A 112,939-nucleotide genomic window follows, 5' to 3' on the forward strand; every position below is an offset into this window, starting at 1 on the left:
CAGGCTGCACGGCGAACTCGGCCACGTCCCACCCGCCGAGTACGAGGCGCTACACGCGATGACCCACCCGGTCACCGCACCCCTGAAAACCAGCTAACCAACTCTCCATCAAACCCGGGGCTTGACACTCCGGGGTCTCGCCGCCTTCCGCGGTGCGAACGCGCACATGGCGCAGGCCGGGCAGCTTGCTGATCGGCTGAGGCTCACCGGCGCCGAAGCCGAGGCTGTCGAGCTGGATACGGCTGTTGGTGAGGGTGTTCCAGACGCCGCGCAGGTTCTGTGCATGGGTGAGTAGCAGGGTGTCGGGGAAAGCGCTGGTGGCCTCGTCGATGACGTCCTTGGCGAACCGGGTCACGTCGTCGGCGCCGGACTTGAGGTTTACGTTGACGTACTGCTTACCGATCTCTACGAGCCCAGCGTGCAGAGGCTGCCAGGGCACTGTGGGCGCACGGACCTCCACATGTTGACCGGTGGGGTCGATGAGCACTGCCACCGGGACCTGTCGCGCGAGCCCCCAGACGCGTCCCTTGTTTTGGCGAATCATCCAGATGGCCAGGAGGGCAGGCTGCCGCAGAAGCGTGTCTCGTGCCGGTTCAGGCAGCGGTTCGGGGCGTACGCCGAGCTGCCGGAACAAATCATCGATGGCTGCGGCGAACCGCTCTCGGTTCGGGTCGGAGGGCTCCCTGCCCTCGCGGGCACGCGAGGGACGCTTCGGCTCGGCTACCGGGGTGACGAACTGGCTGAGCCGTCCTGTGCGCAGCAGGCCGTGCCGGATGGCGAACTTGGGATCGTCGCCGCGTCGCCGGCCCTGATAGGCGTCGGGGTGGGCGATCTCGACCAGGGCGATTGTCGGGTTTGCCGCCTGGCCAAGTACGTCGGCGATGTGCTCGATGCGGGCTTCCACCGCGGCTTGGGGCCGGCGTCCGACCCGGTCAAGGTCGGCGCGAATTGTCGGTACCGCCAGCCGCCGAATCCCGACGGTCACCGCGCCAAGGTCGATCTTTACCCCGGCCTCGTCAAGCTGCTCGGCACGGGGCATCGGGACACCGAGACGGGTGGCGAGTCGGTCGAGGGCGTATTGCGTGGCGTGGTCGGTGTCGGTGAGCAGCTCGATGTCCAGGCGCGGCCCGACGACCTCACCGAGATAGGTGGCCGAAACCCGGCTCTCGCTGATCCCACCGAGGCCTTTGTACACGGTGCATTTTTCGCGGGGGAGCGGCGCGGCCGGGCGGAGGTGTGGGCTGAGCGCGTTGGTGACCCAGTTCATCAGCGGCTGGCGGTCGGCGACCGACAGACCGGCGCTGACCTTCTCAGCCGGGAGCATGCCGGTGCTGTAGACCAGCGCAGCTGCGTCGCCGTGGCGTTGTAGGTAGTCCAAGGGCTTGTCGACCAGCTGTTGCGGGTCGGGCAGGCGGTCGAGACAGCCGGCTTCTTTCAGTACCCTCGCGAGGGCGTCGTCCCAGCGCGGCCCATAGCTGTTCGAGCCATCCCTTTCCGTCACCTTGACCTGCTTGATCCGCGCCGTGCCGAAGTGGCGGGAGTTCTCTAGGCCGGCCAGGTATGGCACGGTCGGTGCCAGGTACACCGAGTGGCCGTGGTCGAACGCGAGCTTGCCTCGCACAGGCATCCAGCGTCGCACGCCGTACGACAGATAGACCAACAGCTCATCACTGGTGGGCAGCGTCTGCGCGCTGATTCCGATCTTGACTGAGAATGGCGTCTGGTCCTCGATCCGCTCCGGCGGCCAGGACATGACCTCTGCGCCGTCGGGGCTCGGGCTGCGCAGGAACCGCAACTCGTTATGCGGGCAAGTCGCGTCTGGGCGGGACAACGTCGCCGCGATCTCCATCGGCAGCAGCCGCATGGCTCGTTGCCGTTCTTCCGGCGCGGTCAGGTTGAGGTGAACTGGCGACCACGTGAGGTGGCTGGCGTGCAGCTGGGACAGGGCCAGGGAGATCTGCTCCGGAGTGCCCTTCTGTGCGCGTACCCACGCCGCGACCAGGTTGAAGATGGCTGCCGGGTTTACCTCTCGGTATGCGAGCAGCCAGTCCTGGTCGTCGTCGCCGCGCCCGGCGTACGGAAGCGTGACGACGCAGTCGGGGACGAGGGCGGTGATCGCGTCGTTGAGTGAGGCGATCGGGATGCTGGCGACATCACCGCCGCGCTGCGCCTGGGCGAGCCGGCGTAGCGGCTCCTTCCAACGGCCAGGGAACCGCATCAGGTGGTAGGCGCGCTCGATCGGGGCTGCGGGATCGAGACGCAGGACGGTGACAGCGAGGTTGTCGTAGCGGGGTGCCATTCAGCGGTCTCCCATGTTGGTGAGGGCTCGGTACAGGGGCTGGTAGAGCGCCTGGACGAGGTGCCGATCGGTGCTGGCGCCGGTGGGTTCGAAGTATGGGGTGAGCACCTCGCGCATGCCGTGCAGCAGGCTGGTGCTGGCATCGTCGAGGTCGGTGTCGGTGTCGCTCCTGCGGGCGGTGACCGGTGCGAAGGCGGCGTCGCAGAAGTAGACCTTCGCGGCTTGGCCGCCGCGTAGGAGCCGGCCCACGACCTGCCAGATGGTTACGAGTTGGGTCCAGGCCACGCGTTGGCGTTCGTCCGTGCCGAGCTGGCTGTAGGCGACCAGGGCGTGTAGCAGCCGCCGCCATTGGCGCTGCGCGGCTCGGCGTCGCTGGCTGCCGGCACTTGCGAGGCGTTCGTGTGTCGGGGAGTCGTCGTCGAGCGGATGCGGGTGTAGTTGTTCGAGGGCGTATTGGTTGATCCGCTGGGTGACGTAGCTGAGATCCTTCGGCCGTGGATGCGGGCGTACGAGGAAGAACGCGGCGCCGATGGCGGCCACACCGTCGTTGTTGAGGATGTTGTGCCCCCGCTCGACGGCCAGGATGGGAGCGACCAGCAGCCACGCGTCGTCGGTGCCGAAGTCCGCGACATCGCCGCGGCGCAGCAAGTGGCCGTCGTCCCAGCCGGTTTCCAACTCGTCGTCGCCGATGAGGCAGCGAACTTGCCCCTTCCAGGAGGACTTGCGCCGAAGCAGCTCGTTGGTGACGGCGCGGGCCTCGGCGTAGCTGCCGACCAGCAGCATGACCTTCTGGCGGCCGGGCGGCAGTGCGGCTCGTTCCCGCTCCAGCCGGTTCGGTCGCCCAGGACCCGCGCCCGGCTGGGTCAGGGCCGCGACCATCTGCCGCAGGGCGCTCGTGCGCTCCTCCCCGTAGCGGCCGGACACCCAGATCGGTGTACTCCGTTCGCCTTGATGCTGGATGTCCAGAGCGAACGTGGTCTCGGAGATGGCGGCGAGCTTTTGCGGTGACGGGCGCAGGATCGCCTCGACCGGCACGTCGATGTGGTAGCGAGGCGAGGTGCCGGCCCAACTGGTCCCGGACAACAGCAGCGCATTCGGGCCCGGCCCGTCGGCGGGAAACAAGTCCGACAGGCCGACCAGCAGGGCCCGCCCGACCCCGGTGTAGCGGAAGAATCGGAACTCGCCCAGCTGGCCATCGCGGCGGTCAGTCTCGTCCTCGACGTACTGGAATCCCAGCACGTTGCCCATCGGCGACTCCGGCACCGCGACGGCGAGGTCGCTGGGCGGGCGGCGTACCTCTGCCGGAAGCGTGTCGAACATGTCCAGTTCGGCCGCGACTTCCGGCCAGATTGCGAGCATCAGGTTGAGCCGGTGTGCCATCACCGCTACGGCGACCGCCAGCTCCAGCCGCCACACGTTCCGCTCGAGCTCCGCGGGCGCGATCTTCCTACCTTCGGCCAGCTCTCGATCGCTCAGCTCGGTCAGCCACTGCCGGACGGCGTCCTCCCGCGTCTCCTCTTCCGTGTCGGACAGCTGCGCCTCGGCCAAGGTGGCTAGGCCTCCGGCTACCTCGCCAGATGCCCCGGTCGGGTCGTCGATGAACGCATTGAACTGCTCGCGCAGCAACTTATAGAGTTCATCATTGTCCCAACCGGGGTTGGGCCTGCGACCCTTCGAGGTGTAGCCGGCCCAGTCCTGAGCAAGGCTGTTGAACAGCGTCCAAGCCGTGAAGTAGTCAGGGTCGAGCCAGTTCAATACCGGCTTGCCGGCCCGAACCCGGTCCCGTTGCAGCAGCTGGTAGATGATGTCGGCTGCGGAACGGGCCTGGTTCAGTGCCGTGATGAACCGGCGGATCTGCCGGGAACTGACCGGAGCGCGGCCGGTTGCACGCAGCTTCTCCGCCACCCGCGCCCCGATCTCGTCGATCCACGCTTCCTGGCTTGGGCCAAGCAGCACCTGGGCGCTGGCGAACATCTCATCGAGGTTTGCCTGCACCTGGTCGGCCTCGTCGACCAGGATCAGGTCGCTGCGCCGCCACGCCGCCTCCAGGTACCGCATCTGCTCGTGGCTTAACGGTCCGGGCACAGGGGTGTGCACAAGACTCCACGGCGTCGCGATCCACACGTTCGCCTTGACCAGTCGACGCGCGGCCTCGTGCCGCTGGCAGCGATACCACAGGGGACAGGTGCGCCGGGCGCCGTCTCGCCAGCCATCCACCGGGGTGTCCGGATCCGTCTCGATCAGGTGCTGGCAGGGCGCCTCGCGCACATCGAGGGGGATGGGGGCGCCCCGGACAGCATCGAGCGGGCAGGCCGTGCTGACTAGGTCGAACCCGTACGGCTCGAGGGGTAGAAGCCGGCCAGGCGCCGGCGGTTGGAGCCGATGGAGCCGCTCAGCATGCCGGGTTCGGTTTTGCCCCATGACCGGTGCCGCCACCACGTCGTCGTACCAGGACAGCTCGTGCGCCATGCGTAGTGCTGCCGAGTTGTCGCCGACCACGATCGTTACCCGGAGGTCATGCTGCGCGGCCCAGGTCGCCAGGATCGTCACGAGGGTGCTCTTGCCGACGCTGACCATGCCGACCATGTGCAGGATCCGGTCGATGCGAAGGATCGTGGCGTCGCCGAAGGTGTCGTCGGCCAGCCGGACCTGCAGCGTGACGTCCTGCAGGCGCTCCTCCCATCGGTGAGAGGAACGTCCGGCCTGCAGGTCGGCGGCGTCCATACCTCGGGCGGTCGCCACCAACTCCTGCCACGCAACCTCGATCGGTGCCCGCGTCCGGACGGCCAGGTCATGCAGAGCCGGAGCCGGCGCGGGTGGAAGGTTGTCCGGCACGGTCACGCCGTGACCGCGCGCCGTGGAGCTCATGCGGTATCGGCCGGGCGCGGCGAACCGGACGCCGGTGGTGGCGAAGGGCAGGGGCTCGGTGAGTAGCTGCTCGTACCAATCCCACCTGTCGGCCGCCACACTGCATTGCCGGCGTATCGGTCGGCCGAGCGTGTCCAGGTGGTAACCCCGTACTGCCTCAGGGGCGGACAGGTAAGCCTGCAGCAACTCCTCCCACCCGTAGGGGCGTTGGCTGCGCCATAGCAGGGCTCGCGCGTTGGCGAGTCGGACCGCCGCGTCGGCTCGCGGGTTGGGCACCGCGTCCCACAATGCCCGGTAGCCGTCGAGCAACGCTGGCACGCCGCTGACGGCCTGATCGGGGGCGACTGTTTCCAGCAGAAACAGGCACAGTTCGGTGTCCATCAGCCGGGACGGCGAAGGCTGCGCCCCGGTCGGGGCGTAGTGGCCGCGGAGTGCGCGGGTGAAGCAGTTGCGGATGGTGTTGATCTGCCTCATGATCCCGCCTCCACCCGCCGCTTCACGGCAGCGATGAACTCCGCCTCGGAGACCGCCACGATTCGCTGGCCCGGCCGCACCTGTGGGCACGCCTTCCGCAGCCGTGCCACGTACCGCGGATGTGCCTTGACCTGCTCCTGGCCGATAACGACGTAGGCCCTCTCCGCCTCCGGCGACACGGTGAACAGCCGCTCCCGCAGCCGCCGGGCCAGACGTACCGGGTTGCGCCAGGCCTTGATGTCGGCCACCCAAGGTCGTTCCTCGAAGACCGCGATGTCGCAGGCGTCGAAGTCCGGCCACAACGCAACCGACACGCCGAGCTTCCCGATTGTGTCGGCGATGCGTAGCTCCGCACGACCCGGTGCGGTGATAAAGGCGCGCAGCTCACGCCGCAACCACCACACGCCCTCGCTGGCCGGATGATCCGTCCCGGCCGTGCCGGGAGCCGGGCAGGTCTGGTCCTCGCAGAACCAGGTCCGGTCGTCATCCAGTGGCAGCCGAAGACCGCCGCATCCGCCACAGGTCCGAATCACTCCGTCCGCCATCGCCTCCGGTGGCGCCTCCACGTATGCCTGGCGCACCTCATCCGACAGCAGCGCCAGGTTGGGGTCGGCCAGCCGCGCGTCGAGCTCCATCGCCGCGATCGCCGGCTGTCGGATCAGGAGCTCGCGGAATGCGACGTATGATTGTGGTGCGTTGTGGGCCCGGGACTTATCCATCACCGCCCGCAACAGCGCGCTCTCGCGCATCTCACCTTCGACATCCCCACGGAGGCTGCCGAGCTCCTCGCAAGTCGCCGTCGGGCGGCCATAGAGCAGCAGCGACTCGTCTGGGTCGACGTCGGCGCCGGTGAGGTCGATCTTCCAGTCGCCGAACGGCTCCTGCGCAAGCTGGAGTAGTTCCACCACGCTGGCCGGCGCGGCCGCGTCCTGATGCCAGGCGAGCAGGGTCAGCCGGTCCAGCGCGAGCTGCAGGTTCGCTGGGTACGGCAGCCGGAACGCGTCACCCGATGCGGCCTGCTGGGCGTACTCGAGGATCCCGCTGGCGAGCTGCGCAACAGCAACCTGCGGGGTGGGCAGCCATGACGGGGCTGAACGTGCATCGATCATAAGTGCACTCCGCGTCAGAGAGAGGCGTAGGCAAGGTGGGGTGAGTCCCATTGCACCGCATCGGTATGACAAGCTGGCAGACCGACGCAAGACGCAAAAGATACTCACATTAGGTGTCGCCTTCCCGGCGTGTTCGCTCGTGCGATTGGAGGTCCTCGCCCATCCAGAAGGTTAACTCTGATCTTGATCTGTGGTACTGGCGTGCGTGCTGCCTACCCAGACGGGGCTAAATCGCGAGGCGTCGATCGGGCATTGATTTGAGGGGCCGACCGCAAAGGGAACGGACGTCTCGTAATAGTAGTTGGTTACTGCCAGATGGTTCTTCAGTGCCCCCCGAAGGGGCGCGTGCAAGTAAGGGCCGGTCGACTGCGTGGGGCCGGCCCTCCGGGATCCGACCGGCTGCACACCCGGTGCTAGCGACCGCACTACCTCCTTTCTCGTATCTGCACGACGTGCTCCCGGTGCCCATGCCGAGGGCGGAGGTTGACGGGGTGGAGAATCTGAATGCGGTAGGCATGCCCGCACGGTCAGCCGAGTGCGTATCAAATGCAACGCCAATTTCTGTCGGTAACCAGACTGCAGTCCCCCGCTTGGTCATCCGTGGCCGTCTGGTTGGCCTACCTGCCGACCTGAGGTCTCGATGTCCGGTCGGGAGCCACGGCGCTAGTTTCGTCGGACCGTGGTGACGTTTGGGGGAAACAATGGGATACCGCTTCAACGCACCGCCGAACTGGCCAACGCCGCCTGCTGGATGGGTGCCGCCTGCCGGCTGGACACCGGATGCCGCCTGGGGTCCTCCTCCGCCGGGGTGGCAGTTATGGATCCTGGATTCGCCGGCTCCGGCCCCGCCGGGGCCCGCCCCGCAGGCTGCTGCTGCTCCCGTAGTCGTCTCACGGCAGCGCAACGGAAGTTCAGAAATTCCTCTGTTCGGTGCCCGGGGCAAGGCGCGTGAACTGGCGGTGGAAAATGCGCACCTCCGCAACGAGCTGGATCAAGTACGGGTAGAGCTGACGGGTCTGCGGGCGGAGATGTCACGGCTTGGCGTGCTGTCAGCGGTAGAGCTGGAGCAGCACCGGGCTCGACTCAGTCGTGAGGTCGCCGACCTGGCAGCGAAGGGCGAAGCACAGAAGGCCGAGCTCGATCGACACCTGCGCGGACTTCGGCAGCAGATCGTGGTCACCGAGGAGACCGTGCTGCTGCAGGAAGCCGGTGTTTATCAGTATCGGCATCCCCTGTCGGACGCGGTCGCCTACCAGAGCCAGCTCAGCCTGCTGCAAGACCAGATCAAGGCTATGACCAGGAAGGATGGGGGAGCGGTCAAGGCTGCCACCGGATGGACGGTCAACGGCTCGGCCGCCGAGGGCCGGGCAATGGTCCGGGACTTCTCCAAGCTCATGCTGCGCGCCTACAACGCCGAGGCGGACAACCTGGTACGGGGATTGAAGCCGTACAAGCTTGACTCGGCCGTCGACCGACTGGGGAAGGTGGCGGCGACCATCGCCAAGCTCGGCAAGACGATGCACATTCGAATCGCCGAGGAGTACCACCGGTTGCGGGTCAAGGAGTTGGAACTCACCGCCGACTACCAGGAGAAGCTGGCTGAGGAGAAGGAGCGGGAACGGGAGGAGAAGGCCCGGCTTCGCGAAGAGCGACGTGCCCAGCAGGAGATCGAACGCGAACGCGCCCGGCTCGATAAGGAACGCCAGCACTACGCCAACGCCCTGGCCGCCTTGGAGGCCAAGGGCGATGTCGATGGTGCCGCTCGGATGCAGGACCGTTTAGCCCAGATCGACACCGCGATCCAGGACGTCGACCGGCGGGCCGCCAACGTCCGGGCCGGCTACGTGTACGTGATTTCCAATCTTGGTGCGTTCGGCGAGAAGATGGTCAAGGTCGGCATGACCCGTCGCTTGGACCCGCTGGACCGGGTACGCGAACTCAGTGACGCATCGGTGCCCTTCAACTTCGACGTCCACGCCCTGTTCTTCTCCGAAGACGCTGTGGGCATCGAGGCGCAGATGCACGCACGGCTGGCCGACCGGCGTGTCAACCTGGTCAACCATCGTCGCGAGTTCTTCTACGCCACGCCGGAGGAGGCCAAGGAACATCTACTGGCGTTGACCGGCAGCCTGCTGCAGTACGAGGAGGTCCCGGAGGCCCTGGAGTACCGGCAGAGCCTCAGCCAGGCGCAGGAGCAACGAGTCGCGAACACATGACATGCCGAGGCTGTGGACGGCGCGGGTACCCGCCAAGCCGGTCGGTCCAACGGACCACTCGTGCACGCGGCAGTTCTGGTGACTGTCATGAGCAACCGTCGCCCGGCCAGCCGCTCTGGCCAGGATAAAGCCGAATTACATAGATAGAGAGATACGAATGTCTTCGGTCGGACTTTTCGCCTATGGGTCAGCGGGTGGAAGCGAAGGTATCGACCTGGGTGAGGTCCCGTTCGTGGCGGTGGACGTGGAGACGACCGGAGTTTCACTGTGGCGTACGGCTCCCAGACGTACATGCCTCCGTCGCGGTTGAGGATGATGAGCTGGCGGGAGTCGATCTCGGCGTTCGCGGTCAGGTTTGGGGCGCATGTCAGGGCTTCGACAAGTGGAGCGGCCGGGCCTTCGGTGTTGGTGTAGGCGGGGCTGAGGTGGGGGTTGTACGGCCCCGCTGGTTCGGGCACGCGGTCGCTTCCCCAGCCGTCTGCGATGGCGGCGCGGATCGCGGTACCGGAGTTGACGTACTGGTTCGACCGGGTCGACGGCGATTTGAATGGATTCGGGGTCGACGTGGGGGGCGCCGATGGTGAGCTTGAAGGGAGCGAGGTGGGCGCATCGGGCCCGTGTGGCGGCCACGATGGCGTCGACGTCTTCGGGGGTTACGTTGTGGACGAAGCCGATGCCTTGCATGGTGAGGTGAAGCCACTGGTTCGGGATGACGTCGAGGCTTGGCTGCTGGGACAGTAGGTGCCGGTATTGGTCGGCGAGGTGTTCGACCTCGGGTTGACCGTCAAAGGTGATGTGCCAGGTGTAGAAGCGGGAACCGATGCCCCAGCCGGGCCGCCAGTACCAGTGGTTGCGGATGTGGGTGGCATGCGGGACTGCCATGGTCGCTCCAGGTTGTCAGGGGAGTTGACGGGCGGCGCCGGTGGCGCAGAAGTCAGTGATTGCTGCGTTGGCGTTGGGAGGCCCCGCCCATGCGTAGCAGCACCGCCCCGGCGTAGTTGTGCTGGCGCACGGTACTGCAGGCGAGCAGCCCGCCCACCGAGTCGTTGCCGGCGTCCTGGCGGGCTTCCTCGGCCCGGCGCAGCGCCTTCCTGGCAGGTTCGGCGGCGCCGATCTCCGCCCATGCGTCTACTTCCTGGCATGCGAGCGTGAGTGCTGCGGTTCCTTCGTCGGCGCAGACGTTGAGCTGACGTTGTGGAGTCTTTAGGCAGCAGGCGGTAGCTTGGTCGGTCTATTGATGTGTCTATTCCAGGCGTCAGTCGCGCTGGGTTTCCGCTCCCTATCGGCTGCTGGAGGTGATCATGGCCGCCGGGATCGATCCGTCATGGTGGACGTCGGGCAGGTGGGAAGGACGGCCGATCCGGGAGTTTCTGGAGCGGCGCGACGTTGCGGCGATCTTCCGGTTTCTGCACGCCCGCGGCGTTTCCTATGGGGCGATCGCTGCCCTCGTAGGCGTCTCTGCCAACCGTGCCGCCGAGATCGCCAAGGGGGCGCGGCAGGTTACGGCCTACGAGGTGTTGGAGAGGATTGCGCTCGGTCTCGGTATCCCGAGGGCTGCGATGGGACTCGGCCGCGAAGAGGATTTCGCAGGTGGTACGGGCGGTTCGATTGCCACCAGGCATGAGTTGGCGCGTGATCAGCCGGCGTCGCGGCCAGCCCAAGAAGCAGCCGTCCAGGCAGCCGGTAGTCTCGCCCGCCTGCGTGCAGAGCTCGATGAGGCGCTGTCGTCTTCGAGTGTGTCACCACGGCACCTGGAGTTGGTCGAGGAGTCGGCCAGCGAGCACATGCGGATCTATCCCTCGGCGCCGCCGAGCGTGATGCTGTCGAGGCTTGCTGGTGAGTGCTCCGAGATTCAGGTTTTGTCGCGTCGTCGTCAGCCGGCGGCGGTCCAAGCTCGTCTGTCAGGCGCTGCGGCCTTGCTGGCGACGATGTGTGCTGACGCCTTGATGCGGCTGGGCCACGCTGGCGAGGCGCGACTGTGGTACCGGACTGCGATCCATGCTGCGGACGACAGCGCGGATACGAGGCTCCGGGTGTTGGTGCGGGCTCAGGCGGCAATGCTGCCTTACTACTTCGGCGACCCGCAGCAGACGGTGGCGATGGCGGACGCGGCGCTGGCCATCACCGCGGCCGCGTCACCATCTGGTGCGTTGGCGGCAGCTGGGCGTGCGCGTGCGTTGGCCCGTCTCGGTGCTGTTGACCAGGCTCGAGCGGCGATGGAGCAGGCGCACCGAATGTTCGACGAAGCAGGTGACGACGACAGCGACGCAGCGTTTCGCTTCCCCGCGAAGCGGCTGCTGTTCTATCTGTCCGGGGCAATGACCTGGCTCGGTGACACGAAGGAGGCATACCGGGTCCAGGAAGAGGCCCTTCGGCTGTACGCTCCCGCCCCGGCAGTGCCCATCGATCCGGCTCTGATCATGTTGGATCGTGCCCTGTGCTTGGCCCGTGACCTTCGATTCGCCGACGCCGCCGTAGCGGCCCGCGAGGCCATCGCGAACCTGCCCGATCTGCAGCGCACGGAGATCATCTTGACGAAGGCCGGTCAGGTCATCTCGGCCATTCCGCGGCATGCCCAGTGCAGGGAGGTGATCGATCTGGCGGAGTACGTGCGGTCGTGCCGGGAGCGGAGCCGTACCCTTGCTGCCGGAACTGCTGCGCTCGAAACCTAGGGGCCACATGTTCGTCGAGGCGCGAACGCGTCCGCTGCTCGCCGAGGTGTGTCGGATGCTGGGCCATTCCGACGCTGACGCGCTGCTGCTCCGGCATCACACTAACGCTGTGTATGCCGTTGGTGACGTGGTGGTCAAGATCGCGCCGACTGAGTACGACCTTGACCGCGCGCTGGCCGTCGTCGCGGTCGTCGAGTGGCTGTCGGCTAAGGGGTTCCCGACCGTGGGTCTGTGCGACCGGGTAGCGCAACCGCTCTTCGTCGACGGACACGCCGTGACGGTCTGGCAGCGGTTGGATCCGGCGTACAGTAACCCGATCAGCGCCGCCGAACTTGGGCTGCTGCTGCGGGAGCTGCATGGCCTTCCGACACCGCCGGTGGAGTTGCCAGCGCTTCGACCGATCGAGAGCATACGGCGCTCAGTAGAGAGCGCCGAGATAATCGACGCCCGGGACCGCGACCTGTTGTTGGACCGGCTTGACGATCTGAGCACGGCATGGTCGTCAATGGCATTCCCGCTGGGCGCCAGCCTGATCCAGTCCGACCCGCAAACCCGCAACGCCCTCCGGCGGTTCGACGGCACCCCGGTACTGGCTGACTGGGACGGCATCGCACTCGGACCGAGGGAATGGGACGTCGCCACCGTCGCCGTGCATTGCCGCCGATTCGGCGGAGATCGAACGGCTTTCGCTGACTTCACGCGCAGCTACGGCTGGGACGCCACCTCATGGCAGGGGTTCGACCAGCTCTGCCAGCTTCGCGAACTCCAGATGATCGCCACCAATGCTCGCAAGTCCCGGCCCGGCACCGCTGCCGCAATCGAGGTGCATCGCCGACTCGAAGGTCTTCGCAACGAAGGCACCGAGCTGCGCCCCTGGCGCATCCTCTAGCCGCTGCGGCAGTCGCTCGCGTTCGCCCGGCCGTCGCCTCGGGGCCGGCGAAACTCTACCGCGATATGCGAACAAGCGACTGGAATATGCCGGTACGCTTCGTCCGAGGGCATCGGCGAATTCAATAGTTCGCCTTCGATTCGCTCGTCGTCGATCGGGATGTTCCGTCGGCAACGCGCTCGCTGCTTTACAACTGACTGCTGGTTAAACAGTCCGGTGGCGTGATGGTGCTGCGGATCGAGGACACGGACGCTGAACAGCCGGCCGGGGTGGGTGCAGGGCATAAGTGGACCCGGAGCGGACTCGAATGCTGATGTCACCTCGGTGTTGGGGTCAGTTGTCGGAAGCCGTCTCGGGTGGGGATTACGTCGACGGAGAATCCCCCACGGTAGCCCAGGCGGTCGTGTGTCGGCGGCCAGTGAAAGAGGCTTTGATCCACTCGTTGTGGAGTGGTGCCAGTGTGTGGTGCTCAGGCATGCAGGATGCGGTGCCGGAGCCGGTCGAAGCTGGCGCGGCTGTACATCTGTCGTTTGAGCCTTTTGACCCGGTTGACATGCCCTTCGACGGGGCCGGAGTTCCAGGACATGGAAAGTCCGGCGGTGACGGCGGCGAGGTCTTGGCGTAGGCCGCGGGCGAAGCTGCGGATGGCTGGCGCCGTGCTGGCCTCTGCTTTACCGAGCCAGTCGGGCAGGTCCTGGCCTCGAAGCTTGGTCATGATCACGGCGAAGGAGCTGACGATGTCAGCGGCTTCGCGTAGCGCTGGGCAACGGTCGAGGATCGTGTGTCGCTTGGTCCAGTGCTCTCGGTGAGGGTATCCGGGTCACGGGTGATCCAGTTCGTCGCTTGCCGCACGGTCACGTCGGTGGGTGGGGGCGGAGCAGGCCTGCCGGACTCGCGCAGGGGTTGCAGGTGGCGGCGGACAGTGCGTTCGCTGCCGCGGTAGCCCTGCTCGCGGATTTCGGCGTAGATGAGGGCGGCGTCGGTGCAGCCGGCGTTCCACCGCTGGTAAATGTGGGTCAGATAAGGGCGCAGGGCCTCGCCCAGTGCGGTCGAGGCGGCCGTGGCTGAGCAGGTCGTCAGCGGTTTCGGCTTGGGTGTAGCGGCGTTAGCAACCTGCACCGCGTCAGGGGCGGCGGCTCGGGCGGCTTCGGCATAGCTGCTGGCCCGGTCCCGGAAGATGATCTCGGCGCCGGGGTGCTCCCGAAGCCAGGCCGCCAGGGTGTCAGCGGTCCGGTCGGGGAGGACATCGATCGGGAGTCCGGCTTCGATGTCGATCAGGACGGTGCCGTAGACGTGGCCCGGTTGAGCGCGAAGTCGTCCACACCCAGCACCCGGGGCGCCCGGACGGACGGACGGTCACACTGTGAACGGATCAGCCGCAGCATCGTGTTCGGACTCACGCCTATCCCGAGCAGTCGGCTCAGCCGGGCTCCAGCCCGCCCGGCCAGGGCGTGTCCGATCGCCATCAACGTTCGTCGAAGCGGCTGACTGCGGCGGGTGAACCGGGAGGTCACGCCTTCGACTTGTTCAACGAACGTTCGCCGACGGCAGTCTGGCTTCACGCACACGAACCGCCGAACACACAGGTTCAGCACCACCGGCCGGCCTGCCAGCGCTACGTCGGCCAGCCGCCGTCGGTAACGGCCATGCACCCGGCTCGACACCGTAGCGGAGTCTGGGCAGGCCGCCATCGTCGCGCAGGCCGCCGCGGAGATGACCACCTTGCCGTTCACCACGGCGAAATCCTCGGTTGTCAGGCGGTCGAGGTGGGATAACACCGTCGCCATCACATCAGACCACAGTCGACAATGACCATCAACCCGCTATGATGACTGGGCGGCTTCACAACGATTAGATCAGAGACAATCTGAATGGCCGTTGACAGTCGTGAAGCGCCTCGCCAATTGACCGCGTCAGCTCGAGCAGCGAGGACTGTTCTAGCTCGGGCGTCGGCGCTGTGCCGGCGCAGAGGAAGGCACCGTCGACAGGCCCGAAGTGGCACGAGGATTCCATCACGGTGAAGGCCATGGTCGACTCCACGAGGGCTATTCCGTTTAGGCGGTAGGGGTGCCTGCGAGCATGGTCGCCCACTCGCCGTTGCCGTACCGGGTCGTCTTCCACGCCTGGGTGTCGGCTCTCGACTTACCGGATGTTTTCGCCGCCCGCGCAGGGTTCCTCCTCACCGTGCTGCTGTTCGGGCGTAGACGAGATCGGACCCGCGCGGCGAGCGCTCTCGCCAGAGAGTTGTCGGTCCGTTGTACACCGTCGCCTCGGCGCGTGCCAGAGCGTCAGGTGCCAGTCGGACCCCCATTCCCACGGCACCGGATCACGCGTCATTGCTGAGACACGCAAGGTCAACCTTCCGATGGCAACCGCCGGAGCCATGTCGACGGTGACCGATGTCCACCTTTGAGCTGACCATCCGGTTGGGACAGGTCACTGTGGGGTGCCATGGTGAGCCCTCACCGTGGGCTGTGCTGTCCGTCGTGACCACGCAATCGTCAATGCCCAGCCTGACTGCCCGAGGCAGGCCGGGCGGCCAGGTCAGTCGAAGTTAGTCCCTACTAACGCCTCTTAAAGATCCGAGACGTGCTTCCGGTATCGCCAATCCGCGCCTGGCTTGCCCTGAATTGGAGGTTTCTAGATGTACGAGCAGAACGAATTAGCCCGCTATGGCTATCGACAGGAGCTGGCCCGGAAGCTGCGATTCCGGGACCTGCTGGCCTACGGGCTGGTGTACATGGTGCCGATTGCGCCGATGGCGATCTTCGGCAGCGTCTACGCCGGCTCCGGCGGCATGGTGGCCCTGGCGTACGCGATCGGCGTGGTGGCGCTGGTGTTCACGGCGTTCTCGTACGCGCAGATGGTGAAGGCGTTCCCTATGTCGGGCAGCGTCTACAACTACGCCGGCCGCGGGATCAGCGCACCGGTCGGGTTCCTCGCCGGTTGGGTGATCCTGCTCGATTACGTGCTCGTGCCGGGGTTGTTGTATCTGGTGGCGTCGGTGGCGATGCACGCGACCGTGCCCGCGGTGCCGGTGTGGGCGTGGCTGCTGGGCTTCGTCGCGGTCAACACCATCGTGAACTCGGTGGGGATCCGGATGACCGCGGTGGTGACTCGGGTGATGCTGGTCGGCGAGTTGCTCGTTCTGGCGGTCTTCGTCGCCGTCGCTGGCTGGGCGGTCGCCTCCGGGAAGGGCCGGTTGAGCTGGGAGGCGTTCTACAACCCGGACACGTTCACGTGGTCGGTGGTGGCGGGCGCGGTGTCGATCGCCGTGCTCAGCTTCCTGGGGTTCGACGGGATCAGCATGCTGGCCGAGGAGGCCAAGGGCGGTGCCCGGCAGATCGGCCGGGCAATGGCCGCTGTCCTCGTGCTGGCGGGGGTGTTGTTCATCGGGCAGACGTGGCTGTCCGCGATGCTCGTCCCCAACCCGGCGTTGCTGCTCGCCGATGGCGACGCGAACGGCACCGCCTTCTACGACGCCGCCCAGGTGGCCGGGGGAAGTTGGTTGGCGACTCTGTGTGCGGTGGCGACGGCGGTCGCGTGGGGGTTGCCGAACTCGATGGTCGCGCAGGTCGCCACCTCCCGCCTGTTGTATGCGATGGCCCGCGACCGGCAGCTACCCGCGTTCCTGGCGAGAGTGTCGATTCGCCGGAGCGTGCCGATCAACGCGACCCTGCTCACCGGTGTCGTGTCCCTTGTCCTCGGCCTGTACATGGCCACCCGGTCCGATGGGATCACGCTGTTGTCGTCGCTGATCAACTTCGGGGCGATGGTCGCCTTCCTCGTCCTGCACGTGTCCGTGGTCGTGCACCACCTCATCCGCGGTCGCAGCCGCAACTGGTGGGCGCACCTGGTGATGCCGACCTTCGGCTTCGTGATCTTGGCCTATGTGGTGGTCAACGCGAACATCGCCGCCCAGCGCTTGGGCCTGGCCTGGCTCGCCCTCGGCCTGGTGGTCCTCGCCGGCCTGTACCTGTCGGGACGCCGGCCAGTGCTGTCCGGGCTCGCGCCGGTACAGCCGCAGCAGCGGCGTGACGTGGAGAGGGTGTGACCGCCATGGGGAAGGTCACCTACCGTCCGGCGCGGGACGAGTTCGCCTACACCTTCGGCGGACGAATGCCCGTCGCGCACATTCGCTCCGGCGACGTGCTCGAGGTCTTCACCGAGGACTGTTTCGGCGGGCTCGTGCGGGGGCCGGCGGATCTGCCGTCGCAGGTGTGCCGCATGCCCTACCTCAACCCCGTGTCGGGGCCGTTCTTCGTCGAGGACGCAGAGCCCGGCGACACCCTCGCCATCCACCTCGCCTCGATCACGCCCGCCCGCGACTGGGGTGTGTCGTCGACGTTCCCGCACTTCGGCGCCCTCACCTCCACCTCCCACACCGCCACGTTGCAGCCGCCGCTGGAGGAGCGGGTGTGGGTGTACGACATCGACCGGCAGGCCGGGGTTGTGCGGTTCCAGGCCACCGAAACCGCCCACAGCGTCGACCTGCCGCTGGAGCCCATGATCGGCACGATCGGGGTCGCCCCCGGCGGGATGGAGGCCCGCTCCACGATCGTCCCGGACACCCACGGCGGGAACCTCGACACCCCGCAACTCCGGGCCGGCACCACCCTGTACCTCGGGGTGAACGTGCACGGGGCGATGCTCGCCCTCGGCGACGGCCACGCCCGCCAAGGCGACGGCGAAGCCTGCGGCGTCGGCGTCGAAATCGCGACCACCACAACCCTCACCATCGAAGTCATCAAGGGCGTGCCGACGGCGTGGCCGCGCCTGGAAACCGACACGGCAATCATGTCGATCGGCTGCGCCCGCCCTCTCGAGGACGCCTACCGCATCGCCCACCACGACCTCGTCGGCTGGGTCGAGTCCCTGACCGGCCTAGAGACCCTGGACGCCTACCAGCTGGTGTCGCAGGCGGGGCGGGCGCCGATCGGCAACGTGTGCGACCCCAACTACACGATCCTGGCCGCGGTCGACAAGACGCTGCTCCCCGGGCCCGCAGCCGCTTACAGGGGCGTGCACGCCCGGCTGCGGCACCTCGCCAGCAAGATGGGTGGGGGAGTGGCGCGATGAGCGTTCCTCGACTGCCGCTGCGGGACGAGTTGTTCCTGCTCGGCCACGACGACGACACCGGCCACCCCCACATCCACCGGCAGGCACTGGCGCTCGGGCTGGCCGGCGCGGTCCTGATTGACCTGTTCCTCGCCGGCCGGATCACCCTCGACCCGACCGGCAACCGCCCCGCCGGCGAACGCTGGCTACGCCTGCACACCGACCAACCGGTCGGCGACCTGATCGCCGACACCGCCATCACCGCCATCCGCCACGGCCGCACCCCACCACCGGTGAAGGCATTCCTGCGTACGTTCTCGGCGGACCTGTACGAGCGCACCCGCGCCGGACTCGTCGCCGCCGGCATCCTCCGCCAACACACCCGCCGCCGCCTCGCCGGGCTCGCCCGCACCGACACCTACCTGCCCACCGACACCAAATGGCCGGTCATTGCCCGAGCCCGCCTGCGCTACCTCGCGCACGGCCGCGAGCAACCCGACCACCACACCGCCGCCCTCGCCGGACTCGTCGCCACCCTCGGCCTCACCGAACACCTCTACCTCGACGACGACACCACCGCCCTCACCACACGCTTGACCACGATCGCCGGCCAGCACCACCAGACGGTGCGCGACATCATCGCCGCTGTCGACGCCGCCGTCGGTGACCTCGCCACCGCCGCCTACCGCTAACCCACCCAACACGGACGCCAACCGCCATGGACACCACCGCTCGTATTCGTGCCGCCCGCTGGGCAGACAAGAACCCCGTCGCCGCGCTGATCGCCGACGCCCTCCACCCCAGCCCGCTCGCCGCCTGGCTAGTACCCGATCCACCACGGCGCCGCCAGGTCCTCACCGACGTCGTAGCGATCTGGGTGGAACACGCCATGTTCTTCGGCGACATCCACCTCACCGACGACCACACCGCCACCATCGTCGGCTTTCACCGCTACCGGCCCATCCCACCACCGGCGCAATACCGCATCCGACTCACCGATGCCGCCGCAGGCCACGCCAGCCGATTCGACCTGCTGGACAGCCTGCTGACCCTGAAACAACCCACCGAACCGCACTACCACCTCGCCTTCCTCGCCGTCCACCCGCGCGCGCAGAAGACCGGCCTCGGCACCGCGCTGCTCACCCACCACCGCAGCCGCCTCGACCGCATCGACCTACCGTCCTGGACCACCACACTCCCCGGCGGCGAGCCCCTGCTCGCCCTCCACGGCTACACACCCCGACCGGCGATCACCCTGCCCGACGGCCCAACCCTGCACCCGATGCGCCGCAACGCCCACCACGACAGCAACGTCCAAGCCGGACGCCATGCCGCTCTACAGCGGCCCGACGTAGGGAACAGACGCCACCAGACGTCGAAGGCGAACTTCACGACTCCCAGGAGGGGTTGACTATCTCGCCGTCGACGGGTGGCCGGCGAGCCGGGAAACGGGCCGGAGGGGGCTGCAGTGGCCGACCGCGGGTCGCAGTTTCACAGCCGGAAGCTCGTCCGCGCCCTGCAACAGCACCACATGATCGGCTCGATGGGCAGAGTCGGCGCCGCGGGCGACAACGCCGCCATGGAATCGTTCTTCGGCCTGCTGCAGAACAACGTCCTCGACCGCGTAACTGGACCACCCCGACAGCGAATGAGGACCGCGATTGTGACGTGGATCGAACGAACCTACCACCGCTGGCGACGACAGCACTCTCTGTCCCGGTTGGCCCCTATCGAGTAGGAGACCATCATGACCCCGCCGGCCAGTCAGGCCGCGTGACTGAACTGTCACCTATCGGTGCTACTCCCGCTGTGCCGCCACAAGGGCAGTAGCGGCGGGCGACCATCGGCGTTTGACCGGGCGTCTACAAGAAGCGCAACGTCGCCGAACGTTGCTTAACCGACTCAATCAGTGGCGTGACCTCGCCACCCGCTATGCAAAACGCGCATCGCCCTACCGGGCGAGCCTCCACTCATCGCCACTGTCATCTGACTTCCATGATCGGCAGGACACACCCTAGCCAGGCTGCCGTCAGAGGTCCACCTGCGAGAAGTACCCTAGCTCGGGGTCGTTGAAGGTCCCGATCACAAGACCGCGGTCGAGGAATCGATTGAACTCCTCACAGCTCGTCTCGGGCAGCAGTGCGCACCCGTGGCATGCGGCCAGGTTGCAGGAGTCGGGGCCTTGGCCTTTCTCGCCGATGTCCATACAGACCGGGTCGGTGGAGCACCAACGCGCGCCGCTGATGGCTGCAGCGAAGACCGAGCGCAGGTTGTCCGGCCTCGCCATGCGCACCAGGCCGCCCATGGTGCCTTCGGAGTCACCGGCCGCCGTGTAGATGAGCAGGCCCGCCATCTCGCGACCGAGGGTCGCCGACACGTAGAGGCGCTCGCGCAGGGATGCCGAGCTGTAACCACACGTGAAAACCAACTCGTTGATCAGCAGGTGACCGAGCGTGTGTAGGAGCACGAAACGCGGGGTGAGCGGGCGGGCTTGCAAGCTTCGCTGGTGAGCGGCCAAGCTATAGTTGGCAGCGATCTTGTCGGCCCGCCGTTGCACCTCCGCACGGGCCTCCCACGCTGCTAGGCGCCCGGGTTCAAGCTCAAAGTAGATCCCCTCGCCTTTGACGACGTATGCGGGCAGCCAGTCCTGGTCTGGGTGAAGCGGTGTGCGCCGCAGCAACGCCTTGCCCACGCTGAGTCGTAGTACTTCGTCATAGACCCGTGTAAAGCCGCGCAACGCTCTCGTTTCACGCAGGACGTCAACCGAACGCACCCGCTCCAGGGACGGCTCCAAATCCGCGTGCATTCCTGGATCGGTCGCTGTCAGATAGTCGTCCTTGGGAGTCTCGCGAATCTGTTCGAACTCGGGGTAGCGCCATTCCTCGTCACCCGTCAGCAGCTCCTCGTCGCTGTCCCCGGCGGGCTGTGGCTGCTCGGCGCCGATACCGAAGAAGTCGCGGTAGCCAGCCATGAGCTCGTCGTCCGCGATCGGCCTGAACAGTTCCGGCGGGACATTCTGCAGGAGCTGCTTGCGCAGGAGGCCAACATCGAGATCTGCCCCGAAGATGCTATGCAGGGTCCGCATGGTGGTGCTCACCGCCGGGTGGCGCATCAGCTCATGCATCTGAGCACTGACGGCGCCCTCTTGGCGCGGCAGGTAGATCGAGGACTCCACCTTCGGGAAGTAGACGTTGCCCGCAGCACGCAGGGCAGCCCGCACAGGTAGGTCGCACGTACCCTCAAGCCGATGCAGCCACGGGCGCGCTCCGGTGCAGTAGTAGGGATCCGCGGGACCGGCTAGCCGGTCCGTGAGCCAGGTGTGCTCCTCACCAACGGAACCGGGCAGCGTGGCCGTGATGTTCTGAAGAGAACGCTCCGCCCCACAACCCAGGCGCTCGTCACGGTTGCCCCTCGCGTCGTAGCCGCACGTGACCACCTGGCCTTCCAGTCCACTACCGCCACGCGATACCAGCCTGAGCAGCCCTGCGCATTGGGGGTTGTTGGACCGATGAACCCACTTCTCGAACGGGAAATCATCGATGTGGCCGTTGCGGCAGATCGCTACGAACGGCACCTGAGACATACGCGGCTTGTACTGCCGCTCGCCGTGTTCGCGATCGGGACACTGCTCTTGCTGTTGCATGCTGAGCGTGCTGAGTTTGAGGCGCTTGCAGTACATGCAGAAGGACCAGCGGGGGAAGCGCAGCACTGGGACGGCCAGCCTGACGTTGCGTGTGTCGTTGCCAGTGGCCCGGGGGCGCCAGTCGGGCGGCAGCCGGAACTCGGAGACCCTTAGCCGGGCTTCCAGGCGCCAGTCGTGCTCCTGGTACTCCTCGAGCGCTAGGTTGCTCACGTCATCGACGTCATACCAGTGGTCGAGCCCGGCGGTGATAACCGATGTGCCGTTGACAAGGACGCTCATTGCGCCGACGCCGAACGGAGTCACGAGCTGCGCCCGTCTCATGCTCCCGCTGCTCACGGTGCCTCCTCGTTTCCGGCGTCTGCCTGGGCGTAGGCCGTCGAGATCCTCAGCCGGCATTCCGCGTCGACGTTGCGCATGCTCGTCGGCACGTCCCAGATCGTTGCCTTGCTGCCCAAGTCGGGCAGCGTGCCGGCGTAGCGCATCAGCCCTTGCTTGGGATCGCTCTGCGCGCCAATGGCGTTTGCCTCCCACTCGGTGCGCTCCCACATGGACCACTCGCGTGCCCGCTGCCGGGCCATCCGCTCCAGTACCTTCACCTCATCTGGATCCACGACCTGTGCCCGCTCGCGCAACAGCTCGATGGCCTGCTCATAGGCCGCCCGCGGGAACGGGTGCGGTCCGATGCCAGCGGTTACTTGCCTGATGTGCGCGATCGTGGCGGCGTGCAGGGCGCGGCGCAGGACGGGTGCGGCGAAGGGGGTCACTGAGGTGGGCTCAACCTGCGCGTAGAGCTGCTGGTGGTAGGTGCGGAATCGCTCGTAGTGACTGCGGTCCCGTGGCTTGGCCGCCCCGTAAATCGTGATGACAAGGCCGGGGCTCACGTCGGCGCGACGACCCACTCGACCGCTGACCTGGATGTACTGCGCTGTCGTCTTCGGCTGGCCGACAATCGTCATGAGACCGAGCCGGTCGATGTCGACCCCGACCTCGATGATATTCGAGGCCAGGCAGATGTCGACGCAGCCCTGCTGGTCGATCTTCGTCTCCAGCTGCTGGATGGCCTTCGGGATCTCATCGCTGCGGCGGCGTGATGTGAGCTCCATCGTGACGCTCGGCCAGCGCGGACTAATGCCGTCGCGCCTACGAAGTGCGGTCAGGTAGTCAGGAACGTCGGACTGGAGGAGTGAGACCGTGTTGCCGAGTTCTCGAAGGCTGTTCAGGAAGTTTAGGTTGGTCCAGTAGCCGTCGCGGTCGGCCTCTGGGATGAGGGTCGCCGCCTGCAATGTGGCTGCCGTTACGCGCACCTGGACGGTCTGGGTCGATCCTAGTGACGCGCTCATGACGCCGAGATACCGCCGCCCGGGCTCTGGACTGCCATCCGGCAAGGTGGCCGGCTCGGCGAAGAAAGAGTGCCCTTCTTCCAGGCCGTGGGGCGGGAAAAGCGCCACCTGGTGACGTCCGAAGAGTCCTCTGATTTGGTCCTCGTAGCGGCGGGTCGTCGCCGTCGACGCGATGATCTTCGGCGGTACTGGCGTCTCGCTTCGCCTGTCTGTGCAGAGGTCGTCGATGACGGGTTCATACAGGCCCACCATCGAACCCAGCGGCCCCGCGATAAGGTGAAGCTCGTCCTGGATGATCAGCCCTGGCGGCGAGACCTCGCGGTTGCCGTCGTCACCCAGGCCAAACAGCCGGCGGGCCATCGGGCGCCAAGCCATCATGGCGAACTTGTCAACCGTGCCGATTACGATCGACGGCCTCACCTCGTAGATGTCCTCATCGACGACGTGGACGGGCAGTCCGGTGCGTCCCGAGAACCTGCAAGACCGGTCGACGCAGCGCAGGACGACCTTCGAGCCAACCTGGTCGTAGCCGATGACGTCCTGGCCAGCGCGGCCTCGGGGTTTCATGCCCATCTGCGTCCCACACCATGGGCACCGCAGGAGGAGGAACATGTTCTGCTCGTTAACTCCACGCCGCATGCGGCGCAGGCTCTCGACAGCCTGGTTCCAAGTGTTGGGCGTCGACGTACCGCCGAGCCAAATACCGATGCCGAACGGTGACTGGCCGAGTTCTGCCTGGTTCTTGGAGCGGATGTCCTCGAGAACGCAGATCAGCGAGGCCGCACGCAGGAACTGCTGGGCAGTAAGCAGGCGCAACGTGTACCGCATGAGGGTGTCGGTGCCAGCGTCATGCGGATTACGCAGGCGACGCGCGAGCAGGCTTATCGCGGATGCTCCCAGGTATGCCTCGGTCTTGCCGCCACCGGTCGGGAAGAAGATCAGATCGACGAGCGACCGGCTGCCGCGAGTGGGTTCCACCAGCTCCGGCAGGCTCGCGAGGATGAACGCGATCTGGAAGGGACGCCAGTTGCCCTGTCCTGCCTGTGGCGTTGCTTCCGGGTGCGGCCCCGATGGCCGGAGGATGTCGTCGCGTCCGCGCTCAACCTCGCGCAGCGGTAGCCGGGAACGCACCTGCTGAAAGAGCATCGCCTCGTTAGCCAGCCGGAATGCCCGTTCGGCGATCGGGTTGGAACCGACAAGCTCCCAGCCAGTACGCATGCGCCCGAGCGCTTCCCTGCACAAGCGCACATGCCGCCGCGCGGCATCATGAAAACGCGGCAACATGCCTGGAATCTCCGCCTCCTGGCGGCTGATCCAATCGCCGTACAGAGTGAGCAAAGTCTCGACCTGGCTTCGCCCATCCGCGCTGCCCATGGCGAGTTCGGCCATGCTCACGCTGACCCGGACACGCTTGCCCGACTCGTCGGTCAAATAGATGTCGGGCGTTAGGCTGACGACCTCATACGCAGGGAGCGGGTCGGCTCGCACCCATTGGGCAACATCGCTCCCCTCGCCACCTCCCCAGCCGGCGGCACAGCCATGGCCGATGGCGAATGTACGTTTGTTCCTGTAGAGCAAGTCGATCGACTGCTCCTCCTCGTCCAGACCGGGGAGTCCGACCTCGGGATAAGCCTCGATTGTTAGGCCCGCTGCCGCTTGTACGCTGAGGCCCATCTGGAAGAGCGCACTTGTCGGCCCAGTGCCGGCTGCCCGGTTCTGCATGGCGACGGTGACCAGGCGAAGCTCGGGGTCCGACTCGCCCGGAACTGGGCGGCTGAAAACCTGTACTGTCGGCGTGACGCGCAGCGGCTCAGCGCCGTCTGGAACCATCGGAACTTCCCAGAGCCTGTTGGTGCTTGAATGCAGGACAGCATCTGGGGCCGATCCTGTTAGCTCGAATGGCCGCCGCAGCCACCACGTCCACGGGTTGGTCCTCCCGGGTACGTAGACACTGATCCGGTCGTAGTAGGCGCCGGTGACGTTCAGCTCGAGTGAGCCGCCCGTCCTAATGCGAACCTTGAAGGAAATCGCCATAGCGGAGGGCTTGAAGCGGTTGGCGTCGGTCAGGTCGAAGTCATCCGAGTCGGCAACGTCTTGGTGGAGCGTGCCCGGGACCTCGATCGGAGGAGCGTCAGGATTGTCCTCACTTTCCCCCAGACCCGAAACCCAGGTGACGTCCATATCACCACCGATGCCCTCGCTGGTGGCGCTGGGCGCGGTGGTTGCCTGCTGCGAGGCACCGGGGTAGAGGACGCCTATGCCATAGCGGTGCAGTGGATCGGCTTGAGTCAGAATCTCCTGGAGCGTCGTGGCCTCGTGGAACTGGCCGCGGCTGGCTTCAAGCGACTCGAAGTGGACCGTTCCGCTCGAGCAGTCAATGGGAACGCCAACCGGCGGCTCGCCGGGGTGCGGCCCGAACAACTCCCGGCGCACGGCATCCTCGATGACTTTCCGCGCTTGCAAGCCGGTCATGCATTTCCTCCCACAACGGTCCGAGCGGTCCCGGTCTCGATCAGAGCGAAGAGGCGATCTGTTGCCCTGGTCATGCCGACGTACATCAGCGACTCGAAGCCCGGCACGAGCCGGTGGTCCAGGTCAGTGACCACGACAGCCGGCGCCTCAAGCCCTTTGAAGGCTTGGATGGTGGTATGCAGAAGCTGGCCTGGACGTCCGTGCCGGCCATCGGCCGGATGCAGCACCTGGCGGAGCCAGGAATTGGGCGTTGTCTGGGCTGTGGACCCATTTCGGAGCGGGCTGAGTACCACGATCTCGTTAAGCTCGTAGCCCTCGTCTCTCAATGCCCGTACCGCCTGCACCAGCAGCGGCGACTGGTCGGCTCCCGCAGTGTACGGCACCAAGGTCGGGTCGACGCCGTCGTCCTGCCGACGGAAGTGCCTGTACCCCGGTCGCAGTTTGCTGAACAGGTTCACCTGGTAGCCGATGCGTGGCAGGTTCCGACAATTGGCGGTCAGCCGATGGGAGCTGAGGCGCGGGATGCGAGCACCAAGCGACGCCCGGCCGTCACCGGACTCAAATATTGCCTGGCGCTCGAAGTCGCCGAAGAGGAGGATACGACCATCGGCTAGCCCGCCGGCGACCATCAGATCCAACACATCGAGATAGGAATCCCTGACCATGTCCTGGATCTCGTCAACGATCAGGAAGTCACCCGCGAGATCTGGCCGGTCAAGCAGGACCTCCAGCGCGGATTCGGGAAGGTCTCGTTCCCAGAACGCTGCCCCAGCGCCGGGCGGGACCTTGGATCCCGAAATCCGCAGCAGCTCTTGATGCAACGTGCCGACTGTCAGCCCCGCAGCACCACCGAGGTCGTAGGAAAGTTTCCGGCCGAGGAGCTTGTTGAAGCACAGCAGCCTGCCCGAGCGACCTTGCGCGACCTCACGCTGGGCAGCCTCGACGGCAAGCAGGGTCTTGCCCGAGCCCGCCGGACCCGCGAAAAGGACTGCCGGGTTGTCGGCCATGGCGTCTAGCGCGAGGTACTGCTCCTCGATGAAGGTGACGAGCTCGGTTTGGCGGGCACGGCGTATGTCGCCCGCAACGTTGGCAATCTCGAAGCGAGGCCTCAGCAGCGAGGCGATCCGCGCAGACATCGCGGCATCCGGGCCGGTGCCGCCATACGAGAAGTACCGAATCTTGTCGTCGAGGTGCTTCATCCCCTGAGCGAGGGTACGCAGCACAGCTGAGGCGGCACCGTTACGTAGATCCTCAGAGTCGAGCACCTGCCAGTCGTGCCACTCCGGCGTCGGCGGTAGCATCGTGCGTGCCCGCACATGCGTGAACCAGACGGCGCTGAGCATGGGGATCGAACGCAGATCGACGCCCCTCTTTGTGAGGAAGCGTCTGATGCTGTACATCGCCTCGCTTGCTTGTTGGAACGGCCCGCGAGCGGTCGGAGCGTCGCTGCCCAGCTTCCAGAGCCCATCCGGGAGACGGTTGATGACGTGGTGCGACTTCACTTCAACGACCAGCACACCCCTGCCGGGCACAATGACGACGAAGTCGGCCTCACCTTCAACGTGCCGGACGTGGTCGGCGATGCCCAGCGAGTGCAGCACAAACCAGTCGTTGGTGCCGTCAGCTGACTGCAGCGCGGCGTAGAGGGCACGCTCCCCGGGTGGTGAGCCCTCGGGGCAGTAGGCGGGCATCATTCGAGCCATTGCCCGCTCCGGTCTTCGAACGGCACTCTCGCATCGTGGCGTAGCACGATCTCCGTGTGTGGGGAGATCGCCAGCACTCGAGTCGCAATCAGCCCCCGCACACCCTCCCTGCCGATGTCTAGTCTCCAGTGACCGTCACGTTCCATCGCGGAAAGGTCCGCTTCGGACACAGCTCTTTCCAGCTGATCGCGCAGGTTGGCACTGGCCTGATGGTGGGCACGTCGCAGCATAGTGGCCAGACCGAAGGTCGGCTGGATCGGGATGCCGAGCCAACTCAGCAGTGCATCAAAGTCCTCGTCGCGGTTTGGGCGTATCAAAGCAGGATCAGTCCAGGCACGCACCCGGTCTGCGGTCCTGACGCCACGGGCCCGGAGTTCCCTGACCGCCTCCGGATAGGAAATCAACTCCAAACGGCGGGCGAGAGCTTCCTTCCATGCCTTCTGGGCTGCGTCAACGGCAGGACCCTTGGCAGACAACAGCGCCAGCGCCGTCCGATAGAGAGCGCCCCGCTCGGTCTCTCCCTGGCGCAACAGTAGGTAGGTGCCCGGGCGGACAGCGTTGACCTCCGTGTAGACAACGCGCTCGCCGGGCGGCTGCGTCGGGTCGAGCGCCCGAATGCGGTCACCGTCGTCAAGGTAGATTGCGAGGTTGCCACTCAGTAACACCTTGCGTGCCGCGACCTCGTCGGCTCCGGGCAGCCGGTCGGCCGATCTCCTGCCGCCCCAACTCGGCTGCGGGAGGAAGTCCTCTTCCACCTCGTCCGCGCCGTCCTCGCCAACGGGCCCGCTGGTGTCACCCAAGATGGATACTGTGGCTCCGATACAGATCGCGCCGTCGGCATAGGCGGCGATCGGTGACCGCGGGATCGATCTGTCGCCAAACCAGGCGGGCACGAAGAATTTGATCACGCTCATGATAGGCGCTGTCACCAGTGATGACCGGTAGAACCGCGGTGGCCCCACGACAAGCGCCTGGCTTCGGTCCGGCTGCTCCCGTTCCAACTCGCCCGCGGTCAGCACCGACGTGTCCAGATCGCGGAGCCATGTGGCCAGTGCCATTTGGGCTGGCTTGCTCGCCGCAACGACGACGCACTCTGACCCGCCGGCCTCCTCGATAGAGCGAATGAGAACGGCGCCGAGCGGAGGGACTGTTTCGCCGACGGCCTGAGCAGCGGTGGCCAGTTCGTCGAGCAAGGCCTCATCAGCCACCGCACCGCGAAGGCGGCTGACCTGACGACGGACCTGCTCACACATCTCGACGACCGCCGGGTTGTACCTGGCCGGCTGCGGCTGCGTAATCAGGCGCCACCGGAGCGCCTTGGCCGCACTCAGGAGGTCCTCCCACAGACCGGGGCCATCGTCGCGAACCGCAAGCAATAGCCGGCGGACTGCGGCGTTAAGTCGCGCTCCCGCCGGATCACCGACTGCGATGACCTCGACGCCATTGAGCGCAACCGATGCCGCGGCGGCGTAGCGGCGGTTCAGCTCCGCGATCCGGCTCATAGCGCCACCGTAAACGCCAGAACCTCAACCCCGACCGGTTGGCTCCAGCCGAGATCCTCTGGAATCGCGACCGGCTCACCACGGGTGTTGCGAAGCTGCACGATTAGCTCGGCGGCGGTTTCGTCGGCCACTGACCGGTCGAGAATACATATGACAACCGACGCCTCAAGCTCGCCGAGATGCTTGATGGCGCTGTTGCCGTCGAGTATCACTGCTGTCAGGTCCTTGGGCAGCGGGAGTTGATCTTCCACCCGGGAGGCGGGGTAGAGCCTGGTGAACCAGGTCGACACTTTCGCGCCTTTCGGCAAGATCACATCTGCCAGCGATCCGTGACCTACGTCGACCTTGTAGGGCTTGCGCCTCGCGGAGGCCTTGGCGAGGTCGTCGGTGAGCTTCTGAGGCCGATCGGGATATTCGCCTTCGGCACAGAGGAAGGCGCCGAGTTCCTCGCGAAGCCAGGTCAGGGTGCCCACGATCGCCAGGTCCGCCGCTGGCGCTGCGAGCCGTGACCCCCACGTCTCCTGAAGGTGCGCGATCCGACCGAGGACACCGGCATGTGGACGCGCCGTCGCGACCGGCTCTTGCGACCCGTTGAGCACGCGCAGTTCACGAACGTGCGTAAGCTGCCACTGCGAGAGGTTGGCGAGGCGGAGACGAGGCGGGGTCGTAGACTCGTTCAGCGCGACGAAGCGGTCGACGATGACCTTATGCTCGGTCACTACGCGGACCAACGCCCCGGGGACGGTTTCCCGGAGGATCTCCATCGGAGGCCGTAGCGGTTGCGCCGGACGAGCCATCACCCAGCCGCAACCTATGAGCACAGCAGCAAAATCGCGGCGGGGAACAGAGATCGCGACGATGAGTTGTCGTCCAGCATGAGCATCGGCATAGCGTGCAGCGCGGGAGCCAAGTGTCAGCATCGGAGCGACCCACGCGGCCGGTTCCGCTGGACGAAAGGGGGAATCTGTCAGTCCAAGCTGGGTCGGCGCATGACTGAGCGCTGCTGCCACCTACCATCCCTCCCTTCCTCATCGGACGACGGAGTGCCCGCGATGCTAGCCCGGCCCTCGGACTATCGGCGTCTGCGACTTGCCGGACGTCAAAGCTGCGGGTGGAGCCGCAGATCACCGTCTGTTTGCTGACCGATGGAGGGCTTCCGTTGATGGTGCACGCGTTCCGGGGGCAACCACCACCACCGTTGGGCCGATCCTCCCGGCACTCTTCGGCGTGCACAGCCTCTACGGCGCCGCCACGAGCGTTTGATGATGATGCCTGATCATCTCTTCCAGAAGGGTCGCTCCCGCGTGATGGCGGTGATTCGGTCGAGCCTGGTAGTTGCGCGCAAGATCGTAAGCGTCAGGTTTCGTCGACCGTGAGCCTGATCAGCCGCTGTCGGTGGTGTCGTCGGCGGCGCAATGGCCAGCACGGCTGCCCTGTCGCGCCACCACAATTAGATGAGCATCAGGACTCGTCGGCGGACGCGGTCAGGTGGCCCAGCTCGGACGCCTCCTGCTCGGCGGCCTGCTGGATGTTCGCCTGCACGGCGCGCGCCGTCGTCACGAACGACACAAGTTCCTCCCCAGCCGGGCCAGGCCGACGGCGTCCAGGTTTGGGGCGTCGCGGCGAGCGCCGAACGCTGCCCGCGGCCTGCGTCTCCAGGTGGCTCAGGGGGTCGAGGTCGAGTCCGTCGACGCTCGCACGGATCTCAGCTCCACCGTTGGTTTCCTCAGCGCGGTAGGGATTTCGTCCCGTAGCCCCATCGAGGGCCTGGGTGAGCATGCCAACCGGTTCCGGCTTCTCATCCGTCGGGCGCCACCCACCGTAGGCGTTTGCGCCGCAGGCAGGTCGGGCAGAGGAGGCCAGGGAACAGCGGTGCGTAGTAGCGTGGGTTGCAGCCCCAGCCTGCAGCAGCGGTCGGTCGTATGGTCTGTGTTGTGACGGCACAAGACGAGGGTCCGATTGTTGTTGGGCCGCCCCCAGCTGCGTCGTCGGCCGGGAGGCGCCGGGCTATGCAGCTGCAACGTTCCCGTGACACTTCTCCCGAGATGGCTCTGAGGAAGGCCCTTCACCGACGCGGGCTCAGGTACCGGGTACATCAGCGACCGCTCGCCGAGGTCCGGCGGACTGTGGATGTGGTGTTTCGTCCGGTAAAAGTGGCGGTAGAGGTGCGCGGGTGCTTTTGGCACGCCTGCCCGGAGCACGGGGCACGGCCCAGGTCGAACGCTGAGTGGTGGGAAGCGAAGCTGTCTCGCACGCAGCAGCGTGACCGCGAGACTGCCAGCAGGCTGGACATGGCGGGATGGAAGCTTGTGGTGGTATGGGAGCACGAGAGTGCCGAAGCCGCGGCGGACCTGATTGCCAGTCTGGTCCGCCAGCGGCGTGTCGGCATGCTGGGGCAGCGTTCAGCGGAAAAGTGAAGGCTGCGAAGGCAGCGGTGAACGTCGCGACGACGGCGTGGCCACGTCGGGGACCAGGGCCATCCGGTCGTTCAGGAACTGGAGGAAACGCTGCACAATCTGGGTAGCGTTTGCGGGCTTGTACAGCTCACGCACCGCCCGGTGGGCCTTGTCTGTGCCCGCCGAGTGGATCGACGCTGCCTGGTAGATCTTCTCTGCTCCGGTGCCTTCAGCCGTGAGCGCGTGCACCTCGAATTCCACGCGCGGTGCGTTGAGGTGGCCTTCAAGGAGGAACTGCATCACGTTCGCCTCATAGAGAGGCTGGTAGAGGCGGTCGGAGCGGAGGCTGCTTTTCAAAGCCATAGCCAAGATAATCTCGCCAGGCTCGATGCGGCCCTGAACACGGCGATGCGCCTGCGCAAGTACCCGTTGACCAGGGTGCGCCAGGTTTCTCAGGGGAGTTCGCCAGGTGTCGTCATCGCGGGCCTCGTCAGGCAAGACGACGATGGCAATATCCGGTGTCGATGTCGGCATCGTTAGGTTGCGCCCGGCGAGCTTGGCTCGAATATCGCCAATCTCCTGCTGCGCTTCCTTGACCAAGAGGCGCACCCAGTCGTACTTCCTCGGCAGGTTGAGCACGGCTACCTGCCGTCGAGGGCTCGGCGCGACGGACGGCCTACCGTACCGGGGCGACGTCGGCCAGCTTCCGCCGCACATGTAGGTGTTCCAGTGTGCTGCGGTCTCCCACAAGATCGCCGTTGTGAGCACCTCGTAGATGTCGCCAGTGACCTTGGCGATGGCGTTGCCCTTGACTGCGAAGTCAGGGCCGTACAGCAGACGCCCCTCCTCTTTGGCGTTGACTACAGGTTGTCTCGCCACATCAAGGAACGGCATCCCGTTCAGCCCCGGTGGCCCCCACCCGGGCACACTCGTGTCGAACGTGTAGGCCAGCATGTTTTGCTGAGCCAGCCGGAACTCCGTATCCCTGCCCCGTACCGGTGCGCTGCGAAGGTCTTCGATCAAACGCATTGCAGGGTCGAGTGCCTGGACCGCTACCTGGCTGAAACGAAAAGGCACTAGGGCACCTCCTCCGCAGCTGCGATCAGTTCGGCCACGCTTAACCCCAGCGCGGCAGCCAGGCGCTGCTGGGTGGTGAGCGTAGGGTTCCGCCTGCCGCGTTCGAGACCGCTGACGTAGGTCCGGTCGAGCCCGGAACTGGCCGCAAGCTGCTCCTGCGACATCTTCCGCTCGGTCCGCGCTCGGCGGACCGCCAGCCCAAATGCGACCTGAAGGGGTGAGGTCGCCGGCTTGGGTCTTGGCACTCCCAGAACCTAACGGTATGTAGACCATCGAACCACGGAACATAAGTCACATCGGGGCCGGCGGCCGACACGCCGTGTGAACTATGAGTCACATTCGCCGGTGGTCCGTGACGTCGTGGGCGGCAGGGGGTAGCTTCTACCGGGAGATCGACTAGGGGAGCGTCGTGTGGCTAGATACTCAGCAGTATCACTGTTCTCGGGGTGTGGAGGCTTCTGCGAGGGGGTCCGCCTCGCTGGCTTCGAGGTGAGAGCTGCGGTCGAGCTTGATCGTTACGCGGCGCAGACCTATCGCGCGAACTTCCCCGAGGTGCCGCTCTACGAGGGTGATGTTCACCATTTCATGAACCCCGAATCCGAATCATGGGTAGCTGAGTCTGAGCGTTTCCCTGCCTTCGAGCCAGAAGAGGTGGACCTTCTTTTTGGGGGGCCTCCTTGTCAAGGGTACAGCCAGATTGGCACTCGGATCCTCGACGACCCGCGTAATGAGCTGTACCTGCAGTACATCCGGGTCCTGACTGCGCTGCGCCCGAAAGTGTTCGTCATGGAAAACGTGCCGAACATGCTCTTGCTTGCTAAGGGGCGATTCAAGCGAGAGGTGCTAAAGGCATTTGCGGATGCCGGCTATAGCAACAGTGACGTCGAGGTGGTCGCAGCCTCTGACTACGGCGTCCCCCAGTTGCGCAAGAGAGCCATGTTCGTGGGTGTCAGAGATGGCCAACGCCTCGGTATGCCTGTCAAGGACTTCGTTGTGCATGCCCTGAAGGAGGAGCAGCAGCCCGTCCAGACGGTGTGGGATGCCCTGGGTGATCTGCCGGAAAAGACCGCGGTTCACTACGAGTCGTTACCATACCCGGCAACTCGCCTCCGAAACGACATTCTGGATGAGATGCGCATCGACCGAGACGGCCGCTGGTACACCGCAGAGGGCAAGGCCAAGGCCGGCCGGGGCGAGAAAGCCCGCCTCCACAACCATCACACCAAGGAGATACAGGAACGGCGCCAGAAGTTGATCGCCTACCTCAAGCCCGGGGACAAGGGCGACACCCTCCCTAAGGAGATCTGGAACGGCCTGCGCCCAGAGAAATGGCGTAGGCTTCCTCTCGACCGCCCCGCCTATACCATCCTTGCGCAGATGCATCGCGACCTCTCCGAATGGGTCCACCCCCGCTATGAGCGATGGATCACCGTACGTGAGGCGGCGCGCCTTCAGTCTTTCCATGACGGCTTTGTTTTCCATAGCAGTGAGTGGCAGATGCTCAAGCAAATCGGCAACGCTGTCCCGCCGCTCCTGGCCCGGGCTGTCGCGTCAGCCGCCGGCAAGATCCTGAAGGAGCTCGACAAGCCTCAGGAGCTGGGGTCGATCCGTATCCCGCATCAGGCGGACCTGCTGCACGACCTGTCATCCGGGCCGGCCGCAGCCTCGACCGAGAAGAATGCTCAAGTCGAGGGGGCCGACAGGGTGTTCGCGTGAGGAAAGCTAACCCAGCCACGCCGTTGCAGACAGCCGACGCAGGTTGGACGAGGCAGTTAACCTCGATCGTCCACGGCGGGTGCCGGCCACTTCGGCCTCGTCTGTGATCGCTGGTGATCACGTGCCGAGCGTGGGCATGGTGGCGGGCCGTCTGTCGCGACGGTGGGCGTGGGTCTCCTTCGGTCCTCCGGTCGTCGGGACAGAGCTGAATTGGGTCAGCCGGGGTGGGGATCGCCGCGATTCGGTCTAAGAGATCGTTTCAGTTTGAGTTGTGAGTTTCCGGAGGTAGATGGCTGCGCAGGCCAGGTTGAGGAGGGCTTGGTGGATGTCGGCGCGTCGTCCGTAGCGGGTGCGGGGTCGTTTGAAGGCGTGTAGCCAGGCGAAGCTGCGTTCGACGACCCAGCGGCGCTGGCCGAGGCCGGAGCCGTATAAGTGAGCGCGGCGGGCGATGACTGGGGTGATCCCTCGGGCGTGGACGCGGTGGCGGTACTTGTCGTGGTCGTAGCCGCGGTCGGCGTAGATCCTGCGGGGCCTGCGGGCAGGCCGGCCGCGTCGGCCAGGGATCGGTGGGATGGCGTCGATCAGGGGATGAGCTGGGTGACGTCGTTACGGTTCCCGCCGGTCAGGGTCACCGCCAGGGGTGTGCCGTCGGTGTCGGTGATTCAGGTGGTGTTTGCTGCCGGGCCGGCCGCGGTCGACCGGGCTCGGCCCGACGTGGTCCCCCTTTGAGCGAGCGCAGGTGGGAGGCGTCGACCACCGCGTAGGCCAGGTCCAGGGCGACGGCGGCACGTAGTTCGGCCAGGAGCACCTCGTGCAGACGCTGCCACACGCCCTGTTCCTGCCAGCGGGCAAGCCGCCGCAGCACGTCGACCCGGACACCCCGAACGCCGAGGTGGGCAGCTGCTGCCACGGGATCCTGGTCTGCAGCACGAACAAGATCCCCGCCAGGGCCGCCCGGTCGTCACGAGCCAACCGCCCGGGGTAGCGGAACCGGCGGGTACGAGCCGGGGTTAACGGTGCGAGCCGCTCCCACAGCCCGTCAACGATTTCCCTCTCACGCACACCTAGGGCAAGGTCGATGGAATGCATAGCTGGCGGCGGCGTTGGCCTCGGGCCGGGCGGGCGGCGGTGTGCAGCAGGCGGTAGCGCAGCCGTTTCGGCTCGGCTTTGGCCAGATCGCCGTCAAGGGTGAGCAGTTGGAGCCAAGCGATCAGGTCGCAGGCCATGGCGGCGACGGCGCACACAGGCGGCGCGGTGCTGTTGGTGACTATCATCCGCATGTCGGGCCGCCAGCCGGTCAAGGCCAGTAGCCCGGTCAGTTCGGTGACCTGCGCGGCGGCGCATTCCGCCTCGCCGATCGACCAGCCGATCGAGTACTGGACGCGTCGGTTGCGCTTGGCGTCCTGCGGTCAGCCAGCCCAGCACGACGTGGGTGGCGGCCGTCGAATCACCGCGGATGAGCAGGTGCCGCCGATGCGGGGCCGGGACTTGCGCGAATGCCTCGGCCAGCACGGAGGTGATCGGCGGCAGTGTTGGCTCCGGCGTTGGGCTACGCTCGGCGACCCCGGCGATCGCTGATTTTCGATGATGTGTGGGGTGTGTGCTCTCCAGCAGGTGCCGGCCCGGGTCAACCAGTCTCACCACCCGCCAACCCGGGCCACGGGTCCCGTTCGTCGACGTGATCCGTGTGGTCGACGTGTGGTCATCGCCTTGCCCGCGGGAGCCGATCAATCCAGGTCAACGCGGTCCAGTCCCTGCCACCCCGGGTCGACGCGCAGGTCGCTAGACTGGGCGCTCGCGCCCTCGTAGCTCAGGGGATAGAGCAACGGTTTCCTAAACCGTGTGTCGCAGGTTCGAATCCTGCCGGGGGCACCAGGTTACGGCCTTGATCAACGATCACTGTCCGGCCGGTGTCGGCCTCCCACCATCGCGCGGCACTGCCCAACCTCGCGAGTACCGAACGTGCGCGACGCGGCACGATCCAGACCGTCGCCCCCCGGGGCCAGGGAGCCTGCCGGAGCCCGCCACGCCACGGAACCACCACCCGGACGCGCGAAGGATCTCGGGGATCTACGAGTCCCGGCGGAGCGGTGGTGCGACGGTGCGCATCTGATCTGCTCGGGCGTTAACCTCACCGTCCCTCCAGCGCGTTCACAGGGTGGGAGGTGCACATGCAACGACCCCGGGAAGTGGCACCGCCGGACGGGTTCGCCGAGTTCGTGGCGGCGCGCTCCGATGCGCTGCTGCGGTCGGCCTGGCTGCTTACCGGTGACGCCGGGCGGGCTGAGGATCTGTTACAGACGGTCCTGGCGGACGTCTGGCGGCGGTGGGCCGCGATCACGAGCGTCGGGCATCCCGAGGCGTACGTGCGCAGGGCGCTGTTCACCACGTACGTGTCCTGGTGGCGGCGTCGCTGGCGCAGCGAGATTCCAAGCCAGCCACCGGACAAGTCGGCGTACGGCGACATCGCCGGGGAGTCCGCCAACCGGGACGCGGTACGCCGCGCTCTGGCCCGGCTGAGCCGGCAGCAGCGGGCGATCGTGGTGCTCCGCTACGTCGAGGACCTGACGGTCCAGCGGACGGCGGACGTGCTCGGCTGCTCGCAGAACACGGTCAAGGTGCAGGCCTCCCGTGCCCTACGGATCCTGCGGACGGATCCGAACCTTGAGATCTCTGCCACCTGGAGGTCACGAAGTGACGCGTGAAGATGAGGACATCAAGCGCCTGTTGACCGAGGCGGTCCCCCCACTGACGCCGCCGGCCGATCGGGTTGGCGCGGTGGCGGCGCGGGTCCGCCGGCATCGGCAGCGCCTGATCGGCGGCAGTGCGCTCGCGGTGGCCATGGCCGTTGCACTGGGTGCCGGGGGGATGCAGGTGGTCACCGGCGGCAAGGACGCCCCGCCAAACCGGACGGCGGACGACTCCGGCGGAGAAGGGCGTTGGACCTCGTGTGCCGAGGCGGCACCGGAGATGGCCAGGCTCGGCCCGATGGCCACGGCGGGCGACGTGGCCGCCCTGCCCCGCCTGGACGGTGATTTCACCCCGACCGCGGTCGTCATCTGCGGACGAGAGCCGCAGCGACGCGCTGACGGGGGTCAGGACCTGGTGGCGACGGAACGGCGTAGCGATGACGTCGCCGCCCTCGTCACCGCGCTCCGCCTGCAGGACGACCCGAGCGATGCCGTGATGTGCACCACGGAGGCGTCAGTGCTGCCGTGGCTGGCGCTCATCGACGCCGACGGCCGGTGGATGCGGCCCAGGATTCCCGTCGGTGTGTGCGGAAAGCCGCGGCCCGAGGTAAGTGAGGCCCTCGCCGCCTTGCAGTTGACCACTGTGGCGACCCGCCCGGTTGTCGAGCTTGAGTCGGCTGAGGCCGTCGCTGCCGGGTGCAGCCAGAAGTGGAAGGATGTGCTGTCGGTGGAGACGGCGGGGAACCGGACCCCCCGCCGGGGAGCCGTGCCAGAGCCGTTCCCCGCTGGCCAGCAGGTTCGCCTCTGCGTCTATGAGGTGACCAACAGTGAGCCGGGGACCGGCAACTTCGTGCACGGGACGGTGCTGCCGGCGGACCGCCGGACGGCGATCGAGCACGCCCTCAAGGCTGCCGGACCGGCCGAGCCGTGCAGCGCACACGCCAGCCGCTTTGCGCTGCTGCGGTCCGTGGCGGGCGGCGACCCGCAGACGTACGTCGAACTCGACGGCTGCCGCCGGATCATGGTGGTCCCCCGTCCCGGCGCGGGCGGCCCGGTCATCGCGCAGGGCGACGCCACGCTGACCGAGCTGATCGACAAGCCGTGACGTGTCGGCGAGGCCGCCTCCGGTGGCCTCGCCCCGATCGCGGTGGCCCGGTCCGTCTTGCCATCTCGGCTTGGGCGGGAGTCAGGCAGGTGGTGCCGTGGCGCGGAACCAGGATGATTGGCGTCGTGCGCTACTTGATCTCTCACCCCGAGGTGGTGGCCGAGCGCGGCGATCTGGACATCGCGCTGTACGACGGCACCCAACCCGTGCCCGAGAACCTGGACGACGTCGAGTTCTACGCGCTGCCGTACGGGATCATCGATCCCCGCTTCTGCGAGCCGATCGCCCGGATGCCCCGGCTCCAGGTGGTGCAGACCGTGACCGCCGGCTACGACCACGTCCTGCCGTACCTGCGGCCCGGCCTGACTCTGGCCAACGGCCGGGGAGTGCACGACGCGGCCACCGCCGAACTGGCGGTGGCGCTCACGCTTGCCGCCCGACGCCGGCTGCCGGACTTCGTCCGGGCGGGGGACGAGGGCCGGTGGGCCTCCGGCTGGTCGACCGGGCTGGCCGACGCGCGAGTGCTGATCGTCGGGTACGGCTCGATCGGCGCCGCCATCGAGCGCCGGCTCGCCGGGTTCGAGGTGGAGGTCAGCCGGGTGGCACGGAACGCCCGCCCCGGCGTACGGCCGATCTCCGACGTTGCGGAGCTGCTGCCACAGGCGGATGTCGTCATCGTGGCCACGCCGCTGACCCCGGAGACCGAGGGCCTGGTGGGCAAGGACTTCCTCGCGAGGATGGCCGACGGTGCCCTGCTGGTGAACGTGTCCCGGGGGCGGGTGGTGGACACCGGGGCGCTGCTCGCCGAACTCAGCGACGGGCGGCTGCACGCCGCCCTGGACGTCACCGACCCCGAGCCGCTGCCTGCCGACCATCCGCTGTGGTCCGCACCGAACGTCCTGATCAGCCCCCACGTCGGCGGCCTGACCGCCGCGATGGCGCCCCGGGTCCGCCGCCTGCTGCTCGATCAGATCCGACGGTACGAGGCCGGCGAGCCGCTCGCGAACGTCGTCGTCGGGTCGTGACGGTCGGCGGATCACGACAGCCGAGCGGCGCTGATCGGCGGTGACAAACGTGGGTTGGTCCTACGCTCGGCACGTGCCCACCGATCGGATAGCTGATCCTCAACTGGCCGCGCTGCTGCGTTCCGCGCGCGCCGAGCCCCGCACCGGCGTACCGGAGATCGCGGCGATGCGGGAGGCGTCGCGCGCCCGGGCCGCGGCCCGCACACCCGGGCCGGCGATGCCCACCGTCGACGGGGTGATCGCCGGGGTGCCCGTGCGGACGTACCAGCCCGGCCTCCACCCGGTCGTCGTCTACCTGCACGGAGGCGGCTTCGTGCTGGGGGATCTCGACACCCACGACGCCCAGGTGCGGCGGCTCGCGGCGGCCACGGCGACGACCGTCGTCGCCGTCGACTACCGGAGGGCCCCCGAGCATCCGTGGCCGGCGGCGGTGGACGACGCGGTCGACGTCGTCGCGCGTGTCGCGGCCGACGGGACGCCGGTCGCGGTGGCGGGCGACTCCGCGGGGGGCCTCGTCGCCGCGTTGGCGGCGCTGCGGCTGCGCGGCGAGGTGTCGCTGCTGGCACAACTGCTGGTCTGTCCCAACGCCGACCCCACCCTCCGGATGCCCAGCGTCGCCGAGAAGGGGCACGGGTTCCTGCTCGACGTGGACGACCTGCAGCGGTGGATGGGCATGTGGCTACCGGACCCGGCCGTGCGGGGTTCGGCCGCCGTGAGCCTGCTCGTCGCCGACCTCACAGGGATGCCGCCGGCCGTCGTGGTGACAGCCGAGCATGATCCGCTACGCGACGAGGGTGACGCCTACGCCGGCCGGCTCGTCGACGCCGGAGTGCCCGTCGTGCACCGGTGCGAGGCCGGTCTGGTGCACGACTTCCCGACCCTGCGGGACGTGTCACCGGCCGCCGCCGCGGCGGAGGACCGCTTCCTCGCCGATGCCGCAGCGCTGCTCCGGGCCCGGTGAGCCGGTGGACCACATCTCGATGTTCCGCACTCCGCAGGTCATCCTCTTCAGCCAGGACGTGACGCGTGCCGCCGAGTTCTACGCGGGCCTCGGGTTCACGGAGACGTTCCGGGTGCCGACCGAGGGCGAGCCCATCCACGTCGATCTCGTGCTCGACGGCTACACCATCGGAATCGCCTCGGTCGCGTCCACCCGTGACGACCACGGCCTCGACCCGGTTCCCGAGGGCCAGCGTGTCGCGGTGATCCTGTGGACCGACGACACGGCGCGGGCGTACGCCGAACTCACCGCTGCCGGGGTTCCCGCCCTGATCCCACCCCACCGGTGGCTCGACCGGCTGTTGATCGCGTGGGTCGCCGACCCGGACGGGAATCCCATCCAGATCGTCCAGCGCCTCTGACCGGCCCGCACTGGCGCGAATGCCGCCGGGACACCTCGCCGCGTTGCGAGAATCGGCCGGTGACGAGCAACGACGACGCGAGCGAAAGGGGACACCCGGCACCTCCGGGCACCCAGAAGGTCGCCGAGAGCACCTCGTCCACCACCTCGGAGCTGTTCTTCGACCTGGTGTTCGTCTTCGCGTTCGTCCAGGTCACCACGCTGGTGACCAACGAGTTCACCGTTCACGGGATCGTCAACGGGTTGCTCGTCCTCGCCATCCTGTGGTGGGCCTGGTCGATCTCCGTGTGGGTCGCCAACCGGGTACGCGCCGACTTCGGTCTCACGAGGGCCGCGGTGCTCGCCGTCACGGCGGTCCTGTTCCTTCTCGCGATCTCCACGCGGGACGCGTTCGAGGACGAGCCGGGCGGTGTGAAGGGACCGCTCGTCTTCGCCACCTGCTACGTGGCCGTGCGGGTGTTCATGCTGGCCCTGCGGTGGTACGCCCTCCCGGAGATGACCGTCCAGGACCTCGTGGTCCTCACCCTGCCGCTGCTCGGCGGGGGCTCGCTCCTGTTCGGCGCCGCTCTCGTGCCGCATCGGGTGTTCGACATCGAGTGGCAGGCCAACCTCGCGCAGACCGCGTTCTGGGGGGCGGCCGTCATCGTCGACTTCGGGCTGGGGATGGCCCTGCCGGCGCGCCGGAGGGTGCTGTCCGCCCGCCACTGGGCCGAGCGGCACGGGCTCATCGTCCTGGTGGCGCTCGGGGAGTCGATCATCGCGATCGGACTGAGCAGCCTGGACGTCCCGATCTCGTGGTGGCTGCTCTGGGCGTCGGCACTCGGTCTCGTGGTCGCGGCGGCCCTCGAGTGGCTCTACTTCGACGTCGTGGCGCTCGCCGGTGAGCAGTCGTTGCGCCGGTGTCCACCCGTCCGGCGAGTGGACCTGGCCCGGGACGGCTACACGTACCTGCACCTGCCGATGATCGCCGGCATCATCCTCTACGCCGTCGGGCTGAAGGAGGTGATCACGGACGCCCACGGGGGGACGCGGGCCTGGACGGTGGATGGGCTCGAGCTGTACACGCTCTACGGCGGAGTCGTGCTCTTCCTGCTCACCCACATCGCCTTCCAGCTCCGGATCACGGAGATCCTCAGGACGATCATCTGGCCCCGCCTGGCGGCGGTCGTGATCCTGGTCGCGCTGATCCCCTTCACCGACGGGGGCCATGCCCTGGCCGCGCTCGGACAGCTCGCCGTCTGCTGTGTCGGGCTCGTCGTGGTGGAGGTCATCGTCGCCAACGGCCAGCGCGAGCAGCTCCGCGAGGCGATCCTCATGCACCGCGCCACGGAGGAGTCCGGGATGGGGACCGGCTGGTCGCATCCGGCCGACATGTGACGGCCGGCGGCCCGGTCGCGCTCGCCGGCGCGCCCCACCGGGTTCCCCACCTGGGCGTCGCGGACCTGGGCCGTCTCGGGCGGTCCCGCCGCCCCGCCGAAGCACGCGCGGGGCGGCGGGAGGCAGTCAGAGCGCGGCGCGGATGGCGTCGGCCAGCGTGACCGGCTCGCGGCCGAGGAGCCGTGCGAGGTCGTCGCCCTCGGCGTACAGCTCGCCCTGGGCCATGCCGCGGTCGCCGTCGGCGAGGAGGGCCGCGTAGTCCCGGGGGACGCCCGCGCCGACCAGCACCTCGACGTACTTCTCCTCCGGGAGGTCGGTGTACGTCACCACACGTCCGGTCTGCCGGGACAGCTCGGCGGCGAACTCGTTCATCGTGAACGGCGCGCCGCCCAGCTCGTACGCCCGGCCGGCGTGCCCGTCGGTGGTGGCGACGACGGCGGCGGCCTCGGCGTAGTCGGCCCGGACCGCGGCGCTGACCTGGCCGTCGCCCGCCGCGCCGGCGATCCCGTGCTCGAGGTACGTGGGGATCTGCGGGAGGTAGTTCTCGATGTACCAGCTGTTGCGCAGGAAGACGTACGGCAGGCCGGAGGCGGCGATCTCCTCCTCGGTGGCGCGGTGCTCCCTGGCGAGGATCAGGCGGGAGGTGTCGGCCTTCACGATGCTCGTGTAGGCGACGAGTCCGACACCGGCCTCGCGGGCCGCGGCGACCACGTTGCGGGCCTGCTCGGCCCGCCGGCCGAGTTCCGTGCCGGACACGTACAGCAGCTTCTCGCCGCCGGCGAACGCGCTGCGCAGCGACTCCGGCTCGTTGTAGTCGGCCCTCCGGACGGTCACGCCGCGCTGCGCGAGGTCGGCGAGCCGCGTGGTGTCCCGGCCGAGCGCCACGATCCCGTCGGCCGGTACGCCACGGCCGAGCAGTGATTCCACGATGAGCCGGCCGAGGTGGCCGGTGGCACCGGTGACGATGATCGACATGCGTGCTTCCCTTCGGTCGGTTGGATCATCCGCTGCAACCGGAATCCGGCCACGCCACTTCCCGTTGGAGAGTAGGCACCTTGAAGTGCGTAACGAGCGCGTGGGAGAGTGATGACGTGGAACCGGATCCCTACGACCGCAGGTGCGGTAGCCGACAGGTGCTCGACCGGATCGGCGACCGGTGGAGCATCCTGGTGGTGCTCACCCTGGCCGACGGCACCAAGCGCTACGGCGACCTGGCCCGGCGCATCGACGGGATCAGCCAGAAGATGCTCACCCAGACACTGCGCGGGTTGGAGCGCGACGGTCTCGTCACGCGCGAGGTGCACGCCTCCGTGCCGCCGCGGGTCGACTACACGCTCACCCACCTCGGTCGCAGCCTGCTCGACCTCGTATCCGGTCTCGAGGCGTGGGCGACCATGCACCTCGCCGAGGTGGAAGCCGCCCGGGCCCGCTACGACACGCGCATGTCCGGCCACTGATGTAACGAGAATTGGCCCGAAGACGCTGCGCCGCGAGCGCGCGCGGACCATTCCCCACGGGCATAGGCTGCGCCGTATCGAGAATCGGCACGTCCTGGCATTCCCATGACTGGGCGTCGGACGCGAATGAGGGGGCGCGTCCGCCGCCGTCGGGGTGCCCGGCGGTGTCTGCTTCCCGGACGGAGGGTCTCTTGCGTCGTACCGCACTGCTCGCCAGCCTGGCCACCGCGGCGCTCGCCGCGGCCGTCGCCGGCGCCACCCCGGCCTCGGCCATCAGCACCGACAACTCCCAGCCCGCCCCGGACCGCACGGAGGTCGGCGCCCTGCTCGTCCAGTGGGACCGGGATGCCGACCCCACCACCCCGGACGTCGTCGACTGGTACTGCTCCGGCACCATGATCGACCGCGACGTGTTCCTCACCGCGGCGCACTGCACCACCGACTGGGCGCCCGGCGCCCGCTTCTACGTCTCGCTCGACCAGGACGTCGAGGGCGCGCTCGCCGAGGCGCGGGAGGCGGGCCTCAGCCCGGAGCAGGTCGCCGCGGCGGTCGGCGTCGAGGGCACGGCCCACACCAATCCCGCCTACCCGGGCAACTCGGCCGACTCCCAGGACATCGCGGTGGTCACCTTCGACCCGGGTCAGGCCGCCGAGCTGGACCGGCGGTGGGACTTCACCCCGGCGAGGCTGCCGAGCGCCGGGCAACTCGACGCCCTCGGGAGCCGGACGCTCGACGCGTCCCGATGGGAGGTCGTGGGGTACGGCACCGAGGAGGCCCAGCGCGAGCCGGGCGGGCACGTCCACCCGGGCGGGGGCGTCCGGATGAAGGCCGAGGTGGGCTTCAACGCCCTCAACAGGACCTGGGTGCGCCTGGCGATGAACACCGGCCGCGGCTACGGCGGGGCCTGCTACGGCGACTCCGGCGGCCCGAACTTCGTGACCATCGACGGCGAGCGGGTGCTGGCGGCCACCACCATCACCGGTGACACCCCCTGCTACGCCACGAACGTGGCCTACCGGATGGACACGCCCACCGCGCGCGGGTTCCTGGACGACTTCGTCGACCTGCCCTGAGCGGGTGACGACGGCGGCCGGCGGGACCATCGCCGGCCGCCGTCGCGTCTCATCCCGCCGACAACTCGTCGGCCCGCGTGATCACGTGGTCGATGAGCCCGTACTCGCGGGCCTGCTCGGCCGTGAACCAGCGGTCCCGGTCCCAGTCGCGCTGGATCTCTTCGAGCGTGCGCCCGCTGTGCTGGGCGATCAGCTCCTGCATGGTCCGCTTCACGTGCAGCATGTTCTGGGCCTGGATGGTGACGTCCGCCGCGGTGCCGCCCATCCCGCCCGACGGCTGGTGCATCATGATCCGCGAGTGCGGCAGCGCGTAGCGCTTGCCAGCCGTACCGGCGCAGAGCAGGAACTGCCCCATCGAGCCGGCGAAGCCCAGGGCCAGCGTCGCGACGTCGTTGCGGACGTACCGCATGGTGTCGTAGACGGCCATGCCCGCGCTCACCGATCCGCCGGGCGAGTTGATGTAGAGGTAGATGTCCCGGTCGGGATCCTCGGCGGCGAGCAGCAGGATCTGCGCGCAGATCTGGTTCGCCGAGGCGTCGGTCACCTCTTCGCCGAGGAAGACGATCCGTTCCTTCAGCAGCCGCTCGAAGACCTGGTCACCGAAGGACGGCTGCCCGCCGTCCAGCATCCGCACCGGCTCGTACCCGATCATGAATCCGCCTTCCACCGTGCCGGCGGGCGGCGGGACCGCCCGGGGGACCGGCCCCTCCAGCGTGCGCGCGGAGGTGGTCGTGGCCCCAGCGGTTCTGCCGGCGGCAGATTCGCCACCGGCAGAACCGGGCGGGGGTCAGACCGCGGTCAGCGGGCGGCGGGCCCGCCGGCAGGTGAGCAGCCGGGCGGTACGCGGGCCGCGCCGCGCCGGCATCGGAGCGGGCAGGCCGACCCGCAGCGTCGGGCCGCCCGCACCCGGGCCGCGGTGCAGCATCGCCCGGGAGGTACGCGGCCCGACCCGCACGGCCGGCTCGGTCTGTGGACGGGGCGCCGGCAGCGGCGCCAGCACGGCGGCGCCGGAGCGGGGCGCGGCCGGCAGGCGCGGCTCGACCCGCCGCAGGTCGTCGCGCGCCTCTTCGAGCAGTTCGGAGAGGTGGATGCCGAGGGCCCGGCAGATGGCTGCCAGCACCTCGGACGAGGCCTCCTTGCGCCCTCGTTCCACCTCGGACAGGTAGGGCACGGACACCCCGGCGGCATCGGCCACCTCGCGCAGCGTGCGGCCCTGGCGCAGCCGCAGCCGCCGCAGCACCCCACCGATCACCCGTCGCAGCAACGACATACCGGCCTCGCCTCCACGCCTCGTCGTCCCGGGACACCCCCATCATGCCCGCTCGCACCGCCCGGGGCGGCCCCGGCGGGCCGGACCGCGTCCCGGTGCGCTTCCCGCCGGCCGTTCCCGAGGTCACCACCCGGCCGGCCGGACTCCGCCGCACCCGCTATGTTGTGGGCGTGCAGGCGACGGAGCAGGTACGACGGTGATCCATTTTCCCGCGCAGCGCCGGAGTCCGCTCAGCGCGCTCAGCCTGCGGCTCGCCGCCGCCATCGCGTTGGTCTTCGCCACCGTCGCGGCGGTCTACTTCGACCGCGACGGTTACCGCGACGTCAACGAGGACGGCCTGACCCTCCTCGACTGCTTCTACTACGCGGTGGTGACCCTCTCGACCACCGGCTACGGCGACATCACCCCGGTCAGCCAGAGCGCGCGGCTGGTGAACGTCGTCTACATCACCCCGGCCCGGGTGATCTTCCTGATCATCCTGGTCGGCACCACCCTCGAAGTTCTGACCGAGCAGTACCGGACCGGCCGGCGCCTGACGCGGTGGAGGAAGACCGTGAAGGACCACGTCATCATCTGCGGCTACGGCACCAAGGGCCGCAGCGCCGTCTCCGCGCTGCTGGAGAACGGCCTCGACAAGTCGCGCATCATCGTCGTCGAGCGCAACGGCGCCGCGCTGCGGCAGGCCACCGCGGCCGGGCTCGTGGCGATCGAGGGATCGGCGACCCGCTCGGCCACGCTGAACGAGGCCCACGTGAAGAACGCCAAGGCCGTGATCATCGCGACCGACAGCGACGACGCGTCCGTCCTGGTGGCGCTGACGGTACGGCAGCTCACCGCCGGGCAGGTGCGGATCATCGCGGCCGCCCGGGAGGCGGAGAACGCTCCGCTGCTCAAGCAGAGCGGCGCGCACCACGTGATCGTCTCGTCGGCCACCGCGGGCCGCCTGCTCGGCCTCTCGACCTCCGCGCCGCCGCTGATCGACGTCGTCGAGGACCTGCTCACGCCGGGTCAGGGCATGGCGCTCGCCATGCGCTCGGCCGAGCGCCACGAGGTGGGACGCTCCCCGCGCGAACTGGACTCGCTGGTCATCGCGTTGGTGCGGCGCGGCAAGGTGGTCACCCTGGCCGACCAGGCCGGCGCCGTCATCGAGACCGGGGACATGCTCGTGCACGTCCGGGACGACCGGCCCCACTCCACGGCCGCGGTCTGACGTACGCGGCGTGCCGGGTGACGCCCTACTCCGGGGCGTCCTCGGTGCACATGATCCGCCACCCGCTGGTGGCGCGCTGGAGCAGGTCGTACAGCGCGTGCCGCTCGGCCGGGGCCAGCGCGCTGAGCACCTCCGACTCGGCGGCTTCGAGGGCGCACTCGGCCTCGCGGAGGCGGCTCTCGCCCGCGTCGGTGAGGAACACCATGTGCCGGCGCCGGTCCTCGTACGAGCGGCGCCGCTCCACGAGCTTCGCCGCCTCCAGGTCGTTGAGCAGCCCGACCACGTTGGTGCTGTCGATCTGGAGGGTGCTGGCGAGCGCCTGCTGGCTGATCCCGCCGGCGTCGCGTAGCACCGTGAGCGCCACGAGGTGCCGCGGGCGCAGCCCGAGTGGTGCCAGCACCGACTCCGACCGCAGACGCATCCGCCGGGCCAGGTGATCGAGCAACGGCCCCGTGCGGTGCTCGGACTGGACGGCGGGCTGGTCAGGCATGTGAGCCAGTTTACCCGCGACCCAAGGATAGGTCTGCTATAAATGGTTTGCCCAGCACAAACCATCTATGGCATGGTGAGGATTGATCCATGGCACATCTGTTGCACGTCGACTCCAGCATCCGCGGGGAGCACTCCATCAGCCGCCGGCTCACCGCCCGCGCCGCCGCGCGGTGGCGGGCCGCCCACCCGGACGGCACGGTGACGTACCGCGACCTCGGCAGGCAGCCGCTGCCCCACCTGGACGAGGACGGCGGCCTGGCGCGCATGGTGCCCGTCGAGCAGCACACCCCGGCGCAGCGCGCCTCCTGGAAGCTGACCGAGCAGCTGGTGGACGAGGTGAAGCGGGCCACGACCGTCCTGCTGGGCCTTCCGCTCTACAACTACGGCGTGCCGAGCAGTGTGAAGACCTGGGTGGACCACCTCATCGCCCCCGGCATCGCGTACGACCCGCAGACCGGCGCGGGCCTGCTGGGTGATCGCGAGTTCATCGTGCTCGCCAGCCGGGGCGGCGGCTACGGCCCGGGGACTCCCCGCGAGGGCTGGGACCACGCCGAGCCCTGGCTGCCGCACGGCATCAGCATGACCGGCCTGCAGCCGCGCTTCATCGCCGCCGAGCTGACCCTCGCGCCGGTCACGCCGGCCATGGCCGAGCTGGTCCCGCTGCACGAGGAGAGCCTCGCGGCGGCCGAGCGCGCCATCGACGAACTCTGGGTGCCGGCCCGGGCGGCGGCCTGACCGGCCCCCGTCCCGGGGCGCCGTACGGATGGCCGTTCCGCCCGGGGCGGCCATCCGGCGTTTCCTCGCCTTCGTCCAGTCCGGACCGGGACGTACGGTCGGGTCGAGCGGATCGATTGGCGACGATCGGGCGTCCGGCCACGGAAATCGTCTGTCCGGAGCTTCCTCGCGAACGCGCGGCTTGTTACCGTGTGGCGGCTTGGAACTGTCAATGGAGAAGCCTCCGGCCCTGCCGACAGGCGTCATTGGCTCCGGCACGACGGGGGAACATCAAGTCTTTGCGCACGGGCCGGGGTGGCTCGGGTGCCGATCGCCGTCTTCCCGTCCTGTCGGACGCACCCACGCGGGTCGTTCCGAGTTCCTCGTTAATCCGAACGACGGGAAGTAGCCAGTGGCTGAAGTGGCAACATCCGCAGGCGTCAGACGGCGCTGGTCGGCGGGCATCGCCGCGGGCCTCGCCCTCGCGGCCGCGGCGGCCGTGGCGCCCACGGCCGCGCAGGCCGCCCCCGGTGGGGACGGCGTGTACAACGCGGCGGGCGTGCAGAACGATCGGAACGGCAAGCTGCCGAACCTGCAGAAGGGGAAGCTCACGCTTCCCGAACCGGGCCCGCAGGGCCGGCGGTTCGAGTCCGGCTCGAGCATCTCGCCGAAGATCTTCCAGGGCACCCTCGCAAGCGCCTCCGAGTTCCCCTACATCGTCGGCATCGTCACCACGTTCCAGGATGGCCCGGACTACTACTGGTACTGGTGCACCGGCACGATCATCGCTCCCAACAAGGTGCTGACGGCCGCGCACTGCACCGCGGACGGGCCCGGCACCACCCGGGTCATCGCCGGCAACGACCGGATCGTCGACGAGTACGGCAACATCCTGAACACCAGCGGGTACGTCGCCGAGGTCGCCTCGACCTGGACCCACCCGGGCTGGAACATCGCCCAGCAGTACGCCGATCCGGAGAACTCGCCGATCCTCGACGACGTGTCGGTACTGACCCTGAAGCAGAACCTGCCCAGCGAGTACACCCCCGTCACGCTGAGCGCCCAGGGCGACCAGACACCGTACGCGGCGGGCACCTCGGCGGTCATCGCCGGCTACGGGGCGACCTACTCCGACGAGCCGGTGTCCGACAGCCGCCTCCGCAAGGCGACCGTCACCATGCGGTCGAACGCCGACTGCAACCGGCCGGGGCTCTACTACGCCGACCGCATGATCTGTGCGGGTTCGGGGACGCCGTCCGCGCCGAGCAGTGACACCTGCCCGGGCGACTCCGGCGGACCGCTGCTGGTCGGCGGCGTCCAGGTCGGCATCACCGACTGGGGTTTCACGCCGTGCGGCTCGTCCCCCGGCTACTACGAGCGGCTGAGCTACTACGCCGACTCGATCCGGGCGGACCTGACCCGTCCGCCGCTGGTCAACGCGGACTGGTCCGGCGATGGTCACACCGACCTGATCGCCCGGGACAGCTCTGGCAACCTGCGGCTGTACTACGGCAGCGGCTTCGCCAACGACGGGTTCGGTGGCTTCTACCTCAGCAAGCACCTCAACGCCGGCTGGGGCGGCTTCACGCGGGTCTTCCGCGTCTACAACTGGAACGGCGACAAGAGGCCGTCCATCATGGCGATGAAGCCCAACGGCGACCTGTTCATCTACGACACCGACGGCAGGGGCAACTTCGCCGGCGGGGCGCGGAAGATCGGCAGCGGGTGGGCGGGCTTCACCGCCCTCATGGTGACGAACAACTGGATGGGCAACAACCGGCCGAGCCTGCTGGTCCGCAAGTCCAACGGCGACCTGATCCGCTACACCAGCAACGGTGCGGGCGGTTGGGAGAACCCGTCGGGCACCCGGATCGGCACCGGCTGGAACGCGTTCAACCTGTTCATCACGCCGGGCGCCTGGAAGGGCGACGGGCTCGAGGTCATCATCGGTCGCACCTCGGACGGCCACCTGAAGATGTACCAGTCGAACGGCAGGGGTGGCTGGACGAACCCGTCCGGCACCGTCATCGGCAGTGGCTGGGCCAGCTACAAGAGCATCATGGTGCCCGGTGACTGGAGCGGCGACAACATGATGGACCTGCTGGGCATCAACAGCAGCAACCAGATGCGGATGTACACCACCAACGGCCGCGGTCAGTGGATCGACGCGAGCGGCAGGGTGATCTCCTCCGGCTGGGGCGGCTTCAACCTGGTCTTCTGACCGGCCGTCAGCGCGAGTACGACAGAGGGGCCCGCAACCGTCTGGTTGCGGGCCCCTCTCCCGTCCGTCGTGGCGTCGTCGCCGACGACCGCAGCTCAGAGGATCGTCCAGGTGTCCCCGCTGTTGAGCAGGCCCGCGAGCTGCTGCTCGGGCGTCTCGGTGACGTCCGCCCGGGCGGCGTCGAGCTGGGCGCGCACCACGCTGTCGTAGGAGGGCCGCTCGACCGAGCGGAACACGCCGATCGGGGTGTTGCGCAGGTCGAGACCGGGCAGCCGCGACAGCGCGAACGCGTACGCCGGGTCGGTGACCGTCGCGTCGTGCACGACGATGTCCTCCGGCCGGGTCGCCGCCGTCTCCCGCACCTCGAGGCCGAAGCCGCCGGGCGGGTGGACGACGCAGAACTGCCCGTCCTTGCCGAACGTGATCGGCTGCCCGTGTTCGAGCCGGATCAGGTGGTCGTCGCGGGTGGCCGGCTCCTTGAGCGGGTCGAACGCGCCGTCGTTGAAGATGTTGCAGTTCTGGTAGATCTCCACGAACGCCGAGCCGGAGTGCTCGGCGGCGGCCCGGAGCACCGACTGGAGGTGCTTGCGGTCGGAGTCGATCGTGCGGGCCACGAAGGTGGCCTCGGCCCCGAGCGCCAGCGAGATGGGGTTGAACGGCGCGTCGGCCGAGCCGACCGGGGTCGACTTCGTGACCTTCCCGAGCTCGGAGGTCGGCGAGTACTGGCCCTTGGTGAGCCCGTAGATCCGGTTGTTGAAGAGCAGGATCTTGAGGTTGACGTTCCGGCGCAGCGCGTGGATCAGGTGGTTGCCGCCGATGGAGAGGGCGTCACCGTCGCCGGTCACCACCCACACCGAGAGATCGGGCCGGGTGGCGGACAGGCCCGTGGCGATCGCCGGGGCGCGGCCGTGGATGGAGTGCATCCCGTACGTGTTCATGTAGTACGGGAAGCGGGAGGAGCAGCCGATCCCGGAGATGAACACGATCTGTTCGCGCGGGATGTTCAGCTCCGGCATGAAGCCCTGAACGGCCGCCAGGATCGCGTAGTCCCCGCAGCCGGGGCACCAGCGCACCTCCTGGTCGGACTTGAAGTCCTTGGCGGTGAGCTTGAGGGCGATGGGCTCAGACATTCTTGAGGACCTCTTCCAGCATCGTCTCCAGCTCCGCGGCCGTGAACGGCAGGCCGCGGACCTGGTTGTAGCCGATCGCGTCGACCAGGTACTTCGCGCGGATCACGTGCGCCAGCTGGCCGAGGTTCATCTCGGGGATGACCACCCGGTCGTACGAGCGCAGCACCGCGCCGAGGTTGGCCGGCATCGGGGCGAGGTGGCGCAGGTGCGCCTGGGCGACGGAGAGCCCGCGCTGGCGCAGGCCACGGCAGGCCGCGCCGATCGGCCCGTACGTCGAACCCCAGCCGAGCACCAGCACCCGGGCGTCACCGTCGGGATCGTCGACCTCGACGTCCGGCACCGGGATCGTCTCGATGCGGGCCGCGCGGGTGCGCACCATGAAGTCGTGGTTCGCCGGGTCGTACGAGATGTCACCGGTCTTGTCGGCCTTCTCCAACCCGCCGATGCGGTGTTCGAGGCCGGGCGTGCCGGGGATCGCCCAGGGCCGGGCCAGCGTCTCCGGATCGCGCAGGTACGGCAGGAACGTGGTGCCGTCCTCGCCGTTCGGGGAGGTGGCGAACTCGACCCGCAGGTCGGGCAGGGACTCCACGTCGGGCAGCAGCCACGGCTCGGACCCGTTGGCGACGTAGTTGTCGGACAGCAGGATCACCGGCGTGCGGTAGGTGAGCGCGATCCGGGCGGCCTCCAGGGCCGCGTAGAAGCAGTCGGCGGGTGACTTCGGCGCGACCACCGCGACCGGTGCCTCGCCGTGGCGGCCGTACAGGGCCATGTTCAGGTCGGCCTGCTCGGTCTTCGTCGGCATGCCGGTCGAGGGGCCGGCCCGCTGCACGTCGACGATGACCAGCGGCAGTTCCAGCGCCACGGCGAGCGAGATGGTCTCGCCCTTGAGCGCCACGCCCGGGCCGCTCGTGGTGGTGACGCCGAGCGCGCCGCCGTACGAGGCGCCCAGCGCCGCGCCGACCGCGGCGATCTCGTCCTCGGCCTGCATGGTGAGCACGCCGAACCGCTTGTGCTTGCTCAGCTCGTGCAGGATGTCGGACGCCGGCGTGATCGGGTACGCGCCGAGGAACACCGGCAGGCCGGAGCGGACGCCGGCGGCCACCAGACCGAGCGAGAGCGCCGCGTTGCCGGTGATGTTGCGGTAGGTGCCCGGCGGCATCTGCGCCGGCTTGACCTCGTAGCGGACGGCGAAGTCCTCGGTCGTCTCGCCGAAGTTCCATCCCGCCCGGAAGGCGGCCACGTTCGCGGCCACCAGCTCCGGACGGGCGGCGAACTTGCGCTCCAGGAACCGTAGCGTCGACTCGTACGGCCGCGAGTACATCCAGGAGAGCAGGCCGAGGGCGAACATGTTCTTGGCCCGCTCGGCGTCCTTCTTGGACACGTCGAGGTCGGCGAGGGCGCCGATGGTCATCGAGGTGAGCGCGACCGGGTGCACCACGTAGCCGGCGAGGGTGTCGTCCTCGAGCGGGTTGACCGCGTAGCCGACCTTCGCCAGGTTGCGCTTGGTGAACTCGTCGGTGTTGACGATGATGTCCGCGCCGCGCGGCAGGTCGGCCAGGTTGGCCTTGAGCGCGGCGGGGTTCATGGCCACCAGCACGTTCGGCGCGTCGCCCGGCGTGAGGATGTCGTAGTCGGCGAAGTGCACCTGGAAGCTCGACACGCCGGGCAGGGTGCCGGCGGGGGCGCGGATCTCCGCGGGGAAGTTGGGCAGTGTGGAGATGTCGTTGCCGAGCTGGGCCGTCTCGGAGGTGAACCGGTCACCGGTCAGCTGCATGCCGTCGCCGGAGTCGCCGGCGAACCGGATGACCACCCGGTCCAGTTGACGGATCTGCTTGCTCACGCCTGCACCTCGCTTCGCTGCGCGCGGTGGCGGCCCGAGTTGACGGTGACCTCGCCCTGCCCGGCCACGTGACCTCCCTGACGCACCGCTCACCGCGCCGGCCGTGGCTGGCCCGGCCCGCATGTGGGTTTCTCATCTGAGAGCCTACGTCGGATGGACCCGTCACCTTCCCCGGAGGTTCGGCCAGTGGGACCGGATAGGGGGGTGAAATTCACCACTTAGTGGCGTTTCGCCCTGCCCGCCGGTAATCCAGATCACCGTCCGCCGATGCTTGCGGCTCGCCGGCGAGGCGTCGGCGCAGCGACAGGGTGGCCAACCCGAGCGCCAACGCCACGAGGAGCGCCGAGGCGACGACGAGCATGATCACCGTACGCCGCGCGGACCCGGCGTCGGCGACGTCCGGCAGGGCCGCCCCACCCACCAGCACACCCTGCGAGCCGGTCGGCACCGCGACCGCCACCGGGGTGGCGAGCGCCGCCGCCGCGGTGATCCGGAAACTCGTCCGCACCTGACGGGCCCGGCCGTTGCCGGGGTCGAGCCGGCCGACGACGGCGCCCGCCAGCGGCGCCTCGCGCTGGGCGGCCGGCGTCGCCTCGACCGGCAGGCGCAGGTCGGCGCTGTCTCCGGCGCGGACCACGCCCAGGTCGCACCGCGTACGGGCGGCGTCGAGCGGCGCGCAGCCCGCGGGCGGGGCCGGCACCGTGACACCGGCCGGGAGGAGCACGTCGATCCGGCCGGCGGCGTCGACCGTGCCGGTGTTGGCGAGCCGGACGATGAGGTCGCTCGCGGCGCCGCTGACGTCGAACGAGACCCCTCGGGCCTCGACCGTGATGCCGGGCGCCGGCGGGCCGGGCGGGAAGAGCACGGCGAAGCCCTCGTCGTCCCGCGCCGTCCCGCTCACCCCGGGCGCACTCGCGCTGACCGTCACCGAACCGCTCAGCGGCATCCGTCGCCAGGCGTCCCCGGAGACGCGGACCCGGATCAGGGTGCTGAACCGGTCGCCCGCAGCGACGCGCCACCCGCCGCAGCGGTACGCGTGCCCGCCGGTGGGCGCGCAGCCCGCCGTCCCGGCGTCGGTCACCCCGGCGGGAAGCGTGTAGGAGAGGTGGACTCGGGCGTCCACGGAGCCGGTGTTGGCCACGGTGACGCGCAGCGTGGTGGCCGTGCCGGACGCGTTCCAGTACCCCTGGGGCAGGACCACGTCGCCCGTCGTGACCCGGACCCCGAGCGGCGACGGACCGGGGGCGGTCCCCGGCGCCGAGGGCCGGACCGGCGGCCGGCTGGACGTGCCCGGGAGCGGGGTCGGGACGCCGGCGGTGGGCGTGGCCGTCGCCGGTGCGCTGCCGACGGGGGTGGGGGTGCCGCTCACCGGCGGCGGCGTGGTCTCCTCCGGCGGTTCGACGGTCGGCGGCGCCGTGGTCGGGTCCGGCCCGGGCCCGTCCGGCGGCGTCGTGGGCACCCCGCCTCCCGGGTCGGCCGGGTCGGTGGCCAGGGCGACCGGCTGACCGACGGCGCCCGCGGCGGCCCAGGCCGGCGTCACGGCGAGCGCGACGCCGAGCACCACGGCCGGCCCCCACGCCGGCAGGCGCCGCGGTCCTCGCCCCGGTGGCACGTCCACGCTGGTCGTCTCCCCCCTCCGGTGCCGACGGTCCGGGGTCCCATCGTCGATACTGTTGCCGTACGGAACTAGTCCCGATGGGAAACAAATTCGTAACGTGTGCGAAGCCGGGCGGCGGGCGGAACGGTAGGCTGCCGGCGTGACCGGTTACCTGGGCTCGTACGCGACGCTCGGGCTCCTGCTGCTCGTCAGCGTGCTCTTCTTCGTGGTGGCGTTCTCGGCCAACCGGGTGCTGCGCCCCGCCCGGCCCGCCGACCCGCCCGGCAAGCGGACGAGCTACGAGTGCGGTCTCGACCCGGTCGGCGCCGACTGGGCGCAGATGCAGATCCGCTACTACGTCTACGCCTACCTCTACGTGCTCTTCGCCGTCGAGGCGGTGTTCCTCTTCCCCTGGGCGGTGGTCTTCGACCGGCCCGGGTTCGGCCTCGTGACGGTCGTCGAGATGGCGATCTTCGTGGCCGTGCTCGCGCTCGGCATCCTCTACGCCTGGCGGCGCAACATCCTCCGCTGGACCTGACGCGGGCGGCTCAGGCCAGACCGCGACGGGTCGCCGCCGGCGGGCGGTCGCCGCGGATCGACGCGACCATGTCGAGCACCCGCCGGGTCGGGCGCACCTGGTGGGCCCGGAACACCCGGGCGCCCAGCCAGGCGGAGACCGCCGTCGCCGCGAGCGTGCCCTCCAACCGCTCGGTCACCGGCAGGTCCAGCGTCTCGCCGACGAAGTCCTTGTTGGAGAGCGCCACCAGCAACGGCCAGCCGGTGGCGGTCAGCTCGTCCAGCCGCCGCGTGATCTCCAGGGAGTGGCGGGTGTTCTTGCCGAAGTCGTGCGCCGGGTCGATCAGGATCCCGTCGGGCCGTACGCCCAGCCCCACCGCGCGCTCGGCGAGCCCGGTCACCGTGGCGACCACGTCGGCCACCACGTCGTCGAAGGCGGCCCGGTGCGGCCGGGTACGCGGCGCCAGACCGCCGGCGTGCGAGCAGACCAGCCCGGCGCCCGTCTCGGCGGCGACCCGGGCCAGCGCCGGATCGGCGCCGGACCAGGTGTCGTTGAGCAGGTCGGCGCCGGCAGCGACGGCCTCCACGGCGACCTCCGCCCGCCAGGTGTCGATGGAGATCACCACCTCGGGGAAGGCGGCCCGGACGGCGGCGATCGTGCCGACCGTCCGCCGGATCTCCTCGGCCACGTCCACCTCGGCGCCCGGGCCGGCCTTCACCCCGCCGATGTCGATGATCTCGGCGCCCTCGTCCACCGCCCGCTCCACCGCCCGCAGCGCGCTGTCCGCCGCGAACGTGGCACCCCGGTCGAAGAACGAGTCCGGCGTGCGGTTCACGATCGCCATCACCACCAGCTCACCGGGCGCGAACGTGCGCCCACCGAGCCGAAGCTCCCCGGCCATTGCCGCCTCCCTCACCCGTGTCCGCCGCCGGACGGTCCCGACGCTAGCCCGTCGGCCGCGACGGCATCCGCCCGGTCCGCTCCGCCGGGCATCGTGGCGGGGTCGCTCGCGCCCGGCCGGCATGCCACGATCTGTTGCATGGGTCAGGTTCTGCTCGTGCTGGTCGTGGCGTTGACCGTGGCGGCGGTGGTGTTCGGGGTGGCGGTGCTGGTCACCGGCCGGGATCCGGGCCTCGTGCCGGCCGAGCCGGACGGGCGCGCCGTGCCGCTACCGGGCAACCGCCCGCTCCAGGAGTCGGACCTGGAGGCGGTGCGGTTCGACACCGCCCTGCGCGGGTACCGGATGGCGCAGGTCGATCAGGCGTTGCGTCGCGCCGCCTACGACATCGGCTACAAGTCCGAGCTGATCGGTGTGCTGGAAGCGGAGGTCGCCGCCTTGCGGGAGGGACGGACGGCGGACGCGGACGCCCTGCGGCGGGCCCGCGAGCAGGCGGCCGGCACGGCGGCGACCGGCACCGTGGCCGTCGGCGCGGCGGCCGCGACCGACGCCGTCACGGCCGGCACGGCGGCCGGGGGCGAATCTCCCGCCGGCGCCGACCCGAGGGCCGACGGTACGGCGGTGGGCCGCGACGGCGGCACGGTGCGCGACCCGGACGAGGCGGCGGACCGCGGCGACGGACCGGTCGGGCCCGGCACGGTGGTCCGCTCGGAGTCGGTGTGACCGCAGCGGACGGCGAGGGCGACCTGCCCGAGGCGGCCCAGCCGGGTGCCGGCGAGGTGACGGCCACCGTCATCGTGGACGCCCCGGCCGAGCGGGTCTTCGCGGCGCTGCTCGCCTGGGAACGGCAGTCCGACTGGATCCCGTTCACGCGGGTGCGGGTGGTCGAGGGTGACGGCCGGGAGGGCAGCCTCGTCGAGGCGGTGACCGTGCTCGGCCCCGCCGAGTTGCGCGACGAGATGCGCGTGGTCCGGGTCGACGAGCCCTACGAGATCAGGGTGGTGCACTGCGGGCGGCTGCTGCGCGGCCCCGGCGTGCTGCGCTGCACGCCGCTGGCGCGCGACCGCACCCAGGTCGTGTGGCACGAGTGGTTCCACGTGCCCGGGGGTGTGGCCGGCCGGGTCGCCTGGCCGCTGATCTGGCCCGGCTCGAAGGTGGGGCTGACCCAGGCGCTGCGACGGTTCGGCCGCCTGGTCGAGCAGGGGCGCCTTCCCTGACCGGGCGGTCCCCGGGCGAGGCGCGGCCGGCCGGCCGGTCCCGCTCGGCGGCGCGACTCGCGCCCGGTCAGGCCGGGGTGGCGCCGGCGCCCGGCGCGGCCGGCAGAGGCTCGCCGGGAGCGGCGGCGAGCGGCCCGTCGGGTGCCGCCGGTCGCCACCCGGGCGAGCGGAACAGGTGGCCGGCCCGCTGCCGCCAACCCGCCGCGGCCCGCAGGTCGCGGGCGATCGAGACGTACTCGTGGAAGGCCACCCGCAGCGGGTTGTACGTCTCGATGTTCTTGGTGAGGCCGTAGACGCAGCGCTCCCGCTCGGGGGCGAACGTGCCGAAGAGGCGGTCCCAGACGATCAGGATGCCGCCGAAGTTGCGGTCCAGGTAGCTGCCCTGGGAGGCGTGGTGGACGCGGTGGTGCGACGGGGTGTTGAACACGGCCTCGTACCAGCGCGGCAGCTTGTCGATGCGCTCGGTGTGGATCCAGAACTGGTAGAGCAGGTTGACCGAGCCGGCGAACGCCACCACGGCGGGGTGCACCCCGACCAGGACCAGCGGGACGTAGAAGACCCAACCGGTCACGCTGGTCCACGGCTGGCGCAGCGCGGTGGAGAGGTTGAACCGCTGCGACGAGTGGTGCACCACGTGGGCGGCCCAGAGGATGCGGATCATGTGGTGGCCCCGGTGCGACCAGTAGTAGCAGAAGTCCTGGGCGAGCACGATCAGCGGCCAGGTCCACCACAGCTCGGCGAGCCGGAGCGGGGTGAGCGCGTAGAGCAGCGCGTACGCGGCCGCGATCGGCACCTTCCACAGCAGGTCGGTGAAGACGCTGCCCAGCCCCATGGCGAGGCTGGTGGCCGTGTCGGCCCCGCCGTAGCCGACCTCGTCGTCGTCGCGGTGCAGCAGGTAGGAGACGCGTTCCAGCACGATCAGCAGCAGGAAGGCCGGGATCGACCAGGCGATGACGTCGGGGAACTCCTTCATGGCCGCCTCCCGCGTGCCTCGTACCGGCGGTCGCCGAGCCCTACCGGTCGGTAACCAAGCACGATAGGCAGCCTTCGCGGGGGAGGCAATGGGGTGTCGGACGCCTGGCCTAGCGTGTGGGTCGTGAGTGACCTGGTGATCGGCGCCGACGGGCTGCCGCGCTGCGCCTGGGGGGCGAGCACCCCCGACTACGCCGTCTACCACGACACCGAGTGGGGCCAGCCGCTGCACGGCGACGACGCGCTCTACGAACGGATGACGCTGGAGGCGTTCCAGTCGGGGCTGTCCTGGCTGACCATCCTGCGCAAGCGCCCGGCCTTCCGGCTCGCCTTCGACGACTTCCGGATTCCGACGGTGGCCGCCTACGGCGAGGCGGACGTGACCCGGCTGCTGGCCGACGCCGGCATCGTGCGCAACCGCGCCAAGATCGAGGCCGCGATCGCCAACGCCCGGGCCGCCGCCGAGCTGCCCGAGGGGCTCTCCGCGCTGCTCTGGTCGTTCGCCCCGGCACGGCGGCCGGCCCGCCCGGCCTCGTTCGCCGAGGTACCGGCGATCACCCCCGAGTCGACAGCGATGGCCAAGGCGCTCAAGAAGCGCGGCTTCCGGTTCGTGGGGCCGACCACGGCGTACGCGCTCATGCAGGCCACCGGGATGGTCGACGATCACCTTGCCGGCTGCCACGTGGAGCCGACCGGGACGGCGTGATGGGATGGGAGGCATGACGACCGACACCGCGCACCGGGCGGACGGGACGAGCCGCGCGGCGGGCGCCGGCGCCTGGGCCGTGCTGCTGCCCGCCGGCCGCTACGACGCCGAACGGCTGGTGCACCACGACACGCTCGAGCTGACCGGCCTGGACGAGACCGTGCGCCCACGCCCCGGCGACGACGTGGCGGTGCTGATCGACGACCCCCTGCGGCTCGTGGCGCTCGGCCGTGTGGCCGCACCCACCGGCTCCCGTCCCGAGGACCCGGACGACCCCCAGAGCGACCGCGAGTCGGCGCTCGTGGTGAGGTACACCCGGCGGGTCTTCGACGAGCCGCTGCCGGTGGGCCCGCTCACCGTGGACGGGCCGGTCACCGCGCTGGACCCGGCCGTCCACCGGGCGCTGGCCGACCGCCTCGGCCCGCCGCCGCCGCGGCGCACCTGGCTGGTCAGTCTCGACCTGCCGATCGAGGCCGACTCGCCGGCCGAGGCGGTGCGGCTCTTCTGGGCGTACGTGCAGGAGCTGGGCCCGCGGGAGCTGCCCGCCTTCGTCTCGCCCTCGGGTGACGAGCTGGCCATGCAGGCGTTCGTGCTCGGCGCCGAGGCCAACCAGGATCCGGAGGAGGACGACTGACGCCGGAGCCGCCCTCCGGGGCGGGCCGTCGTGCTCAGCGTCCCTCGAAGACCGGCCGCTGCTTGGCGACGAAGGCCCGGGTGGCCGCCTGGTGATCGGCGGTGGCGCCGCAGATCGTCTGCGCCTGGGCCTCGGCCGCCAGCGCGTCGGCGAGGGTGCCCGCGTCGGCGATGGAGAGCTGCCGCTTGATCGCCCCGTACGCGACGGTGGGCCCGGCGGCGAGCCGCGTGGCGAGTTCCTGCGCGGCAGGCAGCACCTGCTCGTCGTCGTCCAGGAGCCGGGTCAGCAGCCCCAGCCGGTGCGCCTCCTCGGCCCGGACCGGCTCGGCGAGCATCAGCAGCTCGACCGCCTTGGCGTGGCCGACGAGGCGGGGCAGCGTCCACGAGGCGCCGGTGTCGGCGGCGAGCCCGACCTTCGCGAAGGCCATGAGGAAGCTGGTGCTCGGGCCGCCGATGCGGAAGTCGGCCAGGAAGGCCAGCGACGCGCCGGCCCCGGCGGCCATCCCGCGCACCGCCGCCACCACCGGCTTCGGCAGGTTGGCGAGCCGGGCCGCGATCGGGTTGTAGTGGGCCCGGACGGTGGAGAGCCGGTCGCCGCTGTCGGGTGAGTCGAGCGTCGCCACGTGTTCGCGCAGGTCCTGCCCGGCGCTGAACGACCCGCCCGCGCCGGCGAGCACCACGGCCCGGCAGCTCTTGTCGGTCTCCAGCTCGGCCAGGACGTCGCGCAGCGCCTCCTTCAGCGCGAGGTCGAGGGCGTTCATGGCCTTCGGCCGGTTCAGGGTGAGCGTCACGACGGCGTCGGTCCGGTCGACGAGCAGCGGCTCGGTCACGTGTCTAACGACCCTTCTGTCGGGCGATGCGGTTGCCGGCGTCGAGGCACTGCTCGACGTACCGGTCGGCGGCCGGCCGCAGCCGTGCCGCGTGCCGGTCGAAGAAACTGGCCGCGGCGGTGCCGGGCCAGCGCTCGGGGAGCAGCGCGGGGGGCAGCTGCGGATCCCGGAACAGGAAGGTACGCCACGCGTGCACCAGCCGGAACCGGGCGGCGTACGCCTCCTCGTCCCCGCTGCGGACGGTCACCCTGCTCAGCAGCGGCCGCTGCTCGGCGACGAAGCGCTCGTACGCCCGCCCGATCTCGCCCAGGTCCCAGGCGCGGCGTACCACGGCCATGGCGCCCGGGGTGCCGGCCGCGTGTGCCGCGGTGAACCGCTCGTACCGCACGCCCGCCTCGTTGAGCAGCACGTCCACGTCCTCACCGGGTCGGGTCGCCACCCAGGTGCACTCGTCGAGCGTGCCGTAGCCGAGGAAGGTCAGGTTGGCGGCGAGCCGCTGGCGTTCCCGCCGCGAGGCCGGCGCCTCCAGGATCAGGAGGTCGAACCGGCCGTCCCAGCCGACCCGGCCGGTCCGGTAGATCCGGGCGGCCGCCTCGTCGAGTCGCCGGGCGGCTTTCGGCGTGATCGCGTAGCCCGGCCCGGACGCCAGTTTGAGGGGGTCGAGCCACCCCTGCCGCACCATCCGGGAGACCGCCGTACGCACGGCCGGTGGCGCGATGCCGAGTGGCGCCAGTAGCTTGACCAGGGCCGCCACGGGTGCCCGGCCACCCCTCGCACGGAGGTAGTCGCCGTACAGGTCGAAGAGCGCCGACCGTGCCTGCATGACCGCACATTGTGACAGGCCTTCTCAAGATAAGCTAGATGCTGTTACATCAATGGTGCTTCGGTTTGGGTCCGGCGGTGTTCATCAGGGAAAATCGTTGGTCGACGCCCCCGCGACGGTTGCGGGTGGTCGTGACGAAGTGGCTGTGGGGCAACCCACCGACCCTGGTGTAGGTCTGAGGGGAGACAACATGGCGGCGATGAAGCCGCGGACGGGCGACGGTCCGCTGGAAGTCACCAAGGAGGGCCGGGGCATCGTCATGCGGGTCCCGCTGGAGGGCGGTGGCCGGCTCGTCGTCGAGATGACTCCCGACGAGGCCAACGCGCTCGGTGACGCGCTGAAGGCGGCCGCCGGCTGATCGGACGGAGTGGTCCGGGCGGCGTCCGCCGTCCGGGCGGCTCGTCATACCCTGAGCCACCGGCCCCGGCCGGTGGCTCAGGGCTTCACCGGCGCGGTCCTCGCGCCGCGATCTTCCTCTGGAGGTACGGTCCCGCGTGCTCGCCATCCGTCTGCTCGCCGAGCCCGACCGGCTCGACACACTCGTCCTGCCCGTCCGGCCGGTGGGCGGCGACGCCCCCGCCGCCGAGCCCGTCCCGACCGCCGCGACGCCTCCCGACGGCGTCGACGCGGAGGCGGCCGCGCTCGCTCCCGCAGCCCGGCTCACCGGCCGGGCCGGCGAGATCCGGTCCCACCTGCGCCCGGGGCGCACCCCGGCCGGGCTGATCCTCGTCGGGATCGGGGACGGCGACGAGGCGGGCTGGCGACGGGCCGGCGCGGCGATCGCACGGGCCGCGGCGGACGAGGAGCACGTGACGGTCGCGTTGCCGGCCGACGCGTCCCCGGAGGCCGTCCGCGGTCTCTGCGAGGGGCTGCTGCTCGCCTCGTACCGGTACCGGCTCACCGACGCCGGTGAGACGCCCGCCCTGGCCGCCGCCGACCTCGTGGTCGCCGACCCGGACGACCACGCCGCCGCGGTCGAGACGGCGCGCACCACGGCGCGGATGACCCGGCTGGCCCGCGACCTCACCAACACGCCCTCGTCGGTGAAGAACCCGGAGTGGTTCGCCGGGCAGGTGGCCGAGGTCAGCGACGGCCTGGCGGACCTGAGCCTGCGCGTACGCGGGCCGGCCGAACTGGCGGCCGAGGGCTTCGGCGGCATCCTCGCCGTCGGCGGCGGATCGGCCAGCGGCCCGCGCCTCGTGGAACTGGACTGGCACCCGGCCGGCGCGCGTACCCACGTGGTGCTGGTCGGCAAGGGCATCACGTTCGACACCGGCGGCATCTCGATCAAGCCGGTCGCGTCGATGAAGCTGATGCGCAAGGACATGGGCGGGGCGGCGGCCGTGGTGGCCGCCACCGTCGGCGCGGCCGCGCTGCGGCTGCCCGTACGCGTCACCACGCTGGCGCCGCTGGCCGAGAACATGCCCAGCGGCTCGGCGTTCCGACCAGGCGACGTCGTGCGGCACTACGGCGGGACGACCAGCGAGACGACCAACTCCGACGCCGAGGGCCGGCTGGTGCTCGCCGACGCGATCAGCTACGCCGTCCAGGAGCTGAAGCCGGACCTGTTGGTCGACCTGGCCACGCTGACCGGTGCGAACGCCGTGGCGCTCGGCAAGCGCACCGCCGCCCTCTACACCGAGAGCGACCAGCTCGCCGCGGACCTGCTCGCGGCCGTCGAGGCGGCCGGCGAGTCGGCCTGGCGGATGCCGCTGCCCGCCGACTACGTCGAGTACCTCGGCAGCGAGATCGCCGACCTCTACAGCGCGCCGACGCAGGGCGCCGGGTCGGTGGTCGCCGCCCTCTACCTGCGCGAGTTCACCGGCGAGCTGCGCGACCGCTGGGTGCACGTCGACATGTCGGCGCCGTCGTGGGCCGACTCCGACGACGCCGAGCTGACCAGGGGCGCCACCGGCTGGGGCGTACGCTCGCTGCTGCGCTGGCTGGCCACGCTCGCGTGACCGGCCGGCGGCGCCCGCGCCCGGCGGACCGGCGGCTCCCCGGGAGCGTCAGCACTTGACGGCGGCCAGCAACCCGTGACCGACCGGCAGCAGGGCGGGGATCCAGTGCTCCGACTCCCGGATCGCCTTGATCGTCTCCCGGACGGTCACGGTCTCCGCGTCCCGGGCCGCCGGGTCGCCGATCCGGCCGCCGGCCAGGGCGCCGTTGAGCACCAGCACGCCGCCGGGCCGCAGCAGCCGCAGCGCCGCGTCGACGCAGGCGTGGAAGCCGGTGGCCTCGGCGTCGACGAAGACCAGGTCGTAGGCGCCGTCCGCGAGCCGGGGCAGCACGTCCAGCGCCCGGCCGGTGATGATCCGGGTACGGCCGGCGGCGAAACCCGCCTCGGCGAAGATGCGGCGGGCGATGCGCTGGTGCTCCACCTCCACGTCGATCGTGGTGAGCACCCCGTCGGCCCGCATCCCGCGCAGCAGCCACACGCCGCTGACCCCGGTGCCGGTGCCGATCTCCACGACGGCGCGGGCGTTGCCGGCGGCGGCGAGCAGCCGCAGCGCGGCGCCCGCACCGGGGGTGACCGCGTCGAGGCCCACCTCGCGGGCGAGACTGCGGGCGGTGCGCAGCACGAGATCCTCGGTGACGTACGACTCGGCGAACTGCACGGCCGGGCTCGTCGAACTGCCGGAACCGGCGAGCATGGCGATGGCGCACCTCCGGGCGGCGAGTGCGCGGGCCGTCGTCCGACGGGCCGCACGCGGTGCAGGGGGCGGGTTGGCGGCTATGAGCCTAGAGCGGGCCGTCCGCACGTGCAGCCGCGCGTCCCGCTCCCGCGATCACGAGGGCAACGGCTGACCCCGTGCCGGACATCCGTGCAATCCTGGAAGCGGTGTCCCGTCGGTAGCGACCTGGGCGTGCTTGTCGCGGTCGCGGAAGGCGGGGCCCGGGGGACGGACTGGGAGGCACCGACGTGACCGACGGCTGGGACTGGCGCCGGCCCGGTGATGCCCCGGCGGCACCGCCGGCGACCGGCGACCCGGGAAACCGCGGCCCCTCACCCTGGTGGTCGGACGCGCTGGCCGACCCGTGGCGCGACCCGGCCGCGCCGGCCGCGGTGGTCGTCCCCGCGCCGGCCAGCGGCGGCACGGACCCCGAGCCGGTCAGCGACCCGGACGCCCCCGGCCGTCCGCGGCTGCGCCAGCTGCTGCTCGTCCCACTGATCACCGCGCTGCTCGCGGGCGCCCTCGGTGGCGCGCTCGGCTACGGCCTGGCGGTCCGCGGGGGCGCCGGCGCCGGCACCGTGCTCGGCGCCGATCCGGGCGAGGCCCCGGCGCTCGCCCAGCGCCGGCCGGAGTCGTTCGCCGGGGTGGCCGAGCGGGTGCTGCCCAGCGTGGTCACGGTCCGGGTGAGCAGTCTCGGCGGCACGAGCGAGGGCTCCGGCTTCATCGCGAGCGCGGACGGGCACGTGATCACCAACGACCACGTGGTGGCCGGCGGGACCGGGCGGGCCTCGGTGATCTTCAACGACGGCACGTCGGCGCCCGCGAAGCTGGTGGGCCAGGACCCGGAGTCCGACATCGCGGTCATCAAGGTGGAGCGCAGCGGTCTGCGGCCGGTCGAGTTCGGCGACTCCGACGCGCTGGCCGTCGGCGACCCGGTGCTGGCGATCGGCTCCCCGCTCTCCCTGGCGAACACGGTCACGGCCGGCATCGTGAGCGCGCTGGACCGCACGATGCAGGCGGGCGAGCCCGGCGGGCCGGTCCGCTACTACGCGGCGATCCAGACCGACGCAGCGGTCAACCACGGCAACTCGGGCGGTCCGCTCGTCGACGCGGCGGGCCGGGTGGTCGGGGTGAACTCCACCATCAAGTCGCTCGTCTCCGACGGCCAGGAGGCCGGCAACATCGGCCTCGCGTTCGCCATCCCGATCAACCAGGCGAAGCGGGTGACCCAGGACATCATCGGCACCGGCAAGGCGCGGCGTACGGTGATCGGCGCCCAGGTCGGCGGGCCCAACGCGGCCGTCCCCGGTGGCGGCGTACGGCTCGCGTCCGTCGAGCCCTCCGGTCCGGCCGCCGAGGCGGGGCTGCGGGCCGGCGACGTGATCCTCCGGCTCAACGGCCGGCCGATGACCGAGCCGAGCGACCTGATCGCCCTCGTCCGCAAGTTCGCGCCCGGGTCGGTCGTCACCGTGGAGTACCGCCGGGGCTCGGCGAGACAGAACGCGTCGGTGACGCTCGCGGCGGACGCCAAGTGAACAGCGCGGTCACCCCCTCCCCGGTACGCGGCCGACGTGCGTAGTCTTGCTGCTGACGCCGAGAGGGGGCCCGCGGGATGCTCGACAACCTGAACTGGTGGGAGATCGGTGCGCTGCTTCTCCTGGCGCTGCTGATCTTCGGTGACCGGCTGCCGAACGTCATCAACGACGCTCTGCGGATGGTGCGCAACCTGCGGAACATGGCCCGCAACGCCACCAGCGACCTGAGCCGGGAACTGGGCACCGACATCCAGCTCGAGGATCTCCACCCGAAGGCGTTCATCCGCAAGCACCTCCTCAGCGAGGAGGACGAGCAGGCGATCCGCAAGCCGCTGCAGGGCGTCTACGACAACCTGCGCGCCGACGTGACCGGCGTGCACAACGAGCTGAAGGACGTCGCCGACGCGGCCGACCTGCGGTCGAACGGGCGCTCGTCCACCGCCACGAGCAGCGCGCCCGCCCCCTCGCCGCGGGTCAGCTACGACGACGCCACCTGATCTCCGGCCCGCCTGCCGGGCGGGGCGACCCCCGCCCGGGCGTGCGTCAGCGGCCGGCGGCCGTGAGGACCGAGCGGTGCGTCAGCGGCCGGGCGGCGCGTCAGCGGCCGGCGGGCTTGAGGCCGAGCGGCTTGCCCAGCAGGGACTCCCGCCGGATGGCCAGCCGGTCGGCGACCGTGCGCAGCGCCGCCGCGGCGGGCGACTCCGGGTCGGCCAGCACGATGGGGTTGCCGGCGTCGCCGGCCTCGCGTACGCGGGTGTCCAGCGGGATCTGACCGAGCAGGGGCACCTGGGCGCCGATGGTCCGGGTCAGCGACTCGGCCACCGACTGGCCACCGCCGGAACCGAAGATCTCCATCCGGGAGCCGTCCGGCAGCTCCAGCCAGGACATGTTCTCGATCACACCGACCACGCGCTGGTGGGTCTGGAGCGCGATGGCGCCGGCCCGCTCGGCCACCTCGGCGGCGGCCGCCTGCGGGGTGGTCACCACGAGGATCTCCGAGTTGGGCAGCAGCTGGGACAGCGAGATGGCCACGTCGCCGGTGCCCGGCGGCAGGTCGAGCAGGAGCACGTCCAGCTCGCCCCAGTAGACGTCCGCGAGGAACTGCTGGAGCGCGCGGTGCAGCATCGGGCCGCGCCACACCACGGCGGCGTTGCCGGCGGTGAACATGCCGATCGAGATGACCTTCACGCCGTGCGCCTGCGGCGGCATGATCATGTCTTCGACCCGGGTCGGGCGGCCGTCCGCGCCGAGCATCCGCGGCACCGAGTGGCCGTAGATGTCCGCGTCGACCACGCCGACGCTGAGCCCCCGCGCGGCGAGCGCCGCGGCCAGGTTCACGGTCACGCTGGACTTGCCGACGCCACCCTTGCCGCTGGCCACCGCGTAGACGCGGGTGCGCGAGCCCGGCTGGGCGAACGGGATCACAGGCTCGGCGGCCGCCGTGCCGCCGCGCAGCTTCGCCTGCAGCGACTGGCGCTGCTCGGGGCTCATCACCCCGAACTCGATCTCCACGCCGGTCACGCCGGGGACGGCACCCACCGCGGCGGTGATGTCCGCCCGCAGCTTGTCGCGCAGGGGACAGCCGGCGACGGTGAGCAGCAGTTCGACCCGTACCACGCCGTCCGGGCCGATCACGGCGGAGCGGACCATGTCCAGCTCGGTGATGGGCCGGCGGATCTCCGGGTCGTTGACCGTGGCCAGGGCGGCCTGGATCGCGTCCTCGACGGTGCTGGCGGGTGCTGACATGCCCGCAATGCTACGTCGGAGGCGATCCGCGACCGCGTCAGCGGGGGCCGGTGTGAGCGAGTCGATGGCCCCCGACGGCCACCGGACGGCGACCGGACGGGGGCTGGACGACCACCCGGCGAAGTGGGACGATCGAGACGAACGCCGCTCGCCTGGCCCCTTGAGGCGCGCGGCGTTCAAGTGTTCCCGGGCGGTTCAGCCCTCCGTGCGGCGCGGGGTCGCGGGCCGGCCGTCGCGCGCGAAGTCGCCGTCCACCTCGTCCCGAGGCTCGTCCAGCCCCTCCTGGTCCGCCGTCCCGGGCGTGGCCCTCTCCTGCTGCCGTCGTTCGAGCCGCTGCCGGCGCTGGCTCGCCTCGTCCAGCTCCTCCGCGAGCCGGGCCAGCTCGCCGCGGATGAAGTCCCGCGTCGCCATCTCGCCCATGGCGATACGCAGGGCGGCGATCTCCCGGGACAGGTACTCCGTGTCCGCCTTCTGCATGGTCGCCCGCCGGCGGTCCTCCTCCATCGCGAGGCGGTCCCGGTCGGCCTGCCGGTTCTGCGCCAGCAGGATCAGCGGTGCCGCGTAGCTGGCCTGCAGGGACAGCACGAGGGTGAGGAAGGTGAAGGTGTACGGGTCGAACCGCAGGCTGGGCGGGGCCAGGGTGTTCCAGCCGAACCAGATGCCGATCACCGCCGTCATGTAGACGATGAAGTTGGCGGTGCCCATGCTCCGGGCGATCCCCTCGGACCACCGGCCGAACGCCTCCGGGTCGAAACGGGGCAGCTTGACGGCGCGGGGCTCGCGCGGCTGGTCCAGCCGTTCCACCCGCCGCTGCTCAGCCATCCGTGCCGCCCGGCGCCTCGAAGCTCGTCGGGGCGGCGACCGCGTCCCGGTCCCGCCAGTCCCGCGGCAGCGAGTGGTCCAGCACGTCGTCGACGGTCACGGCACCCACGAGCCGGTTGTTCCGGTCGATGACCGGCATGGCGACCAGGTCGTACGTGGCCATCCGGCGGGTGATCTCCGGCAGCGGCGTGGTGGGCCGCAACGGGTCGATGTCGTTGACCACCACACCGCCGAGCAGGTCGGCCGGCGGCTCGCGGAGCAGCCGCTGGAAGTGCACCATGCCGAGGTAGCGCCCGGTGGGGGTGGTCATCGGCGCCCGGGTCACGAAGACCTGCGCGGCCACCGCGGGCGAGAGCTGGGGCTCGCGGATACGCGCCAGCGCCTCGGCCACGGTGGCGTCCGGCGGCAGGATGACCGGTTCGGAGGTCATGACGCTGCCGGCGGTGCCCGGGCTGTACTTGAGCAGCTGCCGTACCGGGTCGGCCTCGTCGGGCTGCATGAGGTCGAGCAGCACGTCCTGCTCGGGCGGCGGCAGCTCGCTGAGCAGGTCGGCGGCGTCGTCCGGGTCCATCTCCTCCAGCACGTCGGCGGCGCGCTCCCGGTCCAGCGCGGCGAGGATCTCCACCTGGTCGTGCTCGGGAAGCTCGCTGAGCACGTCGGCGAGCCGCTCGTCGTCGAGCGCCGCGGCGACCTCGTTGCGCCGGGCGTCGGGCAGGTCCTGGAGGGCGTTGGCGAGGTCGGCCGGGCGCATGTCCTCCAGCACGGCGAGCAGGTTGGCCGTGCCACGGGTGTCCGCGACGCCGCTCAGTCCGCGTACGCGTTCCCACTCGACCTGGTGCAGGTGGCCGCGGCGGGTGAGCCGGCCGGTCTGCTCGCGGACCGCGACCCGGGTGAGCGACCACTCGCCGCCCCGGCTGCACTCCATGGCCACGTCCACCACCGTCCCGGACTGGCCGCCCGGGTCGACCTGCACCCGCCGGTCCAGCAGCTCCTGGAGCACGAGCAGCTCGTTCGGGCGCTTCTCGAAGCGGCGCAGGTTGAGCGTGCCGGTGCCGAGCACCACGGCGTCCGCGTCGATGGAGGTGATCCGGTTGATGGAGAGGAAGATGCGCCGGCGCATCGGCATCTCGGCGACCAGCCCCACCACCTCCGGCGGTCGCTGGGTCGGCCGGAGCCGGGCCACCGCGTCGCGGACGCGACCCACCTGGTCACCGTTCGGATCGAAGACGGCGACTCCGGCGAGCCGGGCGATGTATACCCGGGTCGGGGTTGTCACGGCCACCAGCCTAAGCGCCTAGTGTTTATCAGCATGTCGACCTTGGCCTACGAGATCGTGGACGTCTTCACCGACCGCCCGTTCGCCGGCAACCCCCTGGCCGTGGTGTTCGGTGCCGAAACCCTGGCCACCGAGCAGATGCAGGCACTGGCGCTGGAGTTCAACCTCTCCGAGACGGTGTTCGTCCTGCCACCCACCCAGGCCGGGGCGACCTACCGGGCCCGCATCTTCACCCCGGTGGAGGAGTTGCCGTTCGCCGGCCACCCGAGCGTCGGGGCGGCGGTCGTCGCGAGCCGGCGGGGCATGTTCGGCCCGGGCCAGGTCACCCAGGAGTGCCGGGCCGGCCTGCTGCCCATCGAGGTCACCGCGACCGGCGCGACGCTCACGGGGGCGGTGCCGACCCTGGGGCCCGAGCTGGACCCGGAGCCCCTGCTGGAGATCGTCGGGCTGGCGCCCGCCGACCACGCCGGCCCGGCGCCCCGGGTGGCCGGTTGCGGGTTGGAGTTCCCGTACCTCCCGCTGCGCCCGGACGCCGTGGCGCGGGCCCGGGTGGACGCGGCGGCCGCGCAGCGGTACGGCGTGGATCATGTGAGCGTCTTCTCCTGGGACGCGGAGACCCAAACCGCGCACAGCCGGGTCTTCGTGCCCGGGCTCGGCGTGCCGGAGGACCCGGCGACCGGCTCGGCCGCGCTCGGTCTCGGCGTGTGGCTGGTGGCCAGCGGCCTGCTGCCCGCCGACGGCCGCTCCACCTACACCGTCCGGCAGGGCATCGAGATCAACCGCCCGTCCTCGCTGGCCTGCACGGTCACGGCGGCGAACGGCACGGCCGTGGGAGCCACGGTGGCGGGCCAGGTCGTGCCGGTGGCCCGGGGCGAGATCATGGTGCCCCCGTTCGTGGGCTGAGCACGTACGCCGACGCTGACGCGACCCGGGCCGGTGGGGGAGGATGCCCCTGTGACGGACGATGACGGGCGGCTCGGCACGCCCCTGGTCGACGAGGTGATCAAGAAGGCCGCGGTGGCCTGGGTGAGCGTCGCGGGCGGGCCCGCGCGGGCGCTCTGGTGCGCCACCCTGGAGGGTTCGCTGCTCGTGGTGAGCGGCCCGGGGGAGCAGACCGCGCCGGGGCTCGCGGACGCCGACGAGGCGCAGGTGACCATGCGCGGCGACCACGGCGGCCGGATCGTGACCTGGCCGGCCCGGGTGAGCCGGGTCCGGCCGGGCACCGAGGAGTGGGAGACCGTCGCGCCGCTGGTCGCGGCGAAGCGGCTGAACGCGCCCGGCCCGGCCACGGAGCTGGTGCGGCGTTGGGCGGACGACGGGTGCGCGCTCAACCGGCTGACGCCCGCCGGCGAGCCGGTCACCGGCGACGCCCTGCCCAGCGGCTCCCTGGCCGAGGCGCCCCGGGACACGCCGGCGGCCCGGCCGACCCGCCGACCGTTCCGTCTGCACCGGGTCCGCCGGCGCTGACCGGCGGCGGCCGCACGTGACGCCCCGGGCGGCGGACCCTCGCCTCAGGCCGGCAGCGGTCGGGCCACGGTGACCTCGGCGTCGACCAGGTCGAGCACCTCGCTCAGCGAACCGAGCACGGGGCCGTTCCAGCCGAGGTCGGCGTTGAAGACCATGTGCTCGGTGAGATCGGGTGCGGCCAGCCGGGCGGCGCGCATCCCGGCCCGCTCGGCGCCGGTCAGCTCCTGACTGCCGCCGTCGCCGACGTAGAGGCAGTCCTCCGGGGCGAGTCCGAGCCGCCGGCACGCCGTGAGGTACAGCGCCGGGTCCGGTTTGCAGCGCCCCACCTGCACCGAGAAGATCCGCACGTCGAGCAGTGGGGCGATGGCGAGGTCCGGCAGGAAGGCCGGCAGCTCGTGGGTGCAGTCGCTGATCACGCCGGTACGCAGTCCGCGATGGCGCAGCGTGGCCAGCGTCGACACGGCGTCGGGCCGCAGCCGGGTGTCCGCGCGTACGGCGCGGTGGCGGGAGGCGACGGCCGCGCGCACCGCCCCGTCCGGCGGGTCCACGCCCGCCTGCGCGCAGACCCAGCGCAGGGTCGCCTCGGCGTTGCCCAGCCGGCCGGTGGCGCGCTGGTAGAACGTGCGGTCGAGCACGGCGGTGAACGTGTCGCTGGGGCAGCCCAGCAGCCGGGCGGTGTCCCGATGGCCCGCGCCGCGTTGGACAGACCGGGTCAGCGTGCCGAAGAAGTCGAAGAGCACCGCCTGGAACCTGGGCATGGGAAAGCGCCTCCGGGCGTGAGGGGTTCGCCGGCGCGGACCGCGTGATCGTAACCGAACGCTGACCCTCCGTGGTGGCCCGGTGGCGTGTGAGGATTGCTCTCCGTGTCCCCACCTCCGCACCGCCCGGCGCTCGACCCGCTGACCACGGGAGCCGTCGCCCTCGCCGTGGTCGCCGTCTCGTCCTCCGCGCCGCTGATCGCCTTCGCGGCCGCACCCGCCCTGGCCGTCGCGTTCTGGCGCAACCTGCTCTCGGTCGCCCTGCTCGGCCCGTTCTCGGCGGCCCGGCGGCGCGGGGAGCTGCGGGCGCTCACGGTGGGTGCGGGCCGGCGCGAGGGCTGGTACTGCGTACTCTCCGGCGTCGCGCTGGCCGCCCACTTCGCCACCTGGATGCCGAGCGCCCAGCTCACCTCGGTCGCGGCGGCGACCGCCCTCGGGGCCACCCAGCCGGTCTGGCAGGGGCTGATCGCCCGTGCCCAGGGGCGGCGGCTGCCGGTGGCAGTCTGGGCCGGCATCGCCGTGGCGGTCTCCGGCGCGGTGCTCGCGACGGGCGCCGACTTCGCGGCGTCGGGCCGGGCCTTCGCCGGTGACCTGCTCGCCGTGGCGGGCGGCATGTTCGCGGCCGTCTACACCGCCTTCGGGGAGCGGGCCCGGGCGACCATCAGCACCACCACGTACACGACGATCTGCTACGGCGTCTGCGCGCTGGTCCTGCTGGTGGTCTGCCTGGCCGGCGGGGTGCGGCTCGCCGGCTTCGACGGCCGCACCTGGCTGGCCATCCTCGCCCTCGTGGCGGGCGCCCAGCTCCTCGGGCACTCGATGTTCAACTACGCGCTGCGCCGGATCTCCGCGACCACGGTGAGCGTGCTCGTCCTGCTGGAGGCCCCGGGCGCGGCCCTCATCGGCTGGGTGTGGCTCGGCCAGCTGCCCCGGCCGGCCGCCCTGCCCGGCCTGGCGCTGCTGCTCGCCGGGGTCGTCGTGGTGGTGCTCACCGGCGCGCGGGCCGGTCGCCGTACCGAGCCGGTGCCCGTCCCCGCCGACGCGGCCCCGCTGCCCGACGGGCGGTGAGGCACGGGCACTTTCGCCGAAGAGTCGCCATTCGGCCACCGAGCGGGCCGCTTTCCGTGACAGTGCGGGAAGGGGTGCGTGAGGAAGGACGGGCATGCGGCGGCGGGGCGGCGGACGCGAGCAGGGCGAGGGACGGCCGGGAACGGTGGTCACGCCCTCGGCCGAGTTCCCGCCCCTCGACGAGCAGGAACTGGGTGCGCTGCGCCGCATCGGCGAGCAGTGGCGGGCCGGCGCCCACCCGCCCGGGCCGGAGCAGGTGCCGCTCGACCCCACGCTCGACCGGAACCACGCCGAGCCCGTACCGGGTCGCTTCGGCCGGCTCGCCCCGATCAGCATGTTCACCGCCGGCGAACCGGGCGAGCTGGTGGCGACCGAACCGGCGAACACCCCGCGTACGCGGACCGGCCGCGCGCTGACCCGCTCCCGGCACGCCCTGCTCGGGCCGCCCCTGACCAGCGCCGCGGTGCTCTACGAGCGGATGCGCAAGCTCGTCGCCCTCCCGGTGCTCTCCTCCGACCTGCTCAGCTCGGTGGCGTACGGGCCGGAGGCGATGCTCGCGGTGCTGGTGCTCGCGGGCGGCGGCGCCCTCGGGCTGTCGCTGCCGCTCGCCGCCCTGCTGGCCGTGCTCATGGTGGCCGTGGGCCTGTCCTACCGGCAGACCGTGGTGGCCTACCCGCAGGGCGCCGGCTCGTACGTCGTGGCCACCGACAACCTCGGCGCCCGTCCGGGGCTCGCGGCCGCGGCCGGACTGTTGGTCGACTACGTGCTCACCGTGGCGGTGTCGGTGGCGGCCGGGGTCCACGCGGTCACCTCGGCGATGCCCGGACTGGCCCGGTTCGCCGTACCGCTCGGGGTGCTCACCATCGCGGTGCTGCTCGCCGGCAACCTCCGGGGCGTCCGCGCGGCCGGCAACCTGTTCGTCTGGCCCACGTACGCCTTCATCCTCGCGCTGCTCGCGGTGCTGCTGGTCGGCTACGCGCGGGCCGGCGCGCGGGGCTTCGAACCGGTGCCCGCGCCGGCCGTGCCCGCCGTCGAGGGGCTGGGGCTGCTGCTGGTGCTGCGCGCCTTCGCCTCCGGTGCGGTGTCGATGACCGGCATCGAGGCGGTGTCGAACGCGGTCCCGGCGTTCCGTCCGCCCGAGTGGCGCAACGCCCGCACCACGTTGAGCTGGATGGTCGGGATGCTCGTGGTGCTCTTCGTCGGGCTGACCGTGCTGATCCACCTCGACGGGCTCGCGCCGAAGCCGGAGGCCACGCTGCTGTCGCAGCTGGCCCGGGTCACGTTCCCCACCGGTCCCTGGTACGCGCTGGTGCAGGCGGCCACCGCCCTGATCCTGCTGCTGGCCGCCAACACCGCGTTCAACGGGTTCCCGCGGCTGCTGTTCTTCATGGCCCGGGCCGGGCACGCGCCGCGCCGGTTCCTGCACATGGGGGACCGTCTGGCGTTCACCGACGGACTCGTGGCGCTCGCCGTCGCCGCGGGGACGGTGTTCGTCGCGTTCGGAGGCCGGACCCAGGCGTTGATCCCCCTCTACGCGGTCGGGGTGTTCCTCGCGTTCACCCTCTCGCAGGTCGGCATGGTGGTGCACTGGCGGCGCGAGCGGTCCCGGGGCTGGCGCCGGCGGGTCGGGATCAACGCGCTCGGCGCCGTCCTCTCCGGCCTGGTGCTGGTCACCGCCGCGTTCACCAAGTTCACCGAGGGGGCGTGGGTGGTGGTGATCGCCGTGCCGCTGCTCGTCCTGCTCTCGCTGGCCATCCACCGTCACTACCGCAGGCTGGGCCGGTTGCTGGCCCTGCACCCCGCGCCGAACGGCCGGGGCCAGGTCCCCGCGCCGCTGCCCGGGGCGCCCGAGGAGGGCGCGCTGGCCGAGTCCCAGGAGCTTCCGCAACAGGTACGCCACCTCGTCGTGGTGCCGGTCGCCCGGCTGAACCGGGCGTCGCTGCGGGCGCTGGCGTACGCGGCCTCGCTGGGCCAGCCGACCCTCGCCGTGCACATCGCGCCCGAGGACACCGAGGCGGACCGGTTCCGCGAGCAGTGGGAGGCGTGGGGTGACCACGTGCGGCTGGAGACGATCGTGTCGCCGTACCGGGCGGTGATCGGGCCGCTCGCGCACTACCTGGAGGCGCTGCACGCCGCCCGGCCCGACGTGCTGCTCACCGTGGTGGTGCCCGAGGTGGTGGTCCGCCGCCACTGGCACGTGCCGCTGCACAGCCGGGCCGAGAAGCGGCTGCGGCGGGCCCTGCAGGCCCTGCCCGGCGTGGTGGTGACGAGCCTGCCCGTGCACCTCGCCGAGTAGGCGTCACCGGGCCGGGACGGCGGCCAGGCGGCACCGGTGGGGTTCGGCGGCCGATCGGGCCGGCGTCCGTCGGGGCGGCGGCCGGCGGACCGGCGCCCCGCCCTACTCGCCGATGCCGACGGCCTTGGCGCTCGCCGTCCAGAGGCGGGCGGCGAGCCGCGGGTCGGCCGCCTTGCGCAGCGGCCGGCGCAGCCGCCGGTCGTGGTAGTAGCCGCCGTCGACCAGCCGCGCCGGGTCGGAGTTGACCAGCCAGACCAGCGTCTCCGCGCCCTTCTCGGGGCTGCGGAACGGCAGCAGCCGCATGCCGACGGCCACGAGCCGGCTCTCGTTGCCGAACCGGGTCCGCACCACGCCAGGGTGGAAGCAGTGGGCGGGGACCTCCGGCCAGCGCCGCGCCGCCTCGGCGGTGAAGAGGATGTTGGCCTGCTTGCTGGTGCCGTACGCGGTCATCGCCCGGTAGCGGCGCAGCGGGCGGTTGAGGTCGTCCGGGTCGAGGATCCCGCTGCGGTGCGCGCCGGAGGCGGTCACCACCATCCGCCCGATCCGGTCCCGCAGGAGGTTGCTGAGCAGGAACGGCGCCAGGTGGTTCGCCTGGATGGACAGCTCGAACCCGTCGACCGTGGTGATCGGCTGGAGCACGATCGCGCCGGCGTTGTTGACCAGCACGTCGATCCGGTCGTACGCGGCCCGCAGCTTCTCGGCGAGGCGGCGTACGTCGTCGAGGACGGCGAAGTCGGCGCGGAACAGCTCCGGCCGCTCACCGGCCGCCTCGCGGACGCGGTCCCCGGCGGCCTGGAGGCGGGCCGGGTCCCGGCCGACCAGTACCACCTGGTCACCCCGGCACGCCAGGTCGACGGCGGCCGCCAGGCCGATGCCCGAGCTGGCGCCCGTCACCACGACCAGGCGACGCCCAGTGAGATCTTCCACAGCTCCATTCACCCCGGTCATGGCGCGAGGTTACCGTGGCGTAACACCCTTTGGGATCGTTAAGTCTCAGTCTGATCGCTGGCGTCGGCGTGCCCGCCGGACGCTGGAAGGAGCGCATCCATGGCCGCTGTCGGTCGCCCCCGCCGGTCCTGCCTCGCGGTACCCGGTTCCAGCGTCAAGATGCTCGGCAAGGCCCAGGGCCTCCCCGCCGACCAGGTCTTCCTCGACCTCGAGGACGCAGTGGCGCCGCTGGCCAAGCCGGACGCCCGCAAGAACATCGTGGCCGCGCTCAACGAGGGCGACTGGGCCGGCAAGACCCGGGTCGTACGCGTCAACGACCTGACCACGCCGTGGACCTACCGGGACGTGATCGACGTGGTCGAGGGCGCGGGCGCCAACCTGGACTGCATCATGCTGCCGAAGGTGCAGAACGCCGCCCAGGTGCAGTGGCTGGACCTGACCCTCACCCAGTTGGAGAAGACGCTGGGTCTCGAGGTGGGCCGCATCGGCATCGAGGCCCAGATCGAGAACGCCGCCGGTCTGGTCAACGTGGACGAGATCGCCGCCGCCTCGCCCCGCGTGGAGACGATCATCTTCGGCCCGGCCGACTTCATGGCCTCGATCAACATGAAGTCGATGGTCGTCGGCGCCCTGATCCCGGACTACCCCGGCGACCCGTACCACTACATCCTGATGCGGATCCTCATGGCCGCCCGGATGCACGACAAGCAGGCCATCGACGGCCCGTTCCTGCAGATCCGGGACGTCGACGGGTTCCGTGAGGTGGCCCGGCGCTCGGCCGCGCTCGGGTTCGACGGCAAGTGGGTGCTGCACCCGGGCCAGATCGAGGCGGCGAACGAGGTCTACTCGCCGACGCAGGCCGACTACGACCACGCCGAGCTGATCCTCGACGCGTACGAGCACTACACCTCGGAGGCCGGCGGCAAGCTCGGCGCCGTGATGCTCGGCGACGAGATGATCGACGAGGCGTCCCGGAAGATGGCCCTCGTCGTCGCGGCCAAGGGGCGGGCCGCCGGGATGACGAGGACGTCCTCCTTCACCCCGCCCGCGCGGTGACCGCCGGTCGTGCCGTCCGGGACGCCCGGACGGCACGACCGTGGCCCGGCTCAGGTGGGCTGGTTCGCCGCGTAGATGATCGCGATGATGATGACGGCCGCGGCGAGCAGCGCGATGGCCGTCGAGATCCAGCCCATGACGATGCCGGCCGTGGCCATGCCCTCGCCGCTCTCGCCGCGCTCGCGGATCTGCCGCTTCGCGATGTGGCCGAGGATCGCGCCGACGACACCGATGATGCCGCCGATCCCGTAGCCGCAGAGGCCCATGATGCCGGTGATGCCGACGACCATCGCGGCGACCGCCATCCCATTGGTCGTCGGCGCGGGCGGGTAGCCGTAGCCCGGGTAGCCCGGGTAGCCCGGGTGACCGGACGGCGGGTACGGGGCCGCGGACGGGTACTTGCCGGCGGCGTACGGGTCGATCGGCGCGTACGGGTCGGCCGGGCCCGGCTGGCTGGGGACCGGCGGACCGCTCATCGGCAGCGTCGGGTCGGCCGGCGGGCTCGTCGGCTGACCCGGCTGCTGGCCGGACCACGCCGGATCGTTCCAGCCGCCGGAGGGTGGGGGATAGGTCATGCGCTCTTCTCTCCAGTGCGTGCGGGTGCCGTCAGGGTAGCCAGGCCACGACAAACCGATGACCCCGCGCCCGGGTGCCGCGTTGCCCGGACCGGCCGGAACGGGCAGGATCCCAGTCATGGCAATCGACGCGCGCGCCGCGGACCGCTCCGGCAGCCGACCGAGGCGGGACGCGACGCGTCCGGGCCTCGCGCGGCGCAGCCGTGCCGCCGCGCCGACCACTCTGGCCGGTCAGGACGACCCGGCCGCGCTTCCCGAGCCGGTCACCATGCGGCTCGACGGCCGGGTGGCGCTGGTCACCGGGGCGGGCAGCCCGGACGGCATCGGATACGCGACGGCCCGGCGCCTCGCCGACCTCGGCGCCCGGGTGGCCATCGTGTCCACCACCCGGCGCATCCACGAGCGCGCGAGCGAACTGGGCGTCACGGGCTTCGTCGCGGACCTCACCGACGAGTCCGAGGTGGGCGCGCTGGCCGACGCGGTCACCGAGCAGCTCGGCGACGTCGAGGTGCTGGTCAACAACGCGGGCCTCGCGAGCCGGGCCAGCCCGGAGGTGCTCCGCCCCGTCGCGCAGCTCAGCTACGACGAGTGGCGCGGGGAGATCGACCGGAACCTGACCACCGCGTTCCTGTGCAGCCGCGCGTTCATCGGCGGGATGGCCGAACGGGGCTGGGGGCGGATCGTCAACCTGGCGGCCACCGCCGGGCCGGTCAACGCCCTGCCCACCGAGGCGGCGTACGCGGCGGCGAAGGCGGGCGTCGTCGGGCTCACCCGGGCGCTCGCCATGGAGGCGATCGCCGACGGGGTGACCGTCAACGCGGTGGCGCCCGGCACCATCTACACGGCGGCGTCCACGATGGCCGAGATCAAGCAGGGCCTCGGCACGCCCGTGGGGCGGCCGGGCACACCCGACGAGGTGGCGGCGGCCATCGCGTTCCTCTGCTCGCCGGCCGCCTCGTACATCACCGGACAGATGCTCGTGGTCGACGGCGGCAACAGCGTCCGGGAGGCCCAGTTCCGCTGAGCGGCCCGGTCAGTAGGTGCCGCCCCCGTCGGCGTTGGCGAGGAGCACCACGGCGATCCAGCCGCAGCAGGCCAGCAGCCCCAGCGCCGTGAAGACGTAGCTGAGGATGAGCCCCCACGTGGCGAGCTGGTCGCCCTCCTCCCCGCTGGTGCGCAGCTGGCGCTTCGCCAGGTGGCCCAGGACGATGCCGGCCGGAGCGAACACGAACGCGAAGATCAGCGACAGGATGGCCAGCACGTTGGTGCGCACCGGCCCGGTTGGTGGCGGGCCGTACTGGCCGTAGGGCACCTGCGGGGCGTACGGCGGCTGGTGGCCCCACTGCGGACCGGGCGGGTAGCCACCCGGCTGCCCGAACGGTGGCTGGTCCGGCGCCGGCGGGCGGGGCGGCTGGTCCGGCTCGGGCGGTGACGGCTCGGGCGGCGGGCCGAACGGAGACCGGTCCGGCGGCGGCGCGTACGGCGACCGTTCCGCCGGCGGCTCGTACGGCGACGGCGGTTGTTCCCCCGGCGGCTGGTACGGCGGCTGATCGCCGGGCGAGGCGTACGGCGACGGGGGCTGTTCGCCCGGCCTCTCGTACGGCGACGGAGGCTGCTCGCGACCGGACGGCTCCGACGGGTCGGACGGCGGGTTCGTCACGGTCTCCTCCTCCTGCCGGCGCCGGGGCTCTCTTGCCGGACGCTACCCGCAGCGGTGAACCTTTTCACAGCGGTTGTGTGGACTGGTCACCTTGGCGGCGCTGCCCGGGAGACCGATACTGACCGAGCGTTCAGTTACCCATGAGTAATGCGCCGATCCCCGGAGGCTGACATGGCTCGACTCGCCCAGACGCCCGGCCTGACCGATGTGCAGCGGTCGATCCTGGAGACCGTCCGGGAGTTCGCCGACAAGGAGATCATCCCGCACGCGCAGCGGCTGGAGCACGCCGACGAGTACCCGACCGACATCATCGACGGGATGCGCGAGATGGGGCTCTTCGGCCTCACCATCGCCGAGGAGTACGGCGGGCTCGGCGAGTCGCTGCTGACGTACGCCCTCGTGGTCGAGGAACTGTCCCGCGGCTGGATGTCGATCTCCGGCATCGTCAACACCCACTTCATCGTGGCGTACCTGATCTCGCAGCACGGCTCCGCCGAGCAGAAGAGCCGACTCCTGCCGCGGATGGCCACCGGCGAGGTGCGGGGCGCGTTCTCCATGTCCGAACCGGAGTGCGGTTCCGACGTCGCCGCCATCAAGTCGAAGGCGGTCCGCGACGGCGACCACTTCGTGCTCGACGGCCAGAAGATGTGGCTCACCAACGGCGCCTACTCGTCGGTGGTGGCCACCCTCGTGAAGACCGACACCGGCGCCGACTCCGTCTACGGCAACATGAGCACGTTCCTGCTGGAGAAGGAGCCCGGCTTCGGCGAGACGGCGCCTGGCCTCACCATCCCCGGCCGGATCGACAAGATGGGCTACAAGGGCGTCGAGACCACCGAGATGGTGCTCGATGGGGTCCGCGTGCCCGCCACGGCAGTGCTCGGCGGCGAGGAGAGGGTCGGCCGGGGCTTCTACCAGATGATGGACGGCATCGAGGTGGGGCGGGTCAACGTGGCCGCCCGCGCCTGCGGCATCTCCATCCGCGCCTTCGAGCTCGCCGTCGCGTACGCCCAGCAGCGCCGCACCTTCGGCCAGCCCCTCGCGAAGCACCAGGCCGTCGCGTTCAAGCTCGCCGAGATGGGTACGAAGATTGAGGCCGCGCACGCCCTCATGGTCAACGCCGCCCGGCTGAAGGACGCCGGCCAGCGCAACGACGTCGAGGCCGGCATGGCCAAGCTGCTCGCCTCGGAGTACTGCGCCGAGGTGGTGCAGGAGGCGTTCCGCATCCACGGCGGTTACGGCTACTCGAAGGAGTACGAGATCGAGCGGCTGATGCGGGAGGCGCCGTTCCTGCTCATCGGCGAGGGCACCTCGGAGATCCAGAAGACGATCATCTCGCGGGGCCTGCTGAAGGAGTACAAGCTCTGAGTCGCGGGCGGACGGCGCCATCGCGGGCCGTGGCCGGGCCCCGTCACTGCCGCAGCAGCCGCAGCTGACCGATCTCGGCCACGTTCTTCATCAACTCCGCGTTGACCCAGCCGATCAGGTGCGTGACGGTGTGCCCGGCCTCCGGCGGCCAGGGGAACGCGACCGTGGCGTCCAGGTCGGCGTCGGTGAGGTCGTCGAGGGCGGTGAGCCACTGGGCGCGCAGGTCGCGCAACCACGCGATCGTCGCCTCGCCCGGCCCGGGCCAGCGCACGTCCTCCCGCCGCCGTGCGGGCCGTCCGCGCAGGTGGTCGAGGGCCACGGACCACCACCAGCCCATGTGCCAGGTGAGCCAGGCGATCGTGGGCACCGGGACCGGGTCGGGCTCCACGTCGGCCCAGTCGGGCGTCCACCCGCCGTCGGCATCCGGGCGCACCGTCCAGCAGACGGCCGCCGGTTCCCACCGGAAGTCCGCCGGTTCGAGCCGGGCCAGGTGGTAGTCGAACAGCGACCAGGTCAGGTCGAACTGCCAGCGCAGGAGGGTGACGGGCGGTACGGGCATCCGGCGATCATGCCGGACACGGACCGCCGGGTCGAGGCGGATTCAGCCCAACCGGGTCAGGCTGCCGACGGCGCGTTCCACGGCCAGGCAGCGGTCCTCGACGTAGTCGATGCCCGCCTCGGTGGCGATCCGCCGCGCCTCGGCCGACACGATGCCGAGCTGGAGCCACACGGCCGGAGCGCCGATGGCCACGGCCTGCCGGACCACGTCGACGGCGTCCTCGGCGGGCCGGAACACGTTCACCAGGTCGACGGGGTGCGGGATGTCGGCGAGGGACCGGTAGACCGGCTCACCGAACAGCTCGTCGGCGCTGGGGTTGACCGGGATGATCCGCCAGCCGTGCCGCTGCATCTGCAACGGCACACTGTGTGCCGGCTTGTTCGGGTCGCGGGAGGCACCCACGACGGCGATCACGGCGGAGTCGGCGAGGATCTGCTGAGCGCTGCGCACCCGGCGACTGTAGCTCCGGGCGCGCGCCTCCGCCCGGGACGGGTCAGCGCGCGCCTGCGCCCGAAACCGGTCAGAGCAGGGTGAGCTGCTCGGCGGCCGGGGGCGGTGGCTCCGGAAGGCTCCGGTTCTCGCCCCGCTCGCCCCGGTGCAGGCCGTGCCGGCGGGCCGCGATCCGCACCCGGGCCGTCAGTTCCCGCTGGTACGCCTGTGGCGCGTAGGAGCCCGCCCGGTACAGCTCCCGGTAGCGGGGGACCAGGTGCGGGAACTCGCGACCCAGCCAGCGCGCGTACCACTCCCGGGCACCCGGTCGCAGATGCAGCGCCAACGGGGTCACGCTGGTCGCCCCGGCCGCCGCGATCGCGGCCACCGTGGCGTCGATCGACTCGTCGTCGTCGGTGAGCCCGGGGAGGATCGGCGCCATGAGCACGCCGACGGCGAAGCCCGCGTCGGTGAGCGCCCGTACGGCGTCCAACCGGCGCCGGGGGCTCGGCGTGCCCGGCTCGACGGCCCGCCAGAGCCGCTCGTCGACGAAGCCCACCGAGTAGGAGACACCGACCCGGGTGACCTCGGCGGCCTGCCGCAGCAGCGGAAGGTCCCGCAGGATCAGGGTGCCCTTGGTGAGGATCGAGAACGGGTTGGCGAAGTCCCGCAGCGCCGCGATGATCTGCGGCATGAGCTGGTAGCGCCCCTCGGCGCGCTGGTAGCAGTCGACGTTCGTGCCCATGGCGATGTGGGCGCCCCGCCACCGCGGCGCGGCCAGCTCGCGGCGGACCAGCTCGCCCGCGTTGACCTTGACGATCACCTTCCGGTCGAAGTCCGCCCCGGCGTCGAGGTCGAGGTAGGTGTGGGTCTTGCGGGCGAAGCAGTACACACACGCGTGGCTGCAACCCCGGTACGGGTTGATCGTCCACTCGAAGGGGACGCGCGAGGCGCCCGGCACCCGGTTGATGATCGACTTTGCCTGCACCTCGTAGAACGTCATCCCCGCGAAGCCGGGGGTGTCGAAGGTGCGGACGGTCGCGCCGGGCAGCGCCAGCGGCAGGGGTGGCGTCGCTGGCGCTGCCCGCTCGGGAGCCCCCTCGGCCGGGGGAGCGGCGAGGTTGTCCCAGCGCATGGCCACTATTCGAACATACGTACGAGCAGTGCGCAAGGCGGCTCGCCGTGTCGCCCGCCACCTCGCGGGCCCACCGTCGGCAGGCGGGTGGAGGATGGAGGCATGGAGAGGTCGACGTTCGTCTACGACGGGGACTGCGCGTTCTGCACCCGCTGCGCCGAGTTCATCGAGCGGCACATCCCCACCTCGGCGCGGGTGGTGCCGTGGCAGTTCGCCGACCTGGCCGCGTTGGGGCTCACCGAGGCCGAGTGCGAGCAGGCCGTGCAGTGGGTCGGCGTGGACGGCGTACGCGCCGCCGGGCCGGACGCCATCGCCCGCCTGCTCGGCGACAGCGGGGCGCTCTGGCGGGTGGCCGGCGCGGGGCTGCGCTTCCCGCCCGTGCGCGCCGTCGCCTGGCCCGCGTACCGCTGGGTGGCGCGCAACCGCCACCGGATGCCCGGCGGCACCGCGGCCTGCGCCGTGCCCGCGGCCCGGCGGAACTGACCCCCGGCGCGGGTCAGCCGGGCAGGCCCGTGCAGGCCACGCCGTCGATGGTGCAGGCGGTCGGCGTGGAACTGATCGGCGCGCCGGCCACCCGGAACGTCACCCGGACCGAGCCGCCGCCGGGCACCGGGCCGCTGCCGTCCGGCACGAAGGTCCAGGTGGCGCCGTCCTGGGTGGCGCGTGCTCCGGTCACCTCCGTGACCCGGAGGGATCCCCGGGGCAGCGTGACGACGAGCGTCCACGCCGGCACGCGCTCGGGCCCCGGGTTGGTGATGGTGACCGCCGCACCGTAGCCGAGCAGGGCGCTCTCCTCGACGGCGAACGCGGCGCGCAGTGGCACGGGTGCCGCCGTCGACGGGCTCGCCGTGCTGGCCGACGGCGACGCGGCGCTGGTCGGGACGCCGGTGCCGGTCGGGTGGCCGGGCGCCGGCCGGCTCGACCCGGCCGGGCGGGCCTCGGCGCCGGGCGTGCCGGGCTCGGGTGGCGTCGGCACGAGAGGGTCGGGCGGTGGGTCGAGGGCCATCGGCGCCAGGCGTTCCGGCGTCCGCAGCACGAGGACGACCGGAACGGCGGTGGCGACCAGCACCGCCAGCGAGGCGAGGACGGCGATCCGGGTGACCCGTGACGCCGGGCCGGTGAGCGTACGCCGGAGCGACCCGGCGAGCGCCACGATCCGGTCGAGCACGATGATCGCCACGGTCCGTCGTGGCGGTGGCGGTGATGCCGGCACTGCCTTCCTTCCCCCTTCAGACTCTCCGACCCGGCCGTCGCGGCGGTGGCGCCGTCCCGCCGGGTCGTCGGCTCACAGCGCGCGGAGCCCGGCGAGCAGTTCCTGGAGCAGTTCCTCGGACGGCAGTTCGGCGGGTGTCGGCGGCTCGTGCGTCTCGATGAGGTTGGCCGCCAGCAGGTCGCCGAGGAGCACGCGCACGGTGCCGACCGGCAGGTCCAGATCCGCGCCGATCTCCGCGACCGACAGCGGCTGCCGGCACATCTCGAGGATCGCCGCCTGCTCCGGGAAGAGGCGGCCGGCCGCGGGCGCCGGCCCCCGGGCGACGACCAGCGTGATCAGGTCGAACCGGCCCCGGTCGGGCGCCGCGCGTCCCCCGGTCATGGTGTACGGCCGGACCACCGGCCCGGCGTCGTCGTCGTACCACGCCTCGTCAGCGGCGCCCGTCGGCTGCACCGGTCTCCCCGCCCGTCGCCGTGGAGGCCGGCTCGAGGAACACCGGCAGGTGCCGCTCGGCCTGACCCACGAAGAGCGCCACCTCGTACGCCATGTCGCCGACCTCGGCCTCGGCGCCGATCCGGACCGTGAGGATGGCGCCGTTGCGGGTGGTGGCCACGAAGAGGAACGCCCGGGACATCTGGACGACGATCTGCCGCAGCGCCCCGCCGACGCAGACCCGGGTGGCGGCCGCGCCGAGGGCCTCCAGGCCGGCGACCAGGCTCGACAGCTGGTTGGCGAGGACGGTGTCGACGTCCCGGCTGGCGCCGAGCAACAGCCCGTCGGGCGAGAGCACGACCGCGAACTCGGCGCCGTGCACCCGGTCCACCAGGTCGTTCAGGGCGTCGGTCAGGCCGTCGGCGGTGACCACTGATTGCGTCATGGGCGTCCTCTCGCTGCTCTGGAGACCGGTATCTCGACCGTATCGGCGCCGGCCGTGCCCGATCCTGGCCATGCGGCCCCGGCGTGCCGGGCCCGCACCGGCAGGCCACCGGCGCTGGGCCGCGCCGGAGGGGTGGACCGGGGGCCGCCCGGCCCGGGCGCTGCGCCGTCGGGCCCGGTCGGTGTGACCAGGGCGGTCGGGAGCAGCACGACCGCCGACGTCCCGCCGCGGGGTCCGGGTTGCAACCGGACCCGGGCGCCGCAGCGGGCGGCGAGCAGGGCAGCAGCGTACAGCCCGTGGGGGCCGTTTGGGGGGCATGCCGTCGGCGGATCGGCCAGCATGCGATTGGCCGACTCGGCGGCGGCCGGGTGGAGCCCGGGCCCGTCGTCGCTGACCACGACCGCGCACCCGCCCGCGTGCTGCTCGCCGGCCACCCGCACGGCGGTGCCGGCGGGCGAGAACGCCAGCGCGTTCTCGATCAGCTCGGCGAGCAGGTGGATGACGTCCGTGACCGCCGGACCGGCGAGCGACCACGGCCAGTGCGGGGCGACGAGGACGCGCTGGTAGTCGGCGACCTCGGCGACCGCACCGCGCGCGACGTCGAGCATCGGCACCGACCGTCGCCACCGCCGGGCGGGCCGGGCGCCGGCGAGGGTCACGAGCTTCTCGACGTTGCGCCGCAGGCGGGTCGCGAGGTGGTCGAGCTGGAACAGCTCGGCGGTCTCCTCGGGGCTGTGCTCGCGTCGTTCCATGACGTCGAGCAGGGCCAGTTGCTCGCGCAGGAGCACCTGGTTGCGCTGGGTGAGACGCAGGAACAGGTCCCGCGTGGCCCGCGCGGCGTCGTACGCGTCGCCACCCGCCGCGGCGGAGCGGTGGGGAGCGCCGGGCGCGGGCGGTCCGGTGTGGACGCGGCCGGCGGGATCCGGCCCCGGCACGGCCCGCGGCCCGGCGCCGCTGGCCCGGTCCGGCGCGGCGGTGGTGGCCGGCCCCGGCCCGGTGACGACCCCCAGTTCGGCGGTGCGGTCGGCCGCGGTTGGCGCGAGCCGGCGGGTCGCCCCCGCGTCGGCGTCCGGTAGCCGGCGCAGCACGCGGACTCCGCCGAGGAGCAGCGCCAGCAGCGCGATCGGGCCCAGCCCCAGCACGGCGCCGGTGCGGACGACCACCAGCGCGGCGTCCGGCGCGGCCCGCTCGACACTGTGCCGGGCGGTCGATCGGACCAGGGCGTCCAGCGCCGCGAGAGCCGGCTCGGCCGTCGCCTCCCACTCGGCGGCCGTCGGCCCGTCGTCGCCGGCGCGCAGCAACCGGTCCTCCAGCGACCGCAGCGCGGTGAACAGGGGCTCCTGGGTGAGCCTCCGGTAGTCGTCCTGCTCGGCGGGGGGCAGCGCGGCGGCGGCCTCGCTGCCCGCGTACCGCCGGGTGCTGACCAGGTCGCTCAGGCGGCGCCGCTCGTCGGCGGTGGGCCGCCCGGCGGCGAGCGTGGCGGTGAGCAGGGTGTCCTCCCGGGCGAGCAGCTCCCGGGACCGGGCGAGCGCCACGACGGCACGCGTCTCGGCGGCGAGGGTGCTCTCGCGGGCGCTCCACTCCGGGCCGTACACCGCGAAGGCGGCGTCGATCAGTTGGTCGTACGCCGTGACGGCGTCGGCGCGTCCCGCGTCGGCGTCGGCGCGTACGGCGGGGAGGCCGTCGAGCTGGAGGAGCAGGCCGGCGGCCCGGTCGCGGACCGCGCCGGCGGTGAGCAGCCGCAGGTCGGTGCCGGTCGCGGCGTCGCGCAGGGCGGCGATCGTACGGTCGGTGCCGTCCCGGGCCCCGCCCAGCGCGGCGCTCGCCGGGGCGACCCCCGCGACCGCCCCGGCGGTGAGGCGGCGTTCGGTCTGCAGGTCGAGGATCAGCCGGTCGGTGGGGTGGCCGAGGGTCTCCGCGAGGGCCCGGACGCGCAGCAGGTCGGTGGCGTCGCGCGCGGCGGCGTACGCGGCGTACGCCCAGAGCGCGAGCAGCACGACCACGGCCGCGGCGAGGAGCCGCCGGAGCCGGGGCACCTCCGCCCCGGCCCGCCCGCTCGCCGGGCCCGGGGTCGGACGGCCCCCGGTCACCGGGCCACCCGCTCGGGCCACGGTCGGCCGGCCGCCGTGTCCGGCCGGTGGGCCACGATGGTCCGCAGCAGGGCGAGCAGCTCCGCCCGGTTCGCGCAGTTGAGCCGGGAACGCATCCGGGCCACGTGGTGCTCGACCGTCTTCGCCGAGATGAAGAGCCGGTCGCCGATCTCCCGGTAGGTGAGGCCGGCCAGCACCAGCTCGGCCACCTCCCGCTCGCGGTCGCTCAGGCGGTGTGCCGCCGGGGTGGTGAGGGCGTCGGCGACCGGGCCGTCACCGCCGCCCGGCCGCTGCCCCGCCCGGTTTCCGGCGGGCCGGCCCTGGAGCATCCGGGCGCAGTCGAGCAGCGCGGTCATCGCCCGGCGGTCGGAGGTGCGGATGGCGGCCTGCCCGGCGAGCCGGGCGCCGTCCCAGCAGAGTCCCGCGTCGTGCAGCCCGCGCGCGGCGGCCTCCACCCGGACCGGGTCGACCACCCCGCGCAGCACGTCGACCCAGCTCGCGGCGGCCGCGGCGACCACGGCGGCGTACCGGCTGTGCGGCGCCGCGGCGAGCAGGGCGGCCACGTGGTCGTCGGCGACCGCCGGTTCCTCGGTGAGGATCGCCGCGTGCAGGCCGCTCCAGTGCAGGGGCGCGCTCCACAGTGGCGGGTCGCCGAGCCGCGCCAGCAGCGACCGGGCCCGGTGCAGGTGGGGCGCCAGCCGGTCGAGGTCGCCCAGGCGGGCGCCGACGATGGCCAGCTCGCCGAGCGGGAGCAGCGTGAACAGGTCCACGGGATGCCGCACCACGGCCTCCAGCGCGTGTCCCCAGCCCCGCTGGAGAGCGCCGAGGTCGCTGTTGCGGCGGGCGATGCCGAGTTCCAGCGCGGTGGCGAAGAGCAGGTCGCGGGACTCCAGCGGCCGGCCCCGCCCGGTGACGGAGGCGAGCCGGTCGGCGGCGTCGGCCGTACGGCCGCGGACCATCAGGATCCACGCCTGGAGCAGCCGGTGCCGGCGGACCATCAGCGGGCCCCCGATGCCGCTGGCCAGGGCCCGGTCGAGCACCCGGTCGGCGATGTCGAGTTCGCCGCCGTGCACCGCGGTGAGGGCGGCCAGCGCGGCGGGGCTGTCCGGCAGCAGCACGGCCCGCCCGTCCGGTTCGAGCAGCGCCGTCGCCTGGACGAGCGTGGACAGCGCCGCGGTGGGTGCTCCCGTGATGCTGTCCCGTACGCCCTCGGCCATCAGCCGCGCCGCGCTGGCGTGCAGGGTGGGCGGGTCGTCACGGTCGTCCGCGTACGCGCCGGACGCGTCGCCGGGATGCCCGCCGGCCAGCGCGCCGACCGCGGCGAACGCGGCCGCCGGGGCGGCGCCGGACCACCGGTACAGCTCCACGCTGCGGCCGACCTGGCCGCGATGGGCGAGTGCCGTCGCGGCGACCAGGGCCGCCTCGGCCCGTTCGGTGGGCGCCGCGGAGGCGAGCAGCCGGTCGGCGAGGCGGAGGGCGGCGTCGAGGTCACCGGCGAGGGCCGCGGCGACGGCCTGCCGGGCGGCGACCGGCCGACCGGCGGCAGCCGCGGCGGCGAAGAGCTCCGCGGCGAGAGCCGGCTCGCCGCCGATGGCCTCCTCGGCGGCCGCCTCCAGCGTCCCCGCCGGGCAGTCCGCGGCCACGCCGGCCGCGAGGAGGGCGCGCACCAGCGGCAGCACGGGTCCGCCCCGGGCGAGTTGCACCTCGCTGAGCCGTTGCCAGACGGCAGTGCGTTCGGCGGCGGGGCTGAGCGCGGTCACCGCCCGGCGTACCAGCGGCGCGAGCCGCCCGTCCGCGCCGAGCAGGCCGGCGGCCCGGGTGGCCGCGACGAGCGTGTCCACCTCGGACGGTTCGCGACCGAGCAGCGCCGCCAGCAGGTCCAGGGGCAGCGGTACGCCGGCGGCCACCGCGAGCAGGAGCCGTCGGACGTCGGGGGCGAGGTCGTCGAGGTCCGGCCCGAATTCGAGGACGGCCTGCCGGGGCGGCTCGGCGGGAGCGGCGGCGCCCTGGCCGCGCAGGGCGCGGACCAGCCGCTCGACGTCGCGCGGCACCCCGGCCGTCTGGCCGTGCACGAAGTCCACGAGTTCGGCGCGGCGGCCCAGCTCGGGAACGGCGGCGAGGTAGGCGCCGGTCTGCTCGCGGGTGAACGGGGTGAGCAGGATCAGCTGCCCCTCCCGCCGCAGCGCGTCGGCCAGCTCGACGAGCGCGGCCGACCGCGGCCACGGCCGGTAGCCGACGGCGACCCGGTGGCGCCGCCCGGCGACCAGGTGCCGCAGCGTCCGGAGCCGGCGGTCGTCGAGCAGGTGCGCGTCGTCGACCAGCAGCACGGCGTCCGGGTCGGCGGCGTCGGGCAGTTCGGGGACGTCCTCCCGTACCGTCGTCCCGGCCCGCCGGTAGGCCCGCGCCAGCTCCCGGAGGTACACGCTGCGCCCGTGACCGCCGGGTCCGGTGACCGCGAGCAGGAGCGGGCCGGACGGGTCGGCGGCGACGCCGTCGAGCAGGGCCTGCGGACCGCGGTCCAGCACCAGCCGGTGCCCGGCCGGAGCGGTCGTCGTCATCGTGGTCATCCTTCGCGTCCCCGGCTTCGGGTCAGGGCGAGGCGGGACGGCCTCGGCAGTTCCAGCGGGGTGATCCGGACCGGGGGACGGGGTGGCGGTTCACTGAGGACCGCCCGGTCGTGGTGGGGTCGCCGCTGCCGGGGAACCGCCGGCCCGGCCGGGGGACGGGCGTCGCCCGCCGGGACGGGCCGTCGGGAAGGCTCGGGCGGCCGGGGCCGTGGTGAGACCACCTGGCAGGCGGCGAGTGCCGCACCGGTGGCGGCGGTCAGTTGCGGGTCGGGTTCCACCTCCACCGGCACGGGGACGGCGGCGGCGAGCAGTTCGGCCACGAGCGGGATCCGCGTGGAGCCGCCGGCCAGCAGGACGGCGTCGAGGTCCGCGGGGCGCAGGCCGGCGGCGTGCACGGCCCGCAGCAGCAGGTCCACGGTGGCCTGCACGGTGGGCCGGATCATCGCCTCGAACTCCGCCCGGGTGACCGGTACGCGGGCGGGCCCACCCGGCAGCGTGAGCAGCACGTCCGCCTCGGCGTCGACGGTCAGCTCGCGCTTGGCCCGCTCGCACTCGGGCAGCAGCGCGCGCAGGGTGGCGTACGCGCCCCGCCGGCCCGCGGCGGCGAGGTCGCGGGCCAGTACGCCGCGCACGTGCGCGGCGAGCGCCTCGTCGAAGTCGGCGCCGCCCGTCCCGTCCAGCCCCTGCGGCAGGCCGACGGTGCCGAAGCAGCCGCGCGGGTCGCGCCGGACCAGGGCGGCCTCGAAGCTGTCGCCCCCGAGCGCGTAGACGGCGGCCGTGCTGCCCGCGAACCCCCGGGCCGCGTGGCTCTCGGCGACCGTGACGGTACGCGGCAGCAGCGTGACGGTGGTGAGCCCCAGCTCCCAGAGTGCGCTGTGCAGCAGCTCCCGGCGGTGCCGTCCCCATCCGGCGGGGTGGCTGAGCACCACCGCCTCGGCCGGCTCGCCCTCCCGGTCGAGGACCCGCTCGACGACCCAGGTCGCGAGGACGGCCGTGAGCAGCTGCGGCGGGCACGACTCCCCGGCGAGCAGCAGTGGCACGTCGTCGCCGACCCGCTGCACGAAGCCACGGGCGGTCCGGCTCCCGTCCTCGGTGTCGGGCTCGCCCACCACCAGCGTCCCGTCGGCGCCGAGGTGCAGCACGGACGGCACGGTCGCCGCGCCGGCGTCGAGCGGGACCACCTCGGGGCGGGTCCAACTGCCCCCGCGCCGCCGGGCCAGCGTGGCCGCGGTGGTGGTGTTCCCGATGTCTATCCCCAGGACGTACGGCATGTGCTTTCTTCCTTCGCCGCGAGCCGGCCGGCCGCGGGCCGCGGAATTCCCGCGGGGTGAACGACCCACCCCCGGCGAATCCCCGTGGGCTCCTACGTTCGTACCAGAGAACACTCCTGCGTCGGGACCCTAAATCTGGCCGGCACGGGTCCCCCAGTCCCCCTAACGGACGAGGGGGCGACGGCCCTAACCGGGCGGTGCGGATTGCGGGACGTTCCCCGATGACCGGGGGCGGCCGGGGCCCATAACGTCGCCGTCGACGACGACCGATCCGAGGAGAACCGGCACATGGACCAGACCCTGCACGACTTCGTGCTCAACCTGCTCACGGACCCCGACGCGCGGTCGGCGTTCGACCTCGACCCGGAGGGAGCCCTGCGGGCCGCGGGCCTCACCGACATCACCGCCGCGGACGTGCAGGACGTGGTGCCGCTGGTGGTCGACTACGCACCCGTGCAGGGGCTCGCGCCGGTCGCCCCGGTGGTCTCCGAGGTCGGGGCCGAGCCGCTCGTGACCGACGTGACCGACGTGGTCGGCCAGCTGCAGAGCGTGGCGCAGCAGCTCTCGGTCAGCAGCTCGTACTCCGGTGTGGACGTCAAGGCCGGCGTGCTCGGCGCCATCGCCGTGGACCCCACGGCCGTCGCGGTCGGGGCGACCGTGCTCCCGGGCATCGGGGTGGGCGTCGGGCCGGGCGGCCTCGGCACCGACCTGACCGGGGTGCACGACGTCGCGCACACGCTGGACGCCGACGTGGTGGGGGCCGTGGACTCCGTCGCCGACCCGGCGGTCGGGGACGTGGCCGGGACGGTGGGCAGCCCCACCACGGTGCTCGACGCGACCGACAACGGCCTGCTCGGCACCCCGGACGGCCTGCTCGGCGGGACGCTCTCCGGCACCACGGGCCAGGTGGACGGCCTCGTCGACTCGCTCGGCGTCGACGACACCCTGGGCGGCCTCGGCCTGCACGACGGCGGCACCGGAGTCGTCCCGCCGCTGGACGTCCCGGGGACGGTGGGTGGCGTGACGCACCAGGTAGACGGACTTCTCTCCGGAGTCACCGGCACGGTGGGCAGCGTGACCGGTGACGTGACCGACGGGGTGACCGGCGACGCCGGGGTCCACGGGGACGCCCCCTCGTCCCACGGCGGCGGACTGCTGGGCATCACCGACGGTCTGCTCTGACCGACACCCGGTCGGAGCAGGGAGGCCGGACCGCCGATGGGCGGTCCGGCTCTCTCCTTTTCCGCACCCTCTTGATAATTGAGCCGATATCAGCACACTTGGTGCGGTGATGGCGGGGATCTGGCTGGACGTGCTCGACGAGATCGCCCGCACGTGCCGCGACCACGGGCGCGGCGACCTGCTCCAGGCGGTCCGGCGCAAACGCGCCCAGCTGCTCGACCCGACCCTGCGCGTGCTCGTGGTGGGGGAACCCAACCAGGGCAAGAGCCAGCTCGTCAACGCGATCGTCAACGCCCCGGTCTGCCCGGTGGGCGACGGTCGCACCACCGTCCTGCCGACCGTGGTGCAGCACGCCGACGTCCCCTCGGTGGCGGTGGTCCAGGCTCCGCCGGCCACTCCGGGCCGCTCCGCCGGCGCCGCGCTTCCCGGGGCGGTCGAGCGCACGCCGGTGCCGGTGGACCGGATCGCGGACGGCGTGGCCGGCACGCTCGGCCGCCGTCCGGGCGGCGGACCGGCGTACGTCGAGATCGGACTTCCCCGCGCGCTGCTCGGCGCCGGACTGGTGCTGGTGGACACTCCCGGCAGCGACGAGGTGGGCGCGCCCGGCGCGGCCGCCTCCGTGGCCGCGCTGGCCCGGGCGGACGCGGTGCTGCTCGTCACCGACTCGACCCGGGAACTCTCGGTGGCCGAGCTGAACGTGCTGCTGCACGTCACCCGCTCGCACCCGAACGTGGCCGTCGTGCAGACCAAGATCGACCTGGTGTCGGACTGGCGCGCGGTGGCCGAGCGCAACCGTCGCCACCTGGCCGAGGCCGGCGTGCCGGCGGCGCTGATCCCGGTCTCGGCGGCACTCCGGCTGCGCGCCGCCGCCACCGACGACCGGACCCTCAACGCCGAGTCGGGCTTCCCCGCGTTGATCGCCCGGCTCCAGCGGGACCTGGCCGGCAAGTCCGACGTGCTGGCCCGCGCGGCCGTCGGGTTGACCGCCCGCACGGTGGTCGAGCAGCTCGCGGCGCCGCTGCGCGCGGAGCTGGAGAGCCAGCGGGTCGAGGAGCAGTCCGGGCCGATGGCCCGGCTGCACGCGGCGCAGCGGGAGGTCGAGGAGCTGCGCCGCTGTTCCGTCCGGTGGCAGAACACGCTCAACGACGAGATGGCCGACCTGCTGTCCGACCTGGAGTACGACCTCCGTGACCGGACGCGGCAGATCCTGCGCGAGGTCGACGAGGCGTTCGACTCGGCCGATCCGCTGGTGGCCTGGGACGCCTTCCAGGAGTGGCTGGCGCGCAGCCTCACCGAGGCGGCCGAGGCCAACCACGAGTGGCTGGTGCAGCGGTGCGACTTCGTGGCCCGCCGGGTGGCCGCCAACTTCGCCCGGTACGGGTACGACGTGCTGCCGCCCTGGTCGCTGACCGTGCCGGAGGACCTGGCGGACCGGCTGCCGGAGATGGAACGGCCGACCATCGACCGGTTCACCGCCAGCCAGAAGGTGATCACCGGTATGAAGGGCTCCTACGGCGGCCTGCTGATGTTCGGCCTGGCGCTGACGCTGGCCGGCATGCCGATGATCAACCCGGTGTCGATCGGCGCGGGCGCGCTCTTCGGCGGCAAGAGCATCCGCGACGAGAGCCGGCAGTTGCTGCGCCGCCGGCAGGCCACGGTGAAGACGGCGGTGCAGCGCCACGTCGACGACTTCTTCGTCCGCGTCGTGAAGGACTGCCGCGACGCCGCCCGGCAGGTCCAGCGGATGCTGCGGGACCACTTCGCCGCGCTCACCGACGAGTTGCAGGAGGGGATCATCCAGTCGCTGCGGACGGCCAAGCAGGCGGCGGACAGCGACGCGGCCGCCCGCGACCAGCGCCAGCGCGAGATCAAGCTGAAGATGACCCGGCTCGCGGCCCTCTACGAGCAGGCCCAGCAACTCACCGCGGGCCGCCCCGCGGCCGTGCCGCTGGAGCCGCGCGCATGACCGTCGGCCTGCGCCTCGACGAGGCCGTGTGGGGGCTGCTGCACCGGGCGCTGGAGCTGTACCGGGACGACCCCCGGGCCACCGGGCACCTCCGGCACCAGCTGGCCCGGCTGGAGCAGCCGCTGCGCGTGGCCGTCGCCGGCCCGTGGCGCGCCGGTAAGTCGACGCTGCTCAACGCGCTGCTCGGCGAGGAGGTCGCGCCGGTCGCCGGCGCCGACGGCAGCGGCGTCTTCACCTGGTACGAGGACGGCCCGCAACCGCGGGCGACCGCGTACTCGGCGGGTCATCCGCCGCAGGAGCTGGCGATGGCGAAGTCCGCCACCGGGTTACGGGTGGACCTCGTCGGCTGGCGGACCGGCGAGCTGCGCGACATCGTGGTGCGCTGGCCGACCCGGGCGCTGCGCCAGGTGACGCTCGTCGACACGCCGGCGGTCGCCGGACCGGGCGAGCAGGGCCGGTCGCCGGTGATGGAGCGGGTGTTCCGGGACGCGGACGCGGTGCTCTACCTGACCCGGGACGGCCGTGGCAGCGACCTGCGGGCGCTGGAGTCGGGCCGGGAGAGCCTGGTCGGTCAGGCCGCCCCGGTGAACGCGATCATGGTGCTCTCCCGGACCGACGAGACCGGGGGCGGAAAGATCGACGCGCTGCTCACCGCCCGGCAGCTCGCCCGCCGCCAGTCCCGCGACCCGCGGGTCACCGCCACCTGCGTCACGGCGGTGGCGTGCAGCGGGCTCATCGGGCTGGCCGGACGGGTGCTCAGCGAGGCGGACCACGCGGCGCTCGCCCGGCTGGCCGCGGTGCCCCGACCGGAGCTGGAGGTCCACCTGCTCTCGGCCGACCGGTTCCTGCGCGGCGAGCTGCCCGTCGACACGCAGGTACGCGCCGGGCTGCTGGACCGCCTCGGGCTGTTCGGCGTACGCCTGGCGACCACGCTGGTGCGCACCGGCTGCGACACCCGGGCGGCGCTGTCGGCCGAGCTGATCCGCCGCAGCGGCCTGACCGAGCTGCGCGAGTCGGTGAACCGGTTCTTCGTCGACCGGCGGGAGACCCTCAAGTCCCGCTCCGCGCTGGCCGCCGTGGAGGCGCTGCTGCGGGCCGACCCCAGCCCCGGTGCCGCCGAGCTGCTCGGCGCCGTCGAGCGGATCCTCGCCGGCGCGCACGAGTTCCGCGAGCTGCGGCTGCTCGCCGCGCTACGCGACACCCGGCTCGGGTTCGACGCCGACGTCGCCGCGGAGGCGCGGCGGCTGGTCGGCGGCGACGGGGTCGGCCTGGCCGCCCGGCTCGGCGTCGAGCACGACGCCAGCGCGCAGCGGCTCTGGGAGGTCGCCGCCGACGCCCAGTGGCGCTGGCGGGACCGGGCCGAGGACCCGCTCCTCCGGCTGGCCCAGCGGCGCGGGGCGCAGGTCGTCGTCCGCAGCTGTGAGGGGATGCTCGCCGAGCTGGCCGAGGGCGGCCGGTGATCCGCCCCGCCGGAGCCGGCGCAGCCAGTGGATCGGACGGACCCGCTCCAGCGGCAGGAAGCTCGTCATCGCCGCCAGGTGCGGGGCGAACGAGATGGTGATGGTCGCGAACGTCACCACGTGGAACGAGTAGAAGAAGCCGACCGTGGCGAGCCGCCAGCGTTCGGGCAGCAGGAAGACCAGCGGGCTCGCCAGCTCGAACGCGATGATCCCGAACTGCGCGACGATCAGCAGGTAGGGCACCTGCGCGATGAGGTCCGCCAGTTCGGTGCCGCGCCGGATGATCGCCCGGGCGAGCACCGAGCCGGTCAGCCAGTCCAGGCCGCCGAAGCGGAACTTCGCCCACGCCGCCAGGAAGTACGTGCAGACCACGGCGATCTGGGTGACCCGCAGGGCCCAGCCGCCCGCCTCGGTCCGGGTGTCGTCGCCGTGCCGGGCCCGCCCGGCGGTCGGCAGCACCGCGAGCGCGACGAGCAGGCCGAACCGGTCGTGGTCGACCTTGCCGTAGCTCATCGCGATGATCATCCACTCGAGGTAGAGCGCGAAGACCGACCAGCCGAGCAGCCGGGGCGCCCGTCCGGTGGCGGCCAGCAGCGCGAGCGCCAGCAGCGCCCAGAAGATCACCCCGACGAGCGCCGGGGTCGGTGTCGGCAGGGGCAGCAGCCGGCCGACGAGCAGCGGTTGGTAGAGCTCGCCCGGCACGCTGACCCGGGTGCGCACCCACGGGGTGAAGACCACCAGGTCGGCCGCGACGAAGAGGTAGATCAGGGTGCGGAAGGCCGCCACCCGCCCGCGGGGCACCGGCTCGGTCAACCAGCGGATCACGCGGCTGCCCGCCAGCTGACCACGGTCTCGTCGGTGTACCGGCCGGTCGGGCGCCCGTCCTCGATGCCGAACCAGCGGATGACGATGCGGACCTCGACGATGCCGGGGGCGTCCGGGTGCCGCTCGGCGTACGCCTCGGCCACCTCGGCGAGGCGGTCGGGGTCGGCCACGTACCGGCTCTGCTGGCCCTCGATCTCGGCCCGGCGGATGCCGGTGGCCTCCTCACCGAGGCTCACCACGGCGCCGGTGCGGTCCACCCCCTCGACGCGGGTGTCCGGCGCGGGCGCGTTTGGCGGGTTCGAGGTCGCGTACATCCGGAACGGGCCGAACGGGAAGTCGTCGTCACTGCCCCAGAGGGTGCCGGCGATCAGGACGGCGAGGCCGAGCGCCGTCGCGCCGACCCGGGCCGCCCGTCCCCGGCTGGTCAAGGTCTCCATCGGATCGTGACCATACGGGATGGAACGCCGGGCCCGGTTCCCTCCGACGGCCGACGTCCCCCGTCCGGTACGCCGACGGCCGGGCCCCGAGGGGCCCGGCCGTCCACCGTGCGTGTCTGTCGTCGGTCAGTGCTTGTGCTCGGCGAGCTGCCTGCGGACGTCCTCCATGTCCAGCGCCTCGACCTGCTCGATCAGGTTCTCCAGCGCGGACTCCGGGAGGGCGCCGGGCTGCGCGAAGACGATCACGCCGTCCCGGATCGCCATGATGGTCGGGATGGACCGGATGTCGAACTTGGCGCCCAGCTCCTGCTGCGCCTCGGTGTCGACCTTGCCGAAGACGATGTCCGGGTGCTTCTCGGACGAGCGCTCGTAGATCGGGGCGAACCGCTTGCACGGGCCACACCAGTCGGCCCAGAAGTCGACCAGGACGATGCCGTCCTTGCCGGTCACCTCGTCAAAGTTCGCCGTGGTCAGCTCGACCGTTGCCATTGCTCTCTCCGATCAGCGCGGATTACCTACGACCCCTAGAACCAGGCTTGACCGCAACGCATTCCCGTCGCGGCGTCGCCCAAACGCCTCAGTCGGAGTATGACGGCGACCGCCGGTCATCGACCCGTGTCTGTGCGGTGTGGGTGTGCGGAGCGCAAGTGCATGTCGCAGTTGCGTGACGGGACGTGATGGGAGCGTTTCCAAAGAGATCCACGTGATCGATCGTCACGGATTGGCAATTTGGGGATTGACAAGGGGTGACTGCGCGTGCAGAGATCGCCTGTGCGCCTACCTTCGACTACGGATAGTAGTGTTACGAAAGAATAAATGTGACCTGGCTCTCTGTTCCAGCCGGACGCGCGTACGGCAGAATCTTCCGCATCAGAGCGTGGGCGGCGGGTGCCGGGGAGGGCCCCGCCGCTCATTGCGTCTACGGCCGGGTGTGGCCGGTGTGACATTTCCGCCGGACCCCCGCCCTGCCCTTCGCCTTAGCAATCGATAAGGCATGCTGTGCCGAACTCCATCGCCGCCCGTCGAAGGGGACCAGGATGCAGTTCGGCCGTTACTACGAGGAGTTCGAGGTCGGGGCGGTCTACCGGCACTGGCCGGGCAAGACCGTCACCGAGTACGACGACCACCTGTTCTGCCTGCTCACCATGAACCACCACCCGCTGCACATGGACGCCCACTACGCGGAGTCGGCCACCCAGTTCAAGCGGAACGTCGTGGTCGGCAACTACATCTACTCGCTGCTGCTGGGCATGTCCGTCCCCGACGTCAGCGGCAAGGCGATCGCCAACCTGGAGGTCGAGTCCCTCCGGCACGTCGCACCCACCTTCCACGGCGACACGATCTACGGCGAGACGACGGTGCTGGACAAGCGGGAGTCCGCCTCGAAACCCGACCGTGGCGTCGTATCGGTGGAGACCCGCGGCTACAACCAGGACGGCACGCTGGTCTGCGTCTTCCGGCGCAAGGTGATGGTCCCCAAGCGGGAGTACGCGACCAGTGGCGTGCCCGAGGGCGTGGACCCGGAGCGGCCCAGCTTCCCCGAGCCGCGCTGACCGTCCCCCGGCCGCGGCGACTCGACGGCCCTCCCCGACGTTCTCGACGGCCCCTTCCCGACGTTCTGGTGGGGAAGGGGCCCTTCTCGTGATCCGGGGCATATGCTGACGCCGGAGGTCCCCATGAGCCACTCCGTCGCCGGAGAGCCGCCCTCTGCCGGACGCCGCGCCACACCGCTGACCACCGCCGTCTACTCCGCCGCCGAGTGGGATCTGCTCACCGGCCTGCCCGGGCGGGTCATCGTGGCCGCCACCGCGCCCGGTCCCGGGCGGCCCCGTCGCGGCGTCGCCGAAGGGCTCGCCGGTCTGGAGGCGGTGGCCGCGGGTCGCTCCTTCGACAGCGACCTGGTCCGTGCGGTGGTCACCGCGATCTACGCCCGGCACGACGGGCAGCCGGTGCCCGCCGCGGACGGCACCGACCTGGTCGACCTGCTCGCCGCCTGCCGGGCGGTGGTCCGGTTGCTCGACCGCCGGGCCGACCCCGCCGACTCGGCGGCGTACCGCCAGTGGGTGCAGTCCGTCGCGGCCCGGGTGTGCCGGGCGGTGCCTGCTGGCGTGTTTCGGCCGACGGGCGAGCCCCTGTCGCCGGCCGACCGCCGCTTCCTCGACCGGATCGGCGACGCGCTGGGCCTGCGCTGACCCGGCCCGGGGTCCGGACGGCGCCGGGTGGGCCGTACGCTCTGGTGACCGTGACCGGTGACCAGCTCGACGTCGGCGTCGGCCCCTGGCCGGGCGAGCCGCCCGCCGACCCCCGATACGATCCCGAGCTGCTCGCCGCCGGGGACCGCCGCAACGTGGTCGACCGCTACCGCTACTGGCGCCGCGAGGCGATCGTCGACGACCTGGACCGCCGCCGGCACGACTTCCACGTGGCGATCGAGAACTGGCAGCACGACTTCAACATCGGCACGGTGGTCCGCAACGCCAACGCCTTCCTCGCCGCCGAGGTGCACATCGTCGGGCGGCGGCGGTGGAACCGGCGCGGCGCGATGGTGACCGACCGCTACCAGCACGTCCGGCACCACGAGACGATCGAGGAGTTCGTGGCGTGGGCGGCCGACCGGGACCTGCCGGTCGTGGGCATCGACAACCTGCCCGGCTCGCGTCCGCTGGAGACCGCCACGCTCCCGCGGCGGTGCGTGCTCCTGTTCGGGCAGGAGGGGCCGGGTCTCTCCGAGCCGGCGCGGGTGGCCTGCGCGCATGTCTACTCCATCGCCCAATACGGCTCCACCCGTTCGATCAACGCCGGCGTGGCCAGCGGCATCGCCATGCACACCTGGATACGGACGCACGCCGGCCCGCCTCCGGACTGACCGCGCCCGCTCCCGGCCGGCCCCGGGTCGGCGGCACGCCCGCTGGTCGCGGTCACCGACCGGGTCGACCAGCCGTGGTCGCGGGGAACACGCGTCCGCCACGCCCACGGTCGGGTGACCCCACCGCGTGTCGCCGTGCCTCGCCGCTTCGGCGGATCTGGCCGCTTCCGCTTGACGCCCCCGCACCGCGGGGTGACGGTGGAGAGGTGAGTGTCGCGGTGAGCTGTCCCCGATGCGGTGGGCCGGTCCGGCCACCCGACCTCATGCACTCCGAGTCACGGTGCGCCCGGTGCGGCCCGGTGGCGCCCCTGCACGTGCCGGAGCACATCGGACCGGAGATCGTGGCCAGTGTGGTCGACCGGATCGTGGGCGCCGCCGGTCCGTCCGGGCGCGGGGCCGCGCCGCTGTGGTGCCCGTGGCCGCTGCCGCCGGGCTGGACCATGACGGGGGTGGCGTACGCGGGGGACGACCGCACCGGCGTGCGCGCCACGGCGGTCGCCTGCGCCGGTCCCGCCCCGCTCGGCGGCGGCCCGGCCGACCTGGTCTTCGTCGCCGAGGAGCCGGGCGTCGGGCTGGGGACGCGGTTCGCCGGGCTGAGCGGGCCGGACCCGGGGCCGCAGCTCGCGGAGGCGTTGACCGATCCCGGGCCCGGCCACCCGGGGCACGTCGGACAGGCCCGGATCCGGGCGGGCGGCCACCCAACTCCACTGTGGCTGGTGCACTCCCGGGCGGATCGAAGCGCGTACGCGGGCGAGGCTCGGGGAATGTGGCTGCATGCGATAGCCTGGCCGGCGAGCGCGGGGCATCTGCTCGCGGAGGACGTGGTGCTGCACGACCTGACCGAGTGGACTCCCCCCGAACTCGTGTACGGCGCACCGTCTCCGTACCTGCACGGGAGGGCTTGACAAGCCCGCCCGGAATGACGGAGAACGGACGCAGATATTCACTGTACGACACCGCACTGATACTCTGGGTGCCGCTGCGGTAATGGGACCCGGCGCCGCGCGAGAGGATGCCCGCCATGGTCAAGAAGGTCCTCACCTGGGCCGGTATCGCATTCTTGATCTTCTTCGTCGCCTACCGGCCGAACTCCGCCGCGGACGTGTTCAAGTCCCTGGGCGGCGGGATCATGGACATCGCCGAGGGCTTCGGCGACTTCTTCACCAGCCTGGTGGCCTGATCGCCGATGGGTAGCCCCTCCGGTCCGCCCTTCGACCCCGACGACCCGGATCGGGAGCGTCGGGAACGCGACACGGAGCCGATTCCCCGGGTTCCCCCGGACGAGGGGCCCGGCTACGGCTCCGGCCCCGGGCTCTCCGACGGTCCGTCCTTTTCGGACGACGCCGGTTACGGCGACGGTCCCGGCTACGCCGGGGAGGGCCGCTCCGGTCGTGCCTGGATCCGCGACCCCGAGGCCGGCTACCCGCCCATCTCGGAGGAGGAGTTGGCCGGGCTGCGCGCCGACGCGGCCGGCAACACACCCCGCCGGGTCCTGCCACTCGAGGACGAGCCCAGCTCCCTGGTCGCCCGCTACCTGTTCCCCACGGAGCGTTACCGGGGCGAGTGGAAGCGCCACTGGATCCACCTCGCGACCCCGATCATCGTCGGGATCGCGGCCACGTTCGTGCTCGGCTACCTCTCCGGGTTCCTCGCCGGGCAGGACGTGGGCGCCCTCACCACGGTCGCGGTGCTGCTCTGGTTCGCCGTCATGGGCTGGGTGGCCTGGCGGGTCGCCGACTGGTGGTACGACAGGTTCATCCTGACCAACAAACGGGTGATGGTCGTCAACGGGATCATCACCCGCCGGGTGGCCATGATGCCGCTCGTCCGGGTCACCGACATGAAGTACGAGCAGACGCCGACTGGTCGCGCCCTGAACTACGGCACGTTCGTGCTGGAGTCCGCCGGCCAGGAGCAGGCGCTGCGCGAGATCAAGAATCTGCCCAACCCCAACGAGCTCTACCTGCGTGTGGTCGAGGAGATGTACGAGCCGCAGGCGGTCGAGGCCCGGTTGGGCAAGGAGGCGGACGAGGCCAAGGCCGACGACGGGGCCTGACACTTTCGCCCGAACATAGGATGAACTGCGTACCTTCCGGCCTCGACCCGGCCACCTCCGCCATGGCAGCCTGGACGGCCGAGGTTGTGGAGGTGTGGGGTGGCGAACAGGGATCCGCTGGAGGAGGAGTTCCGCGAGTTCGTCGCGGGCCGCTCCGCGGCCCTGCTGCGCACCGCGTACCTCCTCGCCGGTGACTGGGCCACCGCCGAGGACCTGCTCCAGACCACGTTGACCAAGACGTACCTCGCCTGGCGGCGGCTCGGCGGCATCGAGGCGGTCGAGCCGTACGCCCGGCGGGTCCTCGTGAACACGGCGACCAGTTGGTGGCGGCGGCGCTGGCACGGTGAGCGGCCCACGGAGGTGCTCCCGGAGCGGGCGGGCGCCGACGAACTCGAACGCCAGCTCGACCGGGACCTGCTGTGGCGGCACCTGAGCGCCCTGCCCACCCGGCAGCGTGCGGTCCTGGTCCTGCGCTTCTACGAGGACATGTCGGAGGCGCAGACCGCCGCGCTGCTCGGCATCTCGACGGGAACGGTGAAGAGCCAGACGGCGCGGGCCCTCACCACGCTGCGCCGCCGCATGGGCGCCGCGCTCGACCTGCCCCACGAGGGGACCGCTACGCCGGCGGGGACGGACCGGGCACTGCGTGCCGCCGTGCCGCGGGCCGCCGGGACGACGGTGCCCGCGTCGCGGGAGCCGACCGTGACGGCCGCCGGGACCGAGGCGCCGACGAGCCGTCCCGGCACCCGCGCGGGCGCCCGCCCCGCCGCCGGGATCCGCCGGGAGCGCGCCCGCACGGAAGCCCTGCGGCCCGCCGCGGCCCGTGCGCCCGAGCCGGCCGAGAGTCCGCCCTCCGCGCCACCGGACCGGGACGCCGTGCCCGCCACCGTGCTCCCCGGCACCCCCGCACCGGCCGTCGCCGGAGACCAGCGATGACCATGGCAGGACATGACAACCGGAACGGCGCCCCGGCGCGTCCATTCGACGTGACGCAGGACGAGCTGGAACGGGCGGTGCGGGAGACGTTCGCCCAGCGTGCCGCCGTGCCCCGGCCGCTCACCGCCGACCCGGCCGGCGTGGCGATCCGCCGCGCCCGGCGGATCCAGCGTCAGCGCACCCTGGCCGGGCTGGCCCTGGCCGCCGTCGCGACCGTGGGGGTCAGCACGGGCGTGGCGCAGCTCGGCGACGGGTCGCGTACGCAGCAACGGCCCACCGTCGTCCTCGGCGACCCGTCGAACCTGGCCCGCCCGGAGCCGCTGCCCTCGGGCACCGGGCCGGCCGTCGGCCCGTCGGTCGCGGGCACCGACCTGCTCGTCGGGAACACGATCATCGCCTCGAACGGCCGGCGGGTGACGCTGGCCGCGCTGGGCCCGGCGGAGCGGGTCCAGCGGCTCCCGGAGGACGACGGCTGGCTGGTCACGGGCGTGCCCACCGCCGCCGGCCGGACGCTCTGGGCGGTCAGCCCCGACGGAGCCGCGCAGGTGCTGCTGGCCGGCGCGGACGTGATCACGGTGGCGGCGGACGGCCGGCAGGTCGCCTGGCGCGACAACGAGGAGATCGTCGCCGCCGGCCTCGTGAGCCGCGAGCTCATCGCGCCGGTACGCACCCCCGCACCCGCCACCGCGGCGCCGGTGGGCTTCGTCGGCAACGCCGTGCTGGTCCGCCTCGACCGGGACCGGCCCGGCCACGTCCTGTGGCATCCGGCCGCCGGACCGGTCTCGGCCGGCCCGGACCGGAGGACCCTGGCCGTCTACGGCGCCCTGCCCGACGGCCGGCTCGTCGGTCAGGTGACCGGCAGTGGTCGTGCCGGCTGTCTCGCCCTTCTCGACCCGAGCAACGGGTTCGCCCCCACCGACAGCGCCTGCGGCGCGGCGGTCAGCGGTGACGGGCTCGGTGCCATCTCGCCGGACGGGCGGTGGCTGGTGGTGAACGGGCGGGCGGACGGCAGCGACGCCGCGCTGCTGGTCGACCTGTCCCGGTTCGGCGCCACCGTGCCGGTCCACCCCGCCGGGCCGCCCCTGACCGGGGCCGTGGCGTGGAGTTCGGCCGACGAGGCGGCGTACGTCGACGGATCGGGCCAGCTCGTGCGGCTCCGGGTCGAGCGGGTGGTGGCCGGGGAGCGGGCCACGCCGGAGCCGGTGCCCGGAACCGACGGGTCGAACCGTCCCGTGGTGGTGGTCCGCTCCTGACCGGAGCGGTCCGTGCGGGGCGGGGTCGCCGGCAGGGTGGCCCGCTCCTGATCCCCAACGGCCCCGCGTCGGGCAGGGTCGGCGGACCCGTGGGGCCGTCCCCTCGTGGTGGGTGACGGCTCCGGACTCCGTCCGGGTTAGCGTCGGACCATGACCTCCCGCACCGGGCCGCGGATCGACCTGCACGCCCACTCCACCGCGAGTGACGGCACCCTCAGCCCGGCCGAGCTGGTTCGGGCGGCCGCCGACGCGGGTCTCGACGTCGTGGCGATCACGGACCACGACACCGCCGCGGGCTGGGCCCCCGCGGTGGCCGCGCTGCCGCCGGGGCTGCGCCTGGTGCGTGGCGCCGAACTCTCCTGTCGCTGGTTCGGCGCGGACCCGCCGGTGCCGCTTCACCTCCTGGCGTACCTCTTCGACCCGGCCCATCCCGAACTCGTCGCCGAACTCGCCCGGGTGCGGGCGGCCCGGGAGGCGCGCGGGGAGCGGATCGTGGATCTGCTGCGGGCCGACGGCGTCGACATCAGCTGGTCGGAGATCCTCACGGCCGCGGGCGGCGGCACCGTGGGCCGGCCGCACATCGCACAGGCCCTGATCCGCGCCGGCCTCGTGGCCAGCACCAGCGAGGCGTTCGGGCCGGACTGGCTCGGCGAGCGCTACCGGCTGCCGAAGGAGGACATCGACGTATTCCACGCGGTCCGGCTCGTCCGCGCCGCGGGCGGCGTCCCGGTCTTCGCGCACCCTCGCGCCACCCGACGGGGCCGGGTCGTGCCCGACGAACTGATCGTCGAGCTGGCCGCGGCCGGCCTCGCCGGCCTGGAGGCCGACCACGAGGACCACTCGCCGGAGGAGCGGCAGCACGTCCGCGCCCTCGCCGCCGACCTCGGTCTGCTGGTCACCGGCTCGTCCGACTTCCACGGCACGCACAAGACCGTCCGGCTCGGCGCGTTCACCACCCACCCCGAGGCGTACGAGCGGATCGTCGCCGAGGCGAGCGGAGTGACGGGGATCGCGTCGGGCTGATCCGCGGATCGCCCTCCGGCGCCGCCGCTACCTTGATCGGGTGGATGTGAAGCTTCTCGGTGAGGTCTTCGTGACCCTGCTGGTGATCACCGATCCGCCGGGCATGATGCCGATCTTCCTCGCGCTGACCGGGCCGCTGCCGGCACGGGACCGCAACCGGGCCGCCTCGCAGGCCGTGGCGCTGGCGTTCGGCGTGATCGTGGTCTTCGCGGTGGCCGGACAGACCCTCCTCGACTACCTGCACGTCGACCTGCCGGCGCTCCAGGCGGCCGGCGGTCTCCTCCTGGTGCTCGTGGCGCTCGAACTGCTCACCGGCAAGGGTGACGAGCCGAGCGGCCAGTCCACCACGAACGTCGCGCTGGTGCCGCTCGGTACGCCGCTGCTGGCCGGCCCCGGCGCGATCGTGGCGACCATGCTCTTCGTGCAACGGGCCGAGGGCGCGAGCGACTACGCCGCCATCGCCGCGGGCATCGTCGCCGTGATGATCGCCGTCTGGATCGTGCTCCGGTTCTCGGGTGTGATCGTCCGGGTCCTGCGGCCGGGCGGAATCGAGGTGCTCACGCGGATCGCGGGCCTGCTGCTGGCGGCCATCGCGGTGCAGCTCATCGCGGACGCGGTGGCGGCGTTCGTCCAGCACTACATCGCCGTCACCTGAGCGCGCCGGCCCGGCTGTCGTACGTGGATGGCAGGATTCCACCCGTGCGACGACCCTCCCCAGCCGGGCGACCCTCATCCGCCGGTGGCCGCGCCCCTCGACCTCGCGAGGGGCAGGCCGAGCAGCTCGGCTTCGAGGGCATGCCCGAACGCCTGTTCGTCTGCACCCCGAGCAAGCTCGGCACCTACGCCGACTGCCCCCGCCGCTACCGCTACTCCTACGTCGACCGCCCGGCCCCACCGAAGGGGCCGCCGTGGGCCCACAACTCGCTCGGCGCCAGCGTGCACACCGCGCTGCGCAACTGGTACGACCTGCCGCACGAGCGGCGCCGGCCGGAGGCGCTGGCCGTGCTGCTGCGCGGCACCTGGGTGCGCGAGGGCTACCGCGACGAGGAGCAGGAGCGGGCCGCCTACCGCCGGGCGCTGGGCTGGCTGGAGGCGTACGTGGAGACGCTGGAGCCGGAGGCCGACCCGCTCGGCGTCGAGCGGGTGGTGGCGGTCAAGACGGCGGTGCTCGCGTTCAACGGCCGGGCCGACCGCATCGACTCCCGTCCGGGCCCCGACGGCCCCGAGCTGGTCATCGTCGACTACAAGACGGGTCGCACGGGCCTCGACGCCGACGACGCGCGCGGCTCGCAGGCGCTGGCGCTCTACGCGTACGCGGCGGAGCGGACGTTCCGCCGGCCGTGCCGCCGGGTGGAGCTGCACCACCTGCCCACGGGCACGGTCGCCGCGCACGAGCACACCTCCGAGTCGCTGGCGCGGCAGGTCAGCCGCGCGGAGGAGACGGCCCGCGACATCATGGCCGCCGAGCGGGCGGTGGCCGCCGGCGCCGACCCCGACGAGGCGTTCCCCACCACGCCGAGCCCCCGGTGCGGCTGGTGCGACTACCGGCGGACCTGCCCGGTCGGGGCGCAGACCCCGGGGAAGGAGCCGTGGGCGGCGGTCGAGAGCTGACCGCGGTCAGCCCGGGGTGCGGGTGCCGTCCCGGCGGGCCGCCCGTTCCATCGCGGCCTGCTGGATCGGTCCCGCCCGCCACCGCTGCGGCAGCGCCGCGAGGGCGAGCCGGAGCCCGCGTACGGTCAGGTCCGCCGACAGGGCGGTGGTCGGCAGCCCGAGGCCCCCGTACATGCGGCGGGCCCAGGCGGGCAGGAGCCCCAGCGCGGTGGCGGCGACGCCGAAGTACGCCCAGCGGGGCGGCCCGAGCGTCAACCCGAGCCGGACCGGCAGGCTCAGCTTCCACGGCAGCGGCGGCGCGGTGAGGAAGAGGGCGGTCTCGGCGGCCTCCCGGGTCATCCGCAGCTCCGGCCGGACGCTCGCGTAGTAGTCGGCCACCTCGGCGGCCGTGCCGGGAACGGTGGCCGGGTCGAGGCCGACGAGCGCGGCCGAGCGGCGCTGTTCGGTGTAGTAGCCGTCCACCTCGGCGGGCGTCAGGGGCAGGCCGGCCCGGCGGGCGGTGTCGAGGAACGACTCCACCTCGGCCACGTGCACCCACCGCAGCAGGTCCGGGTCGTCCACCCGGAACCGCTCGCCGGTGCGGGGGTCGACGGCGCTCATCCGCGCGTGCAGGCGGCGGACCCGCCGGCCGGCCTCCTCGGCCTCGGCCGTCGTCCCGTAGACGGTGGTGGCGACGTAGGTGGCGGTGCGGACCAGCCGGCCCCAGGCGTCGGTGCGGTAGTCGCTGTTCTGCGCGACGCCGGCCATCGCCCGCGGGTGCAGCGCCTGGAGGTACAGGGAGCGGAGGCCGCCGACGATCAGGACCGGCTCGGCGTGCACCTTCCAGGTGACCGAACCGGGACCGAAGAGGCCGAGGTCGTCCGAGTCCACCGACCAAGCGTGCCACGCGCGCGGTGGCGCGGGGTCACTCGTCGACGCGACGGCGGGCCTGGCAGGCGGGGCAGAGACCCCAGAAGGTCACTTCCGCCTCGTCGACCTCGAAGCCGTGTGCGGTGCTCGGGTCCAGGCAGGGGGCCTCGCCCACCGCGCAGTCGATGTCGGCGATCTCGCCGCAGCCCCGGCAGACGACGTGGTGGTGGTTGTCGCCCACCCGCGCCTCGTACCGGGCGGGGCTGCCGGCCGGCTCGATGCGGCGCGACAGGCCGGCCCGGGAGAGGGCGCCGAGGACGTCGTACACGGCCTGCGTCGAGACGGAGTCGAGGCGTTCCCGCACCCGACGGGTGATCTCGTCGACCTCGAGGTGGCCGCCGGCGGACAGCACGTCCAGGACGGCGAGACGCGGTCGGGTGACCCGCAGGCCCCTCGACCGCAGCAACTCCTCCGGACTGGACATGCGCCAATGACAGCACGCGCGATCCGGGTCGACAACCGGGCCGCGGTGACGGTGGCCCCGGACACAGGGCCGACGGCCTCGCCGGTGGTGTCCGGAGCGCGACCGGCGGCCTCGCGGGTGGTCCCCGGCCACGCGGCCAACGGACTCGCCGATGGATCCCCGGAACCGGGGGTCGGCGGCTCGTCCGGGGCCCTGGTGAACCGGTTTCGGGGCGGCTGCGTGTAGCGGATCGAGAGCCGTGGCTGCGGCGGCTGTGCACGTAGGCTGGCAGCCCGCGACCGTGATCCTTCCGGAGGAGCCGATGTTCGAGCAGATCCTGGGCCTGCCGGTCCACGTCCTGACGGTCCACGCGGTCGTGGTGTTCGTGCCGCTGCTCGCGCTGCTCGCGGTGGCCTACGTGGCCGTGCCGCGGTGGCGTCGCCGGCTGGACTGGGCCGTGGCGATCCTCGCCGTGCTCGCCCCGGTCTCGGCGTTCGTCGCGGTCCAGTCGGGTGAGGCGCTGAACGACGCGCTCGTCGCGCGCGGTTTCCAGGGGCCGATCCTCGACCAGATCTTCGAGCACTCCCGCTACGGCGACATCCTGTTCCGCATCGTGCTGCCGCTCGGCATCGTGGCCATCCTGCTGCTGGTGGCGACCAGCGGCCACCGGCGGGTGCCGAAGCTGCCGGGGCTGGTCACGCCCGTGCTGTCGATCGCGGTCGTCGGGCTCTCGGTCGCGGCCCTGATCTACGTCTACCTGACCGGGCACTCCGGCGCCGAGACCGTCTGGGGCGGCACCCTCTGACGCCGGTTCACGGCGCTCCCTGACGCCGGCTCGCGGCGCGTTCCCGCGCTCTCCTCAGAAGAGGATCCGGGAGCAGAGCAGGCACACCACGATCACCAGCACCACTCCGGCCACGGCGCCGACCGAGTAGGTGAGCCGTCCCGCGCGTTGTTCCGCCGCGTCCAACGCGGCCATGTCCTGCGGGGGCAGGTGCCGTGGCGGGCCCGGTTGCACGTGTACGGGTGGACGCCAGCCCGTGGGCGGCGGCACGTTCGGCGGCGGCCCTGCGTACCCGCCGGGCGGCGTGCCCGGGGTGGCCGGAGGCGACGCCGACCGGTCCGGGAGCCCGTCGCCGCCGTCCGGAGGTCGCCGCCAGTAGTCGTCCGGGGAGCTGCCGCCGGTGGGGGTCGTCACGCCGTCCGACGCTACCAATGGCACCCCGGCCGGAACCGCGATGTGGCTGGCCTGGGCGCGGTGTCGCGAGGGTCGGGCGCGGCCGTACCGGGAAACCGGCGCGGCCGTGCGCGCGGAACCGGCGCGGCCGTACGGGCGGACCGGCGCGGCCGTGCGCGGGGACCGACGCGGGCGCGGCTGCGTTACCCTTGCGGCTCGTGAGCACCGAGGACCCGGGTTTCCGCGGCGACGACGACCGCACCGTCGACCTGAGCGACGAATTCGTGGTGCTGCCCGAGCAGACCAGCGACGACACCGACCGCGGCTGGGGCGAGGCCGTCGGCCGCAACGACGACTGGCTGCTGGCCGAACGCCCTCCGCACTGGGACTGACCCACCGCGCTCCGCACGGCATCCTGGCCCGGCCAGCCAGCCAGCCAGCCCGGTCCGCGAGCACCGCCAGATCGGTACCAGCCAGCCGGCGCGCGGCATTCGCAGCACTCGCCGCGGTCGGCCCCGACCTGGGGCCGCCACCGCTCGACGGCACCGTCACCACGCCGGGTGTTCCGGCTCGGCGGGCTCATTCGCGTACGACGACGGCGAACCGGCTGCCGTCCGGCTGGCCCACGACCCGCTGCGCCTGATCGGGGCGCAGAGCGAGGTAGACCGCGCCCGAGCCGTCCGTCGCGCCGGCACCGACGACGTCGAGCACGAGCGCCCGCCCCGCCAGCAGGCTCGTCTCGCCGGGCCGACCGCCCGCCGGGGCGACGAGCAGGTCGACCCGCAGGCCCGGGCGGAGCACGGCGAGCGCGGCCGGTTCGGCGAGGCGGACCGGTACGCCCACGGTGCCGGCGGGAAGCGGGGGCACGACGTCCCGCTCCGCTCCCGGCGCGTCTTCCTGCCCGGCGTCGGCATCGGGGCTGGTCACCGGTTCGCCGCCGTCCGCGGATCCCCGGGACGGCTCACCCCAGGGAAGCGGGCCGGGGCCAGGCGACCCCGAGCCGGGCGACGCCGGGCCGGGTGATCCCGCACCAGGTGGGCCCGGAGGGACCGAGGCCGGGCCGGCTGAGCCGGACCCGGGGGAGCTCGGCGCGAACGAGCCTGGTTGCGGCGAGCCCGGGCCGGCGGTCGGGCAGCCGGGCGGTGTGCGGAGCACGAGGGTGGCCAGAGCGAGCAGCGCGGCCACCACGGCGGTGCGGAGCAGCGCACTCCGGCGCGGCAGGCGCGGGCGGCGTACGGGGCGCAGTGAGCCCGACCTGCCCGCCATCCGCGCCCTCCCGCCCCGGTCGGGCGCCCCGCGTGGCGCCCGTTCGGCAGCAGGCTAGGCGCGGCCGACCCGACGACGGGTCCCGCGGGGCGCCGCCTGTGGACAACGAGAGGGCCTGTGGACAACCCGCGCGGCGGGTCCGGATCTGCTAGGGCGGGGCCGGTCGACGGCGGGACGACATGTCACCCCGTCGTGGCCGGCCCGTGGTTCCAGGTCGTGCCGCCCGAGGTCAGGACGCGGTGCCGCTGGCGGCCGGAGCCTTGGCGGAGGAGCCGTTCGACGAGGACGTGCCGTTCGACGCGGACGAGCTGGACGTGCCGGACGTGCTCGACGACGAGTCGGACTTCGCCGGCTTGCTGCTGCTGCCGTTCGACGACGTGTCGGAGCCGGAGGAGCGCGAGTCGGTGCGGTAGAAGCCCGACCCCTTGAACACGATGCCGACCGAGTTGAAGAGCTTGCGCAGCCGGCCGGCGCACTCCGGGCACTCGGTCAGCGGCGCGTCAGAGAAGGACTGCACAGCCTCGAGCTGGTGACCGCACGCGGTGCAGGCGTACTGGTACGTGGGCACGTTCTCCTCCGGATGTGGTCTCGGCCGGTTGGCACTCGACGTCTTCGAGTGCCAATGTTGCGTCATCCGCCCCGGGTTCGTCCAGCGGACGTGTGGGGCGCGACACCAGGCGGTGCCGGCCACGCGCGACACGGGAGGCGAGCCCACCCGCGCCTCACGCGGGCGGCGGGGCGGCGTCAAGCGTACGCAGGCCGCCGCCGGGCGTGACCACGGCGCGTACCGGCCGGTCGTGGGGCTCGGCCGGCACGGCCGGGACCAGTTCGCCGTCGTGCAGCGGCACCACGGTGAGGGCGGCGGACGGCACGCGGGCCAGCGCCCGGTCGTACGAGCCGCCGCCGCGGCCCAGTCGCAGTCCGCGCCGGTCGACGGCGAGGGCGGGCACCACCACCAGCGTGGCGTCGGCGATCGCGTCCACCCCGAGCCCGGGGCCGGTGGGCTCGCGCATGCCGCGCCCGGCCGGCGCCAGCGCGTCGTGCCCCGCGTAGGCGGCCCAGTCCAGGTCGAGATCGGGGCGGAGCACCGGCAGCAGCAACTCGCCCCCGGGCGGCAGCGCCGCGCGCAGTACCTCCGGCAGCTCCGGTCCGCCCGGCTCCGAGCCCACCGGGACGTACGCCGTCACGAGCGTCGGCCGCAGGCGGCGTACCAGCGCGACCAGCTCGGCCTGGACGCGGGCGGCGGCCTGCGCGCGGGCCTCCGGGGTCAGCTCCCGGCGACGCGCGAGCAGCGCGACGCGCATGTCCCGTTTAGCCACATCGGTCACTTCCGCTCCATCAGAAAAATCCGGCACGCAACACTCCTCACGCAACGCCACCCACTCCGTTGCTCTGTGTCAGCATCGCAACATCGGAGGCGCAACTTCCGGGGGGAACCGAGTGACGCTACGCGGGCGGTTGACGGCGGCCTTCCTCGCGGTGGTCCTCGGCCCCGTCCTGCTCGGCGCCCTCTTCGTCGCCTCGACCCTCGGCTCGGTCGACCGCAGCCGCTCCACCGAGCGCCTCGCCGTGGCGGCCGCCACTGTGCGTACCTCCCTCGACGCCCTCTGCCAGCAGCTTCGCGCCGCCGCCGACGCCGTGGCCCTGGCCGGCGGCGACCCGGCCGGGGCCGCCGGCCAGGTGGTGAGCCGGGGCCTCGCCACGGCGGTGGTGGTGAGCGACGTCGCGGGGCACGTCACCTACCGCACCCCGGACGCACCGCCCACACCCTGGCAGGAGTGCGCCGGGGCCGCGACGACCGGCCCGGTCCACGCGCTCGCCGTCCGGGTCGACCGGCGTGACCGCGCCGGCGCGGCGCTCGGCACGGTCGCCGCCGCGCATCCCGTCGACCCGGCCCTCGTGGCGCGGCTCGCCGCGGCCACCGGCGTGGCGGTCACGCTGCTCGACGACGGCACCGGGCCCGCGCGGGTCACCCACACGACCGAGGCCAGCGGCGTACGCGACGCCGTGCTGGCCGCCGCCGGCCGGCTCGACGACGAGCAGGTCAGCGAGACGGCCGACGGCCGGTACGTGCGCCGCATCGGTCCGTCGCCCGAGCAGCCGCTGCCGCTGGTGCTCTCCGTGCCCAGCGACCGGCCTCCGGGGCTGGACACCGTACTGGTCGGCGCGGTGATGCTGGCGGCGCTGCTCGCCGTGCTGGCCGCCTGGCGGCTGGCCCGGGTGACGACCCGGCCGCTGGTCGAGCTGGCCGCCGCCGTGGACCGGGTCGCGCACGGCGACCTGACGGCCCGCGTGCCGGTCCGCACCCGCGACGAGCTGGGCCGCCTGGCCGGCGCGTTCAACCGCATGACCCGGGAGACGGGCGCGTACGTGGCGGCGCTGACCAGCAGCCGCGACCAGCTGCGCGGTCACCTCGCCGTGCTCGGCGACACCCTGGCGAGCACGCACGACCTCCAACGCATCCTGCGGGTGATCCTCAACAGCGCGATCGCGGCCACCGGGGCGCGGGCCGGTGCCGTGCTCCTCGTCGAGCCGGGCGCGATGCTCGTCGCCCAGTGCAGTGAGGGCCTGGACGGGCGCTGCCCGGACGGGGACGACCCGGCGACGTTGCGGGTGCCCCTCGGCAGCGGGGTGCTCGGCGCGGTCGCCGCCACCGGTGTGCCGCAGCGGGGCCGGGTGGAGCCGGACGACGTACCCCCGGGGGAGCCGCGCTGCCGGACGTACATCGCCGTGCCGTTCGCCGCCCCCGGGCCCGCGGCGTCCGCCCTTCCCGGCACGGCCGGACCGGCCGACGGGCCCACGGATCCGGGCGGGCCCGGCCCCGCCGGAGTGCCGGCCGCCCGGACGACGACCGACGACGCCCCGACCCTCGAACTGCCCGGCGGCGCCACGGGCGGGCCCGTCGGTCGGTCGGGGAGCGGAGCGGACGCGGTCGCGGCCATCGGGGTGCTCGCCCTCTACGACCGCCTCGGCGCGGACGAGTTCGACGACGACGACCTGGTCACGCTGCGCACGTTCGCGGGCCACGCGGCGGTGGCCGTGCAGAACGTCCGGGTGCACGAGGAGGCGCAGCGGCTGTCGCTCACCGACCCCCTGACCGGGCTGTGGAACTACCGGTACCTGCGCGAGTCGATCCGCCGGGAGGTCGAGCGGGCCAGCCGCTTCGGCCGGATGCTCAGCGTGCTCGCCCTCGACCTGGACCGGTTCAAGGACGTCAACGACACCTACGGGCACGCGGCCGGGGACACCGTGCTGGCCGAGTTCGCCCGCCGGGTACGCGGCGAGATCCGCGAGGTCGACCTGGCCTTCCGGCAGGGCGGCGAGGAGTTCGTCCTGCTGCTGCCCGAGACCGACGCCCGGGGCGCGGCGATCGTCGCCGAACGGCTCGGCGCGGCGATCCGGGACACGTCCATCCCGGTCGAGGTGCACGCCGGCTCGCCCGTGCCCGTCCGGGTGACCGTGTCCATCGGCATCGCCGTCTACCCCGACCACGCCGGCACCGGTCAGGAGGTGCTGGAGGCGGCCGACGACGCCCTGTACGCGGCGAAGGCGGCCGGCCGGGACACGTACCGGCTGAGCGCGCGCCG

At 71.7% G+C, this 112,939-nt stretch carries 105 protein-coding genes, 1 tRNA gene and 5 pseudogenes (1 of these 111 cut by a window edge); 59 read left to right on the forward strand and 52 right to left on the reverse strand.

What is annotated here, in order from left to right; translation table 11 throughout:
- Window positions 1-49: 49 nt before the first annotated feature.
- The 3 genes from D7I43_RS06195 to D7I43_RS06205 are packed head-to-tail and all read right to left on the reverse strand — an operon-like array spanning window position 50 to window position 6,750.
- The gene (locus tag D7I43_RS06195; RefSeq protein ID WP_240032822.1) at window positions 50-2,299 is read right to left on the reverse strand and encodes a pPIWI_RE module domain-containing protein; all 2,250 of its coding nucleotides are present in this window, start codon (window positions 2,297-2,299) and stop codon (window positions 50-52) included.
- The gene (locus D7I43_RS06200; RefSeq protein WP_120327440.1) at window positions 2,300-5,641 is read right to left on the reverse strand and encodes a pPIWI_RE_Z domain-containing protein; all 3,342 of its coding nucleotides are present in this window, start codon (window positions 5,639-5,641) and stop codon (window positions 2,300-2,302) included. It lies immediately after the preceding gene.
- Entirely contained in the window at window positions 5,638-6,750 is a 1,113-nt protein-coding gene (locus D7I43_RS06205; RefSeq protein ID WP_120327441.1) for a pPIWI_RE_Y domain-containing protein, read from the reverse strand. The genes D7I43_RS06200 and D7I43_RS06205 overlap by 4 nt, the downstream gene beginning before the upstream one ends.
- Before the next feature lie 701 nt (window positions 6,751-7,451).
- Here D7I43_RS06205 and D7I43_RS06210 point away from each other — a divergent pair.
- The 4 genes from D7I43_RS06210 (at window position 7,452) to D7I43_RS06225 (ending at window position 12,527) form a co-directional block, all read left to right on the forward strand.
- Complete coding sequence (locus D7I43_RS06210; protein ID WP_240032823.1) at window positions 7,452-8,966, forward strand: SNIPE associated domain-containing protein; 1,515 nt, start codon at window positions 7,452-7,454, stop codon at window positions 8,964-8,966.
- Window positions 8,967-9,449: 483 nt separating this feature from the next.
- Window positions 9,450-9,707: a hypothetical protein gene (locus tag D7I43_RS34490; RefSeq protein WP_158610076.1), complete on the forward strand. Its 258-nt coding sequence runs from the start codon at window positions 9,450-9,452 to the stop codon at window positions 9,705-9,707.
- A gap of 560 nt (window positions 9,708-10,267) precedes the next feature.
- Window positions 10,268-11,638, forward strand: coding sequence for an NsdA family TPR-like regulatory protein (locus D7I43_RS06220; RefSeq protein ID WP_120327745.1), 1,371 nt, complete (start codon window positions 10,268-10,270; stop codon window positions 11,636-11,638).
- A gap of 7 nt (window positions 11,639-11,645) precedes the next feature.
- Complete coding sequence (locus D7I43_RS06225) at window positions 11,646-12,527, forward strand: phosphotransferase (RefSeq protein WP_120327442.1); 882 nt, start codon at window positions 11,646-11,648, stop codon at window positions 12,525-12,527.
- A 469-nt stretch (window positions 12,528-12,996) separates the two neighbouring features.
- On the opposite strand, the gene D7I43_RS06230 is transcribed toward D7I43_RS06225, so the two are convergent.
- The 3 genes from D7I43_RS06230 to D7I43_RS06240 form a co-directional block, all read right to left on the reverse strand.
- On the reverse strand, window positions 12,997-13,242 hold the full coding sequence (locus D7I43_RS06230; RefSeq protein WP_240032843.1) for a transposase: 246 nt from the start codon (window positions 13,240-13,242) through the stop codon (window positions 12,997-12,999).
- A gap of 2 nt (window positions 13,243-13,244) precedes the next feature.
- A complete protein-coding gene (locus D7I43_RS06235; RefSeq protein ID WP_240032824.1) occupies window positions 13,245-13,646 on the reverse strand; it encodes a hypothetical protein in 402 nt (133 codons plus the stop codon).
- Window positions 13,647-13,801: 155 nt separating this feature from the next.
- The gene (locus D7I43_RS06240) at window positions 13,802-14,314 is read right to left on the reverse strand and encodes a transposase family protein (protein ID WP_147427232.1); all 513 of its coding nucleotides are present in this window, start codon (window positions 14,312-14,314) and stop codon (window positions 13,802-13,804) included.
- 857 nt (window positions 14,315-15,171) lie between these two features.
- Here D7I43_RS06240 and D7I43_RS06250 point away from each other — a divergent pair.
- The 6 genes and pseudogenes from D7I43_RS06250 to D7I43_RS33000 form a co-directional block, all read left to right on the forward strand.
- The gene (locus D7I43_RS06250) at window positions 15,172-16,581 is read left to right on the forward strand and encodes an APC family permease (protein ID WP_120327447.1); all 1,410 of its coding nucleotides are present in this window, start codon (window positions 15,172-15,174) and stop codon (window positions 16,579-16,581) included.
- A 5-nt stretch (window positions 16,582-16,586) separates the two neighbouring features.
- The gene (locus D7I43_RS06255; protein ID WP_420870186.1) at window positions 16,587-17,606 is read left to right on the forward strand and encodes an acetamidase/formamidase family protein; all 1,020 of its coding nucleotides are present in this window, start codon (window positions 16,587-16,589) and stop codon (window positions 17,604-17,606) included.
- On the forward strand, window positions 17,603-18,277 hold the full coding sequence (locus D7I43_RS06260; RefSeq protein ID WP_120327449.1) for a GOLPH3/VPS74 family protein: 675 nt from the start codon (window positions 17,603-17,605) through the stop codon (window positions 18,275-18,277). Before D7I43_RS06255 ends, D7I43_RS06260 begins: the two co-directional genes overlap by 4 nt.
- Before the next feature lie 26 nt (window positions 18,278-18,303).
- Window positions 18,304-18,996: a GNAT family N-acetyltransferase gene (locus D7I43_RS06265; RefSeq protein ID WP_120327450.1), complete on the forward strand. Its 693-nt coding sequence runs from the start codon at window positions 18,304-18,306 to the stop codon at window positions 18,994-18,996.
- Between the two features lie 42 nt (window positions 18,997-19,038).
- A pseudogene (locus D7I43_RS33490) lies at window positions 19,039-19,323 on the forward strand (IS3 family transposase); the annotation flags it as partial.
- An 81-nt stretch (window positions 19,324-19,404) separates the two neighbouring features.
- Window positions 19,405-19,603, forward strand: a pseudogene (locus D7I43_RS33000) (IS5 family transposase); the annotation flags it as partial.
- A gap of 11 nt (window positions 19,604-19,614) precedes the next feature.
- Here D7I43_RS33000 and drmB read toward each other — a convergent pair.
- Genes drmB through D7I43_RS33210 form a run of 5 tightly spaced genes read right to left on the reverse strand, consistent with a single transcriptional unit; the run spans window position 19,615 to window position 29,255 of the window.
- Window positions 19,615-21,564, reverse strand: coding sequence for a DUF1998 domain-containing protein (drmB, locus tag D7I43_RS06280; protein WP_204985162.1), 1,950 nt, complete (start codon window positions 21,562-21,564; stop codon window positions 19,615-19,617).
- Window positions 21,561-25,040 carry a helicase-related protein gene (locus tag D7I43_RS06285; protein WP_120327451.1) on the reverse strand — a complete coding sequence of 1,160 codons (3,480 nt, stop codon included), beginning with the start codon at window positions 25,038-25,040 and terminating at the stop codon, window positions 21,561-21,563. Before D7I43_RS06285 ends, drmB begins: the two co-directional genes overlap by 4 nt.
- Complete coding sequence (locus D7I43_RS06290; RefSeq protein ID WP_204985163.1) at window positions 25,037-26,743, reverse strand: nuclease-related domain-containing DEAD/DEAH box helicase; 1,707 nt, start codon at window positions 26,741-26,743, stop codon at window positions 25,037-25,039. The genes D7I43_RS06285 and D7I43_RS06290 overlap by 4 nt, the downstream gene beginning before the upstream one ends.
- Window positions 26,731-28,245 carry a hypothetical protein gene (locus tag D7I43_RS06295; RefSeq protein WP_120327453.1) on the reverse strand — a complete coding sequence of 505 codons (1,515 nt, stop codon included), beginning with the start codon at window positions 28,243-28,245 and terminating at the stop codon, window positions 26,731-26,733. Before D7I43_RS06295 ends, D7I43_RS06290 begins: the two co-directional genes overlap by 13 nt.
- On the reverse strand, window positions 28,242-29,255 hold the full coding sequence (locus D7I43_RS33210; protein WP_204985164.1) for a hypothetical protein: 1,014 nt from the start codon (window positions 29,253-29,255) through the stop codon (window positions 28,242-28,244). The genes D7I43_RS06295 and D7I43_RS33210 overlap by 4 nt, the downstream gene beginning before the upstream one ends.
- A gap of 912 nt (window positions 29,256-30,167) precedes the next feature.
- On the opposite strand from D7I43_RS33210, the gene D7I43_RS06305 reads away from it, so the two are divergent.
- On the forward strand, window positions 30,168-30,662 hold the full coding sequence (locus D7I43_RS06305) for a very short patch repair endonuclease (protein ID WP_120327454.1): 495 nt from the start codon (window positions 30,168-30,170) through the stop codon (window positions 30,660-30,662).
- On the opposite strand, the gene D7I43_RS06310 is transcribed toward D7I43_RS06305, so the two are convergent.
- Together D7I43_RS06310 and D7I43_RS06315 are read right to left on the reverse strand one after the other, a co-directional pair.
- Window positions 30,648-31,718: a Cfr10I/Bse634I family restriction endonuclease gene (locus D7I43_RS06310; protein WP_120327455.1), complete on the reverse strand. Its 1,071-nt coding sequence runs from the start codon at window positions 31,716-31,718 to the stop codon at window positions 30,648-30,650. The genes D7I43_RS06305 and D7I43_RS06310 overlap by 15 nt on opposite strands.
- Window positions 31,718-31,963 carry a helix-turn-helix domain-containing protein gene (locus tag D7I43_RS06315; RefSeq protein WP_275670816.1) on the reverse strand — a complete coding sequence of 82 codons (246 nt, stop codon included), beginning with the start codon at window positions 31,961-31,963 and terminating at the stop codon, window positions 31,718-31,720. The genes D7I43_RS06310 and D7I43_RS06315 overlap by 1 nt, the downstream gene beginning before the upstream one ends.
- 166 nt (window positions 31,964-32,129) lie before the next feature.
- Here D7I43_RS06315 and D7I43_RS06320 point away from each other — a divergent pair, with 166 nt between their 5' ends.
- Window positions 32,130-33,434: a DNA cytosine methyltransferase gene (locus tag D7I43_RS06320; protein WP_120327457.1), complete on the forward strand. Its 1,305-nt coding sequence runs from the start codon at window positions 32,130-32,132 to the stop codon at window positions 33,432-33,434.
- Between the two features lie 246 nt (window positions 33,435-33,680).
- Here the strand turns inward: D7I43_RS06320 and D7I43_RS06325 are convergent.
- Together D7I43_RS06325 and D7I43_RS06330 are read right to left on the reverse strand one after the other, a co-directional pair.
- Window positions 33,681-34,523: pseudogene (locus tag D7I43_RS06325) on the reverse strand (IS5 family transposase).
- A pseudogene (locus D7I43_RS06330) lies at window positions 34,499-34,980 on the reverse strand (IS1380 family transposase); the annotation flags it as partial. The pseudogenes D7I43_RS06325 and D7I43_RS06330, both read right to left, overlap by 25 nt.
- A gap of 253 nt (window positions 34,981-35,233) precedes the next feature.
- Here D7I43_RS06330 and D7I43_RS06335 point away from each other — a divergent pair.
- From D7I43_RS06335 to D7I43_RS06365, 7 genes are all read left to right on the forward strand, one after another.
- Window positions 35,234-35,309, forward strand: a tRNA-Arg gene (locus D7I43_RS06335).
- Between the two features lie 296 nt (window positions 35,310-35,605).
- Window positions 35,606-36,139 (forward strand): SigE family RNA polymerase sigma factor, encoded by a 534-nt coding sequence (locus D7I43_RS06340; protein ID WP_120327458.1) that lies wholly within the window; start codon window positions 35,606-35,608, stop codon window positions 36,137-36,139.
- Window positions 36,129-37,229 (forward strand): hypothetical protein, encoded by a 1,101-nt coding sequence (locus D7I43_RS06345; protein ID WP_120327459.1) that lies wholly within the window; start codon window positions 36,129-36,131, stop codon window positions 37,227-37,229. Before D7I43_RS06340 ends, D7I43_RS06345 begins: the two co-directional genes overlap by 11 nt.
- Window positions 37,230-37,354: 125 nt before the next feature.
- On the forward strand, window positions 37,355-38,254 hold the full coding sequence (locus D7I43_RS06350; RefSeq protein ID WP_240032825.1) for a 2-hydroxyacid dehydrogenase: 900 nt from the start codon (window positions 37,355-37,357) through the stop codon (window positions 38,252-38,254).
- 73 nt (window positions 38,255-38,327) lie between these two features.
- Window positions 38,328-39,215, forward strand: coding sequence for an alpha/beta fold hydrolase (locus D7I43_RS06355; RefSeq protein WP_204985165.1), 888 nt, complete (start codon window positions 38,328-38,330; stop codon window positions 39,213-39,215).
- A 4-nt stretch (window positions 39,216-39,219) separates the two neighbouring features.
- Complete coding sequence (locus D7I43_RS06360; protein WP_204985166.1) at window positions 39,220-39,615, forward strand: VOC family protein; 396 nt, start codon at window positions 39,220-39,222, stop codon at window positions 39,613-39,615.
- A gap of 59 nt (window positions 39,616-39,674) precedes the next feature.
- The gene (locus D7I43_RS06365; protein WP_158610078.1) at window positions 39,675-40,991 is read left to right on the forward strand and encodes a low temperature requirement protein A; all 1,317 of its coding nucleotides are present in this window, start codon (window positions 39,675-39,677) and stop codon (window positions 40,989-40,991) included.
- A gap of 126 nt (window positions 40,992-41,117) precedes the next feature.
- Here the strand turns inward: D7I43_RS06365 and D7I43_RS06370 are convergent, their stop codons facing one another.
- Window positions 41,118-41,966, reverse strand: a complete 849-nt coding sequence (locus D7I43_RS06370; RefSeq protein WP_120327463.1) for an SDR family oxidoreductase — start codon at window positions 41,964-41,966, stop codon at window positions 41,118-41,120.
- 116 nt (window positions 41,967-42,082) lie between these two features.
- Here D7I43_RS06370 and D7I43_RS06375 point away from each other — a divergent pair, with 116 nt between their 5' ends.
- Both D7I43_RS06375 and D7I43_RS06380 read left to right on the forward strand, forming a co-directional pair.
- On the forward strand, window positions 42,083-42,448 hold the full coding sequence (locus tag D7I43_RS06375) for a winged helix-turn-helix transcriptional regulator (RefSeq protein ID WP_120327464.1): 366 nt from the start codon (window positions 42,083-42,085) through the stop codon (window positions 42,446-42,448).
- A gap of 191 nt (window positions 42,449-42,639) precedes the next feature.
- Window positions 42,640-43,521, forward strand: coding sequence for a trypsin-like serine protease (locus D7I43_RS06380; protein ID WP_204985167.1), 882 nt, complete (start codon window positions 42,640-42,642; stop codon window positions 43,519-43,521).
- Window positions 43,522-43,570: 49 nt separating this feature from the next.
- On the opposite strand, the gene D7I43_RS06385 is transcribed toward D7I43_RS06380, so the two are convergent.
- Both D7I43_RS06385 and D7I43_RS06390 read right to left on the reverse strand, forming a co-directional pair.
- Entirely contained in the window at window positions 43,571-44,173 is a 603-nt protein-coding gene (locus D7I43_RS06385) for an ATP-dependent Clp protease proteolytic subunit (protein WP_120327465.1), read from the reverse strand.
- Window positions 44,174-44,308: 135 nt separating this feature from the next.
- A complete protein-coding gene (locus D7I43_RS06390; protein ID WP_120327466.1) occupies window positions 44,309-44,791 on the reverse strand; it encodes a helix-turn-helix domain-containing protein in 483 nt (160 codons plus the stop codon).
- Between the two features lie 44 nt (window positions 44,792-44,835).
- Between D7I43_RS06390 and D7I43_RS32705 the strand changes: the two genes are divergently transcribed.
- Both D7I43_RS32705 and D7I43_RS06395 read left to right on the forward strand, forming a co-directional pair.
- Window positions 44,836-44,991 carry a hypothetical protein gene (locus D7I43_RS32705; protein WP_158610079.1) on the forward strand — a complete coding sequence of 52 codons (156 nt, stop codon included), beginning with the start codon at window positions 44,836-44,838 and terminating at the stop codon, window positions 44,989-44,991.
- Window positions 44,988-46,001, forward strand: a complete 1,014-nt coding sequence (locus tag D7I43_RS06395) for a potassium channel family protein (RefSeq protein WP_120327467.1) — start codon at window positions 44,988-44,990, stop codon at window positions 45,999-46,001. Before D7I43_RS32705 ends, D7I43_RS06395 begins: the two co-directional genes overlap by 4 nt.
- A 25-nt stretch (window positions 46,002-46,026) precedes the next feature.
- Here D7I43_RS06395 and D7I43_RS06400 read toward each other — a convergent pair whose 3' ends face one another.
- Window positions 46,027-46,491 (reverse strand): MarR family winged helix-turn-helix transcriptional regulator, encoded by a 465-nt coding sequence (locus D7I43_RS06400; RefSeq protein WP_120327468.1) that lies wholly within the window; start codon window positions 46,489-46,491, stop codon window positions 46,027-46,029.
- Window positions 46,492-46,580: 89 nt separating this feature from the next.
- Between D7I43_RS06400 and D7I43_RS06405 the strand changes: the two genes are divergently transcribed.
- Together D7I43_RS06405 and D7I43_RS06410 are read left to right on the forward strand one after the other, a co-directional pair.
- On the forward strand, window positions 46,581-47,228 hold the full coding sequence (locus D7I43_RS06405; RefSeq protein ID WP_120327469.1) for an FMN-dependent NADH-azoreductase: 648 nt from the start codon (window positions 46,581-46,583) through the stop codon (window positions 47,226-47,228).
- 400 nt (window positions 47,229-47,628) lie between these two features.
- Window positions 47,629-49,428: a trypsin-like serine protease gene (locus D7I43_RS06410; protein ID WP_158610080.1), complete on the forward strand. Its 1,800-nt coding sequence runs from the start codon at window positions 47,629-47,631 to the stop codon at window positions 49,426-49,428.
- A 95-nt stretch (window positions 49,429-49,523) separates the two neighbouring features.
- Here the strand turns inward: D7I43_RS06410 and D7I43_RS06415 are convergent, their stop codons facing one another.
- The 3 genes from D7I43_RS06415 to D7I43_RS06425 form a co-directional block, all read right to left on the reverse strand.
- Window positions 49,524-50,558 (reverse strand): 2-oxoacid:ferredoxin oxidoreductase subunit beta, encoded by a 1,035-nt coding sequence (locus tag D7I43_RS06415; RefSeq protein ID WP_120327471.1) that lies wholly within the window; start codon window positions 50,556-50,558, stop codon window positions 49,524-49,526.
- Window positions 50,551-52,398, reverse strand: coding sequence for a 2-oxoacid:acceptor oxidoreductase subunit alpha (locus D7I43_RS06420; RefSeq protein WP_120327472.1), 1,848 nt, complete (start codon window positions 52,396-52,398; stop codon window positions 50,551-50,553). Before D7I43_RS06420 ends, D7I43_RS06415 begins: the two co-directional genes overlap by 8 nt.
- Before the next feature lie 211 nt (window positions 52,399-52,609).
- Window positions 52,610-54,016, reverse strand: coding sequence for a COG1361 family protein (locus tag D7I43_RS06425; protein ID WP_147427233.1), 1,407 nt, complete (start codon window positions 54,014-54,016; stop codon window positions 52,610-52,612).
- A 139-nt stretch (window positions 54,017-54,155) separates the two neighbouring features.
- Here D7I43_RS06425 and ndhC point away from each other — a divergent pair, with 139 nt between their 5' ends.
- Window positions 54,156-54,533, forward strand: coding sequence for an NADH-quinone oxidoreductase subunit A (gene ndhC, locus D7I43_RS06430; RefSeq protein ID WP_120327474.1), 378 nt, complete (start codon window positions 54,156-54,158; stop codon window positions 54,531-54,533).
- 10 nt (window positions 54,534-54,543) lie between these two features.
- Here ndhC and folP read toward each other — a convergent pair whose 3' ends face one another.
- On the reverse strand, window positions 54,544-55,413 hold the full coding sequence (gene folP, locus D7I43_RS06435; protein WP_120327475.1) for a dihydropteroate synthase: 870 nt from the start codon (window positions 55,411-55,413) through the stop codon (window positions 54,544-54,546).
- Between the two features lie 138 nt (window positions 55,414-55,551).
- On the opposite strand from folP, the gene D7I43_RS06440 reads away from it, so the two are divergent.
- Together D7I43_RS06440 and D7I43_RS06445 are read left to right on the forward strand one after the other, a co-directional pair.
- On the forward strand, window positions 55,552-56,133 hold the full coding sequence (locus tag D7I43_RS06440) for a DivIVA domain-containing protein (protein ID WP_120327476.1): 582 nt from the start codon (window positions 55,552-55,554) through the stop codon (window positions 56,131-56,133).
- Complete coding sequence (locus D7I43_RS06445; RefSeq protein ID WP_120327477.1) at window positions 56,130-56,627, forward strand: SRPBCC family protein; 498 nt, start codon at window positions 56,130-56,132, stop codon at window positions 56,625-56,627. Before D7I43_RS06440 ends, D7I43_RS06445 begins: the two co-directional genes overlap by 4 nt.
- A gap of 67 nt (window positions 56,628-56,694) precedes the next feature.
- Here the strand turns inward: D7I43_RS06445 and D7I43_RS06450 are convergent, their stop codons facing one another.
- The gene (locus D7I43_RS06450; protein ID WP_120327478.1) at window positions 56,695-57,600 is read right to left on the reverse strand and encodes a sterol desaturase family protein; all 906 of its coding nucleotides are present in this window, start codon (window positions 57,598-57,600) and stop codon (window positions 56,695-56,697) included.
- 123 nt (window positions 57,601-57,723) lie between these two features.
- Here D7I43_RS06450 and D7I43_RS06455 point away from each other — a divergent pair, with 123 nt between their 5' ends.
- Window positions 57,724-58,305, forward strand: a complete 582-nt coding sequence (locus D7I43_RS06455) for a DNA-3-methyladenine glycosylase I (protein ID WP_120327750.1) — start codon at window positions 57,724-57,726, stop codon at window positions 58,303-58,305.
- A 13-nt stretch (window positions 58,306-58,318) separates the two neighbouring features.
- The gene (locus D7I43_RS06460) at window positions 58,319-58,939 is read left to right on the forward strand and encodes a hypothetical protein (RefSeq protein WP_120327479.1); all 621 of its coding nucleotides are present in this window, start codon (window positions 58,319-58,321) and stop codon (window positions 58,937-58,939) included.
- A 34-nt stretch (window positions 58,940-58,973) separates the two neighbouring features.
- Here D7I43_RS06460 and D7I43_RS06465 read toward each other — a convergent pair whose 3' ends face one another.
- Complete coding sequence (locus D7I43_RS06465; protein WP_120327480.1) at window positions 58,974-59,768, reverse strand: enoyl-CoA hydratase/isomerase family protein; 795 nt, start codon at window positions 59,766-59,768, stop codon at window positions 58,974-58,976.
- Window positions 59,769-59,772: 4 nt separating this feature from the next.
- Window positions 59,773-60,591: a PaaX family transcriptional regulator gene (locus tag D7I43_RS06470; RefSeq protein WP_120327481.1), complete on the reverse strand. Its 819-nt coding sequence runs from the start codon at window positions 60,589-60,591 to the stop codon at window positions 59,773-59,775.
- Window positions 60,592-60,781: 190 nt separating this feature from the next.
- Here D7I43_RS06470 and D7I43_RS06475 point away from each other — a divergent pair, with 190 nt between their 5' ends.
- Entirely contained in the window at window positions 60,782-60,949 is a 168-nt protein-coding gene (locus D7I43_RS06475) for a DUF3117 domain-containing protein (RefSeq protein ID WP_007455245.1), read from the forward strand.
- 136 nt (window positions 60,950-61,085) lie between these two features.
- Window positions 61,086-62,552, forward strand: coding sequence for a leucyl aminopeptidase family protein (locus tag D7I43_RS06480; RefSeq protein ID WP_120327482.1), 1,467 nt, complete (start codon window positions 61,086-61,088; stop codon window positions 62,550-62,552).
- A 48-nt stretch (window positions 62,553-62,600) separates the two neighbouring features.
- On the opposite strand, the gene D7I43_RS06485 is transcribed toward D7I43_RS06480, so the two are convergent.
- Window positions 62,601-63,245 carry an O-methyltransferase gene (locus tag D7I43_RS06485; RefSeq protein WP_192902085.1) on the reverse strand — a complete coding sequence of 215 codons (645 nt, stop codon included), beginning with the start codon at window positions 63,243-63,245 and terminating at the stop codon, window positions 62,601-62,603.
- Between the two features lie 254 nt (window positions 63,246-63,499).
- Here D7I43_RS06485 and D7I43_RS06490 point away from each other — a divergent pair, with 254 nt between their 5' ends.
- Both D7I43_RS06490 and D7I43_RS06495 read left to right on the forward strand, forming a co-directional pair.
- Window positions 63,500-64,801: a S1C family serine protease gene (locus tag D7I43_RS06490; RefSeq protein ID WP_192902097.1), complete on the forward strand. Its 1,302-nt coding sequence runs from the start codon at window positions 63,500-63,502 to the stop codon at window positions 64,799-64,801.
- A 77-nt stretch (window positions 64,802-64,878) separates the two neighbouring features.
- The gene (locus D7I43_RS06495; protein ID WP_120327484.1) at window positions 64,879-65,298 is read left to right on the forward strand and encodes a twin-arginine translocase TatA/TatE family subunit; all 420 of its coding nucleotides are present in this window, start codon (window positions 64,879-64,881) and stop codon (window positions 65,296-65,298) included.
- Window positions 65,299-65,398: 100 nt separating this feature from the next.
- Here the strand turns inward: D7I43_RS06495 and D7I43_RS06500 are convergent, their stop codons facing one another.
- From D7I43_RS06500 to D7I43_RS06510, 3 genes are all read right to left on the reverse strand, one after another.
- Complete coding sequence (locus tag D7I43_RS06500) at window positions 65,399-66,547, reverse strand: Mrp/NBP35 family ATP-binding protein (protein ID WP_120327485.1); 1,149 nt, start codon at window positions 66,545-66,547, stop codon at window positions 65,399-65,401.
- A 195-nt stretch (window positions 66,548-66,742) separates the two neighbouring features.
- A complete protein-coding gene (locus tag D7I43_RS06505; RefSeq protein WP_120327486.1) occupies window positions 66,743-67,369 on the reverse strand; it encodes a DUF1003 domain-containing protein in 627 nt (208 codons plus the stop codon).
- Window positions 67,362-68,645 (reverse strand): magnesium transporter MgtE N-terminal domain-containing protein, encoded by a 1,284-nt coding sequence (locus D7I43_RS06510; protein WP_120327752.1) that lies wholly within the window; start codon window positions 68,643-68,645, stop codon window positions 67,362-67,364. The genes D7I43_RS06505 and D7I43_RS06510 overlap by 8 nt, the downstream gene beginning before the upstream one ends.
- Before the next feature lie 33 nt (window positions 68,646-68,678).
- Here D7I43_RS06510 and D7I43_RS06515 point away from each other — a divergent pair, with 33 nt between their 5' ends.
- Window positions 68,679-69,548, forward strand: coding sequence for a PhzF family phenazine biosynthesis protein (locus D7I43_RS06515; protein ID WP_120327487.1), 870 nt, complete (start codon window positions 68,679-68,681; stop codon window positions 69,546-69,548).
- Between the two features lie 51 nt (window positions 69,549-69,599).
- Window positions 69,600-70,112, forward strand: coding sequence for a hypothetical protein (locus D7I43_RS06520; protein ID WP_120327488.1), 513 nt, complete (start codon window positions 69,600-69,602; stop codon window positions 70,110-70,112).
- 44 nt (window positions 70,113-70,156) lie between these two features.
- Here D7I43_RS06520 and D7I43_RS06525 read toward each other — a convergent pair whose 3' ends face one another.
- Entirely contained in the window at window positions 70,157-70,870 is a 714-nt protein-coding gene (locus D7I43_RS06525; protein ID WP_120327489.1) for an HAD family hydrolase, read from the reverse strand.
- A 96-nt stretch (window positions 70,871-70,966) separates the two neighbouring features.
- Between D7I43_RS06525 and D7I43_RS06530 the strand changes: the two genes are divergently transcribed.
- Together D7I43_RS06530 and D7I43_RS06535 are read left to right on the forward strand one after the other, a co-directional pair.
- Complete coding sequence (locus D7I43_RS06530; RefSeq protein ID WP_396845501.1) at window positions 70,967-71,938, forward strand: DMT family transporter; 972 nt, start codon at window positions 70,967-70,969, stop codon at window positions 71,936-71,938.
- A gap of 94 nt (window positions 71,939-72,032) precedes the next feature.
- Window positions 72,033-74,234, forward strand: coding sequence for an APC family permease (locus D7I43_RS06535; RefSeq protein WP_120327491.1), 2,202 nt, complete (start codon window positions 72,033-72,035; stop codon window positions 74,232-74,234).
- Between the two features lie 102 nt (window positions 74,235-74,336).
- On the opposite strand, the gene D7I43_RS06540 is transcribed toward D7I43_RS06535, so the two are convergent.
- Window positions 74,337-75,161, reverse strand: a complete 825-nt coding sequence (locus D7I43_RS06540; RefSeq protein WP_120327492.1) for an SDR family NAD(P)-dependent oxidoreductase — start codon at window positions 75,159-75,161, stop codon at window positions 74,337-74,339.
- Window positions 75,162-75,281: 120 nt separating this feature from the next.
- Between D7I43_RS06540 and D7I43_RS06545 the strand changes: the two genes are divergently transcribed.
- Window positions 75,282-76,238 (forward strand): HpcH/HpaI aldolase/citrate lyase family protein, encoded by a 957-nt coding sequence (locus tag D7I43_RS06545; protein WP_120327493.1) that lies wholly within the window; start codon window positions 75,282-75,284, stop codon window positions 76,236-76,238.
- A gap of 50 nt (window positions 76,239-76,288) precedes the next feature.
- Here the strand turns inward: D7I43_RS06545 and D7I43_RS06550 are convergent, their stop codons facing one another.
- A complete protein-coding gene (locus tag D7I43_RS06550; RefSeq protein ID WP_120327494.1) occupies window positions 76,289-76,813 on the reverse strand; it encodes a DUF4190 domain-containing protein in 525 nt (174 codons plus the stop codon).
- 118 nt (window positions 76,814-76,931) lie between these two features.
- Here D7I43_RS06550 and D7I43_RS06555 point away from each other — a divergent pair, with 118 nt between their 5' ends.
- Window positions 76,932-77,837 carry an SDR family NAD(P)-dependent oxidoreductase gene (locus D7I43_RS06555; RefSeq protein ID WP_120327495.1) on the forward strand — a complete coding sequence of 302 codons (906 nt, stop codon included), beginning with the start codon at window positions 76,932-76,934 and terminating at the stop codon, window positions 77,835-77,837.
- A 9-nt stretch (window positions 77,838-77,846) separates the two neighbouring features.
- Here the strand turns inward: D7I43_RS06555 and D7I43_RS33495 are convergent, their stop codons facing one another.
- Window positions 77,847-78,473, reverse strand: coding sequence for a DUF4190 domain-containing protein (locus D7I43_RS33495; protein ID WP_240032826.1), 627 nt, complete (start codon window positions 78,471-78,473; stop codon window positions 77,847-77,849).
- Between the two features lie 171 nt (window positions 78,474-78,644).
- On the opposite strand from D7I43_RS33495, the gene D7I43_RS06565 reads away from it, so the two are divergent.
- Entirely contained in the window at window positions 78,645-79,841 is a 1,197-nt protein-coding gene (locus D7I43_RS06565; RefSeq protein ID WP_120327496.1) for an acyl-CoA dehydrogenase family protein, read from the forward strand.
- Window positions 79,842-79,884: 43 nt separating this feature from the next.
- Here D7I43_RS06565 and D7I43_RS06570 read toward each other — a convergent pair whose 3' ends face one another.
- The 3 genes from D7I43_RS06570 to D7I43_RS06580 form a co-directional block, all read right to left on the reverse strand.
- Window positions 79,885-80,400 carry a DinB family protein gene (locus D7I43_RS06570; protein ID WP_120327497.1) on the reverse strand — a complete coding sequence of 172 codons (516 nt, stop codon included), beginning with the start codon at window positions 80,398-80,400 and terminating at the stop codon, window positions 79,885-79,887.
- Window positions 80,401-80,442: 42 nt separating this feature from the next.
- Entirely contained in the window at window positions 80,443-80,850 is a 408-nt protein-coding gene (locus tag D7I43_RS06575; protein ID WP_120327498.1) for a CoA-binding protein, read from the reverse strand.
- A 70-nt stretch (window positions 80,851-80,920) separates the two neighbouring features.
- On the reverse strand, window positions 80,921-81,964 hold the full coding sequence (locus D7I43_RS06580; protein ID WP_120327754.1) for an Rv2578c family radical SAM protein: 1,044 nt from the start codon (window positions 81,962-81,964) through the stop codon (window positions 80,921-80,923).
- A gap of 102 nt (window positions 81,965-82,066) precedes the next feature.
- Between D7I43_RS06580 and D7I43_RS06585 the strand changes: the two genes are divergently transcribed.
- Window positions 82,067-82,447 (forward strand): thiol-disulfide oxidoreductase DCC family protein, encoded by a 381-nt coding sequence (locus tag D7I43_RS06585; RefSeq protein ID WP_120327499.1) that lies wholly within the window; start codon window positions 82,067-82,069, stop codon window positions 82,445-82,447.
- 13 nt (window positions 82,448-82,460) lie between these two features.
- On the opposite strand, the gene D7I43_RS06590 is transcribed toward D7I43_RS06585, so the two are convergent.
- The 6 genes from D7I43_RS06590 to D7I43_RS06615 form a co-directional block, all read right to left on the reverse strand.
- Window positions 82,461-83,144, reverse strand: coding sequence for a cellulose binding domain-containing protein (locus D7I43_RS06590; protein WP_120327500.1), 684 nt, complete (start codon window positions 83,142-83,144; stop codon window positions 82,461-82,463).
- Window positions 83,145-83,249: 105 nt separating this feature from the next.
- A complete protein-coding gene (locus D7I43_RS06595) occupies window positions 83,250-83,630 on the reverse strand; it encodes a DUF742 domain-containing protein (RefSeq protein WP_120327501.1) in 381 nt (126 codons plus the stop codon).
- Window positions 83,608-84,054 carry a roadblock/LC7 domain-containing protein gene (locus D7I43_RS06600; protein WP_120327502.1) on the reverse strand — a complete coding sequence of 149 codons (447 nt, stop codon included), beginning with the start codon at window positions 84,052-84,054 and terminating at the stop codon, window positions 83,608-83,610. The genes D7I43_RS06595 and D7I43_RS06600 overlap by 23 nt, the downstream gene beginning before the upstream one ends.
- A complete protein-coding gene (locus tag D7I43_RS06605; protein ID WP_147427234.1) occupies window positions 84,051-86,144 on the reverse strand; it encodes a sensor histidine kinase in 2,094 nt (697 codons plus the stop codon). Before D7I43_RS06605 ends, D7I43_RS06600 begins: the two co-directional genes overlap by 4 nt.
- A complete protein-coding gene (locus D7I43_RS06610; protein WP_120327504.1) occupies window positions 86,141-88,702 on the reverse strand; it encodes a helix-turn-helix transcriptional regulator in 2,562 nt (853 codons plus the stop codon). Before D7I43_RS06610 ends, D7I43_RS06605 begins: the two co-directional genes overlap by 4 nt.
- Before the next feature lie 5 nt (window positions 88,703-88,707).
- A complete protein-coding gene (locus D7I43_RS06615; RefSeq protein WP_120327505.1) occupies window positions 88,708-89,982 on the reverse strand; it encodes an Hsp70 family protein in 1,275 nt (424 codons plus the stop codon).
- 288 nt (window positions 89,983-90,270) lie between these two features.
- Here D7I43_RS06615 and D7I43_RS06620 point away from each other — a divergent pair, with 288 nt between their 5' ends.
- Window positions 90,271-91,164 (forward strand): IniB N-terminal domain-containing protein, encoded by an 894-nt coding sequence (locus D7I43_RS06620; RefSeq protein ID WP_120327506.1) that lies wholly within the window; start codon window positions 90,271-90,273, stop codon window positions 91,162-91,164.
- A 109-nt stretch (window positions 91,165-91,273) separates the two neighbouring features.
- Window positions 91,274-93,130, forward strand: coding sequence for a dynamin family protein (locus D7I43_RS06625; RefSeq protein WP_120327507.1), 1,857 nt, complete (start codon window positions 91,274-91,276; stop codon window positions 93,128-93,130).
- 1,190 nt (window positions 93,131-94,320) lie between these two features.
- Here the strand turns inward: D7I43_RS06625 and D7I43_RS06635 are convergent.
- The 3 genes from D7I43_RS06635 to trxA all read right to left on the reverse strand — a co-directional run bounded on the left by D7I43_RS06635 (window position 94,321) and on the right by trxA (window position 96,341).
- The gene (locus D7I43_RS06635; RefSeq protein WP_240032827.1) at window positions 94,321-95,415 is read right to left on the reverse strand and encodes an HTTM domain-containing protein; all 1,095 of its coding nucleotides are present in this window, start codon (window positions 95,413-95,415) and stop codon (window positions 94,321-94,323) included.
- The gene (locus tag D7I43_RS06640; protein ID WP_120327509.1) at window positions 95,412-95,852 is read right to left on the reverse strand and encodes a hypothetical protein; all 441 of its coding nucleotides are present in this window, start codon (window positions 95,850-95,852) and stop codon (window positions 95,412-95,414) included. Before D7I43_RS06640 ends, D7I43_RS06635 begins: the two co-directional genes overlap by 4 nt.
- A 126-nt stretch (window positions 95,853-95,978) precedes the next feature.
- On the reverse strand, window positions 95,979-96,341 hold the full coding sequence (gene trxA / locus D7I43_RS06645; protein ID WP_120327510.1) for a thioredoxin: 363 nt from the start codon (window positions 96,339-96,341) through the stop codon (window positions 95,979-95,981).
- A gap of 548 nt (window positions 96,342-96,889) precedes the next feature.
- Between trxA and D7I43_RS06650 the strand changes: the two genes are divergently transcribed.
- The 11 genes from D7I43_RS06650 to D7I43_RS06695 all read left to right on the forward strand — a co-directional run bounded on the left by D7I43_RS06650 (window position 96,890) and on the right by D7I43_RS06695 (window position 105,597).
- Window positions 96,890-97,405 (forward strand): MaoC family dehydratase, encoded by a 516-nt coding sequence (locus tag D7I43_RS06650; protein WP_120327511.1) that lies wholly within the window; start codon window positions 96,890-96,892, stop codon window positions 97,403-97,405.
- A gap of 102 nt (window positions 97,406-97,507) precedes the next feature.
- The gene (locus tag D7I43_RS06655; RefSeq protein ID WP_192902087.1) at window positions 97,508-98,044 is read left to right on the forward strand and encodes a hypothetical protein; all 537 of its coding nucleotides are present in this window, start codon (window positions 97,508-97,510) and stop codon (window positions 98,042-98,044) included.
- Window positions 98,045-98,094: 50 nt separating this feature from the next.
- Window positions 98,095-98,718 (forward strand): TrmH family RNA methyltransferase, encoded by a 624-nt coding sequence (locus D7I43_RS06660; RefSeq protein WP_120327756.1) that lies wholly within the window; start codon window positions 98,095-98,097, stop codon window positions 98,716-98,718.
- A 218-nt stretch (window positions 98,719-98,936) separates the two neighbouring features.
- A complete protein-coding gene (locus D7I43_RS06665; protein WP_338041992.1) occupies window positions 98,937-99,623 on the forward strand; it encodes a DUF6758 family protein in 687 nt (228 codons plus the stop codon).
- A 116-nt stretch (window positions 99,624-99,739) separates the two neighbouring features.
- A complete protein-coding gene (locus tag D7I43_RS33005; protein ID WP_192902088.1) occupies window positions 99,740-99,898 on the forward strand; it encodes a hypothetical protein in 159 nt (52 codons plus the stop codon).
- Between the two features lie 6 nt (window positions 99,899-99,904).
- A complete protein-coding gene (locus D7I43_RS06670) occupies window positions 99,905-100,774 on the forward strand; it encodes a PH domain-containing protein (RefSeq protein WP_120327513.1) in 870 nt (289 codons plus the stop codon).
- A gap of 99 nt (window positions 100,775-100,873) precedes the next feature.
- Entirely contained in the window at window positions 100,874-101,710 is an 837-nt protein-coding gene (locus D7I43_RS06675) for a SigE family RNA polymerase sigma factor (RefSeq protein ID WP_120327514.1), read from the forward strand.
- Window positions 101,707-102,963, forward strand: a complete 1,257-nt coding sequence (locus D7I43_RS06680) for a hypothetical protein (RefSeq protein WP_240032828.1) — start codon at window positions 101,707-101,709, stop codon at window positions 102,961-102,963. The genes D7I43_RS06675 and D7I43_RS06680 overlap by 4 nt, the downstream gene beginning before the upstream one ends.
- Before the next feature lie 150 nt (window positions 102,964-103,113).
- Window positions 103,114-103,986, forward strand: a complete 873-nt coding sequence (locus tag D7I43_RS06685) for a PHP domain-containing protein (RefSeq protein ID WP_120327515.1) — start codon at window positions 103,114-103,116, stop codon at window positions 103,984-103,986.
- A 40-nt stretch (window positions 103,987-104,026) separates the two neighbouring features.
- Window positions 104,027-104,641 (forward strand): MarC family protein, encoded by a 615-nt coding sequence (locus D7I43_RS06690; protein WP_120327516.1) that lies wholly within the window; start codon window positions 104,027-104,029, stop codon window positions 104,639-104,641.
- A gap of 140 nt (window positions 104,642-104,781) precedes the next feature.
- The gene (locus D7I43_RS06695) at window positions 104,782-105,597 is read left to right on the forward strand and encodes a RecB family exonuclease (protein ID WP_420870185.1); all 816 of its coding nucleotides are present in this window, start codon (window positions 104,782-104,784) and stop codon (window positions 105,595-105,597) included.
- A gap of 6 nt (window positions 105,598-105,603) precedes the next feature.
- Here the strand turns inward: D7I43_RS06695 and D7I43_RS06700 are convergent, their stop codons facing one another.
- Both D7I43_RS06700 and D7I43_RS06705 read right to left on the reverse strand, forming a co-directional pair.
- Window positions 105,604-106,467: an oxygenase MpaB family protein gene (locus tag D7I43_RS06700; protein WP_120327518.1), complete on the reverse strand. Its 864-nt coding sequence runs from the start codon at window positions 106,465-106,467 to the stop codon at window positions 105,604-105,606.
- A 34-nt stretch (window positions 106,468-106,501) separates the two neighbouring features.
- The gene (locus tag D7I43_RS06705; protein WP_120327519.1) at window positions 106,502-106,930 is read right to left on the reverse strand and encodes a Fur family transcriptional regulator; all 429 of its coding nucleotides are present in this window, start codon (window positions 106,928-106,930) and stop codon (window positions 106,502-106,504) included.
- Window positions 106,931-107,231: 301 nt separating this feature from the next.
- Between D7I43_RS06705 and D7I43_RS06715 the strand changes: the two genes are divergently transcribed.
- The gene (locus D7I43_RS06715; protein WP_120327758.1) at window positions 107,232-107,714 is read left to right on the forward strand and encodes a DUF2231 domain-containing protein; all 483 of its coding nucleotides are present in this window, start codon (window positions 107,232-107,234) and stop codon (window positions 107,712-107,714) included.
- Between the two features lie 54 nt (window positions 107,715-107,768).
- Here D7I43_RS06715 and D7I43_RS06720 read toward each other — a convergent pair whose 3' ends face one another.
- A complete protein-coding gene (locus tag D7I43_RS06720; protein ID WP_120327521.1) occupies window positions 107,769-108,107 on the reverse strand; it encodes a hypothetical protein in 339 nt (112 codons plus the stop codon).
- A 197-nt stretch (window positions 108,108-108,304) separates the two neighbouring features.
- Here D7I43_RS06720 and D7I43_RS33010 point away from each other — a divergent pair, with 197 nt between their 5' ends.
- A complete protein-coding gene (locus D7I43_RS33010) occupies window positions 108,305-108,478 on the forward strand; it encodes a hypothetical protein (protein WP_192902089.1) in 174 nt (57 codons plus the stop codon).
- Between the two features lie 187 nt (window positions 108,479-108,665).
- Here D7I43_RS33010 and D7I43_RS06725 read toward each other — a convergent pair whose 3' ends face one another.
- On the reverse strand, window positions 108,666-109,013 hold the full coding sequence (locus D7I43_RS06725; RefSeq protein WP_240032829.1) for a hypothetical protein: 348 nt from the start codon (window positions 109,011-109,013) through the stop codon (window positions 108,666-108,668).
- Window positions 109,014-109,591: 578 nt separating this feature from the next.
- On the opposite strand from D7I43_RS06725, the gene D7I43_RS33500 reads away from it, so the two are divergent.
- Window positions 109,592-109,765 (forward strand): hypothetical protein, encoded by a 174-nt coding sequence (locus tag D7I43_RS33500; protein WP_240032854.1) that lies wholly within the window; start codon window positions 109,592-109,594, stop codon window positions 109,763-109,765.
- 62 nt (window positions 109,766-109,827) lie between these two features.
- Here D7I43_RS33500 and D7I43_RS33505 read toward each other — a convergent pair.
- Both D7I43_RS33505 and D7I43_RS06735 read right to left on the reverse strand, forming a co-directional pair.
- A pseudogene (locus D7I43_RS33505) lies at window positions 109,828-109,986 on the reverse strand (FmdB family zinc ribbon protein); the annotation flags it as partial.
- 88 nt (window positions 109,987-110,074) lie between these two features.
- Window positions 110,075-110,707 (reverse strand): 5-formyltetrahydrofolate cyclo-ligase, encoded by a 633-nt coding sequence (locus D7I43_RS06735; RefSeq protein WP_120327523.1) that lies wholly within the window; start codon window positions 110,705-110,707, stop codon window positions 110,075-110,077.
- A gap of 85 nt (window positions 110,708-110,792) precedes the next feature.
- Between D7I43_RS06735 and D7I43_RS06740 the strand changes: the two genes are divergently transcribed.
- On the forward strand, window positions 110,793-112,939 hold the 5' portion of the coding sequence (locus tag D7I43_RS06740; protein ID WP_192902090.1) for a diguanylate cyclase. It continues 280 nt past the right edge of the window; 2,147 of the gene's 2,427 nt are visible here — the first part of the coding sequence; its start codon is at window positions 110,793-110,795; the stop codon falls past the right edge of the window.

The organism is Micromonospora globbae (genome assembly GCF_003610785.1).
GTDB lineage: Bacteria > Actinomycetota > Actinomycetes > Mycobacteriales > Micromonosporaceae > Micromonospora > Micromonospora globbae.

Coding starts and splice junctions, on each gene's coding strand:
- D7I43_RS06625 (WP_120327507.1), top strand. CDS start 91,274: ATGGCGGGGATCTGGCTGGACGTGCTCGACGAGATCGCCCGCACGTGC.
- D7I43_RS06210 (WP_240032823.1), top strand. CDS start 7,452: ATGGGATACCGCTTCAACGCACCGCCGAACTGGCCAACGCCGCCTGCT.
- D7I43_RS06550 (WP_120327494.1), bottom strand. CDS start 76,813: ATGACCTATCCCCCACCCTCCGGCGGCTGGAACGATCCGGCGTGGTCC.
- D7I43_RS06195 (WP_240032822.1), bottom strand. CDS start 2,299: ATGGCACCCCGCTACGACAACCTCGCTGTCACCGTCCTGCGTCTCGAT.
- D7I43_RS06485 (WP_192902085.1), bottom strand. CDS start 63,245: ATGCTCGCCGGTTCCGGCAGTTCGACGAGCCCGGCCGTGCAGTTCGCC.
- D7I43_RS06515 (WP_120327487.1), top strand. CDS start 68,679: ATGTCGACCTTGGCCTACGAGATCGTGGACGTCTTCACCGACCGCCCG.
- D7I43_RS06240 (WP_147427232.1), bottom strand. CDS start 14,314: ATGGCGACGGTGTTATCCCACCTCGACCGCCTGACAACCGAGGATTTC.
- D7I43_RS06525 (WP_120327489.1), bottom strand. CDS start 70,870: ATGCCCAGGTTCCAGGCGGTGCTCTTCGACTTCTTCGGCACGCTGACC.
- D7I43_RS06655 (WP_192902087.1), top strand. CDS start 97,508: ATGCTGACGCCGGAGGTCCCCATGAGCCACTCCGTCGCCGGAGAGCCG.
- D7I43_RS06640 (WP_120327509.1), bottom strand. CDS start 95,852: ATGGAGACCTTGACCAGCCGGGGACGGGCGGCCCGGGTCGGCGCGACG.
- D7I43_RS06285 (WP_120327451.1), bottom strand. CDS start 25,040: ATGACCGGCTTGCAAGCGCGGAAAGTCATCGAGGATGCCGTGCGCCGG.
- D7I43_RS06390 (WP_120327466.1), bottom strand. CDS start 44,791: ATGTCGTTGCTGCGACGGGTGATCGGTGGGGTGCTGCGGCGGCTGCGG.
- D7I43_RS06230 (WP_240032843.1), bottom strand. CDS start 13,242: ATGACCAAGCTTCGAGGCCAGGACCTGCCCGACTGGCTCGGTAAAGCA.
- D7I43_RS06255 (WP_420870186.1), top strand. CDS start 16,587: ATGGGGAAGGTCACCTACCGTCCGGCGCGGGACGAGTTCGCCTACACC.
- D7I43_RS06250 (WP_120327447.1), top strand. CDS start 15,172: ATGTACGAGCAGAACGAATTAGCCCGCTATGGCTATCGACAGGAGCTG.
- D7I43_RS06580 (WP_120327754.1), bottom strand. CDS start 81,964: ATGCGCTGGGACAACCTCGCCGCTCCCCCGGCCGAGGGGGCTCCCGAG.
- D7I43_RS06260 (WP_120327449.1), top strand. CDS start 17,603: ATGAGCGTTCCTCGACTGCCGCTGCGGGACGAGTTGTTCCTGCTCGGC.
- D7I43_RS06220 (WP_120327745.1), top strand. CDS start 10,268: ATGGCCGCCGGGATCGATCCGTCATGGTGGACGTCGGGCAGGTGGGAA.
- D7I43_RS06650 (WP_120327511.1), top strand. CDS start 96,890: ATGCAGTTCGGCCGTTACTACGAGGAGTTCGAGGTCGGGGCGGTCTAC.
- D7I43_RS34490 (WP_158610076.1), top strand. CDS start 9,450: ATGGCGGCGCGGATCGCGGTACCGGAGTTGACGTACTGGTTCGACCGG.
- D7I43_RS06290 (WP_204985163.1), bottom strand. CDS start 26,743: ATGGCTCGAATGATGCCCGCCTACTGCCCCGAGGGCTCACCACCCGGG.
- D7I43_RS06265 (WP_120327450.1), top strand. CDS start 18,304: ATGGACACCACCGCTCGTATTCGTGCCGCCCGCTGGGCAGACAAGAAC.
- trxA (WP_120327510.1), bottom strand. CDS start 96,341: ATGGCAACGGTCGAGCTGACCACGGCGAACTTTGACGAGGTGACCGGC.
- D7I43_RS06400 (WP_120327468.1), bottom strand. CDS start 46,491: ATGCCTGACCAGCCCGCCGTCCAGTCCGAGCACCGCACGGGGCCGTTG.
- D7I43_RS06695 (WP_420870185.1), top strand. CDS start 104,782: ATGCCCGAACGCCTGTTCGTCTGCACCCCGAGCAAGCTCGGCACCTAC.
- D7I43_RS06225 (WP_120327442.1), top strand. CDS start 11,646: ATGTTCGTCGAGGCGCGAACGCGTCCGCTGCTCGCCGAGGTGTGTCGG.
- D7I43_RS06570 (WP_120327497.1), bottom strand. CDS start 80,400: ATGCCCGTACCGCCCGTCACCCTCCTGCGCTGGCAGTTCGACCTGACC.
- D7I43_RS06205 (WP_120327441.1), bottom strand. CDS start 6,750: ATGATCGATGCACGTTCAGCCCCGTCATGGCTGCCCACCCCGCAGGTT.
- D7I43_RS06460 (WP_120327479.1), top strand. CDS start 58,319: ATGACGACCGACACCGCGCACCGGGCGGACGGGACGAGCCGCGCGGCG.
- D7I43_RS06415 (WP_120327471.1), bottom strand. CDS start 50,558: ATGTCTGAGCCCATCGCCCTCAAGCTCACCGCCAAGGACTTCAAGTCC.
- D7I43_RS06585 (WP_120327499.1), top strand. CDS start 82,067: ATGGAGAGGTCGACGTTCGTCTACGACGGGGACTGCGCGTTCTGCACC.
- D7I43_RS06305 (WP_120327454.1), top strand. CDS start 30,168: ATGGTCTGTGTTGTGACGGCACAAGACGAGGGTCCGATTGTTGTTGGG.
- D7I43_RS06565 (WP_120327496.1), top strand. CDS start 78,645: ATGGCTCGACTCGCCCAGACGCCCGGCCTGACCGATGTGCAGCGGTCG.
- D7I43_RS06340 (WP_120327458.1), top strand. CDS start 35,606: ATGCAACGACCCCGGGAAGTGGCACCGCCGGACGGGTTCGCCGAGTTC.
- D7I43_RS06545 (WP_120327493.1), top strand. CDS start 75,282: ATGGCCGCTGTCGGTCGCCCCCGCCGGTCCTGCCTCGCGGTACCCGGT.
- D7I43_RS06615 (WP_120327505.1), bottom strand. CDS start 89,982: ATGCCGTACGTCCTGGGGATAGACATCGGGAACACCACCACCGCGGCC.
- D7I43_RS06470 (WP_120327481.1), bottom strand. CDS start 60,591: ATGCAGGCACGGTCGGCGCTCTTCGACCTGTACGGCGACTACCTCCGT.
- D7I43_RS06505 (WP_120327486.1), bottom strand. CDS start 67,369: ATGGCTGAGCAGCGGCGGGTGGAACGGCTGGACCAGCCGCGCGAGCCC.
- D7I43_RS06715 (WP_120327758.1), top strand. CDS start 107,232: ATGTTCGAGCAGATCCTGGGCCTGCCGGTCCACGTCCTGACGGTCCAC.
- D7I43_RS06535 (WP_120327491.1), top strand. CDS start 72,033: ATGCGGCGGCGGGGCGGCGGACGCGAGCAGGGCGAGGGACGGCCGGGA.
- D7I43_RS32705 (WP_158610079.1), top strand. CDS start 44,836: ATGCCCGCTCGCACCGCCCGGGGCGGCCCCGGCGGGCCGGACCGCGTC.
- D7I43_RS06495 (WP_120327484.1), top strand. CDS start 64,879: ATGCTCGACAACCTGAACTGGTGGGAGATCGGTGCGCTGCTTCTCCTG.
- D7I43_RS06385 (WP_120327465.1), bottom strand. CDS start 44,173: ATGATCGGGTACGAGCCGGTGCGGATGCTGGACGGCGGGCAGCCGTCC.
- folP (WP_120327475.1), bottom strand. CDS start 55,413: ATGGCCGGGGAGCTTCGGCTCGGTGGGCGCACGTTCGCGCCCGGTGAG.
- D7I43_RS06610 (WP_120327504.1), bottom strand. CDS start 88,702: ATGACGACGACCGCTCCGGCCGGGCACCGGCTGGTGCTGGACCGCGGT.
- D7I43_RS06705 (WP_120327519.1), bottom strand. CDS start 106,930: ATGTCCAGTCCGGAGGAGTTGCTGCGGTCGAGGGGCCTGCGGGTCACC.
- D7I43_RS06680 (WP_240032828.1), top strand. CDS start 101,707: ATGACCATGGCAGGACATGACAACCGGAACGGCGCCCCGGCGCGTCCA.
- D7I43_RS33005 (WP_192902088.1), top strand. CDS start 99,740: ATGGTCAAGAAGGTCCTCACCTGGGCCGGTATCGCATTCTTGATCTTC.
- D7I43_RS06295 (WP_120327453.1), bottom strand. CDS start 28,245: ATGAGCCGGATCGCGGAGCTGAACCGCCGCTACGCCGCCGCGGCATCG.
- D7I43_RS06370 (WP_120327463.1), bottom strand. CDS start 41,966: ATGTCGATCATCGTCACCGGTGCCACCGGCCACCTCGGCCGGCTCATC.
- D7I43_RS06670 (WP_120327513.1), top strand. CDS start 99,905: ATGGGTAGCCCCTCCGGTCCGCCCTTCGACCCCGACGACCCGGATCGG.
- D7I43_RS06685 (WP_120327515.1), top strand. CDS start 103,114: ATGACCTCCCGCACCGGGCCGCGGATCGACCTGCACGCCCACTCCACC.
- D7I43_RS06620 (WP_120327506.1), top strand. CDS start 90,271: ATGGACCAGACCCTGCACGACTTCGTGCTCAACCTGCTCACGGACCCC.
- D7I43_RS06440 (WP_120327476.1), top strand. CDS start 55,552: ATGGGTCAGGTTCTGCTCGTGCTGGTCGTGGCGTTGACCGTGGCGGCG.
- D7I43_RS06500 (WP_120327485.1), bottom strand. CDS start 66,547: ATGTCAGCACCCGCCAGCACCGTCGAGGACGCGATCCAGGCCGCCCTG.
- D7I43_RS06600 (WP_120327502.1), bottom strand. CDS start 84,054: ATGACGCAATCAGTGGTCACCGCCGACGGCCTGACCGACGCCCTGAAC.
- D7I43_RS06555 (WP_120327495.1), top strand. CDS start 76,932: ATGGCAATCGACGCGCGCGCCGCGGACCGCTCCGGCAGCCGACCGAGG.
- D7I43_RS06475 (WP_007455245.1), top strand. CDS start 60,782: ATGGCGGCGATGAAGCCGCGGACGGGCGACGGTCCGCTGGAAGTCACC.
- D7I43_RS06200 (WP_120327440.1), bottom strand. CDS start 5,641: ATGAGGCAGATCAACACCATCCGCAACTGCTTCACCCGCGCACTCCGC.
- D7I43_RS06450 (WP_120327478.1), bottom strand. CDS start 57,600: ATGAAGGAGTTCCCCGACGTCATCGCCTGGTCGATCCCGGCCTTCCTG.
- D7I43_RS06405 (WP_120327469.1), top strand. CDS start 46,581: ATGGCACATCTGTTGCACGTCGACTCCAGCATCCGCGGGGAGCACTCC.